General features: G+C 52.2%; 120 protein-coding genes (1 of these 120 running past the window's edge). 50 read left to right on the forward strand and 70 right to left on the reverse strand.

Going from position 1 to position 113,279, the window contains the following annotated elements; all coding sequences use genetic code 11:
- Positions 1-274: 274 nt before the first annotated feature.
- Positions 275-823, forward strand: a complete 549-nt coding sequence (locus CWI71_RS09075; protein WP_126754951.1) for a gamma carbonic anhydrase family protein — start codon at positions 275-277, stop codon at positions 821-823.
- 15 nt (positions 824-838) lie between these two features.
- On the opposite strand, the gene CWI71_RS09080 is transcribed toward CWI71_RS09075, so the two are convergent.
- Genes CWI71_RS09080 through CWI71_RS09090 form a run of 3 tightly spaced genes read right to left on the reverse strand, consistent with a single transcriptional unit; the run spans position 839 to position 6,085 of the window.
- The gene (locus CWI71_RS09080) at positions 839-3,961 is read right to left on the reverse strand and encodes an error-prone DNA polymerase (protein ID WP_126754952.1); all 3,123 of its coding nucleotides are present in this window, start codon (positions 3,959-3,961) and stop codon (positions 839-841) included.
- Positions 3,945-5,447, reverse strand: coding sequence for a Y-family DNA polymerase (locus CWI71_RS09085; protein ID WP_126754953.1), 1,503 nt, complete (start codon positions 5,445-5,447; stop codon positions 3,945-3,947). The genes CWI71_RS09080 and CWI71_RS09085 overlap by 17 nt, the downstream gene beginning before the upstream one ends.
- The gene (locus tag CWI71_RS09090) at positions 5,444-6,085 is read right to left on the reverse strand and encodes an ImuA family protein (protein ID WP_126754954.1); all 642 of its coding nucleotides are present in this window, start codon (positions 6,083-6,085) and stop codon (positions 5,444-5,446) included. Before CWI71_RS09090 ends, CWI71_RS09085 begins: the two co-directional genes overlap by 4 nt.
- Before the next feature lie 159 nt (positions 6,086-6,244).
- On the opposite strand from CWI71_RS09090, the gene CWI71_RS09095 reads away from it, so the two are divergent.
- Entirely contained in the window at positions 6,245-7,159 is a 915-nt protein-coding gene (locus CWI71_RS09095) for an acyltransferase (RefSeq protein WP_126754955.1), read from the forward strand.
- Here CWI71_RS09095 and CWI71_RS09100 read toward each other — a convergent pair.
- The 6 genes from CWI71_RS09100 to CWI71_RS09125 all read right to left on the reverse strand — a co-directional run bounded on the left by CWI71_RS09100 (position 7,125) and on the right by CWI71_RS09125 (position 12,877).
- A complete protein-coding gene (locus tag CWI71_RS09100; protein ID WP_126754956.1) occupies positions 7,125-7,730 on the reverse strand; it encodes a thiol:disulfide interchange protein DsbA/DsbL in 606 nt (201 codons plus the stop codon). The two genes, CWI71_RS09095 and CWI71_RS09100, sit on opposite strands and share 35 nt — an antisense overlap.
- Positions 7,731-7,765: 35 nt before the next feature.
- Positions 7,766-8,779: a serine/threonine protein kinase gene (locus CWI71_RS09105; protein WP_126754957.1), complete on the reverse strand. Its 1,014-nt coding sequence runs from the start codon at positions 8,777-8,779 to the stop codon at positions 7,766-7,768.
- Complete coding sequence (gene ccoG, locus CWI71_RS09110) at positions 8,772-10,187, reverse strand: cytochrome c oxidase accessory protein CcoG (protein ID WP_126754958.1); 1,416 nt, start codon at positions 10,185-10,187, stop codon at positions 8,772-8,774. The genes CWI71_RS09105 and ccoG overlap by 8 nt, the downstream gene beginning before the upstream one ends.
- 99 nt (positions 10,188-10,286) lie before the next feature.
- Positions 10,287-11,525 carry a Zn-dependent hydrolase gene (locus tag CWI71_RS09115; protein WP_126754959.1) on the reverse strand — a complete coding sequence of 413 codons (1,239 nt, stop codon included), beginning with the start codon at positions 11,523-11,525 and terminating at the stop codon, positions 10,287-10,289.
- 198 nt (positions 11,526-11,723) lie between these two features.
- On the reverse strand, positions 11,724-12,251 hold the full coding sequence (locus CWI71_RS09120) for a carboxymuconolactone decarboxylase family protein (RefSeq protein ID WP_126754960.1): 528 nt from the start codon (positions 12,249-12,251) through the stop codon (positions 11,724-11,726).
- Positions 12,252-12,331: 80 nt separating this feature from the next.
- Complete coding sequence (locus CWI71_RS09125) at positions 12,332-12,877, reverse strand: peroxiredoxin (RefSeq protein WP_126754961.1); 546 nt, start codon at positions 12,875-12,877, stop codon at positions 12,332-12,334.
- A gap of 179 nt (positions 12,878-13,056) precedes the next feature.
- Here CWI71_RS09125 and CWI71_RS09130 point away from each other — a divergent pair, with 179 nt between their 5' ends.
- The 3 genes from CWI71_RS09130 (at position 13,057) to CWI71_RS09140 (ending at position 17,259) form a co-directional block, all read left to right on the forward strand.
- A complete protein-coding gene (locus tag CWI71_RS09130) occupies positions 13,057-13,971 on the forward strand; it encodes a hydrogen peroxide-inducible genes activator (RefSeq protein ID WP_126754962.1) in 915 nt (304 codons plus the stop codon).
- A 78-nt stretch (positions 13,972-14,049) separates the two neighbouring features.
- Entirely contained in the window at positions 14,050-15,216 is a 1,167-nt protein-coding gene (locus tag CWI71_RS09135; RefSeq protein ID WP_126754963.1) for a PQQ-dependent sugar dehydrogenase, read from the forward strand.
- Between the two features lie 3 nt (positions 15,217-15,219).
- Positions 15,220-17,259, forward strand: coding sequence for a TonB-dependent receptor family protein (locus CWI71_RS09140; protein ID WP_126754964.1), 2,040 nt, complete (start codon positions 15,220-15,222; stop codon positions 17,257-17,259).
- Here the strand turns inward: CWI71_RS09140 and CWI71_RS09145 are convergent.
- Together CWI71_RS09145 and CWI71_RS09150 are read right to left on the reverse strand one after the other, a co-directional pair.
- Positions 17,243-18,619, reverse strand: coding sequence for a sigma-54-dependent transcriptional regulator (locus CWI71_RS09145; RefSeq protein ID WP_126754965.1), 1,377 nt, complete (start codon positions 18,617-18,619; stop codon positions 17,243-17,245). The two genes, CWI71_RS09140 and CWI71_RS09145, sit on opposite strands and share 17 nt — an antisense overlap.
- On the reverse strand, positions 18,619-19,938 hold the full coding sequence (locus CWI71_RS09150) for an ATP-binding protein (protein WP_241967681.1): 1,320 nt from the start codon (positions 19,936-19,938) through the stop codon (positions 18,619-18,621). The genes CWI71_RS09145 and CWI71_RS09150 overlap by 1 nt, the downstream gene beginning before the upstream one ends.
- Positions 19,939-20,121: 183 nt before the next feature.
- Between CWI71_RS09150 and CWI71_RS09155 the strand changes: the two genes are divergently transcribed.
- Positions 20,122-20,499, forward strand: coding sequence for a DUF4168 domain-containing protein (locus tag CWI71_RS09155; protein ID WP_126754967.1), 378 nt, complete (start codon positions 20,122-20,124; stop codon positions 20,497-20,499).
- Positions 20,500-20,572: 73 nt separating this feature from the next.
- Here CWI71_RS09155 and CWI71_RS09160 read toward each other — a convergent pair whose 3' ends face one another.
- Positions 20,573-21,250 carry a type 1 glutamine amidotransferase domain-containing protein gene (locus CWI71_RS09160; RefSeq protein ID WP_126754968.1) on the reverse strand — a complete coding sequence of 226 codons (678 nt, stop codon included), beginning with the start codon at positions 21,248-21,250 and terminating at the stop codon, positions 20,573-20,575.
- Between the two features lie 79 nt (positions 21,251-21,329).
- On the opposite strand from CWI71_RS09160, the gene CWI71_RS09165 reads away from it, so the two are divergent.
- From CWI71_RS09165 to CWI71_RS09175, 3 genes are all read left to right on the forward strand, one after another.
- Positions 21,330-21,827 carry a PH domain-containing protein gene (locus tag CWI71_RS09165; protein WP_126754969.1) on the forward strand — a complete coding sequence of 166 codons (498 nt, stop codon included), beginning with the start codon at positions 21,330-21,332 and terminating at the stop codon, positions 21,825-21,827.
- Positions 21,820-23,325: a PH domain-containing protein gene (locus CWI71_RS09170; RefSeq protein ID WP_198678771.1), complete on the forward strand. Its 1,506-nt coding sequence runs from the start codon at positions 21,820-21,822 to the stop codon at positions 23,323-23,325. Before CWI71_RS09165 ends, CWI71_RS09170 begins: the two co-directional genes overlap by 8 nt.
- Positions 23,326-23,426: 101 nt before the next feature.
- Positions 23,427-24,431, forward strand: a complete 1,005-nt coding sequence (locus CWI71_RS09175) for a DUF2339 domain-containing protein (RefSeq protein ID WP_126754971.1) — start codon at positions 23,427-23,429, stop codon at positions 24,429-24,431.
- On the opposite strand, the gene CWI71_RS09180 is transcribed toward CWI71_RS09175, so the two are convergent.
- Positions 24,428-27,019 (reverse strand): EAL domain-containing protein, encoded by a 2,592-nt coding sequence (locus tag CWI71_RS09180; protein WP_126754972.1) that lies wholly within the window; start codon positions 27,017-27,019, stop codon positions 24,428-24,430. The two genes, CWI71_RS09175 and CWI71_RS09180, sit on opposite strands and share 4 nt — an antisense overlap.
- A gap of 91 nt (positions 27,020-27,110) precedes the next feature.
- Between CWI71_RS09180 and CWI71_RS09185 the strand changes: the two genes are divergently transcribed.
- Positions 27,111-27,683 carry a gamma-glutamylcyclotransferase gene (locus CWI71_RS09185; RefSeq protein ID WP_126754973.1) on the forward strand — a complete coding sequence of 191 codons (573 nt, stop codon included), beginning with the start codon at positions 27,111-27,113 and terminating at the stop codon, positions 27,681-27,683.
- Here the strand turns inward: CWI71_RS09185 and CWI71_RS09190 are convergent.
- Genes CWI71_RS09190 through CWI71_RS09210 form a run of 5 tightly spaced genes read right to left on the reverse strand, consistent with a single transcriptional unit; the run spans position 27,680 to position 30,939 of the window.
- Positions 27,680-28,015 carry a zinc ribbon domain-containing protein YjdM gene (locus CWI71_RS09190; protein ID WP_126754974.1) on the reverse strand — a complete coding sequence of 112 codons (336 nt, stop codon included), beginning with the start codon at positions 28,013-28,015 and terminating at the stop codon, positions 27,680-27,682. The genes CWI71_RS09185 and CWI71_RS09190 overlap by 4 nt on opposite strands.
- The gene (locus CWI71_RS09195) at positions 28,015-28,488 is read right to left on the reverse strand and encodes a hotdog fold domain-containing protein (RefSeq protein ID WP_126754975.1); all 474 of its coding nucleotides are present in this window, start codon (positions 28,486-28,488) and stop codon (positions 28,015-28,017) included. The genes CWI71_RS09190 and CWI71_RS09195 overlap by 1 nt, the downstream gene beginning before the upstream one ends.
- Before the next feature lie 9 nt (positions 28,489-28,497).
- Positions 28,498-29,427, reverse strand: coding sequence for a phospholipase A (locus CWI71_RS09200; RefSeq protein ID WP_126754976.1), 930 nt, complete (start codon positions 29,425-29,427; stop codon positions 28,498-28,500).
- Between the two features lies 1 nt (position 29,428).
- On the reverse strand, positions 29,429-30,460 hold the full coding sequence (locus CWI71_RS09205) for a saccharopine dehydrogenase family protein (protein WP_126754977.1): 1,032 nt from the start codon (positions 30,458-30,460) through the stop codon (positions 29,429-29,431).
- A gap of 20 nt (positions 30,461-30,480) precedes the next feature.
- Entirely contained in the window at positions 30,481-30,939 is a 459-nt protein-coding gene (locus tag CWI71_RS09210) for a YccF domain-containing protein (protein ID WP_126754978.1), read from the reverse strand.
- 147 nt (positions 30,940-31,086) lie between these two features.
- On the opposite strand from CWI71_RS09210, the gene CWI71_RS09215 reads away from it, so the two are divergent.
- The 4 genes from CWI71_RS09215 (at position 31,087) to CWI71_RS09230 (ending at position 34,979) form a co-directional block, all read left to right on the forward strand.
- A complete protein-coding gene (locus CWI71_RS09215) occupies positions 31,087-31,572 on the forward strand; it encodes a BON domain-containing protein (protein ID WP_126754979.1) in 486 nt (161 codons plus the stop codon).
- Positions 31,573-31,661: 89 nt separating this feature from the next.
- A complete protein-coding gene (gene yghU / locus CWI71_RS09220; RefSeq protein ID WP_126754980.1) occupies positions 31,662-32,513 on the forward strand; it encodes a glutathione-dependent disulfide-bond oxidoreductase in 852 nt (283 codons plus the stop codon).
- Positions 32,514-32,581: 68 nt separating this feature from the next.
- Complete coding sequence (locus CWI71_RS09225) at positions 32,582-34,258, forward strand: putative bifunctional diguanylate cyclase/phosphodiesterase (protein ID WP_126754981.1); 1,677 nt, start codon at positions 32,582-32,584, stop codon at positions 34,256-34,258.
- Positions 34,239-34,979 carry an SAM-dependent methyltransferase gene (locus CWI71_RS09230; protein WP_126754982.1) on the forward strand — a complete coding sequence of 247 codons (741 nt, stop codon included), beginning with the start codon at positions 34,239-34,241 and terminating at the stop codon, positions 34,977-34,979. The genes CWI71_RS09225 and CWI71_RS09230 overlap by 20 nt, the downstream gene beginning before the upstream one ends.
- Here CWI71_RS09230 and CWI71_RS09235 read toward each other — a convergent pair.
- Both CWI71_RS09235 and CWI71_RS09240 read right to left on the reverse strand, forming a co-directional pair.
- Positions 34,962-35,378, reverse strand: a complete 417-nt coding sequence (locus tag CWI71_RS09235; protein WP_126754983.1) for a hypothetical protein — start codon at positions 35,376-35,378, stop codon at positions 34,962-34,964. The two genes, CWI71_RS09230 and CWI71_RS09235, sit on opposite strands and share 18 nt — an antisense overlap.
- A 6-nt stretch (positions 35,379-35,384) precedes the next feature.
- Positions 35,385-35,924, reverse strand: coding sequence for a carboxymuconolactone decarboxylase family protein (locus tag CWI71_RS09240; RefSeq protein WP_126754984.1), 540 nt, complete (start codon positions 35,922-35,924; stop codon positions 35,385-35,387).
- Between the two features lie 244 nt (positions 35,925-36,168).
- Between CWI71_RS09240 and CWI71_RS09245 the strand changes: the two genes are divergently transcribed.
- Genes CWI71_RS09245 through CWI71_RS09255 form a run of 3 tightly spaced genes read left to right on the forward strand, consistent with a single transcriptional unit; the run spans position 36,169 to position 41,249 of the window.
- Positions 36,169-38,478, forward strand: a complete 2,310-nt coding sequence (locus CWI71_RS09245; protein WP_241967683.1) for a TonB-dependent receptor — start codon at positions 36,169-36,171, stop codon at positions 38,476-38,478.
- Positions 38,479-38,495: 17 nt separating this feature from the next.
- Entirely contained in the window at positions 38,496-40,637 is a 2,142-nt protein-coding gene (locus CWI71_RS09250) for an FAD-dependent oxidoreductase (RefSeq protein ID WP_126754985.1), read from the forward strand.
- Between the two features lie 18 nt (positions 40,638-40,655).
- Positions 40,656-41,249, forward strand: a complete 594-nt coding sequence (locus CWI71_RS09255) for a uracil-DNA glycosylase family protein (protein ID WP_126754986.1) — start codon at positions 40,656-40,658, stop codon at positions 41,247-41,249.
- Here CWI71_RS09255 and CWI71_RS09260 read toward each other — a convergent pair.
- On the reverse strand, positions 41,246-41,932 hold the full coding sequence (locus CWI71_RS09260; RefSeq protein ID WP_126754987.1) for a DUF6920 family protein: 687 nt from the start codon (positions 41,930-41,932) through the stop codon (positions 41,246-41,248). The two genes, CWI71_RS09255 and CWI71_RS09260, sit on opposite strands and share 4 nt — an antisense overlap.
- A 63-nt stretch (positions 41,933-41,995) precedes the next feature.
- Here CWI71_RS09260 and CWI71_RS09265 point away from each other — a divergent pair, with 63 nt between their 5' ends.
- Complete coding sequence (locus tag CWI71_RS09265) at positions 41,996-42,631, forward strand: cation efflux transmembrane domain-containing protein (RefSeq protein WP_126754988.1); 636 nt, start codon at positions 41,996-41,998, stop codon at positions 42,629-42,631.
- 1 nt (position 42,632) lies between these two features.
- Here CWI71_RS09265 and CWI71_RS09270 read toward each other — a convergent pair whose 3' ends face one another.
- From CWI71_RS09270 to CWI71_RS09415, 30 genes are all read right to left on the reverse strand, one after another.
- On the reverse strand, positions 42,633-44,462 hold the full coding sequence (locus CWI71_RS09270) for an Lnb N-terminal periplasmic domain-containing protein (protein WP_157981089.1): 1,830 nt from the start codon (positions 44,460-44,462) through the stop codon (positions 42,633-42,635).
- A gap of 63 nt (positions 44,463-44,525) precedes the next feature.
- A complete protein-coding gene (locus tag CWI71_RS09275) occupies positions 44,526-45,026 on the reverse strand; it encodes a DUF3015 family protein (RefSeq protein ID WP_126754990.1) in 501 nt (166 codons plus the stop codon).
- A gap of 34 nt (positions 45,027-45,060) precedes the next feature.
- Positions 45,061-45,633 carry a hypothetical protein gene (locus CWI71_RS09280; protein ID WP_126754991.1) on the reverse strand — a complete coding sequence of 191 codons (573 nt, stop codon included), beginning with the start codon at positions 45,631-45,633 and terminating at the stop codon, positions 45,061-45,063.
- A gap of 48 nt (positions 45,634-45,681) precedes the next feature.
- The gene (locus CWI71_RS09285) at positions 45,682-45,933 is read right to left on the reverse strand and encodes a hypothetical protein (RefSeq protein WP_126754992.1); all 252 of its coding nucleotides are present in this window, start codon (positions 45,931-45,933) and stop codon (positions 45,682-45,684) included.
- A 60-nt stretch (positions 45,934-45,993) separates the two neighbouring features.
- Entirely contained in the window at positions 45,994-46,239 is a 246-nt protein-coding gene (locus CWI71_RS09290; RefSeq protein WP_126754993.1) for a GlsB/YeaQ/YmgE family stress response membrane protein, read from the reverse strand.
- A gap of 85 nt (positions 46,240-46,324) precedes the next feature.
- The gene (locus tag CWI71_RS09295) at positions 46,325-46,678 is read right to left on the reverse strand and encodes a DUF488 domain-containing protein (protein ID WP_126754994.1); all 354 of its coding nucleotides are present in this window, start codon (positions 46,676-46,678) and stop codon (positions 46,325-46,327) included.
- 43 nt (positions 46,679-46,721) lie between these two features.
- Positions 46,722-46,973 (reverse strand): hypothetical protein, encoded by a 252-nt coding sequence (locus tag CWI71_RS09300; RefSeq protein ID WP_126754995.1) that lies wholly within the window; start codon positions 46,971-46,973, stop codon positions 46,722-46,724.
- 6 nt (positions 46,974-46,979) lie between these two features.
- The gene (locus CWI71_RS09305; protein WP_126754996.1) at positions 46,980-47,921 is read right to left on the reverse strand and encodes a hypothetical protein; all 942 of its coding nucleotides are present in this window, start codon (positions 47,919-47,921) and stop codon (positions 46,980-46,982) included.
- 66 nt (positions 47,922-47,987) lie between these two features.
- Positions 47,988-48,785, reverse strand: coding sequence for a PhzF family phenazine biosynthesis protein (locus CWI71_RS09310; protein WP_126754997.1), 798 nt, complete (start codon positions 48,783-48,785; stop codon positions 47,988-47,990).
- Between the two features lie 35 nt (positions 48,786-48,820).
- The gene (locus CWI71_RS09315; RefSeq protein WP_126754998.1) at positions 48,821-49,102 is read right to left on the reverse strand and encodes a type II toxin-antitoxin system RelE family toxin; all 282 of its coding nucleotides are present in this window, start codon (positions 49,100-49,102) and stop codon (positions 48,821-48,823) included.
- Positions 49,092-49,343: a type II toxin-antitoxin system Phd/YefM family antitoxin gene (locus tag CWI71_RS09320; RefSeq protein WP_126754999.1), complete on the reverse strand. Its 252-nt coding sequence runs from the start codon at positions 49,341-49,343 to the stop codon at positions 49,092-49,094. Before CWI71_RS09320 ends, CWI71_RS09315 begins: the two co-directional genes overlap by 11 nt.
- 87 nt (positions 49,344-49,430) lie before the next feature.
- Entirely contained in the window at positions 49,431-49,838 is a 408-nt protein-coding gene (locus tag CWI71_RS09325) for a hypothetical protein (protein WP_126755000.1), read from the reverse strand.
- Complete coding sequence (locus CWI71_RS09330; RefSeq protein ID WP_126755001.1) at positions 49,831-50,166, reverse strand: hypothetical protein; 336 nt, start codon at positions 50,164-50,166, stop codon at positions 49,831-49,833. The genes CWI71_RS09325 and CWI71_RS09330 overlap by 8 nt, the downstream gene beginning before the upstream one ends.
- A gap of 56 nt (positions 50,167-50,222) precedes the next feature.
- Positions 50,223-52,055, reverse strand: a complete 1,833-nt coding sequence (glmS, locus tag CWI71_RS09335) for a glutamine--fructose-6-phosphate transaminase (isomerizing) (RefSeq protein WP_126755002.1) — start codon at positions 52,053-52,055, stop codon at positions 50,223-50,225.
- Between the two features lie 5 nt (positions 52,056-52,060).
- Entirely contained in the window at positions 52,061-53,425 is a 1,365-nt protein-coding gene (gene glmU, locus CWI71_RS09340; RefSeq protein ID WP_126755003.1) for a bifunctional UDP-N-acetylglucosamine diphosphorylase/glucosamine-1-phosphate N-acetyltransferase GlmU, read from the reverse strand.
- A gap of 177 nt (positions 53,426-53,602) precedes the next feature.
- A complete protein-coding gene (locus CWI71_RS09345) occupies positions 53,603-54,019 on the reverse strand; it encodes a F0F1 ATP synthase subunit epsilon (protein WP_126755004.1) in 417 nt (138 codons plus the stop codon).
- 16 nt (positions 54,020-54,035) lie between these two features.
- Positions 54,036-55,421: a F0F1 ATP synthase subunit beta gene (gene atpD / locus CWI71_RS09350; protein WP_126755005.1), complete on the reverse strand. Its 1,386-nt coding sequence runs from the start codon at positions 55,419-55,421 to the stop codon at positions 54,036-54,038.
- 39 nt (positions 55,422-55,460) lie between these two features.
- Positions 55,461-56,333, reverse strand: coding sequence for a F0F1 ATP synthase subunit gamma (atpG, locus tag CWI71_RS09355; protein WP_126755006.1), 873 nt, complete (start codon positions 56,331-56,333; stop codon positions 55,461-55,463).
- Between the two features lie 58 nt (positions 56,334-56,391).
- Positions 56,392-57,933: a F0F1 ATP synthase subunit alpha gene (gene atpA / locus CWI71_RS09360; protein WP_126755007.1), complete on the reverse strand. Its 1,542-nt coding sequence runs from the start codon at positions 57,931-57,933 to the stop codon at positions 56,392-56,394.
- A 14-nt stretch (positions 57,934-57,947) separates the two neighbouring features.
- Entirely contained in the window at positions 57,948-58,481 is a 534-nt protein-coding gene (atpH, locus tag CWI71_RS09365) for a F0F1 ATP synthase subunit delta (RefSeq protein WP_126755008.1), read from the reverse strand.
- Positions 58,482-58,499: 18 nt separating this feature from the next.
- A complete protein-coding gene (gene atpF / locus CWI71_RS09370) occupies positions 58,500-58,970 on the reverse strand; it encodes a F0F1 ATP synthase subunit B (RefSeq protein WP_126755009.1) in 471 nt (156 codons plus the stop codon).
- Positions 58,971-59,018: 48 nt separating this feature from the next.
- Positions 59,019-59,252 (reverse strand): F0F1 ATP synthase subunit C, encoded by a 234-nt coding sequence (atpE, locus tag CWI71_RS09375; protein ID WP_034733567.1) that lies wholly within the window; start codon positions 59,250-59,252, stop codon positions 59,019-59,021.
- A gap of 54 nt (positions 59,253-59,306) precedes the next feature.
- Positions 59,307-60,164, reverse strand: coding sequence for a F0F1 ATP synthase subunit A (gene atpB / locus CWI71_RS09380; protein ID WP_126755010.1), 858 nt, complete (start codon positions 60,162-60,164; stop codon positions 59,307-59,309).
- A gap of 16 nt (positions 60,165-60,180) precedes the next feature.
- Complete coding sequence (locus CWI71_RS09385) at positions 60,181-60,567, reverse strand: ATP synthase subunit I (RefSeq protein ID WP_126755011.1); 387 nt, start codon at positions 60,565-60,567, stop codon at positions 60,181-60,183.
- 74 nt (positions 60,568-60,641) lie between these two features.
- Positions 60,642-61,541: a ParB/RepB/Spo0J family partition protein gene (locus CWI71_RS09390; RefSeq protein ID WP_126755012.1), complete on the reverse strand. Its 900-nt coding sequence runs from the start codon at positions 61,539-61,541 to the stop codon at positions 60,642-60,644.
- Between the two features lie 14 nt (positions 61,542-61,555).
- Positions 61,556-62,353 carry a ParA family protein gene (locus tag CWI71_RS09395; protein WP_126755013.1) on the reverse strand — a complete coding sequence of 266 codons (798 nt, stop codon included), beginning with the start codon at positions 62,351-62,353 and terminating at the stop codon, positions 61,556-61,558.
- Between the two features lie 6 nt (positions 62,354-62,359).
- Positions 62,360-62,980, reverse strand: a complete 621-nt coding sequence (gene rsmG, locus CWI71_RS09400) for a 16S rRNA (guanine(527)-N(7))-methyltransferase RsmG (RefSeq protein WP_126755014.1) — start codon at positions 62,978-62,980, stop codon at positions 62,360-62,362.
- A gap of 30 nt (positions 62,981-63,010) precedes the next feature.
- Positions 63,011-64,912 (reverse strand): tRNA uridine-5-carboxymethylaminomethyl(34) synthesis enzyme MnmG, encoded by a 1,902-nt coding sequence (gene mnmG / locus CWI71_RS09405; protein ID WP_126755015.1) that lies wholly within the window; start codon positions 64,910-64,912, stop codon positions 63,011-63,013.
- Between the two features lie 353 nt (positions 64,913-65,265).
- Complete coding sequence (locus tag CWI71_RS09410; RefSeq protein ID WP_126755016.1) at positions 65,266-65,721, reverse strand: flavodoxin domain-containing protein; 456 nt, start codon at positions 65,719-65,721, stop codon at positions 65,266-65,268.
- 35 nt (positions 65,722-65,756) lie between these two features.
- Positions 65,757-67,193, reverse strand: coding sequence for a GGDEF domain-containing protein (locus tag CWI71_RS09415; RefSeq protein WP_126755017.1), 1,437 nt, complete (start codon positions 67,191-67,193; stop codon positions 65,757-65,759).
- Between the two features lie 162 nt (positions 67,194-67,355).
- Here CWI71_RS09415 and CWI71_RS09420 point away from each other — a divergent pair, with 162 nt between their 5' ends.
- The 5 genes from CWI71_RS09420 (at position 67,356) to CWI71_RS09440 (ending at position 72,646) form a co-directional block, all read left to right on the forward strand.
- On the forward strand, positions 67,356-69,809 hold the full coding sequence (locus CWI71_RS09420) for a M1 family metallopeptidase (RefSeq protein ID WP_126755072.1): 2,454 nt from the start codon (positions 67,356-67,358) through the stop codon (positions 69,807-69,809).
- A complete protein-coding gene (locus tag CWI71_RS09425) occupies positions 69,799-70,305 on the forward strand; it encodes a DUF6702 family protein (protein WP_198678772.1) in 507 nt (168 codons plus the stop codon). The genes CWI71_RS09420 and CWI71_RS09425 overlap by 11 nt, the downstream gene beginning before the upstream one ends.
- Positions 70,306-70,336: 31 nt before the next feature.
- Positions 70,337-70,795 carry a hypothetical protein gene (locus tag CWI71_RS09430; protein WP_126755018.1) on the forward strand — a complete coding sequence of 153 codons (459 nt, stop codon included), beginning with the start codon at positions 70,337-70,339 and terminating at the stop codon, positions 70,793-70,795.
- Complete coding sequence (locus CWI71_RS09435; protein WP_126755019.1) at positions 70,792-71,916, forward strand: PQQ-dependent sugar dehydrogenase; 1,125 nt, start codon at positions 70,792-70,794, stop codon at positions 71,914-71,916. Before CWI71_RS09430 ends, CWI71_RS09435 begins: the two co-directional genes overlap by 4 nt.
- Positions 71,917-72,013: 97 nt before the next feature.
- Positions 72,014-72,646 carry a YiaD family glycine zipper/OmpA-like lipoprotein gene (locus CWI71_RS09440; protein WP_126755020.1) on the forward strand — a complete coding sequence of 211 codons (633 nt, stop codon included), beginning with the start codon at positions 72,014-72,016 and terminating at the stop codon, positions 72,644-72,646.
- A 10-nt stretch (positions 72,647-72,656) separates the two neighbouring features.
- On the opposite strand, the gene CWI71_RS09445 is transcribed toward CWI71_RS09440, so the two are convergent.
- The 3 genes from CWI71_RS09445 to flgA all read right to left on the reverse strand — a co-directional run bounded on the left by CWI71_RS09445 (position 72,657) and on the right by flgA (position 74,162).
- Complete coding sequence (locus CWI71_RS09445) at positions 72,657-73,112, reverse strand: flagella synthesis protein FlgN (RefSeq protein ID WP_126755021.1); 456 nt, start codon at positions 73,110-73,112, stop codon at positions 72,657-72,659.
- Complete coding sequence (gene flgM / locus CWI71_RS09450) at positions 73,109-73,384, reverse strand: flagellar biosynthesis anti-sigma factor FlgM (RefSeq protein ID WP_126755022.1); 276 nt, start codon at positions 73,382-73,384, stop codon at positions 73,109-73,111. Before flgM ends, CWI71_RS09445 begins: the two co-directional genes overlap by 4 nt.
- 85 nt (positions 73,385-73,469) lie before the next feature.
- Positions 73,470-74,162 (reverse strand): flagellar basal body P-ring formation chaperone FlgA, encoded by a 693-nt coding sequence (gene flgA, locus CWI71_RS09455; protein WP_126755023.1) that lies wholly within the window; start codon positions 74,160-74,162, stop codon positions 73,470-73,472.
- A gap of 157 nt (positions 74,163-74,319) precedes the next feature.
- Between flgA and flgB the strand changes: the two genes are divergently transcribed.
- The 11 genes from flgB (at position 74,320) to flgL (ending at position 83,561) form a co-directional block, all read left to right on the forward strand.
- On the forward strand, positions 74,320-74,727 hold the full coding sequence (flgB, locus tag CWI71_RS09460; RefSeq protein ID WP_126755024.1) for a flagellar basal body rod protein FlgB: 408 nt from the start codon (positions 74,320-74,322) through the stop codon (positions 74,725-74,727).
- Between the two features lie 11 nt (positions 74,728-74,738).
- Positions 74,739-75,134 carry a flagellar basal body rod protein FlgC gene (flgC, locus tag CWI71_RS09465; RefSeq protein WP_126755025.1) on the forward strand — a complete coding sequence of 132 codons (396 nt, stop codon included), beginning with the start codon at positions 74,739-74,741 and terminating at the stop codon, positions 75,132-75,134.
- A gap of 12 nt (positions 75,135-75,146) precedes the next feature.
- Entirely contained in the window at positions 75,147-75,833 is a 687-nt protein-coding gene (locus tag CWI71_RS09470) for a flagellar hook assembly protein FlgD (RefSeq protein ID WP_126755026.1), read from the forward strand.
- A gap of 11 nt (positions 75,834-75,844) precedes the next feature.
- Positions 75,845-77,023: a flagellar hook protein FlgE gene (gene flgE, locus CWI71_RS09475; RefSeq protein WP_126755027.1), complete on the forward strand. Its 1,179-nt coding sequence runs from the start codon at positions 75,845-75,847 to the stop codon at positions 77,021-77,023.
- Between the two features lie 28 nt (positions 77,024-77,051).
- Entirely contained in the window at positions 77,052-77,795 is a 744-nt protein-coding gene (locus CWI71_RS09480) for a flagellar basal body rod protein FlgF (protein ID WP_126755028.1), read from the forward strand.
- Between the two features lie 12 nt (positions 77,796-77,807).
- Positions 77,808-78,590 (forward strand): flagellar basal-body rod protein FlgG, encoded by a 783-nt coding sequence (flgG, locus tag CWI71_RS09485; RefSeq protein WP_126755029.1) that lies wholly within the window; start codon positions 77,808-77,810, stop codon positions 78,588-78,590.
- A 4-nt stretch (positions 78,591-78,594) separates the two neighbouring features.
- On the forward strand, positions 78,595-79,251 hold the full coding sequence (locus CWI71_RS09490; protein WP_126755030.1) for a flagellar basal body L-ring protein FlgH: 657 nt from the start codon (positions 78,595-78,597) through the stop codon (positions 79,249-79,251).
- 18 nt (positions 79,252-79,269) lie between these two features.
- Positions 79,270-80,364, forward strand: a complete 1,095-nt coding sequence (locus CWI71_RS09495) for a flagellar basal body P-ring protein FlgI (protein WP_126755031.1) — start codon at positions 79,270-79,272, stop codon at positions 80,362-80,364.
- Complete coding sequence (locus CWI71_RS09500; RefSeq protein WP_126755032.1) at positions 80,364-80,681, forward strand: rod-binding protein; 318 nt, start codon at positions 80,364-80,366, stop codon at positions 80,679-80,681. Before CWI71_RS09495 ends, CWI71_RS09500 begins: the two co-directional genes overlap by 1 nt.
- 66 nt (positions 80,682-80,747) lie before the next feature.
- Positions 80,748-82,352: a flagellar hook-associated protein FlgK gene (gene flgK, locus CWI71_RS09505; protein ID WP_126755033.1), complete on the forward strand. Its 1,605-nt coding sequence runs from the start codon at positions 80,748-80,750 to the stop codon at positions 82,350-82,352.
- A gap of 12 nt (positions 82,353-82,364) precedes the next feature.
- Entirely contained in the window at positions 82,365-83,561 is a 1,197-nt protein-coding gene (gene flgL / locus CWI71_RS09510; RefSeq protein WP_126755034.1) for a flagellar hook-associated protein FlgL, read from the forward strand.
- On the opposite strand, the gene fliR is transcribed toward flgL, so the two are convergent.
- From fliR to fliF, 13 genes are read right to left on the reverse strand one after another with little or no spacing between them, the layout of a single operon-like run.
- Positions 83,558-84,340 carry a flagellar biosynthetic protein FliR gene (gene fliR / locus CWI71_RS09515; RefSeq protein WP_126755035.1) on the reverse strand — a complete coding sequence of 261 codons (783 nt, stop codon included), beginning with the start codon at positions 84,338-84,340 and terminating at the stop codon, positions 83,558-83,560. The two genes, flgL and fliR, sit on opposite strands and share 4 nt — an antisense overlap.
- Before the next feature lie 8 nt (positions 84,341-84,348).
- Positions 84,349-84,618, reverse strand: a complete 270-nt coding sequence (gene fliQ / locus CWI71_RS09520) for a flagellar biosynthesis protein FliQ (protein ID WP_126755036.1) — start codon at positions 84,616-84,618, stop codon at positions 84,349-84,351.
- Between the two features lie 9 nt (positions 84,619-84,627).
- A complete protein-coding gene (gene fliP / locus CWI71_RS09525) occupies positions 84,628-85,374 on the reverse strand; it encodes a flagellar type III secretion system pore protein FliP (RefSeq protein WP_126755037.1) in 747 nt (248 codons plus the stop codon).
- On the reverse strand, positions 85,371-85,679 hold the full coding sequence (fliO, locus tag CWI71_RS09530; protein WP_126755038.1) for a flagellar biosynthetic protein FliO: 309 nt from the start codon (positions 85,677-85,679) through the stop codon (positions 85,371-85,373). The genes fliP and fliO overlap by 4 nt, the downstream gene beginning before the upstream one ends.
- Positions 85,676-86,032, reverse strand: coding sequence for a flagellar motor switch protein FliN (gene fliN / locus CWI71_RS09535; protein ID WP_241967688.1), 357 nt, complete (start codon positions 86,030-86,032; stop codon positions 85,676-85,678). Before fliN ends, fliO begins: the two co-directional genes overlap by 4 nt.
- Positions 86,022-87,122 (reverse strand): flagellar motor switch protein FliM, encoded by a 1,101-nt coding sequence (fliM, locus tag CWI71_RS09540; RefSeq protein WP_126755040.1) that lies wholly within the window; start codon positions 87,120-87,122, stop codon positions 86,022-86,024. The genes fliN and fliM overlap by 11 nt, the downstream gene beginning before the upstream one ends.
- A 9-nt stretch (positions 87,123-87,131) precedes the next feature.
- Positions 87,132-87,632 carry a flagellar basal body-associated FliL family protein gene (locus CWI71_RS09545; protein ID WP_126755041.1) on the reverse strand — a complete coding sequence of 167 codons (501 nt, stop codon included), beginning with the start codon at positions 87,630-87,632 and terminating at the stop codon, positions 87,132-87,134.
- A gap of 35 nt (positions 87,633-87,667) precedes the next feature.
- Positions 87,668-88,852 carry a flagellar hook-length control protein FliK gene (locus tag CWI71_RS09550; protein WP_126755042.1) on the reverse strand — a complete coding sequence of 395 codons (1,185 nt, stop codon included), beginning with the start codon at positions 88,850-88,852 and terminating at the stop codon, positions 87,668-87,670.
- Positions 88,853-88,874: 22 nt separating this feature from the next.
- Positions 88,875-89,324: a flagellar export protein FliJ gene (fliJ, locus tag CWI71_RS09555; protein WP_126755043.1), complete on the reverse strand. Its 450-nt coding sequence runs from the start codon at positions 89,322-89,324 to the stop codon at positions 88,875-88,877.
- Positions 89,317-90,675 carry a flagellar protein export ATPase FliI gene (fliI, locus tag CWI71_RS09560; RefSeq protein ID WP_126755044.1) on the reverse strand — a complete coding sequence of 453 codons (1,359 nt, stop codon included), beginning with the start codon at positions 90,673-90,675 and terminating at the stop codon, positions 89,317-89,319. Before fliI ends, fliJ begins: the two co-directional genes overlap by 8 nt.
- Complete coding sequence (gene fliH / locus CWI71_RS09565) at positions 90,662-91,402, reverse strand: flagellar assembly protein FliH (protein ID WP_126755045.1); 741 nt, start codon at positions 91,400-91,402, stop codon at positions 90,662-90,664. The genes fliI and fliH overlap by 14 nt, the downstream gene beginning before the upstream one ends.
- The gene (gene fliG / locus CWI71_RS09570) at positions 91,389-92,402 is read right to left on the reverse strand and encodes a flagellar motor switch protein FliG (protein WP_126755046.1); all 1,014 of its coding nucleotides are present in this window, start codon (positions 92,400-92,402) and stop codon (positions 91,389-91,391) included. Before fliG ends, fliH begins: the two co-directional genes overlap by 14 nt.
- The gene (gene fliF / locus CWI71_RS09575) at positions 92,395-94,167 is read right to left on the reverse strand and encodes a flagellar basal-body MS-ring/collar protein FliF (protein ID WP_126755047.1); all 1,773 of its coding nucleotides are present in this window, start codon (positions 94,165-94,167) and stop codon (positions 92,395-92,397) included. The genes fliG and fliF overlap by 8 nt, the downstream gene beginning before the upstream one ends.
- A gap of 206 nt (positions 94,168-94,373) precedes the next feature.
- On the opposite strand from fliF, the gene fliE reads away from it, so the two are divergent.
- Complete coding sequence (gene fliE / locus CWI71_RS09580) at positions 94,374-94,691, forward strand: flagellar hook-basal body complex protein FliE (protein WP_126755048.1); 318 nt, start codon at positions 94,374-94,376, stop codon at positions 94,689-94,691.
- A 52-nt stretch (positions 94,692-94,743) separates the two neighbouring features.
- On the opposite strand, the gene CWI71_RS09585 is transcribed toward fliE, so the two are convergent.
- Positions 94,744-95,856, reverse strand: coding sequence for a FliC/FljB family flagellin (locus tag CWI71_RS09585; RefSeq protein WP_126755049.1), 1,113 nt, complete (start codon positions 95,854-95,856; stop codon positions 94,744-94,746).
- 194 nt (positions 95,857-96,050) lie between these two features.
- Here CWI71_RS09585 and CWI71_RS09590 point away from each other — a divergent pair, with 194 nt between their 5' ends.
- The 15 genes from CWI71_RS09590 (at position 96,051) to CWI71_RS09660 (ending at position 110,299) form a co-directional block, all read left to right on the forward strand.
- Positions 96,051-97,751, forward strand: coding sequence for an HD domain-containing phosphohydrolase (locus tag CWI71_RS09590; protein WP_126755050.1), 1,701 nt, complete (start codon positions 96,051-96,053; stop codon positions 97,749-97,751).
- 133 nt (positions 97,752-97,884) lie between these two features.
- The gene (gene fliD, locus CWI71_RS09595) at positions 97,885-99,246 is read left to right on the forward strand and encodes a flagellar filament capping protein FliD (RefSeq protein WP_126755051.1); all 1,362 of its coding nucleotides are present in this window, start codon (positions 97,885-97,887) and stop codon (positions 99,244-99,246) included.
- An 18-nt stretch (positions 99,247-99,264) separates the two neighbouring features.
- A complete protein-coding gene (gene fliS / locus CWI71_RS09600; RefSeq protein WP_126755074.1) occupies positions 99,265-99,657 on the forward strand; it encodes a flagellar export chaperone FliS in 393 nt (130 codons plus the stop codon).
- On the forward strand, positions 99,644-100,018 hold the full coding sequence (locus tag CWI71_RS09605) for a flagellar protein FliT (RefSeq protein ID WP_126755052.1): 375 nt from the start codon (positions 99,644-99,646) through the stop codon (positions 100,016-100,018). The genes fliS and CWI71_RS09605 overlap by 14 nt, the downstream gene beginning before the upstream one ends.
- Complete coding sequence (locus CWI71_RS09610; protein WP_126755053.1) at positions 100,015-100,803, forward strand: flagellar hook-length control protein FliK; 789 nt, start codon at positions 100,015-100,017, stop codon at positions 100,801-100,803. Before CWI71_RS09605 ends, CWI71_RS09610 begins: the two co-directional genes overlap by 4 nt.
- The gene (locus CWI71_RS09615; protein ID WP_126755054.1) at positions 100,793-101,053 is read left to right on the forward strand and encodes an EscU/YscU/HrcU family type III secretion system export apparatus switch protein; all 261 of its coding nucleotides are present in this window, start codon (positions 100,793-100,795) and stop codon (positions 101,051-101,053) included. Before CWI71_RS09610 ends, CWI71_RS09615 begins: the two co-directional genes overlap by 11 nt.
- Before the next feature lie 181 nt (positions 101,054-101,234).
- On the forward strand, positions 101,235-101,540 hold the full coding sequence (locus CWI71_RS09620; protein ID WP_126755055.1) for a flagellar transcriptional regulator FlhD: 306 nt from the start codon (positions 101,235-101,237) through the stop codon (positions 101,538-101,540).
- A gap of 8 nt (positions 101,541-101,548) precedes the next feature.
- On the forward strand, positions 101,549-102,094 hold the full coding sequence (gene flhC, locus CWI71_RS09625) for a flagellar transcriptional regulator FlhC (protein WP_126755056.1): 546 nt from the start codon (positions 101,549-101,551) through the stop codon (positions 102,092-102,094).
- 57 nt (positions 102,095-102,151) lie between these two features.
- Positions 102,152-103,018: a flagellar motor stator protein MotA gene (gene motA, locus CWI71_RS09630; RefSeq protein WP_126755057.1), complete on the forward strand. Its 867-nt coding sequence runs from the start codon at positions 102,152-102,154 to the stop codon at positions 103,016-103,018.
- Positions 103,018-103,875: a flagellar motor protein MotB gene (motB, locus tag CWI71_RS09635; RefSeq protein WP_126755058.1), complete on the forward strand. Its 858-nt coding sequence runs from the start codon at positions 103,018-103,020 to the stop codon at positions 103,873-103,875. The genes motA and motB overlap by 1 nt, the downstream gene beginning before the upstream one ends.
- 90 nt (positions 103,876-103,965) lie before the next feature.
- A complete protein-coding gene (flhB, locus tag CWI71_RS09640) occupies positions 103,966-105,093 on the forward strand; it encodes a flagellar biosynthesis protein FlhB (RefSeq protein ID WP_126755059.1) in 1,128 nt (375 codons plus the stop codon).
- Positions 105,090-107,183 carry a flagellar biosynthesis protein FlhA gene (flhA, locus tag CWI71_RS09645; protein ID WP_241967690.1) on the forward strand — a complete coding sequence of 698 codons (2,094 nt, stop codon included), beginning with the start codon at positions 105,090-105,092 and terminating at the stop codon, positions 107,181-107,183. The genes flhB and flhA overlap by 4 nt, the downstream gene beginning before the upstream one ends.
- Complete coding sequence (locus CWI71_RS09650; RefSeq protein ID WP_126755060.1) at positions 107,180-109,189, forward strand: flagellar biosynthesis protein FlhF; 2,010 nt, start codon at positions 107,180-107,182, stop codon at positions 109,187-109,189. The genes flhA and CWI71_RS09650 overlap by 4 nt, the downstream gene beginning before the upstream one ends.
- On the forward strand, positions 109,182-109,604 hold the full coding sequence (locus tag CWI71_RS09655; RefSeq protein WP_126755061.1) for a hypothetical protein: 423 nt from the start codon (positions 109,182-109,184) through the stop codon (positions 109,602-109,604). The genes CWI71_RS09650 and CWI71_RS09655 overlap by 8 nt, the downstream gene beginning before the upstream one ends.
- Positions 109,604-110,299, forward strand: coding sequence for an RNA polymerase sigma factor FliA (locus tag CWI71_RS09660; RefSeq protein WP_126755062.1), 696 nt, complete (start codon positions 109,604-109,606; stop codon positions 110,297-110,299). The genes CWI71_RS09655 and CWI71_RS09660 overlap by 1 nt, the downstream gene beginning before the upstream one ends.
- Positions 110,300-110,304: 5 nt before the next feature.
- On the opposite strand, the gene CWI71_RS09665 is transcribed toward CWI71_RS09660, so the two are convergent.
- Positions 110,305-111,990 (reverse strand): FUSC family protein, encoded by a 1,686-nt coding sequence (locus CWI71_RS09665; RefSeq protein ID WP_241967691.1) that lies wholly within the window; start codon positions 111,988-111,990, stop codon positions 110,305-110,307.
- Between the two features lie 77 nt (positions 111,991-112,067).
- Positions 112,068-113,279 carry the 3' portion of a tRNA uridine-5-carboxymethylaminomethyl(34) synthesis GTPase MnmE gene (mnmE, locus tag CWI71_RS09670; RefSeq protein WP_126755063.1) on the reverse strand. The gene runs 162 nt beyond the window's last position, so only the last 1,212 of its 1,374 coding nucleotides appear in the window; its start codon lies beyond the right edge, outside the window; it ends in the stop codon at positions 112,068-112,070.

The raw sequence follows: 113,279 nt of genomic DNA on the forward strand, positions 1-113,279 counted from the left end.
AGTTTTCTGTCAAGCCTTTCGGCATAATTTTTTCTGACTGAAAACTTCTGCTTTTGGCGGCTTCGTTGCCTGCCTCAAGCGTGGAGCGCATTTTAGAGATTTAACTTGCCACGTCAAGCGCCTTTTTGAAGTTTTTGCGTGTTTTTTTGCTGACTGCTGGTTTGTTGTGCAGATCGGTCGGTTTTTGTATCAGCTCGCCAGATATAAGGCTTTCTGCTACCCTTTAGAGTTACATTCAGGATCAAAAAGATAACAATTTAAGAGGTAAACGCCCATGAAAGGAGATATTCGTAGTTATCGGGGTATCGCGCCGACGTTTGGTGAGCAGGTCTATGTCGATCCGAGTGCGGTGTTGGTCGGTGATATTACCTTAGGCGACCATAGCAGTATCTGGCCATTGGTGTCTGCCCGTGGCGACGTAAACTTTATAAAGATTGGTGCCCGGACCAATATCCAGGACAACTGTGTATTACATGTCAGTCGTAAAAGTAGCGGCCACCCCGAAGGCCACCCGCTGATCATTGGTGACGATGTCACCGTAGGCCATCATGTCATGTTGCATGGTTGCACTGTTGGTTCCCGTATTCTGATCGGTATGTCGGCTATTATTATGGACGGCGTTACCGTGGAAGATGATGTGATCATTGGCGCGGGAACGCTAGTCCCACCAGGTAAGACATTGCGTAGTGGTTACCTGTATGTGGGTAGTCCAGCGAAAGAGGCGCGACCGCTGACAGAAGAAGAACGGGCGTTTTTGCCAGCTTCTGCAGAAAATTATGTGCGTCTTAAAGATGACTATGCGGAGAATGTCGAGTCGGTTTAAGGACGCTGACAACAGTTAATGAAAGTCACGCGAGCGTTTACCTTTTAATTCAAGTTGCGCCAGCAATGGCGCTCCATCTTCTAAACGTCCGGCGATAACATGAATGACATCGCCATGAATCTCTACGGTGCCTACCACTTTGAGCAGCTTCACAGTCAGGTATTCCTGGCGCTGAGCGCGGGCCGTCGCTTGCCAGACCACCACGTTCACCATGCCGGTCTCATCTTCTAAAGTAATAAAAGTGACCCCGCCTGCGGTGCCCGGACGCTGGCGGCACGTCACCAGCCCCGCCACCTGCACAATTTGCTGGTGACGACAGTTTGCCAGCTCCGCAGCCGTGCGTACCCCTCGGAGCAACTTACGTTCGCGGAGTAAAGCCAGCGGATGACGGCGAATGGATGCGCCCAGCACGCGGTAGTCGGCGGCCAGGTCTTTTACTTCAGAGGGGGGAGGCAGTTGAATGGCATCATTGCTGACCGCATCGGCATTCCCATCAACAAATAAAGGTAACTGTTCCGCTTGCTCAGCCAATGTTTGCCATTGGCTTTGGTAGCGATGCCCGGCAATTTTCTTTAATGCATCGGCGGCGGCCAGCCGCTGTAATAAAGCCGGGCTGGCACCGGCCTGACGCAGCGCACTTAACGAGGTAAAGCCCGCTGCGGGGCGCCGGGCGAGTAACGCCTGCACTTGTGATTCAACCAAGCCACGCACCAAACACAAGCCAAGACGTAACGCCATGCCGTTTTGCATCGGCACCAGTTGATGTTGCCAGGCGCTGGTTTGGATATCGACCGGCAAAATTGCCACGTCATGGCGGCGCGCGTCCTGAATCAGTTGATCGGCTGAATAAAAACCCATCGGTAAACTGTTCAATAACCCACAATAAAATGCGGCCGGGTAATGATACTTAAACCATGCTGAGGCATAAGCTAAGTTGGCAAAACTAGCCGAATGTGACTCAGGGAAGCCGTACTCGCCAAAACCACAAATCTGCTGGTAAATACGCTGGGCAAAGTCAAGCCGATAGCCACGCTCTTGCATACCGGCAATCAGGCGTTGCTCAAACTGCTGCAACTCACCAGTGCTGCGCCAGTTGGCCATGGCGCGGCGTAATTGATCAGCCTCACCGCCACTAAAGCCCGCTGCCACCATCGCCAGTTTAATCACTTGTTCCTGAAAAATCGGTACGCCCAAGGTGCGCTCGGTGACTTGCCGTACTTCTTCACTGGGGTAGGTGACTGCTTCTTCACCCGCACGGCGGCGCAAATAGGGATGCACCATGTCGCCCTGAATGGGACCCGGCCGCACAATGGCAATCTGCACCACCAGATCATAAAAGGTGGCAGGGCGCAGCCGTGGCAACATATTCATTTGCGCGCGCGATTCGATCTGAAATACACCAATGGAGTCGGCGCGTTGCAGCATCTGATAGACCTTCGGGTCCTCGGTGGGGATACTGGCTAAATCAAGCGGCCGCTGGTAATGCTCTGCCACTAATTGCAACATGCGCCGTAGCGCCGACAACATGCCCAGCGCTAACACATCGACCTTGATCAGCTTTAAGGTTTCTAAATCGTCTTTATCCCATTGAATGACCGTGCGATCGGCCATGCTGGCATGTTCAATCGGCACCAGATCGGCCAGCGGACCCGCAGCAATAACAAAACCGCCGACATGTTGTGACAAATGCCGCGGAAAGCCACGCAGCTGTTCCGTCAGTTGCAACAGCCATCGTCCTCGTTCGGTTTGCGGTAAACCTTTTTGGAGCAAGGCCAGCTGTTCATGCCAGGGGGTGTCCTGATCACGACGGTCAATTTGCCGCAGGTAGTGACCAAGCTCTTGTTCATTAAACCCCAATGCCTTGCCGACATCACGAAAGGCACTGCGTAAGCGGTAACGGATCACGGTCGCCGCCAGTGCAGCACGATCACGACCGTACTTCTTATAAATGTACTGAATGACTTCTTCGCGCCGCTGGTGCTCAAAGTCCACGTCAATATCGGGCGGCTCGTCACGCTCTTTTGAAATAAAACGCTCAAACAGTACGTCAATTTGATCAGGATTCACCGCCGTAATTTGCAGGCAATAACACACCACTGAGTTCGCCGCCGAACCCCGACCCTGATATAGAATGCCGCGCTGCTGGGCAAACTGCACAATGTCGTGAATGGTTAAGAAGAAATACTCGTACTTTAACTCGGCAATAAGGCTCAGCTCTTTTTCCAGTTTTGCCTGCACGTCACTGCGCAGGCCCTCGGGAAAGCGCTGTTTGGCGCCTGCATAGGCAAGCTGACGCAGGTACTCTGTGGCGCTTAAGTCCGCAGGAACAAGCTCAGCAGGGTACTCATAGCTAAGCTCACTCAATTGAAAGTTACACTGTGCAACAATGGTATCGGCCGCGCGCAACCACTGTTGCGGGTAGCAGCGCTGTAATTGCGCCGCCGAGCGTAAATAGTGCTCGGCATTGGGCCTTAGCTCAGCTCGTACCTCCGTTACTGTTTGCCGGTGCCGGATGGCGGTCATCACATCATGTAGCTGTTGCCGTTCAGGCGCAGGATAAAGTACCTCGTCAACGGCTACCACCGGCAGTTGGCTGACATGTTGGTAATGCTGATAAGTACGCACTTCGCGCACATCATTCGCTTGATAATGCCGCGCATAGGCCAGCCATAAACGCTCGGGGAAAGCGCTACGTAGTTTTGTCATCTGCGTACTAAAATAGTGCTCCTCAGGCCGCCATAACAGTAAACAATCATCCAGCCCCTGCAAGAAGTCGTCAAGCGCAACCTGGTAGCTGCCTTTCGCGCAGCGGCTGCGGCCCAGACTGATCAAGCGGCAAAGCTGGCCGTAGCCTTGCCGGTTTTGCGCTATCACAATTAAGGTGCCCAATTCAGGCACCACAAAGAAGCTGCCGATCAGTAACTGTAAGTCGTTAGTGACACCTTTCATGGCCACAAAAGCACGTACCACTCCAGCCACCGAGCATTCATCGGTAATCGCCAGCGCCCGGTACTCTAATTGCACAGCGCGCTCAATATATTCGTGCGGGTGCGCAGCGCCATACAAAAAGCTGTAATTGGTGACGCAGTTCAGGGCACTTGGCCGCCACTGAGGAGTGCTATTAACTGTACCAGCCATGCAAATACCACTGCTCGTTGCTTTCATTGCTTTGTTGATTTGCACACGTACGATAGATCCAGCCTTGTCGCTGCCAGCGATCAAGCGCTATGAAATAGTCACGCACCATACTCTGGCCGTCCCACCAACCACTTTGAATACGTTCGGGGCCCCATTGCAACTGCCAGTCGCTGATATTAATCGGCTCGGCATCGGACAATAACCATAAGGGCCTTGGCAGGTTTGCTGATGTCGTTTTCGCTGCATTCTTCTCCGCCGCAAGACCGACAGAGGCTCCTTCAGCCTGCCACTGCTGGGCTAATTCAGGCCGCCAGTCCTGTACCAGTTGCGCTTGCTGCACGGCTTGCGTGCCAAGTCGTGCCTGTAATTTACCGATCAAGCCCTGTAAGCGCCGCTGTTCATTGCGCTGGGCGTGGGCGTCTTGCTGCGCTGGCAACCAACTTCCGTGTTGCGCTTCGCGCGCAGTAAAGCCTTCGGACCGTAAACTGATTTCCAGCGCTGGTGTAGTTAATTGCTGGCGTTCGAGCTGCAGTTGTACCAGTTGCAACATGTCACGCTGTCGCCATAAGGGCAGGGCAAACGCCACACGAACAAAGGTTTGTTCCTTATTGCGGTGGTGGGCCACAAGCGCAAACTCACTGACGCTCAGTTGCCGTACCTGTAAAAAGGCCTCTAGTTGCTGCAACAAGCGTCGCAACGGAAACAGCAGTTGCTGCCAACTGGCGACTTCGGTCAGTAAATCCAGGCGCTCATGGAAGCGCAGGGGCGGGCGATACCATTCTTGCGGCGGTAACAGCTCACCTTTGAGTTGCGCCATATAACTGAGCATACTGCGGCCAAAGCGCGCACCGAGTTCAGCCACCGGCAATTGCAACAGTGGTGCCAGCTGTTCAATACCAACTTCTTGTAACTGCTGCTGTTGCTGCGGCGGTAATAAGCTCTGCGTTATCGCAACCTGGCCAAGTGCCTGCTGCAATACCGCTTTATCGGCACTAAGCAAGCTGGTGCCGGACTGCGCCAAAATGCGGGCTACCAAAGGGCTATAGCCCGCAGCCACAACATACTGCACGGCAATGCCGCGCAAGCGCCGTTGCAATTGCCGCTGCACCCCGGCATAGCCGCCATACATACGCTGCAGATCATGCACGGCCAGCAATAAGCCTTGCGGCGGATACAGTGCAATCTGCGCAATGTCCTGATGCAGCCACTGCGCCAGCCGTCTGAGTACCAAGGTTTCACGGGCTTCGTCGTAATCACGCTGCTGCAAATCAGGTAGCAAGGTACTTGCCATTACTTCGGCCATACCCAGACGCACGCCAGCATCCATTGCCGCGCGATTCGCTTGCACCACCTGTCGCCGCCGCTGCCCGTCGCTGCTACACAGCACCTGTGGCTGTTGCCGCTGCACTTTGCTCTGCAAGCTCAGTTGCTCATCGAGCAGCAACTGCGGCACATGCAAGAACCACCAAAGCTTGGTCTGACTCATGCTGATAACCGTCGGCGCTCTGGCAGGTGGCGCGCTACGTTGCAAGGGAAGGCGGGCAACGGCCAACCGGCGCGACGCTTGAGTACAGCGACCTGAAGTTGCTCGGAAGCCCAGCTGAGTTGCAAGCGGTTCACATAAGCACGCGCTTCGGTGGTTTGCTGCCAGGGCGTGATAACAAAAGCCATCTGCTGGTGCCTGGCAGCACTTTGTTGCAACCGCCGTACGGCGCTGGCGTCAATACTGTCAAACCACGCGACTACCGCGCCCAGCGCTTCGCTTTGCAGCGCTTGCTCAAAGGCCCATAAGGCTTGCTTAGGGTCGCTTTCTTGTAGCCACAACGGCGCTTGCTTTAATTGTTGGTAACGCAAACCCGGCCAATAGGGCTGGCAAGGCGGGTTCAACCACAGACAAGGTTTTTCCTGCGCCAGCAACACGGGGAGCAACAAGGCCAACTCGCCCTGAAAATGGTGCTGAACCTGTACTTCATGCACTGCGCCGCGTAGCCAACCGCCGCCCAAGCGCCGATCAAGCTCTGCCCAACCACTACTGACTAATTGCTCTGGTGCTAACTGCTCAGCGGCCTCGCGCCCCTGCCAGACCCATCCTTTGTGCACCAGTTCTTGTAAGGGATGTGCCATAACAACCTCGCAAATACTGTATAAATATACAGTATAACTGTAGCTGTTTTTTTCGACACTGGCAAGTTCGTCTGTCGTAAGCTCAATACGAATTTTAAGTTGAGCATTTCACTGCAATTTCCGTATGATGAGACGATACTTTTTTGGTCGGAACCGCTTATGCTTACGCTTTTATTAGCGCCTTTTCGCGTCATCATTAACTTCATTTTCGGGGCACTCGCCACCGCCATAATAGGTATTTTGGTGATCCTGGTAGGGTTACCGAAATTACTGCTACCGATTCCGGCGGTACAACGCGGCTTATCAACGTTTGCTAATGCGCTGTTCCGGTTGTGGGGCTATGCCATGTCGATGATGTTCCGCCTGACCCAGCCCATGCACTGGCATATTCATGGTGACGCGCAGCTACATCGCGACCGCTGGTATATGATCTTATGTAACCACCGCAGTTGGGTGGATATTTTAGTGCTGATGCACCTGGCTTCCCGCAACATGCCCATGCCGCGTTTTTTCTTAAAGCAGCAGTTGTTCTGGATACCCATTATTGGCCTGGGTTGCTGGACACTGGATATGCCGTTTATGAAGCGCTACAGTCGCGAGCAGATTGCCCGCAAGCCGCAGTTAAAAGGTCGGGATATTGCTACCACGCAGAAGAAATGCGCCAAATTCCGGCATATTCCTACCACGGTGATTAATTTCTGCGAGGGCACGCGTTTTACACCGGAAAAGCACCAACGTAAGAACAGTTCGTTTAAACACCTTCTGCCGCCGAAGGCCGGTGGCACGGCATTCACCTTGCAAACCATGGGTGAACAATTTGACGCCATTCTGGACATTACTATTGTCTATCCGTCGGATAAGCGTCCCGCGGTGTGGCTGCTGCTAAGTGGGCAGCTGCGCGATATTTACGTAAACGTCGAGACCATTCCAATGCAGTCGGAGCTGATTGGCGATTACTTTAATGATGCGGAGTTTAAAGACAGCTTCCAACGCTGGCTGAACCAGCGTTGGCAGCATAAAGATGAAGTGTACGAAAAACTTATTTCTCGAGCAGATAACCCGCCGCAGCAATAAAGTCATCGGCAAAGTTCTGGCTTTCGCTGAAACCCTGTGGAATCAGCTTGTATTTGCCATTCACGATGAAGGTTGGCGTTGAGTTGACACCGTAGTTCGAGGCCTCACGGTCCATTTTATTGGCCATACCGCGTACTGCGAAGCTGTTGATCATCTTTTTGAAGTCATCTTTGGCAACGCCATTGGTGGCAAAAATAGCGGCAAAGTCCTCCTCGCTGCCAATCATATTGCCTTGGGCGAAGTTACGCTGAAAAATAGCCGCCGAAATCTCTTTTTCTTTGTCCAGTTGCTGCGCCAGCGCCCAAGCCTGATTCATCATCATGCCCTGGCCTTTGTAATTGATAAACGACACATGTGACTTTTCAAAGGCATTCGGATACTTCTCAGCCATCGCCTGTGCAATCGGCTCAAAGCGATAGCAAGCGCCACAGAAAAACGAGAAGAACTCTTTGATTTCTGGCTCGTCGGTGCCTTGCTCGGCAATCACCTCATAGTGCACACCTTCTTCAAACTGCTGTGCAGCTACGGGAAAGACCATCAGTGCCAGAACGGCAAACAACAACTTCTTCATAGTTGATTCCTGTTTTTACAATTAAAGTTTCTAAGTTAACGATTAAAATTCGGCCGCAGCTCAAGCGGCGCTTCCTGTAATGCCGCAAACTGCTCTTTTAGTACCAGCACCTGTTGTTCCCAGTAACGTTGCTCGGCAAACCAGGGAAATGCCCGTTGAAATGCTGCGTCTTCCCAGCGCCGTGCCAGCCACGCCATGTAGTGTATGATGCGAAAACCGCGTAAGGGTTCAATCAGACGCGTTTCACGTTCGTCAAAATCACAGAATTCTTCATACCCGCTGACCAACGCATCAAGCTGTTGCCAGCGCTGTTGCCGATCATCCCCCGCCAACATCATCCACAAGTCCTGTACTGCCGGCCCGGTCATGGCATCATCGAAATCGACAAAGGTGAGCAGGTCATCGCGCAACAGCATATTGCCAAGATGGCAGTCACCATGCAATCGCTGTTGATCAAAACCACTGAAGTCAACCGTAAGCAGCGTCTCACTTAACGGCTCGGCAATAGCCCAGAAGGCGGCTTGTAAATTGTCCGGAATAAGCTCGGTCTGGCGCAGGGTAACTAAGGAATCACTAACGAAATCGGTGGCATTAAGCTGTTTACGATGGTGAAATTCGCCTTGGCGGGCCACCGCATGCAAACGACCTATTTGCCGCCCAATACGCTCTAGCTGGTCCAGGTCGCCTGGCTCCACCGCACGTCCACCCACACTGGGAAACACGCTAAAGCGATACCCTTCGTAGATATGCAAAGTGGTGCCGTTTAAGACCAAAGGCGCCACCGCCGGCACATCGTCGTCGCGCAACTCGGTAGTAAAGGTATGCTCTTCTAAAATCTGGGCATTGCTCCAGCGGGCCGGGCGATAAAACTTCGCCACGTAGCGGCGCTGATCATCGGCAACGAACTGATAGACCCGGTTTTCGTAGCTGTTCAGCGCCAGCAGGCCAGACATGGGATCAACCCCGGCACTGGCCAGCGCGTTGGCAATGAGATCAGGCGTCAGCCCGGTAAAGCTAAAGTCCGTCGCCGCGTCCGTCGCATTATTCATAGAGGAAACTCGTTACCCGGTGCTCAGTCACTTCACCGTCAGCCCGGGTGACAATAAAGCGAATATTATGTACACGTTCGGTGACCTCATCCGGGTGCACCGCTAACGTCAACGGAACCGTTGCAATGCTGCCGCCTTCAATCGTAACCGACGTATTGCCGGTCAGGCGGGTGCGGTCAAAACCAGCCACACTAATCTCAAAGGTCTGTGTCAGTTGCGACTTATTGAGTACTTTCAGGGTGTAAACGTTTTGTACCCAGCCTTCCATGCTAATGCTGTAAAGCTGATTGCGATCACGCAGTACATCCACTTCCAAAGGCTTGCGCGTCGAAATGTCCCAGACCAGCAGGGCGGTCATAGCGATCATCACCACAAAATAACCGACCGCCTTAAAGCGGGTTTTACGAGTGCGTCCGCCTTGCAGGTTGCGCTCGGTGGTAAAACGGATGAGTCCGCGCGGATAATTCATTTTGTCCATGACATCGTTACAGGCATCGACACAGGCACCACAGTTAATGCACTCATATTGCAGGCCGTTACGAATATCGATGCCGGTCGGACATACCTGCACGCACATATAACAGTCAATGCAGTCACCCAGACCTTGCTCTTTATGATCAGCTTTACGAGCCCGTGGTCCACGCGGCTCGCCGCGGTTGGGATCATAGGAAACCGTAATCGTGTCCTGGTCAAACATGGCTGACTGGAAGCGCGCGTACGGGCACATATGCGTACACATGATTTCGCGCATCCAACCGGCATTGCCATAGGTACAAAAGGTAAAGAAAAGCACCGAAAAAATCGCCCAGAAGCCAGCGTCAAAGGTCCAGAACTCCACAAACAGCTCACGGATATCGGTAAAGTAGCCGACAAAGGTCATTGCGGTAAGCAGCGCGACCAGCAGCCAGGCGGCATGTTTGCCCGTTTTACGCCACAATTTGTCGAAGTCCCATGGACGACGATCCAGGGCAATTTGTTTATTGCGCGGCCCTTCGAACTTCTTCTCTATATACATAAAGATGAAGGTCCAGGTGGTTTGCGGACACATGAAACCACACCACACACGACCATACAGCGTGGTCACGAAGAACAGTGCGAAGGCCGCCACAATGGATATCCAGGCAAGAATGGTCAGGTCCTGAGGCCAGAGTGTCATGCCAAAAATGCGAAAGCGCTGGTTGGCAATATCGAGCAGCACGGCCTGATCACCGTTCCATTGCAGCCAAGGAATGGCCGCAAACACGAATAACAGCAGGAAGCCGAAGATGCGCCGGAAATACTCCAGCTTACCTTTGACATCGCGCACATAGATGCGGCTGCGAGGTGCGTAGTCGTTATTCTTCTTGTTGGGATCGGGGCGTTGGATCTTGACCTGATCCGCCGCCATCACTTTCACTTTCTGCTCCATAACCGTACGTCACCCTCAGCTATTTCCACAAGATATGCGGGGATTATACGCTCATTTTTTGACAAATATCAGTGATAGAGATCAATCCAGCTGTGCATTCTACTTGCCACTTTTGCCGGTCAAGGCTAGTACCGACTGCAGAAGGACATTGGTTCCCGCTTCGACATCATGCCAGTGCGACCATTCATCCGGAGCGTGACTGACGCCATTCACCGACGGAATAAAAATAAGTCCGGCCTCGGTGATTTCACCCAGAAATTGCGTGTCATGCCCGGCGCCACTGGGCATACGCTGATAGCTGTAACCCATCTCCTGAACTTGTTTCTCAATCAGATCCGTCAACGATGGCGAGCACGGCTTGGGCGCCAGCCAGCTAATTTGTTCATACTCGAACATTAACCGATGCTTCCGTGCAATCGCAGAGAGTGCTTTACGGCAGGCATTGGCAATTTCCTCCATGACTTTTTCATCGGTATCGCGTCCGACAACGGTGAATACGGCCTCGCCGGGAACGGTATGCGGTGCACCTGGCTTCAGTTCTACCTTACCTACCGTAATGCGAGTCTTATCGGTGCCGTTTTCAGCGATAATGCGCTCAATTTCGTGCGCAAAATCAGCGAGTCCCATAAACGCGTCGCTACGCATGTGCATAGGTGCTGTGCCGGCGTGATCTGGCTTGCCGCGTAAGTGAACGATCCAGTTGAAGACGCCTGAAATACCCTCAACCACACCAATTTGGACGTTGTCCTGAAATAGTACCGGTCCTTGCTCAATGTGCAGCTCAAGAAACGCTTTTAACTGCTCGGGGCGCCACGCAGCATTAAGCGCATCCATTGCGTTGAGGCCCTGCGCTGCCATTGCATCTTTTAAATACAGGCCATCGGCGTCATGCGCCGACATTAACCAGTCCGGATTCAGTTGACCCGCTATCGCCTGCGACCCAAGCATGCCGCCAAAGCGGCCTTCCTCTTCGGCCGTCGCCACACCCCACACTGGGGTTTCGCTGACCACCTGATGATCATCCAGCGTTTGCATCACCTCCAAAGCAGCAATAACGCCTAATGAACCATCGAATATGCCGGCCGCAGGCACTGAGTCAATATGCGAGCCCATCAGCACCGCAGGGCGGTCCAGCGTGCCGCGTCCGAAAAAGACATTGCCGGCGCCGTCCATATAAGTGTCATAGCCGGCCGCTTTAGCCTTTTCCTGCAGCCACTGGCGACTTTGCATGTCGGAATCACTGAAACCGAGCCGATACACGCCGTGGTCATTTTCGTTGTAGCCGATTTTGCCAAGTTCAAGCAGGTTGGCTTTCAATCGCTCACAATTGATCTGCATGGGAACCTCGCTGGTTACTGGATATTAGATATTGGTTATAAAAGCTTAGTAAACGAGCAGCGATTAGCGAATAGCGAGCAAAAAAAAAAGCCCGGCGCGAAGGCCGGGCGAAAGGGTTATAACAACCAGATCTCAGGGAAGTCGATGGGTAATCTACCCCATGACGATGACAAACATGTGACAGTTGCCGAATAATTTTTAAGCGATTCGGCGCGCAGTGGCTGCTGCGTTCAGTACCGCAGCCATTTTGATCGAGTTTTGAATCACTTGCGCTGAGATGTCATGCTTGAGCAGCACGCCAACGTGTGAATCAATGCACATACCACAGCCGTTTAGTGCAGAAACAGCCAGTGAGTACAACTCGAAATCAGCTTTATCAACGCCAGGGTTCGCCATGCCGTTCATGCGCAGGCCAGCTGGCATTTTGCTGAACTGCTTATCAGTGCTTAAGTGCAAAAAGCGATAGTAGACGTTGTTCATTGCCATCAAAGTGGCGGCCAGTTTCGCGGCGCCAATGACGTTTTCTTCAATTTTGCCGTCCGCCTCTGCTTCAACGGCAGCAATCAAATCAGCATCGCCAATGGAATAAACCAATGACAGGGCGGTGCCGAAGAACTGGGTCGGGGTCATGCCCGAGGTGTCAACATTGCCGAAAAGGTTCGACAGGTTCAGCTTGGTGTCTTTGCCGTGGTCGCCCAAGCCTTGTTTGTAATCTGCAATGCTCATTCAAATTCCTCCGTAAAAAAAGTGCCGCCGTAGCGGCACTCAAAGTGACATCACAAAAAATGTGGGGGTTATGATGTCGCTTACAGGGTTTCGCCACCCAGCGCGCGGTTACATGGGCACAGCTCGTCGGTCTGCAAGCCATCAAGAATACGCACGATTTCAGCTGGGTTACGGCCTACGTTCAGGTTGTTCACTGACACGTGTTGGATAACGTTGTGCGGGTCAACAATGAAGGTTGCACGCAAGGCAACATTTTCAACCTGATCACGTACGCCCAGGCCGTCGACCAGTGAACCGTTGTCAGCAAATGAATACTGATTCAGGCTTTTCAGGTCAGGGTGCTCACGGCGCCATGCCAATTTCACAAACTCATTGTCGGTGCTACCGCCCAGAACGACTGCGTCACGGTCCGCAAACTCTTCGCTTAACTTGGCAAACTCGACGATTTCAGTCGGGCACACGAAAGTGAAGTCTTTCGGATAGAAGAAAATAATTTTCCATTTGCCCTCGAAGCTTTTGTTGTTAATCGTTTCAAATGCGCTTTCGCCATTTTCTTCTGGCATGTTGAAGCCTGGTTTTGCTGCTACAACTGAAAATTCTGGTAATTTATCGCCTACAGTTAACATCTAAGTTGTCTCCTTGGTTTAGATTAAATAATCAGTAAGTTGCGCGGTGCCTCTTGGGACATCGCTACGTTACGGGGAGCATAGTAGGGGGTTAAATGAATTTGTTAAAACGAATAAATCGAATTATAGTAATCGGAAAATATGATTAAACCATTTGAGCAACGCATTCGAGGCTGTTGATGAGCAAATTACCCAGTTTAAAAAACCTTAGTTACCTAATGGCGCTGCATCAGCATCAGAATTTTAATCGCGCTGCGCAGGCTTGCCATGTCAGCCAGTCGACACTTAGCAGCGGTATTCAGAACCTTGAAGAGCAGCTTGGCTGTCAGTTAATTGAGCGCGATCACAAGTCATTTCTATTTACCGGTATGGGCGAAGAAATCGTGCGTCAGGCACGAAGCATTCTTACCGAAACGGAAGAACTGCTGCACTTTGCTCAAAGCCAGGGCAAAACGATGGAGGGCCCGTTGCGCCTTGGGTGTATTCCTACCATCGCGCCATTTTTACTGGGTGATTTGAGTAAGTTCGTGCATCAGCATCATCCCAAACTGCAACTGAATATTCGCGAAGACACCACGCAAAATCTTTTGCAACTTTTGCGCAATGGCGAGCTGGACGTCTTGATTTTAGCCTTACCGATGGACCTGCAGGGCAATCAGAGTTACCTGCTCGGGCGCGATCCGTTCAAACTGGTGATGCATAAGTCGCTCGCGGAGAATCTGCCGGAGCCGGTGATTTATGATCAGTTGCCTGATGGATCGATCTTTTTGCTGGAAAAAGAACACTGCCTGACCGGCCATGCTGTGGCAGCCTGTGAACTGGCCGATTCAAATAAGATCAATCCTTTCACCGCGACCAGCTTACACAGCCTGGTGCAAATGGCGGATGCTGGCTTTGGCGCCACTTTTATTCCGCAAATGGCCATCGACCACGGCATTTTACAAGGCACCGATCTGGTAGCGCTGCAGCCCAAAGGACAGCAGGCAGCACGTGATATTGGCCTGGTGTATCGCGCAACGACAAATCGGCGTCAGACGTTTCGTAAGTTCGGGGAAATTGTCGCCGACTTGTTACCTGAACGCACTTTGCAGTGAATCAGTCCGATTTTATGAATCCAAATCAGAAGTTTGACTATAGTAATAGCTACATCCAGAGCATTTAAGGAGCACACTATGTTGCACAACCTGTTCAAACCCGCTGCACTGACACTGGCTGCAGCCAGCTTGTTTGCCGCCAGCAGCGTTGCCGCCGAAACGAAAGAGAATGACGCGACCGCAACGACTGAACGCCACAAAGTGAAAGCCACGACAATTACTGAAAATCTCGAATTTCCATGGGGCATCGACTTTCTGCCCAATGGTGACGCGCTGGTGACAGAAAAGCCAGGCACCTTGCGCCGGGTCGGAATGAACGGCGTGATTAGCAACGCCATTACCGGGGTACCTGACGTGGTTTATAAAAGTCAGGGCGGGCTGCTTGACGTCGTGATCGACCCGAATTATGAAGACAATAACTGGGTCTACTTGAGTTATGCTGAGCCGGCGCCAGAAGGCGAGGAGGGCAATAGTACGGCCGTCGCGCGTGGCAAGCTGATAGGCAATCACCTGCAGGAAGTCGAAGTTATTTTTCGCGGTCAACCTAAGTATAAAAGCAACGCACACTTCGGTTCGCGCTTAGTGTTCTCGCCGGAAGGGCATTTGTTCATCACTCTGGGCGATCGCTATTCCGCAATGGACGACGCGCAGACACTGGATAATCACCACGGCAAAATTGTCCGTATCTGGCCAGACGGCGCTATCCCTGAAAACAATCCGTTTGTTGGTAAAGAAGATGCGCTCCCCAGCATCTGGTCATACGGTCACCGCAATGTACAGGGCGCGGCCATTCACCCAATGACCGGCGAGTTATGGGTAACTGAACATGGTCCTAAAGGCGGTGATGAGATTAATATCCCTCGCGCCGGCGAGAACTATGGCTGGCCTGAAGCTACCTACGGCGTCGATTATGACGGCAGTATTATCAGTAAGAAAACCCACGTGCCGGGTACTGTTCAGCCGCATTATTACTGGGTACCGTCGATTGCGGTCTCAAACGCTATTTTTTACACCGGTAGCCAGTTCCCTGATTGGCAGGGTGACTTATTGATTGCTGCGTTAAAAGCGTCAAAAGTAGCGCGCCTTGACTTAGAAGGTGAGCGCGTTATGCATGAAGAGTCGCTATTCGAGGACCTGGTGGAACAGCGTATCCGCGATATTGCACAGGGACCGGATGGCGCTATTTATCTTATTACCGATAACCGCAACGGTAAACTCATTAAAATCTCCAACGCTGACGAGTAATCTATGTTGTTTCCATCGAAGTTAGCACTGGCTGTCATGGCCAGTGCTGGCATGGCTATGTCGTCTGTTAGCCATGCGCAGGACACCAACAGCGACACGAGCGCCATTGAGCGCATTGAAATTACTGCCGATCGGCACAGTACCACACAAACCCTGCCAGCGGCGGTAACCAATCTGGCAACGGACGAACAGTTACCGGGTCTGCGCATAGACGCTGCAGAATTACTCGGTGGTATTGCCGGGGTGCAAAGTGATTCGCGTGCCAATTATGCTCAGGACACGCGCATTACCTTGCGTGGGTTTGGTGCGCGCTCCGCCTTTGGTGTGCGTGGCGTGCTACTGCAACTCGACGGTGTACCGCTGAGTATGCCTGATGGTCAGGCGCAGACCTCGAGTATTTTGCTCGACGAAGCCGATAACGTGCAGGTCATTCGTGGGCCCTTGGCCGCGCTTTACGGCAATGCCGCCGGTGGCGTCATTCACTGGCGCAGTGCCGCGCCGCTTGCGACCTGGACTCAGATCGATGCATTCGCAGGGGGAAATGATACCCAAAGGCTATTCGCACAGCACGACTGGGCCGGCGACGACAAAGCGCTGCGCCTGGCCGCAGCCACGTTTCAGACGGATGGCCCGCGCCCGCATAATAGCGCCGAGCGCCATCAGGTGGCGTTACGCTGGTATCAACAGCTGGCTGCCAATACCCGCCTGGTGCTACGTGCGGATAATAATCACGCACCGTTATTACAAGACCCCAGCTCATTAACGCCGTCGGCTTGGCGCGAGGACCCCACGCAGACGGTGGAGCGCGCTTTCACGTTTAATACCCGCAAGCGCATTCACCATCGTCAGGCGTCGCTGGGTTTAGAACATGACACAGCGACACAGTCGGCACTGCTGACAGTGTGGCGCGGCTGGCGCGACGTCGAACAGTACCTACCATTTCCGGGCAGTGACTTAAATGGTGATGGCGCCGTCATCGATTTGCGCCGTGACTTCACCGGGGTCAATGCCGCTTTCCAATGGCGCCCGGAGCAACTGCAGAATTGGCAGTTCAGCAGCGGCTTGCAAGTCGCTGAACAAAATGACCGGCGCTTAGGGTACGTCAACGACTTTGGCGAACGCGGTGACGTACGCCGCAACGACGATGGCACCGTTAGCACAGAGTCGGCCTATCTGCTGGCGCAGTGGCAACCGCTGCGTCGCTGGCAGCTGATGAGCGGCTTGCGCTATAACCAGACCGAATTCAGCGTAACCGACTTTTTCGTTATTCCCGAGAACCCCGATGACAGCGGCGCTGCTGACATGCAGGAACTGAGCTGGATGCTTGGCCTGAATTATCAGCTCAACGCGAATTTGTCGCTGTATGCGAGCCGCGGCGCTGGTTTTGAAACGCCCACACTGACCGAGTTGGCCTATCGTAATGAAGGCACCGGTTTGAATACTGAGCTTGGACCTGCCAATAATTTGCAATGGGAATTAGGTGCGAAATGGCAAAGCCGCGTACTGCAAGCGCGTCTGACCTGGTTTGATATTGCTACCCGTAACGAGATTGTGGTCGATCAGAATAACAACGGCCGCACTACCTATGTGAATGCTGAGCGCACCGCACGCGAAGGCTTCGAGCTGGAACTGGACGCGCAGCTTGCCAGCGCCTGGTCAACGCGGCTGAGTGCCAGCTATACCGATGCGACCTACAGCAACGGCGCGCGACTGCCGGGCGTCGCCCGCAAACAGGCATACTGGCAGCTACAATGGCAACCTGATGAACGCCGTCGTGTGCAGTTGGTGGCGGATTATCGCGGTGATCTGGCAGCCAACGACGCGAACAGTGTTTTTGCGCCCAGCCATACCCTTTGGCACCTAGCCTATCTGCATAGCTTTCGCTACGATAACCTGGAGCTGCAACCCTGGGTAAAAGTCCATAACCTGACCGACCAGGACTACGTTGGCGCGGTGGTAGTGAATCAGGGTAGCGGCCGGGCTTTTGAGCCGGGTATTGGCCGTGAACTGCAACTGGGAATTGGCTTTAATTATCTTTGGTAGAGACTGACGCCAACCAGCGATAAAGTGTGCGACGCGTCACCCCTAAAATTTTCGCGGCGCGCACTTTGTTGCCTTCTGTGGCCTGCAAAACCTGTTTTACGTAACGCTCCTGAACTTCTTGTAACGTCGCCCAATCGCTGTCTTTATCATATTCATTGGCTATCGTAGACGGTGTGACCTCAGTAGCTCTACGCATGCGTTCAGGAAAGTACTCTGGGGTTATCCAGTCACCCTGGCAAAAGGTATAGGCGCGCTCAACAGCATTCTGCAGTTCCCGCACATTACCCGGAAACTGATAATTACGAATGAGGGACTGCGCCGCGGGCGAAAAACCAAGCAGTGTTTTATCCTGTTGTAAGCGTAGCTGATTAAAAAAATGATGGGCTAGCAGAAGCTTATCGTCCCCTCTTTCGCGCAAGGGAGGTACCCTTAAGCGGAAAGTTTCTAAACGATAAAATAAATCTGCACGAAATGCATTTTCTCTTACCCGCGCCTCCAGATCCTGATGGGTGGCTGCAATAATGCGCACATTAACCTGTTGCTCCTGATCGCTTCCTACTGCGCGCAACGTTCCTTCTTGTAAAACGCGTAAAAGTTTTGCCTGCAGCGCCAGTGGCATCTCGCCAATCTCATCGAGCAACAGTGTGCCTCCGTCCGCCTCGCGCAGCAATCCTGCACGCTCACGCTGCGCGCCGGTAAAAGCTCCGGAGGCATGACCAAAGAACTCACTTTCCATCAATTCCGCTGGAATTCCGGCACAATTGACTGCTAAAAACGGCTGTTCGGCGCGAGCGCTTTGTTGATGCAAGGCCCGCGCGACCAGCTCTTTTCCGGTACCACTTTCACCCTGAATAAGGACGGCGCCATCGGCCAAAGCAACTTGCTCGATTTCGTCATATAGCTTACGCATTATCTTGCTTTCGCCGACCAAGCCACCGGGGCCACTATTCCCGCGCTGACTTGCGCGATAATGAGCAACTTCACGCTGCAGTTTGTGATAGTCAATGACGCGCTCAACGCTTACTAACAGATGTTCAAGATCCAGTGGTTTGGTGAGAAAATCATCGGCGCCTTCTTTGAGAGCGTCCACCGCCTGAGAAACTGTGCCAAAGGCTGTGATCAAAATAAAAGCCGGAGGCTCAGCCTGTTGTTTAAGATGTTGCAACAGCTCCATGCCAGACATGCCGGGCAAACGAATATCACTAATAACGAGTGCCGCATTGATGTTTCGGTAGTGCTTAAGAAACGTCTCCGCTGCACCAAAGGCGCGAACATCATAACCAGCGCTTTCCAATTCTTCTTGTAGCAGCTCTCGTAATCCGGGGTCGTCCTCGACGACCGCAACTGTCAAGTGTGCCATTAGACCTCCTTCGGCGCCTGCCGCGGTAAGCTTATACGCGCTTCACAGCCCTTTTCATGGCGGTTTTTTAGGGTAAACCGCCCTTGGTGTGCGGCAATGATATGAGCAACGATAGCCAATCCCAGCCCCGTGCCCTGACCTATAGGTTTGGTCGTTGAGAAAGGCTCTATTAGCTGTTCGGCATTCGAATGGTGCGGCAGACCAGGGCCATCATCCTCGGTAATGATCGTTAATTCATCTGCGCTAGTTTCCAGATAGATATCAACGCGACTGCGGGCCGCCTGCATGGCATTTCGCAGAATATTTACCAAAGCCAATTCAAGCCGCGTAGCATCACACTGTAGCTGAATATCTTCGCCATCTGCATGAAACTGGATCAGTACTGGGTCCGCTTCGCTTTGCTCATGCATGACTGCGCTTTTTGCTTGTTCAATCAGTTTTCTGATGGCTATTGGCTGTCGATCGCTTATCGGTGTGCGACTAAAATCGAGAAGCTGCTGGACTAACCCGGTGAGCCGTTCCACCTGACCACGAATCGCGGTTAACTGGCGTTGGCTTTCAGGATCCGGATGGCTTGTCTGCAAACGCTTTGCACGTCCGGCAATGACCGTGAGTGGTGCACCCAGCTCGTGCGCGACACCGCGTGCCAACTGGCCAACTGCCGCCATTTTCTGGTGTTCGCGCAATCGCTCATTGAGCTCTTGCTGCTGTTGTTGCCTGGTACGATAGAAGCCCACCGCCAGTATTGTTAACAGGGCCACCGCAACAATACTCCATGAGATCCAGGCGATGCGCTCTAGCTGAGCAAAACTACGGTCAAAATCTTCCGCGCGCCGGTTTAGCTGCATAAAGCCAATTAATCGGCCGGCACGGTCATGTACCGGAATGAACTGCGAATAGACATCCCGACCAGCAACCTGCCGGTAGCTGTCCTGTTGTTCTCCAGTCAGCACCAGTTGCTCCGCTAACAGGCTTTCAGATAAATCACGCTCCGTCACGCCAGCAGCAGCCACCAGATCGCCGCCGGTATCGTATACCGAGGCGCCATACACGCGCCCAATGTCAAATACCGCATCAAGGTGTGCCTGAACGCGGGCAATGTCATTGTTCATTAACGCGTCACTCAGGGGCAGACGGATAGCGCGACCAATCAACTCCAGGTCATCGCGCAGTCGCTGATCCTGAAATGTGCGAGCTTGTTCCAGCGCAACATTAATCGCGATTCCAGACAAGGCCAGCAAAGGCAAGACCAAATAAAACAGAAATGCCCGTTGTGACCGCGTGATAATAAATGAAAACAAACTGTATCTTTTTGTCACATCAACCTCAGTTTTGTCACTGACAAAAGTATACATTTAGCCGTTAGCTTTTTCCACGTAAAACATAAGTCTTTGTTTTTATGGTAAATAACAAAGTTGGCACGGAGCTTGCTTTTTATTTAGTGAACACGAATACGTGACCATCACGTATCGATAAATGATGTTTTTAACTTAGGAGCTATGATGAAAAAGCTATTACCAACTTTAATCGCCACCGCTATCTTCGCAACCACTGCGGCAACTGCCGCGCCGATGGCGCAACAAGCTGCACAAGGTCAAGCGATGCAACAACAGAAGCAAATCGAAATCACTGACACCTTGCTGGAAAAATTTGTTGTTGCAATGAGCAACGTGCAGCAGATAAGCCAGAAATACTCTGAGCAGTTCCAGAATGCGCAAGACGCCGAAGCGGCACAGGAAATTCAGCAAAAAGCGCAAAAGGAGATGATTTCTGCGGTCAACGATGCTGGCCTTTCACCGGATGAATACAATGCAGTCATTCAGCAGGTACAACAGGACCCGGAACTGCAGCAGCGTCTGCAGGAAATGACGTCCGAATAACGCGCACGTGGAAGTAGTACTTGCACAAAAAAGCCGGCGTCTGCCGGCTTTCTTGTTTTTGGGTTTTAATCTATCAACGGAGTTTTTTCAGTAGCGCTTCTGCCACTTTCTTCGAAGATGCCGGGTTCTGTCCTGTAATCAGCTGACCATCGACGACGACAAAGGCTTCGCCGTCATCAGCTTTTTGGAAATCAGCACCGCGCTCAATTAATTTATCTTCAACCAGGAAGGGTACGACATCGGTTAAGCCCACGCCTGCTTCTTCGCTGTTCGTGAAAGCGGTCACTTTTTTGCCTTTGACGAGGTTATCACCGTGCTGATCGCGGGCATTAATGAATACTGCCGGAGCATGGCAGACCGCCGAAACCGGCTTACCCTGACGCCAGAACTTTTCAATCAGTTGCAATGACGCTTCATTGCTGGCCAAATCCCAAAGTGGACCATGACCGCCGGGAAAGAATACTGCGTCATAGTCATCAGCATCGACCTCGGTCAATTTTAATGTGGTTGCTAGCTGATCTTTGGCGTCGCGATCCTGAAATAAGCGGACGGTCGCAGGCGTCTGCGCGTCTTCCTGTTGGCTATTAGGATCGATAGGCGGATGACCACCGCGCGGCGATGCCAGCGCGATTTCCGCACCGGCGTCTTTGAGCAGATAGTAAGGTGTTGCAAACTCTTCGGCCCAGAAGCCGGTTTTCTGCCCGCTGTCGCCAAGCTCGTCGTGCGAAGTCAAAACCATTAAAATTTTCATGGGCTTACTCCTGTATTTTTGCGAGTGTATCTAGTTTAATGGGGCTATTCATTACGCTTTCAAGTAAGGATTTGATCCTATGAGCATTGCCTGGGTTGCCCCCGAACCGAGCTATCGCTCGTATTTACAAGTGCGCTCGTTACTCTCCATGTTAGTACTCGCGGCCATTGTCGGCGTTGCCTGGTATACCGGCGTGTACCCAACACATGTGCTACCGCTATGGGCTGCCGGTGCTATCTGGGCAGCACTGACCATTTTTTTCAGTCTGTTTTTCGCCGCGCGCCGCTTTCAGTTTACCGCCTATGCTCGTACTGACGAGGGCATTCACTTAAAACAAGGCGCGCTGTTTCGTAAAATTCGTGCCGTTCCGCTGAACCGTATTCAGCATGTGGAATACAAACACTCGTTTTTGGAACGGCTGTTTGGCATTGCTCGCCTGGCCATGTACACCGCGGGTAGCGGCGGCGCCGATCTGACCATCCCGGGTCTTGATCCGGAATTCGCTATGCAACTGAAAAATGAGCTTTTAACGACCATTGCAAATGAGCCGACTGAGGATACCCAAGCCAATGAGTGAATTAAGCTGGCAGCGCACACCGCTTATCACCATTGCTTTTTTCCTCTTACGTCAAGTTAAGCAACTGGTGAGCAATATTTCCAATCTGATCCCGGTGTTTGCTGCAATTTTCGTCGCTGGCAAGAATGCAACCTGGCTACCATTCGCTCTGGTTGGGGGTTATTTGGCCTATGTTGTCATCAGTGCAATTCTGCAACAGCGATTCTTTCTCTATGCCATCGCCGATGACGCCGTACACATTCGCACCGGTTTATTTAATCGCCAGCATCTGACACTGAAATATGAGCGCATTCAACAGGCCGAAATTCATCAGGTGTGGTACTTTCGCCCATTCGCATTAACGATATTGAGCGTAGATAGCGCAGGCTCCGCCGGCAAAGAAGTGATGATACCGGGGCTAACTATGACACTGGCTCAGGAGCTCCGGCAACGTATGCTCGAGACGAGCACAGTAAGCGAGACATCCGCAGAAACCGCTACAGAGAGCGCTGCCACACCTGACGTCGAACAACATTTTCCCGCTAGCGAAATTGTGCGCGCCGGTATTATTGATAATAAGCTGTTTGTTCTGCTTGCCGTGCTTATTTACCCAGTGAGTCAGCTTGACCTGCTGGAAAATTATGTAGTGCCCTGGGTACAGGCACATGTTTCCTGGCTTAGCAGCGACAATGCCTGGCTGCTGGTCGGCGGCGCAACCGTCGCTGGTCTCGCCTTGCTATTTCTATTGGCCATCGTGGTGAGCTTAATCACCTATCATGACCTTCATCTCAGTATCAGTGGCGAGCGCTTTCAGGCGCGTTCAGGCGCATTTTCTATTCGAACCCTTAGCTTTCGTTACCCGAAATTACAGGCCGTCTACATTCGCCGTAATCTGCGCGCGCGCCTGTTACGCCGCAGCGTCGTCCGGGTCAGTCAGTTGCAACCACGTCAGGCACAGGCGGGCCAGACTTCAGCGCAGCAGTTTGTACTGCCGGTCGTTGATCAGCGTTTCCTACAGCGCTTTCGCGCACGTTTACGCATGCCTGAGCAGCATGAGGTACACTGGCAACGCTTATCCAATTTAGCCCTGTTAGGGCCCAGTCTATGGTTGGCGTTGCTAGCGCCGTTGGCCGCCGTAGCACTCGTGTTGGGTGCTGAAAGTGGCATGCTGGGGCTGCTTCTGACAGCATTGGGCTGGCTGATCATCCAGACACTGATTGTGCTGAGCTGGCGCAATTACGCCTACAGTTTTGTCACCAGCGGCACCACACCACAAGAACAATGGTTTGTGGTACGGCGTGGCGTTTTTAGCCGTAATGAAAACTGGTATCCACGTCACAAGGTGCAGCAGCTCGATGTGGTGCGCGGACCATGGTTACGACTTTTAGGCTTCGCCCATCTCATTCTGCACACGGCGGCGGGCAGCGAGAGCATTCGCTACCTGCCGGCCAAGCAGGCATTGACCTTACAGCAGGAGTGGACGCAGGAAATTGCGCAGAACCGCCGCCGCTGGATGTAACAGACACAGTTTGTAACGCTTATCATTCGTCAGGCTGGCTATTTTTTGCCAGACTCACTAATGCCGATGTTTAGCAGCAGAGCGCACAGAGGATGACCATCATGTATAGTGATGATGATTTACGTTCAGCCGTCACCGCCGGGGTAATCACTGAAAAGGACGCCGATGCCTTACGTGATTATGTTGAGCAACAACGGTCTACGCAGTTCCAGGACGAAGAGCACTTTCGTCTGGTAAGTGGTTTTAATGATATTTTTGTGGTCATTGCCGCAGTGCTGGCATTGGCCGCTTTATGGACTTTGGGCAACACTGTTGCTCCGTGGCTCGGCGGACTTGCTGTAGCGGTAAGCAGCTGGCTGTTGGCGGAGTATTTTACCCGTATTCGCCGTATGGCTCTGCCGTCCATCGTACTGCTCGGTAGTTGTCTGGCAGGTCTGTTTGCCGGCAGCTTCCTGACGCTGACTGAAATTTGGGGCGACTCCGCGCTCGTGCCTTTGACGTCCTTTATTGTCACGACGCTGGTCGCAGTGGCCCACTGGTTTCGTTTTCGCGTGCCGATTACGCTCGCCGCCGGGGCAGCCACTACAGTAGGCTTGGTAATTTCGGCCGCAGCATTAACCTTTAGCTTTTCCGACAGCTTACTGAAAATATTACTGTTCGCCTCGGGAGTTCTGGTTTTTGCGCTGGCCTTGTATTGGGACCGTAGCGATCTTGAGCGCCAAACCCGCCGCTCAGACGTCGCCTTTTGGCTCCATTTGCTAGCGGCGCCATTACTGGTGCATCCCATTTTTGTCACACTGGCTGACCAGCATTTTGCCATTGGCCTGCCCCAGGCACTGGCAACCATAGTAATGTACGCAGTGCTGGCGTCGGTGTCGCTGATTATTGATCGCCGGGCGCTGATGGTTTCCGCGCTTTCCTACGTTATTTACGTCTTCAGCGCTTTACTTGATAGCTATGGGCTTGTTTCAGTAAGTACCGCACTGATTGGACTTATTGTCGGTAGTGGCTTATTACTACTGGCGGTATTTTGGCATCCGCTGCGCCGGGCGCTGATTAATGCCTTGCCACAGCGACTAAGTACGGCAGTACCCGCAGCACGTTAATCAGTCGGTGTTGAGCTAACGATAAGAGACTTTTGAAAGCGCTCCAGCCAGGTAGCCACGGGCTGGGGCCGGCCATACAAAAAGCCCTGAAACTTCACACACCCCAGCTGGCGTAATGCGTCAGCCTGGGGTTGTGTTTCTACACCTTCGGCAATCACTTCCAGGACCATACTCTCACCAAGTCCTAAAATGGTCTCGACAATCACGGCATCATTGGTGTCGGTGAGCACGTCACGGACAAAGGACTGGTCGATTTTTAACTGATAAATTGGCAGTCGTTTGAGATACGCCAACGAGGCATACCCGGTGCCAAAGTCATCAAGCGAAAAACGCACACCTAAATTGCCTAAATGCGACATCCGCTTAATGGTGGTTTCAACGTTTTCAATCAGCATATTCTCAGTGATTTCAAGTTCCAGCCTGCCTCTGGGCACCTCGCAACGCTGCAGGCATGACGCCACATGGTCAACAAAGTCAGGCTGGCGAAACTGACGCGGGCTGATATTTACCGCCAAATGCAGATCTTTTAACTGCGGCTCCCGCGACCACTGTTGCAACAGAATACAGGCCTGCTCCACCACCCAGTTGCCAAGTGGCACGATGAGACCGCTACTTTCAGCTACCGGAATAAACTCCGCTGGAGAAACCTCACCGAAGTCGTCGTCATGCCAGCGCAGTAACAGCTCTACACCGGCAACTTTACCCGCCACGTCGACTTGTGGCTGCAGAAAAATCTGCAACTTACGTTCGTCGATCGCGTGGCGTAGGGCCGCCTCCAGATGCACGCGCCGGTCAATGGTCTGTTGCATAGCAGGATTAAATAAACAAATAGCGCCACTACCCAGACGTTTCGCTTCACTTAGCGCGATATCAGCATTCTTAAGACGCTCTTCAACACCATCCTGGCTATCCGAAAACATACTAACGCCAATGCAAACATTCGCTGTATGCATGCGTACACCCAGGTCAATGGGTTGCTGTACCGCATCGACAATTCTTTCGGCAAAGCGTCGGGCGGCCATAACTGCATTGTCACGCTTATCGCCTAGGTCTTCCAAAATAACCACAAAATCGTCTGAACCCAGTCGCGCAACACAGTCCGTTGGATCAACAACACGCTGAATGCGCGCAGCGACGCCCTGCAACAATCGATCGCCAGCCGAATGGCCCAGACTATCGTTTATGAGGTTGAAGTCGATGAGATCAAGCGCCACTACCGCGCCCTCAAAACCCGTTCGATGATAACTTACCAAAGCGTGCTCAAGCTGGTGGCTCAGTAATTTACGGTTCGCCAGGCCGGTAAGGCTGTCGTAATACGCAAGCTGGCTCAACTCTTCCTGTATCTCAATATATTCGGTGATGTCTGTGGAGATACCGCAAAGGCCGTAAATCTGATCGTTGGCATCCCACAGAGGTATTTTCACTGTTAAGAATTGGCGTTTCTGTCCGCCCTGAACCGTGTTGTGTTCTTCATCGACCAGCCGCTCACCTTTCTCAATTACCTGCTTGTCGTTGTCGCGCAAATAATCTGCGGTCGTTTCGTCAAATAGATCGTAATCTGATTTGCCGATGATTGACGTTTCTGTTTCTCCAAACAGCTCACAGACCAGTCGGTTCGCATAGCGGTAACGAAAATCGGTATCTTTGATAAAAATGCAGGCATCGACGGAATCAAGAATGGTATTTGAGCGTTGTTCACTCTCCAACAGAGCGCGCGACTTTTTCATCACCTGATAGCGCAACAGCGCCACGCTCAAAATAGCAACTGCCAGTACCGCCAACAAAGAAGGGAGTAACCAGCCCGGCACCGGGTTGCGTGGTTCGCCTGCGTAAACGCCCCATTTTTGCATGATGTCCTGATAGGGCGAGTTCGCCTCGGCACGCCAATCAGCCAACCAGCGATCGATACGCGTCAATACCGGACGCATCGAAGGATCCGGCTTACTGGCAAAAAATAGCCGACTCGGTTGGAACATAACTGCGGTTGCAATCAGCCCGAGTTCACCCGCATGTTGATTGCCGTACAAGTGATTAACGGCAACAAAGTCAGCGCGCTCAGCAAGCACTGCGGCAAAACCTTCGTCAAAAGAGCCCACCTCAACAAAGGTAACCTCAATACCAAAATTAGCGACCCTATTTTTCAAAAATTCGCTTTGAACTGAGTCACGCAGTACTGCAATTCGGGCGCCATCGACCTCAAGCATGCTGGTCACACCTGGTCGCGATTTTGAATACAGCTGTGACCAGACATGTAGAACCGGTACTTCATGAAAGTAAAAACGCGCATCACGCGCGTTGCTGATGGCAACATCGGGCATCAAATCGAGATTACCGTTTTCCAGCATTTGTAAACAGTTCGCCCATGCGCAGGGCACAACCTTGATCTGCCAGCCTTCACGGCGAGCAATCTCATAAAGCATGTCGCCGAATACACCAGAGAGTTGCCCGTTCTCGTCGAGCTTAACCTTAGGTGGATTCTCATAGGCACCCACGCGTAAAGGTTCCTCAGCCGCGGCAGGAGCGAAAGCGGACACAAGAACGGCTACGCAGATGAACCCTAAAACAACGTAGCGAACAACTGATGGCATGAAGCATCCAAGTTTTGTTAAATTAGGAATCTACACCCATATAGCATAGTAGAGATTTACCTGTGCATCACAGTAACGGGGACGGCGTTTTATGTCGCACAATACCATTGCCCTGAACCAGCGCCAGCAACCTCTGGATCACCTTGAGTCGGTCTGGCTATTTGGTTACGGCTCATTAATTTATAAAGCCGACTTTCCTTATTTGCAGCGACGTCCTGCCTGCATTTGGGGCTGGCAGCGACGCTTCTGGCAGGGTTCCCATGATCACCGGGGTACGCCGGAGGCACCAGGGCGGGTCGCAACGTTAATTGAAGCGCCTGGCAAGCGTTGTGTAGGGATGGCGTATGAAGTGACCCCTGACGTTTTTTCCCACCTCGATCATCGCGAAAAAAATGGTTACCTGCGATTTTTCACCGAACTTCAATGGCTGGACGAGGCCGACTCAGTGCAAGGGCTTGTTTACGTCGCCGGCCCCGATAACGAAGCCTACCTGGGGCCTGCCAGTGAAGAGGAAATTGCCCGCCATATCGCCCGCTCGGAAGGGCCAAGCGGCCCCAATAGCGAATATTTGCTTAACTTAGCGAACTCGCTGCGGGAACTTGAAACTGACGACGCGCATGTCTTTGCAATTGAACGCGCATTGCTGACAGAAAAGAGCGGTTAAGCTTTTTTCACAAATTCGGTTTTGAGTTTCATCGGACCAATCCCGTCGACTTTACAGTCAATGTCATGGTCGCCCTGATCGGTCAGGCGGATATTTTTTACTTTCGTTCCCACTTTCACTACCAGTGATGAGCCTTTGACTTTCAGGTCTTTAATGACCGTTACCGTATCGCCATCCTGCAGCGAATTACCGTTTGCATCACGATAGACAGGCTGCGCCGCAACGGGCTCATTCGGCGACCATTCGTGTGCACATTCGGGACAAATTAACATTGCTCCATCTTCATAGGTGTATTCTGATGCGCAATTCGGGCAAGGAGGCAGTTGACTCATTATTTTTTCCTGCTTGGTTTTTCGGAAATATAAATGACAATTTCGCCGCTGATCACTAAGGTACCGTCATTACGGTAGCCCTTCACCTGTACCGGCAGATCACCTGGTTGCCAGGCGTGGTTCGGAGTTTCAGCGGTAATGCGAATGTCACTGTCGGCTTTGGCGGTGTAGTTTACCGACATTCCTTTTGGGATCCAGCGCAAATGCTTGGGAACGGTCGCTTCTGCCAGAGCTCCCATGGCCATTTCCAAACCATTACATAACGCAATGGCATGCACCGTGCCGATATGGTTCTCGACAGCTTTGCGTTTACGAAAGCGCAACTCGCAAAAATGAGGCCGGAGCTCAGTAATTCGTGGCTTAATCGTGCGAAAATACGGCGCCTTACGGGCAAAAACAGCGCTGAATAAGCGTTGACCCAGCGGGTACCGGGTCATGTTCTGATAAAGCTTAAGTAAATAATTGTCTGCCATCGGTTATCCCTAAATATTCAGCAGCAGAAAACCAATACCGATGCGATTTTGGCGGTGGTTGTAATCGAGCAGGGTTTCGCCATAACCAGAGAAAATCTGAATATAAAAACGCAGTCCGTCAGGCTTGTTATGATTGACCGGGTGGGTGAAATCAAACTGCCACGAGCCACGATCCCATGACAGCTCACGGGTAATGCGAGTGAGACTATAGGTACTCACGTCATGGCGCCACGAGAACCGATTTTCGAAATTGCCGCGATAACGCACCAGATTAGGGTTGTCGTCATCATCGCCGGTCTCATTTACGCGCTGCTTATACGTTGTTTCCCACAATACGTTGCCCCATTGCACCGCGCCGCCGAAATGAAAGTAATTCCAGCTGCGCGAGGAAGGCTTACGTTGGCCATTGGACTCATGCGCAAAACCAAACTTCGCAAAGCGTACTTGTGCGGGCCCGGGAATAAAGTCGAGTTCTTCTGTCCATGGCAACACATAGAACACGTCGGGGTTATAGTTTGTACTGCGAAACGGCGATGAGTCATCGCTGTTCCATGCCTGCCATAATGAGGTCTGCGTGTAAGACACCCATAAGTCACCGTTAGGTAACAGCAGGTTCTCGAATAGCTTGGTGCGCAATGAGATCTGTAGCTTCACCTCGTTCGGCTTGTAGCTCTCTAGCCGCTCTGAGGGCCCCCGCGTGGGCGACTCGGGTTGCACATTAATATCGGAGCTGTGATGAACCGGTAAAATAAAGTTTGGCTTATAAGTGCGTAGCTCAAACACACCACGTTTGTGCTCCTCGTCAAGCTCCCAGAACCGAGCAACCAGGTCTTCGGTGCCAAACTCTTCCCAGGTCAGATCTCGCTCCTGTGCGCCAGCGCTCAGTGGCAATGCCGCCACTACAAAAAAACCGCAAAGCAGCGACACTACGCGGCTCATGTCAGCTTTCCTTATACCGATCAACGAGATCTGCTCCGCACAGTTTTGCCGGGGTGTAATAGCCGCCTTCCACTTCATGTTCCTGCACCCAAAGAGCTACGTCGACCGCGCCGCGACTGGTAAGCTTATAGCCATTCATCACTTTTATCTGCTTGCTTACCACCTTACCGGCCACGTTTTTTGCTTCACCCCAAACATAGGTGACCGCTTCTTCTAGCTGCTTTTCGCTCGGCCCGGGCGGTTGCTGCTCGACTTTCTTTTCCAGCCAGTTTTTGACCCAACCCAAACGCAACAACCAGCGTACGTAATTTAACCGACGTAAGCGCTTGACGAGTTTTGGTGAAGCCGGAATATAGACCTCAATGGAACCGATACCCGTGGTGTAATATGCAGTTGCGACATCACCCCAGGGAATGGTCATGGCCAGCTTCTCACCATTACCGAAGTCAATTTTCCGGGTTTTGTAAGCCAGTGGCACGGTCACGATCTCGCCTTTACGGCGAACAGCACCGCCTTCGCCAAGGCGTCGCACGCTCGTCTTAGCCGTACCGCGGCTCATCCGCGAAGCAGAGTCAAAGCCAAGTGTCAGCTGAATCGCATCGGGTAGTTCTTCTTTCAACTGGGCCGCAATGCAGTCGGTGGGAATAACATCGAAGCCAACGCCCGGACACAAAATAATGCCGGCAAGCTTAGCTTCTTCATGCTTGCTATGCGCCAGTTCAAACACTGCCAGCTCACCGGTAATGTCCAGATAATGCGTACGCGTTGCAATGCAGGCGTCCATCATTGGCTCAGCAGTTACTTCAAAAGGACCCGCACAGTGCACTACCACTTGTTGCTCCGCCAATGCCTGACGTAAGGCCACAGTATCTTCCAGATCAACCACCTGAAAGGGCAAATCGAGCCGCTCAGCGACTTTTTTGAGCTTGCTCTCATTACGCCCTGCCAGTAGCGGCTTTTCACCTCGCTCCTTGGCGTACTCTGCTACCAGCTCACCGGTGTAACCATAGGCACCATATATCATCCACGACATATCAGTTTGCTCCTTCCAAATTAGTTTCTGCGCACTCTATCGACATATTCTTCAGCGTTTTTTTGCCGTGCTGCCTGCGCAACTTCTTTCGGTACCACCGTTTGGCCAATCGGTAATAAGGCGATTCCCGCCAATTTAACATGCTGTATGCCAAACGGGATGCCAATGATAATAATGAACATACCGATAGCAGTAATGAGATGACCTAAGGCCAGCCACCAGCCAAAGAAAATCAGCCACAAGATATTGCCGATGGAGCCGAAGATGCCCGTGCCTATATCACCATTTTGCGTCAGTTCACGGCGATTAATGGCTTCATAACCAAACGGCCAGAACGCAAAGCGACCAATAACAAAGCACGCCCTTGCCCAGGGAATACCAACAATTGAAATAAATGCAATGAGTCCGGCTAACCACCAGCCGAGACCCATCACCAGACCACCAAAAATAAACCAGAGAATATTACCAAGCAGCGCCATCTTTAATTGCCTCGCATGATTGATTTTATACTTAACTACTTTCGCACAGTTCCAGCCTAACGCAAATCTACCGTAAATAATCTCGCAAATTTGTTAAATTTGACTACATTTAAGAGCGAAGTTAACGCAAAAACAGGGGGTTATTAAATGAAAAGCATGAATCGTCTCGCTTTGCTCGCCTTATTTTCCAGCCTGACGCTGGTCGCTTGTGGCCAAGGTGGTCAACAGTCAGCAGAAGATCAGTCCGAGCAAACGATGGAGCAAACTGAAGAAACTACCAATGACATGGCTAATGAAGGGGAAGATGCTGCTGAAACGGGCGCTGAAGCCACTGAAGGTGCCTGGGAAGAAACCAAAGATGCTGCAGGTGAGGCCTGGGACGAAACCCAGCAGGCGGCAGCAGAGGCAGGTGACTTTCTAAGTAATGCAGCCATTACCGCCCGGGTAAAAGCAGCTTTAGCAGACGCCGCCCAAGTCGACGCGATGAATATTAATGTAGAAACCGTTGATGGTGTGGTCGTCTTAAGTGGCGTGGTCGCCAGCGAAGATATTGCTGAACTCGCCGCCCAAATCGCAGCGGGCGTCGAAGGCGTGAAATCTGTTGAGAATGATATTGAAGTACAGAGCTACTAAACTCCGCACTTTAACGCTAGTTTTAAACTTTTAAGCCAACCGATCCGTATTCAGTTTTGCTGAATACGGATTTTTTATGGAGACATATCATGAGCGATAGCACTTATGAGCCACCAAAGGTATGGAAGTGGGACAAAGAAAGTGGCGGCAAATTTGCCAACATTAATCGCCCCGAAGCTGGTCCTACGCATGAAAAGGAATTGCCGCTTGGCGAGCATCCACTGCAGCTTTATTCATTGGCCACTCCAAACGGAGTGAAAGTTACCATTATGCTCGAGGAGCTGCTCGAAGCGGGTTACAAAAACGCGGAATACGATGCGTTTCCCATTGATATCAGTGAAGGAGATCAGTTCAGCAGTGGTTTTGTGGAGATTAATCCGAATTCGAAAATTCCGGCACTTTTAGATCGCAGTACACAGCCTGCCATACGTGTATTTGAGTCAGGATCAATCCTGCTCTACCTGGCTGAGAAGTTTAATGCCTTTTTACCAACCGAACCGGCGCGACGTACCGAGACGCTGAACTGGCTGTTCTGGCAAATGGGCGCAGCACCTTTCTTGGGCGGCGGCTTTGGCCATTTCTATGCTTATGCACCGGAAAAATACGAATACCCGATCAATCGCTACACCATGGAAGTGAAACGGCAATTTGACGTACTTGATCGTCAGCTGGCCGCGCACAGGTTTATCGCCGGTGACACCTATACCATTGCCGATATGGCGATCTGGCCCTGGTACGGAGCGGTAGTTAATAACGAAGCCTATGACGCAGCAGAGTTTTTACAGGTACACGACTACAAGCATGTCGTGCGCTGGGTAAATGACATCGGCCAGCGCCCGGCGGTGAAGCGCGGTCGCCTGGTGAACCGTGTCTGGGGAGATGAGGACGAGCAAGTACCTGAGCGGCATAGCGCCAGCGACTTTGTTGGGAAAAAATGTTAAAAAATATAATTGACAAATAATTTCTTAACAACTAGTTGTTAAATTTTATCTCTAAAGAGGCACGGCCAATGAGCCTGGCGCAACTGCTTTTTCGAAAGTACACCCCGGTGCAGCGATTCATTGTTGTTGCGCTACTTATGCTGGCGGTCGCGGCAGTTACCTTGCTGGTTTGGGCTACCGGTGGTATCAAGTACGTGTACTCGCACTCCATGTACATTCCAATTGCTATCGCCGGAACGGTCTTCGGCTATAAGGGTGCGATTGTCTTCGCTTTAGTGGGCGGCTTGGCTTTAGGTCCTTTTATGCCTATCAGTACCGAAACCATGGAAATGCAAAAGACAATCAACTGGATGTATCGTTGCTTTTATTTTCTTGCCGTTGGCCTGCTTTCAGGGCTTGCCATTGACACCAGTCGCCGTTACATCAGGCGCTTGGAACGTATGACCAATCATGACCCGGTGACCGATTTACCCAATTGCAAAGCACTGATCGAGCGTCTGAATTTTTTACGAACAAAATCCAGAACCCACCAACCATATAAGCGCGGGTTTTTAGTCATTTGCAGTATTGATAACAGTATGGAGTTGCGCTCAGCATTCGGTTTTACCGTTATCGATTCGATTATCGAAGACTACGCACATTCACTGGCTGCCATGCCTAAGTATCGCCCCGAACTATATCGTATTCATGCCAATCAGATCGCTGGTTTATTCCACCAGATTGAAGATGAGCAAATAGATGATCTGATGTCGACATGTTTGGCTACGGTGAAAGAAAACGCTAACTTCGGCGATCTATGGGTTTACGTTGAACGTCATCTGGGAGGTGTACGGCTTAACGGTAATGAGCCCGACCCGATTAAAACCATACAACACGGTGAAATCGCGATTGCCCGCGCCAGCGAACGTATGCTTGATTCTTTTATCTATACTCCCGAAGTCGGTGAAGATATCAGCAAACATTTGGCGCTGATGGCCGATGTCAGTGACAGCATCGATCGCGGCGATTTTGTCATGCATTATCAACCCAAAATTAATTTATCCAATAACACAATCATCGGCGCCGAAGCACTGATCCGTTGGCACCACCCCACCATAGGCTGGATTCCTCCCAATCAGTTTATTCCCTTTGCCGAGCGCAGTACTTTAATTTTGAAAATTTCGGAATTTGTACTTCATGAAGTCATTCGGCAAACCGCAGCATGGCAACAGCAAGGCATTTACATAAAAGTTGCGATTAATATTACCGGACATGATTTGCTACGTCCCGGCTTCTCTCAGATGCTGTTTGATCTGCTGCAGCATTACCACGTGGATGGTAGCTTTATTGAGCTTGAAATTACCGAAGGGACGCTTATTGAGGATATGGATGACCTTATCGTCAAACTGCTGAAATTAAGCAAAGCTAAAATCACCGTCTCTATTGATGACTTCGGTACCGGGTACTCCTCATTGCAATATCTCTACAAGCTGCCAGTTTCACTACTAAAAATCGACCAGATTTTTGTCAAAAACCTGCCTGACGATCAGGGTGCTGCAAATATTTGTGCAGCGGCGATTGTGCTGGCTCATAAGATGGGTATTAAAGTTCTAGCTGAGGGCATTGAATCAAAACAACATCTCCGGAGCTTACGCGAGCTGGGTTGCGATTACGGGCAAGGTTACCTAATCTGTAAGCCAAAAAGCGCCGACGACTTTATCAACTGGTATCAGGACTATATGAGCGATGAACAATCAGTGGGATGAGCGTTACAACACTGACGACTATATCTATGGCACCGCGCCGAACGACTTTCTGCTGGAGCATGCGGCTGATTTACTCAACGAGCATGAGCAGACCCACGCACTATGTGTAGCGGACGGGGAAGGGCGTAATTCCGTTTATTTAGCTGAACTTGGCGCCAACGTCTGTGCCATGGACATCTCTCAGGTGGGTCTCGATAAAGCACAGCAACTTGCCAAAGCACGGGGCGTTATCATTCAGACCGAGCAAGCCGACCTGACCGAGGCACAGCTAGCCGCTGAGCATTACGACGGTATTGTCGCTATTTTTTGTCACCTGCCACCCGCGGGACGCGCCCATTTGTATGAACAAATTGCCGCAAGTTTAAAGCCCGGAGGTTTTTTTCTGCTTGAAGCCTACACCGCTGCGCAGCTTAAGTACGCCACCGGTGGGCCGCCCAGCGCAGAGCTGATGTTATCGCAAGCCGAACTGGAGCGCGCTTTCAAAGGTTTTGAGATTCAGCTTAGTCAAGAACTGGAACGCCCTATCCATGAGGGCGAACGCCACAATGGCGTAGGCGCCGTGGTGCAGTTCATCGCACGTAAACCTCAGGCGCGCAGCCAGCGCTACCAGTTTACCGCTAATCGCGGTAAAGCCTCGCATAAACTGCGCTACGTGGAAGGTTCGGCACCCACCGAACATGAGTGCACGCTTTGTCGGGGCCCATTAACGAGCGATGACTGAACCTAAGGTCTTGGTATCGTAGTCGCGCAAGTAAAATAGCGCAAAACACGCTGCCCACATCGGCCAGGCCGCAAAAAACAGCAGGTTGTTAAAAGCGTCCAGATATTGAGGAAACGAGGATAGTGTTGAGACCCCATGTAAAATGAATATCAGCCCGTAGGTATAGAATTTCCAAAGACCGAGCAAGAATGCCACGCTCAACAGTACCTGCAACCCTCCTAAGATGGCGGCCAGCTGACTCGATAAATTACCGATACCATAAAAGTTTTCGAACACAGCAGCCGTGTGAGCAGGGTTGACGAACTTGTCCAGGGCCCAGATAAACATCACAATAAACACGCCGATCCGCAAGATCAGTAAACTTAACGCGAGTTTGTCATTTAACGACTTATTTTTCATAGCGTTTTACTCAAATTTTTTGAACGCATCATCCACTGGTGTCTTGGCCAGATGATTGGTGTAGTTACTCATGGTTTTCTGGGCAATGCCCAATACAACCGCCAGAATATGCTTGTTCTCATAACCCGCGTCACGAAACGCAGCCAGTGAGTCGTCACTTGGCTTGCCACGTTGTTCAAGCATTTCAAGAATAAATTTTCGCAAGGCTTCAAGCTTGTCATCGTCTAGCGATTTTTCTTCGCGAATGGCTTTACTAATCGCGTCATCGACATCCATCTGTTGCGCTATGGCTGCGTGCGCAGGTTTGCAGTAATGGCAGTCGTTGTAGGTGCTGATGGTCTGCCAAAGCACCGTCAGCTCATCATTATCAAAGCCACTATCCCGAACTAACTCATCAAGCTTCTGATAGCCCTCTAATAACTCGGGCAGTTCAGCCATCACGGCATAAAGATTGGGAATCATTCCCATTGATTCTTTGGCTTCTTGCAAGCGTTCTTTACTATCTGCCGGAGCTGAGTCTGGTGTATGTAACGTAAATTTGCTCATGTCTTCCTCCTACGCTAGTCAATTGCTTTCAGTACACATTAACTATAGCAACGGTTAGAAAAGATACGAGACGACGAGTGCGATTAATTGCTCGGTGGATTCCGTTGTTTCTGTTGCTAAATTCGGCGAATGAGTCATTTACCGACTACCCTTAAACCATTGATACTTAAAAAGTGATGGTAAACTAATTTCTGAGTCTGCACGTAACGACTAGTTCTGACACAAGAATCTGGAGGCATCCTTGGTGAAAATCATATCAATTCTCGCTTTGTTCCCGCTCGCAACGACCGCGCAACAAGTTCAGCCTGACGAAATTATTGACGTTGAGGGCGAACGTGAAGAACTGGTCTTACCCAGTGAACAGCCGGTGGAGGGTATTTTCGGTGCCAGCGATACCCTGCAAAGCATTGCCCGTTCAGCGACGGTGATCAGCGAGTCATTGATTGAGCAGGGCAATATTGATGATCTTCACGATATCTCGCGCTTTGCGCCGAACAGCTACGCTGCCGCTGGTTTTGGTAATCCGTCGTTGCCCAGTTTACGGGGTCAGCTTGGCGAGTTATTTGAAGCAGGCATGCGCCGTCAGGCAGGTAATAATGGTCTGGGTATTCCCATCTCGCTAAACCCCGTGGGCAGTATTGCGGTAGTGAAAGGTGCGCCTCCGGTCATGCTGGGCACCACGCAGCGGGTGGGTGGCTTTGTCAACTTACAGCCAAAACGCGCCCAGCTGGATCAGCATCGTACTCAACTACGCGCCCGCATCGGCGAATGGAATCAGTACCGTGGCCAGATCGATCACAATGCGGTGCTGCAGGAAAATAAACAGGCCGTGCGGATCAGCGCGGAAGTGATTGACGAGGACAGCTTTTACGATTACACCCATTTACGCAGTGATGACCTGTTTTTGGCCTATGAATGGCAGCCCGACACCGATACGCGATGGTCGCTGGCGCTGGAATACTACGATGTCAGCTGGACCGATAACGCCGGCATCAACCGCCCCACACAAGCCCTGATTGACGATAACTTATACATTACCGGACAAGGGCAACAACCGAACGGCTCTTTTGTGCCCGGCGCGATGGCGGTTATTAGCCCGACCGGTGAGGTGGTCATCGATCGCAGCACAGTGCTGACCGATCCGCTCGATACCAACACCGCCGCTACCTGGCTGTTGCACTCGGTGCACGAGCAGCAGCTTAGCGCAGACTGGTTAATGTTCAATCGCAGCTACTATCAGCATATAAATCGCGAAGGTATTAATCAAAACAGCTTTGTCGAGATTATCGACGGCGCGGAAACATTCGAGCATCGCCTTGAGTTCCATTACCAGGGCAACACTATTATCGGTGCGAACTTGCGGTATAACGACGTGCTCGGTTACAGCCAGTTCACCACCGAAGCCGACGCGCCAATTGACTTAACAGGCACACTTGAGCAGCGTCGCATTCCCTTAACTCCTGCACAAAAAGCGCGGTTGGTTGAACTGCGTCCCGGCGTATGGGTATCACCCGGCACGCAGTATGATATCGACGGCGATGGTGCCGGCGACTTCAATTTGTCAGACACGACGGACTCAACCAGCTACCAGTGGGGTCTGTTTGCTCAGCAACAATGGCAACTGACTGAAAAGCTACTGTTCACGGCCGGTCTGCGCGCCGATTATTATGATGTTGAGGCTCGCGACCCCATCGCACCAGCAGGCGTTACTCCCGGTCGCGATACCCACAACGAGTGGCTGACAGCCGCCAGCCTGGCGCTGCAATATCAGCTGAATCCCGACGTCATTTTTTATGGTACGGCGTATGAAAGCGATTCAACCTCAAACTCGATGGCCGGCGGTACTGTACTCAATGCCAGTCAGGAAATTGACGCACAGAATTTTGCCACTGAGAACGAGCTCTATGAGTTGGGCGTGAAATATGCTCCCGCCGGTAGCCGCTGGTATGCCGACGCGGTGCTATTTGATCAGGTACGTAGTCTGCGTAATCGCGACGGCTCCAATAGCGGTATTGCTACCTCGGGTATTGAGGGACAATGGCACTACGCGCACGAGGACGGCCACTGGCTGACGCTGGCAGCGAGCTATATTGACGCGCATTATGATAACAGTGCGGCGTTTCAGGGCACCCGTAAGGTCGTTGACGCCTTTGACGACTCACGTCCCGACATTATTGAGGGTACAGGTGTCGGCGCACCCAACTTCACTGCTTTTCCCGCATCGAATCAGCAATTGCAGGGCGTACCTGAGGTGCAGGCATCGCTGGCCGGTAGTTGGTACATCAGCGATATCTGGCGCATTGGCGGCGATGTCAGTTATACCAAGTCGTACCCGCTGGATTACTTACAGACGGTATTTATTCGTGACCAGCACCAACTAAACCTGAATACTGAGTTCCATTTTACGTCGCAGTTCAGCGCGCGACTGGACGTCATTAACGTGACTGATCAGGATAATTGGTCGCCGGTATTTGAGGGCGGCTACTTTGGCGCCGATCTTGCGTTTCCGTCATTGCCACGGCATGCTCAACTCACTTTTAGTTATCACTTTTAAGCGAGGCGCGTAACCCGATGTCGATTAAAAAAGTGCTCTTTATTGCGGTTATAGCGGCATCGTTTGCCAGTATCTTCATTTACGATCTGACCGATTATTTAACCCTTGAGCAACTTAAGCAGCAGCAACAGGCGCTCAATCAGCTTTTTGCCGAGCGCCCGTTATTTATGTTTTCGCTGTACTTCCTGATTTATGTCGTCAGTGCCGCTTTATCATTGCCAGGGGCAACCGTTCTCACTGTCGGCGCGGGTGCGATATTCGGTTTTGGCTGGGGTCTGTTACTGGCTTCTTTCGCAAGTTCTGTGGGCGCTTTATTGGCCTTTTTAAGCGCCCGGTGGTTGTTACATGACTGGGTACAAAAGAAGTTCAGCAACCGGCTGAAGGCAATCAATGCCGGCATTGAGCGTGAAGGTGCGTTTTACCTGCTCAGCTTGCGTCTGGTACCGCTGTTTCCGTTCTTTGTCATTAACCTGGTGATGGGTCTGACGAAAATCAAAGCCCGGACCTATTACTGGGTCAGCCAGGTGGGTATGTTGCTGGCCACCGCCGTCTTCGTGAACGCGGGTACCCAACTGGCACAGGTCGAAAAATTGGGCGACATTCTCTCGCTGGACATGTTAATTGCCCTGATTTTACTCGCGCTGGTACCCATCATGGCCAAATTCGTGTTGTCGTTTCTTAAATATCAACGCGCCTACCGGGGCTATAGCAAACCCAAAACTTTTGATAATAATCTGATTGTTATTGGTGCAGGCTCTGCTGGGTTGGTAAGTGCTTACATAGCGGCTGCAGTCAAAGCCAAAGTCACGTTAATTGAAAAAGACAAAATGGGCGGCGACTGTCTCAATACCGGTTGTGTGCCGTCTAAGTCGTTGCTGCATGTGGCAAAAAGTATCCGACAGACGCGTGACGCGCAGGCGCTAGGGGTCAATAGCCAAGTTAAAGATATCGATTTTGGCAAGGTCATGGATAAGGTCGCCGAAGTCATCGCGAAAATAGCGCCCCATGACTCTGTTGAACGCTACACCGATTTAGGTGTGAATGTAGTAAACGGCGAAGCGAAGGTGGTTACCCCCTGGGAGGTTGAAGTGAGAACTGCAGAAGGCACGCAGACGCTGACCTCACGCAGTATTATTATTGCCACCGGGGCGCGGCCACTGGTTCCCGATTTTCCCGGCATTGATAAGCTCGACTACCTCACTTCCGAAAATTTATGGCAGCTACGCGACCTTCCTAAGCGCTTGTTAGTGCTTGGTGGCGGACCCATTGGCTGTGAACTGGCGCAAGCCTTCCGCTTACTGGGCAGTGAGGTCACCATTGTGGAAATGGGTCCACGCGTACTTGCCAACGATGACACCGATAGTGCCGCGTTCGTACAGCACCAGTTGCGTGAAGACGGTATTGATTTGCGCTTGAATCATAAAGCTAAACGTTTTGTCGAAGAAGACGGTGAGTGGCAGCTCATAGCTGAACATGAACAAGAAGAGGTGAAGCTTGGTTTTGAGCGGGTACTGATCGCGCTCGGCCGTAGTGCAAATACCAGCGGATTTGGTTTAGAAGAGCTGGGCGTCAAGATGGATAAGACCTTGCAGCTGGACGAGCTACTCCAAACCAATTACCCGAATATCTATGCCTGTGGCGATGTGGCCGGCCCTTACCAGTTTACCCATGTCGCGTCACATCAGGCCTGGTATGCCGCCGTCAATGCGCTGTTTACGCCGTTTAAGAGCTTCCGGGTCGATTACTCGGTGATCCCATGGGTAACTTATACGACACCTGAGGTGGCGACGGTGGGGCTTACGGAAGCCGAGGCAGAGCGTGTCGGTAAAGAGTATGAAGTGACCGAATACGATATCAGTGATCTGGACCGGGCCATTGCCGAACATCAGGCGTACGGAAGGATTAAAGTGCTGACCGAACCAGGCAAAGACAAAATTCTGGGAGTGAACATTGTTGGTGCGCAGGCGGGGGAGTTACTTGCTGAGTATGTGCTGGCAATGAAGCACAATATCGGCTTGAATAAGATCTTAGGTACCATTCATAGTTATCCGACCATGGCTGAGGCCAACAAATATGTGGCGGGTAACTGGAAACGCGCGCATGCACCAGAGAAGTTACTGGCGTGGGTGGAAAAATTCCATCGCTGGCGCCGTGCATAGTAAACCATAGGTGAGGAGATGTCTTTAGACAACCTACTTGAGCATGTTCGCGCCTGCCGGGTCTGTGAGGAGAACTTACCTTTTGGCGCGCGGCCGGTGCTGCAAGCTTCTTCACAAGCACGCATTCTTATCGCCGGCCAGGCACCGGGGCGGCGCGTGCACGCAACGGGCCTGCCGTTTAATGACCCCAGCGGAGACCGCCTCCGGCAGTGGTTAGGCGTGGATCGCCAGCAATTCTACGACGCCCGCCTGTTCGCCATCATGCCCATGGGCTTTTGCTATCCGGGCACCGGCAAAAGTGGCGACTTACCGCCACGCCCGGAATGCGCGCCGCTATGGCGTAAGCGTCTGATGGCCGAACTACCCGCATTGGAACTGGTGTTACCCATTGGCCAGTACGCGATTAACTGGCACTTAGCTGAGCAGGGCATGATTGCAAAAAAACAAACCCTGACCGAAACGGTGAAACAGTGGCAGCAGTTCTGGCCCCATGTTTTACCCATGCCGCACCCAAGCCCGCGCAATAATCTCTGGCTGCGACGCAATCCCTGGTTTGAAGAAGAAATTATTCCGCATCTGCAGCAGCGCGTGCAAAGCCTGATCAATCGCTAAGCAAATTTATAGTGGGCACCGGCAAGGTTACCACGCCATACCCACTGCCACTGACCGTCCATTTGCCAGCCGATTTCAGCGAAGTGGGGGATTTGCATGCCCGCTACCTCGCGGTAGTCGGCAATACGTCCACGCCAGGGCATACGCCTGTAAGTTTTACCGACACGGGCGAAACGTCCGGGACAAAAAACCTCTTTGATCGCGCCGTTACTGGCAAAGGTAAACTCCAGCTCGACCTCAAGCTCGCCATGTTCAAGGTGCGCAATGGCGCGCTCGTCATCAACTGCCCGCCACTTTACCCCATTCTCGGGTAACAAGTTGGTCGGAAACCAGACGCCCTCGGCAAGAAAGCGATGCATGGCAGCTTCATTCAGTTCATAGCGGTCCTGGTCGCGCGCAATCGTTAACCATGAGAACAGCTTCACTTTGGCACTGCCAACACCAGTCTCGTATTGGTCAATGACCTGCAGACGCAAGAAGCGACCCATCTGAATCATGGCGCGCCATTCAAAGCCGGTGGTCGAAAAGGTCTGCTCAGCAGTAAAACGAAACCACTTTTGTTGGGTCATGTCGGTACGCAGCTCGCCGTACTGGCGAAGCTCAGCATTTTTTACTTGCCGGTAGTCCGCAGGAAGCGTAAAAGCAAAATAACGTTGAACTGGTAAAGGTAAGTGTTCTGTCATCGCGATAGTTTCCTGTTAAAATAGCCGCTGATTTTAGTGTAGCGGTTATTTAACGGGAAACAGATGAGTAGTTGTTGCGGTATAGATACCCAAGCCAAACTTGATAGCGCCCAACGTAAATTGTTGTGGACAGTACTGATTCTGAATGCAGCGATGTTTTTCGTTGAATTTATTGCAGGTTGGATCGCGGAATCAAGCGGTCTGATTGCCGATTCGCTTGATATGTTGGCGGATGCTTTGGTTTACTCAGTAAGCCTCTACACAGTGGGTAAAACCTTGCGTCACAAGGCCAATGCCGCGCTGTTAAATGGCAGCCTGCAACTGCTTCTTGGCTCGCTGGTGGTGTTTGATGTCATCAAACGCATTCTGTTTGGCAGTGACCCGAACGCAGACATAATGCTTTCAGTGGCGTTTCTTGCCTTGGTGGTCAATGTCATCTGTTTTGCCATGCTCTATCGCTTCCGTAACGGCGACATTAACATTCGCGCTAGTTGGATTTGCTCACGCAATGACATGTTATTAAATGCCGGGGTCATTTTCTCGGCGCTGCTGGTCAGCTCGCAAAATGCTGCCTGGCCCGATTTACTCATCGCGCTTTTGATTGCCGGAATTGTATTGGTTTCAGCGTTGGGCATTGTCCGCAACGCGCTCCAGGTGCGTCGTGGAGAAGCTCAGCAACTTGAAGATTGCTGTGGCTGAGTTACCAATACCAGGACCAACCGAGCTGAATCCGCGATCCTTTCTGCCGGGCAACGCTTAGCCGAATATCTTGTTGGGGTGCAATGTGCCAGGCCATCTCGCATCCCGCATACCAAGGCTCTTCCAGGCGGCTGCCAGGATCGAATTCATAACGCAGAGTACACTGAGACCGCCAGCGATTTCCTTCAGATAGCCATTGTAATTGTGGTGCAGCAAGTATACCCCCGACATACGCCGAGGGGTCTCGCAACTCTGTCCTCAGGCTCAGGTTAACGCGTTCGTTCTTAATTCGGAAAGCGTGTCCGTAGCTGGCGGTTACTATGGGACTCAGATCATCAGCTGGTTGGCGCAGGCGATCGCGCTGCCACCCCAGCTCAAGCCCCCAGGAAGCACCACCATCGCCCGGTAGCCCCGAAACGCTCTCGTTAAGCGTATGCAATCGTAACAGCCAAAAGTGTTCCAGCTCCAACGAGTTCCTATCAGCGCTGAGTCCCAACTCTGCCATGGTCAATGTCGCGTTCGGTAACCTTCCTTGCTGCCGCTGTAGCACATCATAATAGGCGGGACGAAAATTCATGCTCAGCCGCGTGGCGCTATCGCTGCCGGTGTCAGTGTAATCAAGGCCGAAGCGAAGCAAACCAGGTGCTTGTGCGCTCTCTGGGGCGCTGGGCTCAGCGAGCTGCCAGTCATGGCCTGTGGTCATGGGTAACAGCATGCGCTGGCGCAGCAACTGCTGTTTTTCGCGCTGTAAGCGCTGATGTTCCGGTGTGCCCTGATCGAGCTGGTGTAAGCGGTAGGCATAAAAGTCAGTCAGCACGTCGGCCACTTTTTGCTGACTTTGCGCCGGAAAATCCGTTAACTCAAAATACCCGGGATTGCGCAGCCAGGCGTTTAGTAGTGCTTTTTCATCTGGGATCAGCTGCGACCAACGTTGTTGAAACTGGTAAAGGCGCGAAGGCTGCAGGTGTCGCTTGGCTATAGCAGCATGACCATCAATTGTGGCTTCATTGAGACGTTGAATAATATCTGCTGGCAACACAAAGGGATCGTGGCTTTGCACTAGTTGACTGTCAGTGACGAGTTCGAGCGCACGCGCCATATGATAGGCACAGTTACGTGAAGAGAAAAAATAAGCGTAGTCGGTCTGCAACAGCTCCCATAAATGCCAGATCAGTAAGCGGCTTTGCGCAGGCGAAGTACTAAGTCGGTAATTCCAGAGGTTCCGTAATTCAGCCTCGGCATAATTAATATCATAACGGTAAAAGTGCGTGGTTGAGTAAGCGGCACGGTAGCCACCTACCAACCCTTTGATGATATAGCTGACCGGGTCTTCGTCGTGCGGTACGCGCGCACCAAAGTTAAAACTGTTTGCCATGAGCTGACGTGCGCTGGTATCACTTGTACTACCCACACGAATCAGTAAATGGCCGTAAAAGCTGGCGGGGTTCTCTAAAAAACCATCGGCAAAAACAACACTCACGCTGTCAGGCGTTTGTCCGCCGAGCCACTGCATCAATTTGTCACATTGCCGGTAGTCAAAGCTGAGTAGCTGCTGCTGTGCCAGCCATGCCGCACGCGCGGGAAAGCGACACATTTGTTGCGCGTTCTCATGAAATAAACGCAGCGTCGCTCTTAGCTCGGCCTCAGCATCAACAGCGCCATTTTTAGCAAGAAAAAATGATGGCGTCTCTATCTCACTGGCGCTAGCCATTGCAGGCATATGCAATAATTTTTGCCAGGTACGGGCAGCCGCCAGTTGCGACAGGTCTGCAGCCATACTGGTAAGCGACGTCAACAGAAGTGCCAGCGCCAGCGTAAGCTTAAGTTTCATGCGTTGATCCATAAAAAAGCCCCGTACACCAGCGTGTGCGGGGCTTCGATGGTAGTATTCAGATTAGCTGGCCTGGCAATGTGCAACAGCATCAGCTGCGGTATAGTAAAGCGCTTCGGCTTTCTCAACCTGACTTTGCCCGGAGTAACTTGCCGTGCCCATATGGGCGGCATAGTCGGTACGCAATTTCTTGATTGCCTGAGGTTGTTGCGCTTGTGTACAGCCCATCAACTGTAACATTGCATTCAGATGCTCACCGTCACCAACCGCTAGCTGCTCCTCAATTTGCACATAGGATTCAGTAACGAAAATCGCGGTAAAGGTTCCTGCTCCTTCGCAGGTTTCTTGCGACACGGTAGCTGACGTCACTGCTGTAGTACCTAAGTCCCAGATAATATTCGAAATGGCTGCTGCCAGCCCATGATTAGGGAAAATCATGGCACCGATACCGCACTGCTGCCATGGGTTCACGCCACCAAATGCGTTTGCCTGCGCTTTGGGTGCTGCAAGCATATTACCGGCAATTAAAACCGCTGCCGCAGTTACTGCTAACTTACGTACCATGTTGTTATCCTTCTTTCCGTTGAGTAAGGTTAATTTAGCACTTTGGCACAGTATTTAAAGCATGCTGCCATGCGCCTTCAGCATCGAAGTCTTTCACGAGCCCGCCTTTTTCTTTTGGCTCGGTAAATGCGTCCATACCGTGCTCGATCATATAGCTGGGATGGTATTCCGGCGCGCCTAACTGTTTAATGGCCTCGCATAAACCAGGTTCCGTCAGGCGTAGTTCGATGGCTTCCTGCATAGCCACCAGGTCTTCCTGTGTGGCTGCCTGAAAGGAGTTCATACGCATCACCATTAGCCCCTGATGTGCGGTTTGATCGCTCACCCGTAAAGTATCGAAAAAACCATAGGTCATGGCTGCGGTATACATGTCAGCCGCGTCAACATAATTTTCAGCCGCTAAACACTCTGCAATACCGTTAAAAATGACAACTGGGGTCATTTTTGCATTCAGCTCGCTAAGCTGCAGACATCCAATTTGCTCGGTGGGCTTTAAATTCCCTTCCGTTTCATAATTCTGCACCTGCTGCGCTTCTGGCTGAATACTCATGCCAAGGGCAACGGCGGCAATGACCAGTACAATCAAAACGAGATATTTAGTCTTCATAAAATGCCTTGGTAACTAAAAATTAAGTTCAGAATACGTGAACCCGGACTACTTCACCATCACCTTACCGCCAATTATTTTGTAAGCGGGTGTACCCCGAATCATGGTCTCGCGGGCGAACTCCTGACCACAGGCGGGGCAGACACCTACCGCTTGCGTGTGGTCTTCGACAATACGTTCAATGAAACATTTCACCAACGCGCCTTTGCCGCCTTTACGATATTTGTAAAGCGGTGCGCGGCACTTGTTGCAACTTATCTGCACCGTGCGAAGTGGTGGTTTCTTGCGAGGTTTAGCCATGCCGGAACATGTTAATGACTGGCATGGCTAATGCAAGGCAAGTGTCAGCTGTTGCTTGAACTAAGCGCGCTTTAACGCCCGTACGATTACCAGTAATACAACGGCACCTATGGTGGCAACAATAATACTGGCAAGCAGACCGCCGTCGGTGGAAAAGCCCAGTGCCCCGAACAAAAAACCACCCAGTAGCGCACCAATAATGCCTATGGCAATATTGCCCAGCAGGCCAAAGCCGCCACCTTTCACCAGCGTACCGGCCAACCATCCGGCGATAAGCCCCACCAATAAAAACCATAAAAAACTCATGGGAAACTCCTTCTGCTATTTTTAAGTGAGAAAAATGCGATAAATCACTCTTAAACATAGCAAAGAAGCATTATTTTGGTAGCGATTAAGAAGCTAGCATTTTTAAATATTGCGCAAGTACGACCGCATTATTGTGTTCACGATCTTTTGACGCATAAAGTAGCGTCACTTGCTGGCTTTTTGCTTTTTCTGCTAACTCGCGGCAACTGTCCTGATGCTCCTTTAATTCCGCTAAATAGCTATTGCGAAACTCGGCCCAGCACGACGGGTTATCATGAAACCACTGCCGTAGATCATCGGAGGGTGCAACTGACTTCAACCAGTCATCAAGTTGCGCCTCGTCTTTTGCGAGGCCTCGTGGCCATAGCCTGTCGATAAGAACACGGTAACCATCATCCTCAGCGACCGCGTCATAAATGCGTTTCGTCTGTAACTTCATTGGCATAACACCTCCGATAGTTTCAGGGATAAATATAGAGGGGTTAGTGTTTCCCGGTAATTATTTTGCTGAGTATTTTGTCGGCCTGGTCGGTGTTCATGGCGTAAATAGTCCAAACCACGGCCAGGGCAATGATCACGACATGGGTGAGCCAGTCGCTGAAATCAATCGACCAGATAAAGGAAAGAATCCAGGCGGCGAGATATAACAGCAGTGCGGACGGCACAGAAACAAGTGCAAAGCCAGCAAAGAACAGCACAATCGCAGCCAGTTTTGTGGTGAGTAGGCGTATCATAGTGTTTTAAATCTCCTGCTCATAGTTTAGCAGTGCTTGCGCCAGTTTTTGCTCAAACGCTTCGATTTCTGCCAACTCTTTTTCTTTATCAGTGAGCGTTGCCAACATTTGCGCTTGCCGCAGTCGCATACGTAAAATATGAGCTAGTTCAGCTTCTACAACTTCGCGATTTCCTTCGTGACCGGCCGCTAATTCTTCTTCAATTTTATCAAGGCTCATAACGGTTCCACGGACCATGCCGGAACTCATCATCATGTTAAATTCGTCAATTTGCAGGCCATCCATACTGCCTTGCTTTTCATCAAGAAGATAATCGCGCAGTGCGGTATTACCAAACGCCAATGCCGTATTGTACATTTCATTATGAACTTCCGGACCCAGGCTCACATAGCTATACCAACGGTCAATGACATCGCGGTTATTTTTCATTGCCATGACACCGCGCCAGGCTTCTCCATTATTAATATCAGCGCCGAGGGCGACGAGCCTATCAAAGTGTTCAACAGTAAAACTGTCACGCCGCGAACTTACGACCACGTACATTGCCGCCGTTACCGGCCCTATCTTGGGCACTGATAACATCACCTGGTTTGCAGCTATATCGCCGCGCTCCATTAATGCCAGCATAAAGTCGGGGCGTATGCCAATCAGCTCAGGGTCATCGGCAAACAGTTTTTGAATATCCTCCAGCGAGACATCTGGGTAGCGCTTTAAAGCAAGTTCCAGGGCACTTTCTGTTGTTGCGTCGTTAGTAACTGTTTCGTCCGCACTGACAGTTGGCTGCCGGATAACAGCCGTTTCGTCGTCCTTTTTCTCGACCGCAATCGTTTCTGTCGCGGTGACTTCGACATTCTGGCGCATTAGCTCCGGTGACGACTCATCCCTCGTTAGCAGCCAACCGCCAATCACCGCAGCAATCCCTAGCGCCAACACAATAATAAATCGCATACGCAAACTCCTTTTCCAATGAATCCAAATGCTATCTCGTAGCAGTTTCGCTTCAGCATTTCTGAGCTACACTGTAATGCGCCCCTTCAGGTAGTGAGCGGCATGACCGGAAATCAGCACTCTGTCACCCTTTACCGAGCAATGAAGCACGCCGCCGCGACGCGATGCCTGATAAGCCATCAAATCATTTTTACCTAAGCGCTCAGCCCAAAAAGGCGCCAGCCCGGTGTGAATCGAACCGGTCACCGGGTCTTCATCACCGCCGTTTGCTGGCCAGAAGTAACGGGAAACAAAGTCGTAGTCAGCCGATTCGGACGAGCATGTGACCACCACGTCGTAAGGCGCCAGCTGTTTTAACGACGCATTGTCACACAATACAGAGCGAACGTCAGACTCAGATTTGTACACCACAAAGTAGGCTTGGTCGTTCCGATAAACTTCGTCAGGCGTAATCGACAAACCCGACAATAAGTTATCAGGAGTAGTGTCGACTTTTTCCGGCTTGGTGTTTGGAAAATTCATCTGTATCTGACCCGAGTCGGTTTTGCTAACAGAGAAATCACCAACCGCTTCAGCGAACAAATCAAGACGATTCAGTTGTGGGTTTTTGTCGAATAAAACAAATGCCGAAGCCAGGGTTGCGTGACCACAAAAAGGAATTTCGGTAATCGGCGAAAACCAGCGGATGTGGTAGCCGGATATTTCTTGGGGCACCAGAAATGCGGTTTCTGATAGGTTGTTTTCGGCGGCTATCGATTGCATTAACTCGTCTGACAGCCAGCTATCAGTGATCATAACCGCAGCAGGATTGCCGCTGAAAACTGCATCGGTAAAGGCGTCAACTACATTAATTTCGAGTTCCATTTTTATTCTCTAAATTTGGTTTGTTTACTAGAAAATTACTGATCTTTCAGGCTCTTATAAACCTTATCTTTATCTCGCTTGCCAACGGCTAGAACATAAACCACAAGCACATCACCAACGACTTCATAAATAAGTCGATAGCCCGCAGCGCGCAATTTTATTTTATACACTGAGCTGTAACCACTAAGCTTAGCCTTAGGTACTTTAGGATGGTGGAGCCGTTGCTCGAGTTTCTTTTTAAACTGTGCTTTTACTGGTGGTGCCAGCCGTTGCCATTCCTTCCATGCTGAAGGAACAAACTTGAGCTTATAAGTCATCTAAATCGACCTCGACGGCATCACCCATCTCCGCACGACGTTCCTCTACCAATTTGCCAAGCTCGTAATCCTCAACCACTTCCATAATCGCTTCGTAAGTTTCAGCAGGGATCAGGTAAGCTGCTGGCTTGTTATGATTCAGTACAGCAATCGGCGAACCGCTTGCCTCCGCAAGAATCGCCGAGGGATTTTTCTTCAATTCTGAAATGCTTACAGAGTAGTCGGCATGAACTTCACGCATAAAAGACCTCAAATAGGCTTGTATTTATGGACTTATTTTAGCTCTTTTTTATAGTTTTTTCATTCTTATCTTTGTAAGTGCTTGGTCCTAGCGTGGCCGTATCAGCGGTTCGACCATGTCCCCGGTTAAGTGTCTGCTTTTAAAGCGGAGCAAGTCTTCGAAGTCAAAGTCAGTAACGGCGACGCGCTCGTTGCCTTGCCAGGCGATCCGATAAGAAAGTTCCCGGGGATGACCATCGAGGCTCGCCAGTAACTCGCTCTCGTCACTACGATTCAGATCGATGACCACAATATCCGTTTGCCAGTTCGTCGTCGCGCCGCAGTTCACGATTTCTACCACCACGGCTTTCGTTTCATCCGGCGACGTCACACGCTCAAACTCTTCGGTTCCACAACTACCGCTAAAAAATAATACGATCGGCAGCCAGATAAGTAGACCGCCAATCACCACTGACCAAAACACCGCCGCGCCAGCGCTCCATAGAAATTTAAACATCGGCGTTCCCAATTGTTTCTTGGGGATGTTGCTGTTCCCGGCTGACCTTAAAAGCGATCCCGCCCGTCTTTTTCGCCACGAGGTTATAAACCCAGGTAATGATCAACACAAAGATATAGGTAAAGATGGCGTAGAACACGGGCGCAAGTATCACACTGAATAACGAGTAACTAAAGATCATCGTAGCGCCAGCGTCAAAATTCCCGATCAACCCGACTAATCCCATAAGCAGAGACAAGGGCAAAAAACCTAAAATTGTCGCCCAAAATGCCACCAAAGCGCAGACGACTGCCGCCTTGTGCGGCTCAATGTAGGTAATTCTGTTCATTGAAAATCCTTCTCCTTAACACATAGAAAGTAAGAAGGGCGCCGAAGCGCCCTTGATCATTCTACGGTGACCGATTTCGCCAAGTTCCTTGGCTGATCGACGTCGGTGCCCTTAATAATGGCCACGAAGTACGAAAGCAGCTGTAAAGGAATGGTGTAAACGATCGGCGCGATCAGCTCTTCGCAATGGCTGACGTTAATCACCCGCATGCTCTCATCGCCTTTGAAGCGGGCGTCTTTATCGGCGAAGACATACATAATACCGCCACGCGCACGGACTTCTTCGACATTCGACTTCAGCTTCTCGAGCAATTCGTCATTCGGTGCGACCACGATAACCGGCATTTCGGCATCGATCAGCGCCAGCGGACCGTGCTTCAATTCACCAGCGGCGTAGGCTTCGGCGTGAATGTACGAGATTTCTTTTAGCTTCAGCGCACCTTCCATGGCTATCGGATACTGCGAGCCACGGCCTAAGAATAAACTGTGGTATTTGTCGGCAAATTCCGGTGCCAGCGCTTCAATTTCATCGCTCAGCAGCAAGGCTTCTTCAAGTTTTGCCGGTAAGGTTTTGAGCGCCTTCACGATCAGTTCTTGCTTGTCAGCAGACAAGCCGCGTGATTGACCCAGTGCCAGCACTAACATCATCAGACCCACTAACTGAGTAGTAAAGGCCTTAGTCGACGCAACACCAATTTCCGTGCCCGCGCGGGTCATGTAAGCCAGATCAGACTCGCGAACCATGGATGAGGTCGAGACGTTACAAATGGTCAATGAGCCCTTGTAGCCAAGCTCTTTCGATAAACGCAGTGCGGCCAGGGTGTCAGCGGTTTCACCCGACTGTGAAATGGTTACCAGCAGGCTATTCGGATGCACGTGCGACTGACGGTAACGGAATTCTGAGGCGATTTCGACGTTACATGACACACCGGCCAGAGCTTCCAACCAGTAGCGCGCCACCATGCCGGCGTGATAAGAAGTACCACAGGCAACAATTTGCACGTGCTCGATGTCTTTTAACAGCTCCATAGAGCCTTCACCAAACGCGTTGGCCGCCACTTTGCCTTCTACCAGCCGACCTTCAAGTGCATTTCGTACGGCTGCCGGTTGCTCGTGAATTTCTTTGAGCATAAAGTGGCGATAGTTGCCTTTGCCACCGGCGTCATACTGCCCGTCAGATTCGTGAATTTTGCGCTCAACACGCGCGCCCTTCGCGTCATAAACCTTCACTTCTGTGCGGGTAATGTCCGCCATGTCACCTTCTTCAAGGTACATAAACTTGCGCGTGACAGGTAATAACGCCAGCTGATCTGAAGCGATAAAGTTCTCACCAATACCCAAACCAATAACCAACGGACTGCCTGAGCGTGCCACGACCAGACGACCGGGGTCTTCACAATCCATCACCACAGTGCCGTACGCGCCTTCGAGCTGCTTGACCGCAGACTGTACCGCGTCAAACAGATCGCTATGGGTTTGCTTTTCATGATGTACCAGGTGACAGATCACTTCGGTGTCGGTGTCAGAATTAAAGGTATAACCCAGACCACGTAACTGCTCACGCAGCTTCTCGTGATTCTCAATGATGCCGTTATGGACCACGGCAATACAGTTATTCGAAATATGCGGGTGAGCGTTAGCTTCAGTAACGCCTCCATGTGTCGCCCAGCGGGTATGTGCAATACCCGTGGTGCCACTTAGCGGATGTTTGCCAACCGCGTCTTTTAATTCCTGTACCTTACCGGTACGGCGAATGCTCTCAATGGCACCGTTCTCGTTTAATACCGCCAGACCCGCAGAATCGTAACCGCGGTATTCCAGACGCTTGAGTCCTTCCAGTAGAATTTCACTAATCCGGCGCTCTGAAGTGGCGCCAACAATTCCGCACATACTACTTATCCCTTTTTCTGAGGGCGTTGCCAGCCCGTAATATTTCGTTGTTTACCGCGGGCGATACCCAGCTCGGTATCTTCCACATCCTTGGTAATGGTCGAGCCCGCACCCACGGTGGCCTGCTTGCCGATGCGTACCGGCGCAACCAGTGAGCTGTTCGAGCCAATAAAGGCGCCATCGTCGATTTGAGTGGTAGACTTATTCACGCCATCATAGTTACAAGTGATGGTGCCCGCGCCGATATTGACGCCATCGCCAACAATGGCGTCGCCCAGATAGGTCAGATGATTGGCCTTAGAGCCTTCTCCCAGGCGCGACTTTTTCATTTCCACGAAGTTGCCGACTTTAGCCTTCGCAGCAAGCACTGAACCCGGGCGTAAGCGGGCATAAGGGCCGACTTCACAGTTTTCGGCAACCTCAGCTTCTTCAACAATACTGTGTGACTTAATGCGGGTACCGGCGGCAATGCGACAGTTGCGTAAAATGCAGTTGCTTTCAATGACAACGCCTTCGCCAAGCTCGACGTCACCTTCAAAAATGACATTCACGTCAACGACAACGTCATTCGCAATGCTTACCTTACCGCGCACATCGACACGCGCCGGATCGAGCAGGGTAGCGCCGTCGATCATCAGTTGTTCAGCCTGACGCTGCTGGTACGCGCGCTCAAGCGCAGCCAGCTGCACGCGATTATTCGCGCCTTCAACTTCGTGAATATCCTGTGGCTGGGTGGAGGCAATGCGTACACCTTCCTGCGCCGCCATCGCAACGATGTCGGTGAGATAGAATTCGCCCTGGGCATTATTATTGGAAAGGGCTGAAAGCCAGCGTTTTAGTGCTTTCCCCTGAGCCAGCATCATGCCGGTATTGGCTTCAGTGACCCGTAGTTGCTCTGCTGTCGCGTCTTTTTGTTCGACAATGCCGGTAATATTGCCATTTTCATCACGCAGAATACGTCCATAGCCGGTCGGATCGGGCAGGGTGACGGTCAGCAGTGCAAGTTCGCTGCCTTTCCCGGCTTCAACCAGAGCTTGTAATGTTGCTACCCGCGTCAGCGGCACATCGCCGTATAAAATCAGCACATGCTCATCGTCGCTCAGATGGGGCACGACTTGTTGCACCGCATGCCCGGTACCGAGTTGCTGTGCCTGCTCAACGAAATTTAACGCTTGCCCACCAAGGCGCTCTAATAACGCCTCGGCCCCGTGGCCGTAAATTACATGAATGGCGTTCGAATCGAGTTGCCGGGCGCTATCGATCACATGTTGCACCATAGGTTTATGGGCAACCGGATGCAGCACTTTTGGCAATGCTGAACGCATGCGGGTGCCCTTGCCAGCGGCAAGAACCACTACACTCAATGCCATGAATCCTTCCATTTTTCGGTTAGTGAATCTGAAAGCCCTATTCTAGCGACATTACAGGAAATTAACAGGTTGAAAATTAGTTTGTAGCTCGCATAGTTAGCGCTTTTGCAGAAAATTTGCACAAATAAAAAAGCCCAGCACTTAGCTGGGCTTTTAGATTTAGTAGGCTGGTACAGATTACTTGCGAATTTTCCGGATAATCTGCAATTGTGCCAACGCCCGAGACAGTTCTGCCGCCGCTTCTGCGTAGCTAAGGTCAGAACTAGATCCTGCGATTGCTTCTTCAGCACGTTTTTTCGCTTCAAGAGCTTCCTGTTCATCAAGCTCTTCACCGCGAACGGCTGTATCAGCCAAAACCGTGACGTTGTGAGGCTGCACTTCCAGCACACCACCAGCAACGTAGATGATTTCTTCTTCACCACCTTCTTTTACCACTCGCACCATACCTGGTTTGATTTTGGTAATTAAAGGCGCGTGACCAGGGTAAATACCCAACTCACCTTCGCTACCGGTCACTTGCACGGTCTCAACGGCGCCAGTAAACAACCTGTCTTCGGCGCTGACCACGTCAAGGTGTACAGTTTTTGCTGCCATTTAAACCTCCCGGTTCTTACATTTTCTTGGCTTTTTCGACCGCTTCTTCGATGCTGCCAACCATGTAGAACGCTTGTTCCGGAAGGTCGTCGTAGTCACCGCCTAAGATGCCTTTAAAGCCAGCAATGGTGTCTTTCAACGCAACGTATTTACCAGGCGCACCGGTGAATACTTCTGCGACGAAGAATGGCTGCGACAAGAAACGCTGAATCTTACGTGCACGGGCAACGGTCATTTTGTCTTCTTCTGACAGTTCGTCCATACCCAGAATCGCGATGATGTCTTTCAGCTCTTTATAGCGCTGCAGTACTGACTGTACGCCACGGGCCACTTCATAGTGCTCTTTACCGATAACTTGCGGGTCAAGCTGACGTGAAGTTGAATCCAGTGGGTCAACCGCCGGGTAGATACCCAAAGATGCGATGTCACGTGACAATACTACGGTCGCATCCAAGTGCGCGAACGTGGTTGCCGGTGACGGGTCAGTCAAGTCATCCGCAGGTACGTATACGGCCTGGATTGACGTGATTGAACCAGTCTTGGTTGAAGTAATACGTTCCTGCAATACACCCATCTCTTCAGCAAGTGTAGGCTGATAACCTACCGCTGATGGCATACGACCCAACAATGCAGATACCTCAGTACCGGCCAGGGTGTAACGATAGATGTTATCGACGAAGAACAGTACGTCACGACCTTCATCACGGAATTTCTCCGCCATGGTCAGACCGGTCAAAGCGACACGCAGACGGTTACCAGGAGGCTCGTTCATCTGACCGTAGACCAGTGCTACTTTGTCGAGTACGTTGGAATCTTTCATCTCGTGATAGAAGTCATTACCCTCACGCGTACGCTCACCAACACCGGCGAATACTGAGTAGCCGCTGTGCTCGATAGCGATGTTACGGATAAGCTCCATCATGTTTACGGTTTTACCAACACCGGCACCACCGAACAGACCAACTTTACCACCTTTGGCGAACGGGCAAATCAAGTCGATAACTTTGATACCTGTTTCCAATAGTTCAGTTGCGCTTGACTGTTCTTCGTACGAAGGTGCTTCGCGGTGAATCGACATACGCTCTTCTTCACCGACTTCGCCCGCTTCATCAATTGGCTCACCCAATACGTTCATGATACGACCCAGGGTCTGTTTACCCACTGGTACCATGATAGGTTCGCCGGTGTTTTCTACGCTAATACCACGACGCAAGCCGTCGGTAGTACCCATTGCGATTGCCCGCACGATACCACCACCTAGCTGCTGCTGAACTTCCAAGGTCAAACCCTTGAGGTCACCGTCGGTCACCTTCAGCGCGTCGTAGACCTTTGGCACTGCTGACTGTGGAAATTCGATATCCACAACCGCGCCAATAATTTGCACGACCTTACCTTGACTCATGACATTTCCTCTAACTCTAAAATTCTTGCAAGCTTCGCCTTAAACCGCTTCGGCGCCCGATACAATTTCCGAAATTTCCTGCGTAATCGCTGCCTGACGTGCTTTGTTGTACACAAGCTGCAGCTGATCAATGAGGTCTTCGGCGTTGTCGGTAGCGGCTTTCATAGCCACCATCCGCGCTGCCTGTTCACTAGCGATGTTGTCCACCACGCCCTGATAGACCGTTGATTCGACAAAGCGTCGGATCAGCGTATCTAAAATGGCTTCTGGTGCCGGCTCGTACAGGTAGTCCCAGCTACCTGACTGCACGCGCTCACGCTCTTCGCCTTTGGCTTTTGGCAACGGTAGCAACTGCGCTATCGTTGGCTCTTGCTTCATGGTGTTCACGAACTTGTTGTACACCACGTAAAGACGATCGACGTTGCCTTTGTCAAAGGCATCGAGCATGACCTGTACAGTGCCAAGCACATCGTTCACGCCTGGCTTGTCGCCAAGACCCGAAGTTTGCGCCAGTAAACGGCCTCCAAAGCGTTTAAAGAAACCCGTTGCCTTGCTGCCAATCGCGGCAAAATCAACCTCAATACCCTGGTCTTGCTGTTGTTGAGCATGCTTGACCACCGCTTTAAATTCATTGGTGTTCAAGCCGCCACACAGACCACGGTCGGTTGAAATGACGATATAGCCAACTCGCTTCACTTCACGTTCCTCAAGGAACGGATGCTTATATTCGAGGTTGGCATGGGCAACATGGCCGATCACCTTGCGAATGCTGTCGGCATACGGACGACTTGAAGCCATCCGTTCCTGCGCCTTTTTCATTTTTGACGCAGCAACCATTTCCATTGCGCTGGTGATCTTCTGAGTATTGTTAATACTCCCGATCTTGGTTTTTATCTCTTTACCGCTGGCCATGATAATCTCCTGTTAACTCAACGACGTGTGGCCACTCTTACGATGTGGCCACTGCTCTTTACCAAGTCTGCGTTTCTTTGAAGGATTTCAGGCCTTCATGCAGCTTAGCTTCGATGTCGTCGTTATAGTTGCCAGTTTTATCAATATCAGCCATCAGATCGGCGTACTCGCTCTTCATGTACGAAATTAACGCACTTTCAAAGTCGAGGATTTTGTCCTGCGCCACATCTTTGAGGTAGCCTTTTTCAGCTGAGAAGATAGACACTGCCATCTCTGCAACGCTCATTGGCTCATATTGGTTCTGTTTCATCAGTTCGGTGACACGCTGACCGTGCTCAAGCTGAGAACGCGTTGCTTCATCAAGGTCAGAAGCAAACTGTGCGAACGCCGCAAGTTCACGATACTGTGCCAATGCCAGACGAATACCACCACCCAGTTTCTTGATGATTTTCGTCTGCGCAGCACCACCGACACGCGATACCGAGATACCTGCGTTCACAGCAGGGCGGATACCGGCGTTGAACAAGTCAGTTTCTAAGAAGATCTGACCGTCAGTGATCGAGATCACGTTGGTTGGTACGAATGCCGAGACGTCACCGGCCTGGGTTTCGATGATTGGTAATGCGGTCAGTGAACCGGTTTTACCTTTCACTTCACCGTCGGTGTATTTTTCTACGTAGTCAGCGTTAACACGCGCTGCACGCTCAAGCAAACGTGAGTGTAGGTAGAAAACGTCACCAGGATAAGCTTCACGACCTGGCGGACGACGTAGCAACAATGAAATTTGACGATAAGCAACAGCTTGCTTCGACAAATCATCGTATACGATCAGTGCGTCTTCACCGCGGTCACGGAAGAATTCACCCATGGTACAACCAGAGTAGGCTGCCAGGTATTGCAGTGCTGCTGATTCAGAAGCAGATGCTGCAACCACAATGGTGTTTTCCAGCGCGCCATGCTCTTCAAGTTTGCGTACTACAGAAGCGATGGTCGATGCTTTCTGACCGATAGCTACGTACACACACTTAATGCCAGAGTCTTTCTGGTTAATGATGGCGTCAACTGCCAACGCGGTTTTACCAGTCTGACGGTCACCGATCAGCAACTCACGCTGGCCACGACCGATTGGTACCATGGCGTCAATCGATTTATAACCGGTTTGTACCGGCTGATCGACCGATTGACGTTCGATAACGCCCGGTGCAATTTTCTCTACCGGCTCAAAACCGTCGGCGTCAATTGGACCTTTACCGTCAATTGGCTCACCCAGGGTGTTTACCACGCGGCCCAACAAGTTACGACCTACTGGTACCTCAAGGATACGGCCAGTTGAATTTACTTTAACGCCTTCTTGCAGGTCCGCATATGGACCCATTACTACGGCGCCGACGGAATCACGTTCCAGGTTCAACGCGATAGCGTAACGATTGCCAGGAAGCTCAATCATTTCACCTTGCATACAGTCAGCAAGGCCATGAATGCGGATGATACCGTCGGTTACAGAAACGATGGTACCTTCGTTACGAGCTTCACTGACCACTTCGAACTTCTCAATACGTTTTTTGATCAGTTCTGCGATTTCATTTGAATTCAGTTGCATGCTCAAGTCCCCAATTAGGATTGCAGTGCATGGGCAAGCCGATCCAGCTTGCCGCGCACCGTACCGTCAATCACGGTGTCACCAGCTTTAATGTATAAGCCACTGACAATCGCTGCATCGACACTGCAATTCAGCTTAACTTTGCGTGAAAAACGTTTTTCTAACGTTTGTGCTAGTTGGTCCTGCTGTTGCTGTGTCAGTTCGACGGCAGACGTAACTTCTACAGTGATCTCTTTTTCGTGCTCGGCACGGAGTTCAGCGTACAAGTCTTCGACAGCAGGTAAGGCTTTCAATCGACCATTTTCAGCCATCAAGCGCACGAAGTTTTGACCTTTTTCGTCCAGTTGATCACCACAAACGTTAATGAAAACCTCTACCTTTTTCTCTAGCGTTTCGGCGCTGCTCAAAAAAGTGGCCATGCTCTCGTCGCTCGCTACTGCGGCTGCGAAAGTAATCATTTCGTGCCATTTTTCGATCGCGCCTTGCTCTAGTGCAAAATCAAAAGCTGCTTTTGCATAGGGGCGAGCAACCGTAGTCAATTCTGACATTTGCACAAACCCCTTTGGTTAGAGTTCAGCGACCAGTTTTTCAACGATGTCACTGTGAGCGTCTTTATCAATTTCACGCTCAATGATTTTGCTAGCACCAGCAACGGCCAATACTGCCACTTGCTTGCGCAGCTCTTCGCGTAAGCGGTTGCGCTCAGCTTCGACTTCAGAGTGGCCGGCAGCAACGATTTTCTCGCGCTCCTGCTCGCCACGCTTTTTGCCTTCTTCGACTGTCTCGTCCGCACGTTTTTTCGCTTGGGCGATAATCTCAGCAGCTTGCGCTTTCGCGTCTTTCAGTTCGTCAGCAACTTTAGCTTGCGCTTCTTCCAGGCTCTTTTCAGCTTTTTCACCAGCTGCAAGGCCGTCGGCAATCTTTTTCTGACGAGCTTCGATCGCATTGTTCAGCGGTGGCCAAACAAACTTCATGCAGAACAGCACGAAGACGATAAACGCGATTAATTCACCGATCAGGGTCATATTTAAACTCATAGACCCACCCTCCTATTCGTTCAGTTGTTCGAAATGATGTAACGAGCCTTACAGAACGAACAACAGAACCATGGCGATACCAACACCGATCATTGCTACCGCATCGATCAGACCCGCCAGGATGAACATTTTAACTTGCAGTGAAGGGGCTAATTCTGGCTGACGTGCACACGCTTCCAGGAATTTACCACCCATGTTACCGAAACCGACTGCAGTACCGATTGCACCAAAACCGATCAACAGTGCTACAGCGATATACTTAAGACCTAACATTAGTTCCATTGTTTTCTCCGATATTTCAAAGGTTGAAGTTAAAAATAAAAGTTAATACAAAAACTAGTGACTTTCTGAGCTGGCCATACTTAAGTAAACAATGGTCAGCATCATAAATACAAAGGCTTGCAGCACGATAACCAGAATGTGGAATACCGCCCAGACAAAGTGCAACGGCAACTGCAACAGGCCAATTGCACCGATCAGAATGAAGATCAGCTCACCTGCGTATAAGTTACCGAACAGACGTAGCGCGAGAGAGAACGGCTTCGCCACTAACGCGATGGTCTCAAGCAATAGGTTAAACGGGATCAGCAGAATCTGAACAAACGTATTGTTTGAGCTAAATGGATGCAACGTCAGCTCTTTGATGAAGCCACCGATGCCTTTCATGCGAATGCCATAACCAATCATCAACAGGAAGACACCCAGCGCCAGCGCCGCGGTCATATTGATGTCAGTCGTCGGTACAATTTTCATGTACACGTCATGGGAAGGCACACCAAAGAAGGTTTCCCCGGTCCAACCGGCTAACGCAGGCAGGAAGTCAACCGGAATCAAGTCCATCAGGTTCATCAGGAATATCCAGACGAAGATGGTCAAAGCCAGCGGAGCAATCAGTTTACTCTTACCGTGGAAGGTATCGCGCACGTTGTCAGAAACGAAATCGACGATCATTTCAATGAAACACTGAAATTTACCCGGAACACCGGTATTCGCTCGCTTCGCTGCGCGACGGAAAATAAATAAGAACAGGATGCCCAATCCGATGGACCAAGCCAGTGTGTCGATGTGCCACGTCCAGAACCCTGCTTCACTACACGCTTTGTTGAAAGCAATACCATTTTCGGTAGAGCACATCTTGGCGTTAGTTAAGTGGTGCTGAATGTGGCTCTGGAGCGTTAACTCTTCTGCAGCCATCTTGATTCCCACAATTTTAAGTTGATTTTAAAAACAAAATCGGTGCCAGCCATTGCACAATTAACACTGCGATGTAGCCGCTACAAACCGCTACCAGCGGGAGCGAGGTCAACAACAGCAGTGCTATCAGCAAGACCACAGTGAGACTTATTTTCAGTGCCTCACCGGCAAAAAAATTACTGACGACTTGTTGCGCCGCACGCGCGCCGCCTGTGGCAAAAGCGCGCCATGCAAAGAGTGCTGTTGGAATCATGACAGTCAAACCGCCGCCAACAACACCCCAAAAATATTCGTACGATTTCACCAGTGAAAACGTGCAGGCCAATAAAAATAGGGTTCCTGCCTGGGCGCGTAATAGCTTTACGGCCAATTGTTTTCCGGTGTTTGTTAACGTTCCACTCACGGGCTCGAAACCTCAGTTAAAAGCCCGCGATAGTATAAAGATTTGCGTCTCAATTGCAACAAAATGCAACAAGCTTAAGCGTCATCGCTCAGTTGAAAATGCGTGAGAATGCCGTCGAGCTCGTCTAAATTACTGTAATTTATTACCACTTTGCCTTTACCTTTGCGGCCGTGATTGATCGCAACGGCGGCACCTAAACGCTCGCTTAAACGTTGTTCCAAACGTTGTATGTCGGCGTCAGGCTGTTTTTTCTCCGCCGGTTTTTTCGGTTCCAGGGTAGTACGTACCAATTTCTCGGCTTCGCGCACGGTCATGGCTTTTGCGGCAATAATACGCGCAACATCGGTTTGTTGTTCACCCTGCAGGGCGAGTAGTAGTTTGGCGTGGCCCAACTCAATGTCGCCACGTTCAAGGAGGGTTTTTGTTTCTTGTTCGAGATTGTTTAACCGTAATAAATTGGTCACCGTTGCCCGCGACTTACCGACGGCCTCAGCAACTTCCTGGTGAGTCAGCTGAAATTCATCCAGTAAACGTTGTAATGCGGAAGCCTCTTCCATGGCGTTTAAGTCTTCGCGCTGAATATTTTCAATCAGCGCAATAGCAACGGCAGCTTCGTCAGGTACATGCTTGATGAGACAGGGAACTTCCTGCAAACGTGCCATTTGGGCCGCACGCCAGCGCCGCTCACCGGCAATAATTTCATACTTGTCGTTGGCAACCTCGCGCACCACGATCGGCTGAATAATGCCCTGCGCTTTAATTGACGCGGCCAGATCTTCCAGTGCTTCAGGTGACATGTCCTTACGCGGCTGATACTTACCTGGTTGTAAAAACTCTATGGGTAGTTTTTGCAGTTCGCCTTTGCTGATATCCAGTACTTCTTCGGCAACCGGTTGTTCGTGCTCGCGGGCACTTTTACTGGTAGTCAATAACGCGTCCAGGCCGCGTCCGAGTCCTCGTTTCTTGGCAGACATAAAGCGTTGTATCCTCAGGCTTCAGCCGCTGCTTCGGCTTTCTTTTGTTGTTCTGCGCGACGAATCAATTCGCCAGCCAGCGAAAGATAGGCTTTCGCCCCGGTCGATGTTTTATCGTAATACATAGCCGGAGCACCAAAACTAGGCGCTTCGGCCAGACGCACATTGCGTGGAATCACGGTGCGATAAACTTTATTGCCAAAATGGGCTTTCAGCTGTTCTGAAACATCGTTGGCAAGGCGATTGCGCGGATCATACATGGTGCGCAGAATACCTTCGATCTGTAATTTCGGATTCACCGCCTCAGCTAACCGCTCAATCGTATCCATCAGCGCAGTTAAGCCCTCAAGCGCGTAGTACTCGCACTGCATCGGCACCAGAATTGAGTCAGCTGCTGCCATAGCATTCACGGTGAGCATGCTTAACGATGGCGGACAATCGATAAAAATAAAATCATAATTGTCCTGCACTGGCTTAAGCGCGTTGGCCAGGCGTTGCTCGCGGGCAAAGGCTTCCATCAGTTTTACATCAGCTGCGGTCACATCGCCGTTGGCTGCAACCAGATGGTATTTACCATTGGTTTCAGTGACCAGCACGTCCTGAATGGGTTTTTGATCGACCAATAACTCATAGGCGGTATTTTCAACGTCGTATTTATCAACGCCGCTGCCCATGGTGGCATTGCCCTGCGGGTCAAGATCGATGAGCAGCACCTTGCGCCGTGTCGCTGCCATAGAAGCAGCCAAATTCACAGCTGTGGTGGTCTTACCAACACCGCCTTTTTGATTTGCTATGGCAATTATTCTACCCACGGACACTTAACCTCTTGTTGAGATAATGACTAAATGACGCTCGGCTTCAACTTCGGGCACGTGCAATTTCTTCACGTCATCAACCTGAAAACCTGGCGGTAACGCTGCGATTTCAGCTTCGGGATACACGCCTTTCAGAGCGAAAAATTTACCGTCAGCCGCTGGCAGGTGATGACACCACTCCAGCATATCACTAAGCGAGGCAAAGGCTCTACTGATGACACCGTCAAATTTAGCCGCATCGTCATAGTCTTCTACACGACTTTGCACGGCTTTTACGTTTTTAACACCCAGTTCGTGACACACCTGGCGAATAAAACGAATGCGTTTACCCAAACTATCGAGCAGTACAAATTCTTTGTCGGGCTGCGCAATGGCCAGCGGTAAACCGGGTAAGCCCGGCCCGGTGCCGACGTCAATAAAGCGTTGCCCGGAAAGGTAAGGTAACACTACCAGACTATCGACAATATGGCGACTGAGCATCTGCTGCGGATCGCGCACCGAGGTTAAATTGTAGGCTTTATTCCATTTATCCAGCAACTCCACCAGACGCACCAGTTGTTGCTGTTGCGCCGGCGCAATCTCAAGTCCGGCGCCGGCAAGTAACTCAGCTAATTTTTTCTGCATGTAAATTCTTTCTGTTTATTAAGCAGTTCATTAAGCGCTTTTGCGCAACAGTCCTTGTTTCTTCAAGTGCACAAGTAACATTGAAATAGCTGCCGGTGTCACGCCGGAAATTCGTGCCGCTTTACCAACAGTTTCTGGCTGATGTTCATTCAGCTTGGCAATCACTTCGTTGGACAAGCCCTTAATCGCTGCGTAATCGAAGCTCATTGGCAAGCGCGTGTTCTCGTGGCGCTGCTGCTTACTGATCTCGTCTTGCTGACGACTGATGTAGCCGGCATACTTGGTCTGAATTTCCACCTGCTCGGCGGCTTCACGATCCTGCAATCCGGGGCCCAATTCTGAAATTGCCATCATGGCCTGATAGCTGACTTCCGGGCGACGCAGTAAATCTTCGCCGTTCACCTCTTTGGTGATCGGTGTTTTCACCAGTTCATTTACCGCGCTGACTGCCGGGTGATCTTTATGGATCCAGGTACTGCGCAACCGTTGTTGTTCCTGAGCGATAGCTTCCATTTTTTCATTAAAACGTGCCCAGCGCGCATCATCCACCAGGCCCAGTTCACGGCCTTTCTCGGTCAGCCGCATATCGGCATTGTCCTCGCGTAGCAACAAACGATATTCCGCGCGCGAAGTGAACATCCGATAGGGTTCTTTAGTGCCCAGGGTGGAAAGATCATCGATCAACACGCCCATGTAGCCGTTATCACGCCGTGGTGCCCAGCCCTCTTTGTCCTGTGCTTGCAATGCAGCGTTCAGACCAGCTACCAGACCTTGTGCGCCGGCTTCTTCATATCCAGTTGTGCCGTTGATCTGGCCGGCAAAAAACAATCCCTGAATGTACTTGGTTTCAAGTGTTTGTTGCAGATCGCGTGGATCAAAATAATCATACTCAATGGCATAACCTGGACGGGTAATATGCGCATTTTCAAAGCCTTTGATAGAGCGAACTAACTCGACTTGCACGTCAAAAGGCAGACTGGTTGAAATACCGTTGGGATAGACCTCATGGGTATTTAAGCCTTCCGGTTCGACAAAGATCTGATGCGAGTTCTTATCGGCAAAACGCATTACTTTATCTTCAATCGACGGGCAATAACGTGGGCCAACGCCTTCAATGACACCCGAATACATGGGTGAACGATCCAGTCCGCCACGAATTACTTCATGGGTGCGATCGTTCGTGTGGGTGATATAACAGCTGATCTGGCGTGGATGATCTTCTGCTTTACCCATAAATGAAAATAATGGCGTTGGGGTATCACCTGGCTGCTCCTGCATTACTGAGAAGTCGATGGACTTAGCATCAATACGTGGAGGTGTACCGGTTTTTAAGCGATCAACACGCAATGGTAATTCGCGTAAGCGTTTTGCTAAAGCGTTTGCGGGAGGATCGCCTGCCCGGCCGCCCTGATAATTTTGCAAGCCAATATGAATTTGTCCGCCCAGGAAAGTACCAACGGTTAACACCACAGTTTTAGCGCTGAACTTTAATCCCATTTGGGTAACGACGCCCACGACACGATCATTTTCAACGATCAGATCATCACAGGCTTGCTGAAACAGACTTAAATTTGGCTGGTTTTCCAATGCTTCGCGAATAGCCGCTTTGTATAACACGCGATCGGCCTGTGCACGGGTGGCACGAACCGCCGGGCCTTTGGATGAATTTAAGGTGCGAAACTGAATACCTGCACGATCAGCTGCGTGCGCCATAGCTCCGCCAAGCGCATCAATCTCTTTGACTAAATGACCTTTACCTATACCGCCAATAGCAGGATTACAAGACATTTGACCTAATGTCTCGATATTGTGCGTCAACAGTAAGGTTTGACAGCCCATACGCGCTGCAGCTAAGGCTGCTTCAGTACCAGCATGTCCACCACCAATGACTATCACGTCATAATGCTGATGGTAAGTCGGGGTATTCAACATAGCGTTCATCCTACAAAAAAACGTAGCCGTATAGTTTAACGTGAAATGGCTTAGATCGAAACGGTTAAATTTCGTTCAAAGCTGTTTTCTGATCGTGAGAGGATCTAAAAATAACTTAAGATCTTTTTTTTAGATCTTTTATTGCTATTACTACTAGTCTGGAAGTTTCTGTGGATAACCGCAGGCAAGCCATACTGAACAAGGATCAAAACGATCCGTTAAGTTGTGATCAACTACTGATCCTTGTTCTGATCAAACCGTGGATAACTTGGGTGTTTATCCACAGTGTTAGTTATTCACAGGTTTGTACAGTGCGTATCTACAGATCTCAGAGGATCTTATGCAGCGATTACTCACAGACGATCCATGAAGGTGGTTAACCATGTTGATGCTTTTTTCTCCGGATCATCTCGTGACATGTCTATTTCAAGCCGATCCATCAAGCGTTTGGCACCCGCGTGCGCCAGGTTTTCATCAAAGTCACGTCCTGCCAGACAGAAGGTGTCGTAGCAGCTATCACCAACTGCAATGACGGCGTAGCTAAGTGGTTCTAACCGTGGTTTCCTGGCATGTAAGTCATCGGCAAAGGCTAGCATGCTGTCAGCGTAGTCTCCGGCGCCATGACTGGCAATGCAGCCTAACCAGATGCTGTCCTGATCAATTGCTTCGACCAGATCGCTGTAATCGGGCTCGTAATGGACGCGGGTAATAAAACCTTCGTTTTGCAGTTGTTCACTTACCTGATCGGCCAGATATTCAGTGTTACCTGACGTTGTCGCGACCAGAATATCAATTGTTTGGTTTGCCATAGTAGAACACCCAATTTAAAAACATTGTACTGTAACTAGGATGATACCACTTGATCGCGACCTTTGCGTTTCGCCTTGAGCAAAGCCTGATCCGCGCGCTGTAAAGCTTCGTTGATGCTTTCGCCTGGCGCAATCTCAACAATGCCAAAACTGGCTTTGATTTGCACCATACCTTCGTTGGTGGGAATCGCAGGTAAGGACTCACGCAAGCGTTCCGCTGTGGCACGTGCCTGCGCAAGGTTTTGTTCGGGGAGCAAAATTAAGAATTCGTCGCCTCCAAAACGGGCGATAAGGTCACATTGACGAATGTGGGTACGTACACTTTGCGCAGCCATAATTAACGCCTGATCGCCAATCAAGTGGCCAAACGTATCGTTAATGGTTTTAAATTCGTCAATGTCAAAAACAATTAAAGAAAGTGGGAAATCAGTGCTGCGTTGGCCCCGTAATTTTTCTTCTGCGGTCTGAATAAAGTGGGAACGCGTAGCCACATGGGTCAGGGCATCGATACGGGTCTGATGGTGAAGCTTGCGGTTGTGGCTTAACAGCGACGGCACGGATAAGCCGAAATAGGCATTGGCAGCAATCACGCACATGGCGAACTGGTAAGTTAACGCGTGATTGTCGACCCCGTAAAAGCCAAACCAACTGGCAATAAAGACGCTGACGATGGCAAGACTCAGTAACGTGGTTTCCAGGCGTTCGGTGAAAACAATCCACATCTGCGGCAGACTGATGAAAAATATGAAGTAGGCTATGGCAGCGTGAGAGTAAAGATAATCAATAGTGATGATGGTCGCCACTAACACCAGCATGAGTGTAATTTTATGGCTCCAGAGCCGCGTATGCGCGCGCTCCTGAAGGAAGCTCTGAACGTTGGGTCGCAGCCAGGAGACGTCGTAGTCCCAAAGTTGGCTAAGCAAGAGAATAAAAAATGGTGTTAGCACCATAGCACCAGCAAGGTCGCCGACCCACCAGTTTAGCCAGGCGGCGTTGGCATCAGTCCAGCTCATGGCACCAATCGCAACAAAGGCAGTAGAGCCAAATAACGCGGCAAGTAAGGTCGTTAATAGAGTAATAACGAGAAAATAAAGAATCCGCTGCGGAAGTTGCTGGATATCCCATTTGCTGATGGTGTGGCGAAAATACAGGCCTCCCAGACCGTAAGCCAGCGTATGGCCAGCCGCAAGAATAAGAGTGTTGATGAGCTGGGTGGTAAACGGCAATGTTGAACCTAGTTGCAGGTACATCCAGAAGCCGGCAATGAGCGTCGCGGTTAGCACCGGCAGTAAGGCGCGATAGCCCATCAGAGTAAAGGCTGCCAGAGACAAACCAGCCGGCGGATACCAAAGACTGATATAAGGCTGATACTCCATCAGCATTGCCGCCCACCAGACCAGCAACCACATTGCGATAAATGCGGCGTAGCGCGCAACCGAGGCTGAGAACTGTTGTACCGGTGGTGTCGTCACTTTGTCGTTCCGTCAGAGTGATTTTAACTGTTTAATGTAATGTAAAGCATAGTACGCGATAAAACGAAACTTTTTACGACCAACGCAATGGTGATACTCCGGCCAATTTGGTAGTTTAGCTAACTTCCTATAAATCCGAATAAAGAGCGGACGAGAATGACTATGCATCGATCGAGTTTTTGGTTGGCCTGTGTTGCTGTGACCGCGGTGACCTTCGCGCATACCAATGTCGCCACAGCATCGGCGATTCAACAAACCAAGGGGCAGTTTGAAGATAAATTCCGGCAGTTGGATGAAGTTCTGCCAACACCAAATGTCTATCGCAATGCCGCAGGTGAGCCCGGTGAAAACTACTGGCAACAACGTGCCGACTACACGATTGATGTGCGTCTGGATGAAGAAAAGCGTCGCCTTGATGCCAAAGAGACCATTACCTATTACAACAATTCACCCTACACCCTGAAGTACGTGTGGATTCAGCTTGATCAAAATATCTTTCGTAACGATTCTCGTGCCGAGCGTAGCGCCAGCTTTAACAGCCATCCGCAGACAGATCTGGCCGGTATGGATACCCCGGCAAAACTCTCTATCGGGCAGTTACGCCGACAGCAGTTTATGGCAGATAACGAACTGGGTTTTGCTATCGACAAAGTGGCGGGCGATAACGGTGAGCGCTTAAGTTTTACGATTGTCGGCACCAACATGCGGGTTGATCTGGCCGAACCATTGGCGCCGGGAGCGCGGACTGAGCTGGCCATTGATTTTGGTTTTAACATTGTCGAAGAAGATGCTGTGGGCGCGCGCTCCGGCTATGAGCATTTTCCTGATGATGCCCGCGAAGGTGGTAACGATATCTTCCTTCTTGCGCAGTGGTATCCGCGCGTAGCTGCCTTTACTGATTATGAAGCCTGGACTAACAAGGAATTCCTGGGTCGTGGCGAGTTCACCATGGAGTTTGGTGACTTTAACGTGAATATCGATGTTCCGGCCGATCATATTGTCTCTGCCACCGGTGTATTGCAAAACCCTGATCAGGTATTAACCGCAGCGCAGCAACAGCGTCTGGAGCAGGCGAAGACAGCGAAGCGTCCGGTTTTTGTTGTGACCGCTGAAGAAGCCTTAGAAAACGAGAAAGCGGGTACAAGTGAGCGCAAAGTATGGCGCTTTGTCGCGCAAAACGTACGTGATTTTGCCTGGGCGTCGTCACGCAAGTTTATGTGGGACGCAAAAGGCTATCAGCAAGGTGGCGACGTGCAGCCGCACGTCATGGCAATGTCGTTCTATCCGAAAGAGGGTGGCGATCTATGGAAAAAGTACTCAACTGAGTCGGTTATCCACACCATGGAAGTCTATAGCCGCTTCTCATTTGATTATCCGTATCCAACCGCGCAGTCGGTGAATGGCCCGGTCGGTGGTATGGAATACCCGATGATTACCTTTAATGGTCCGCGTACTGAGTTGCAGGAAGATGGTTCACGTACGTACTCACTGGCAGAGAAGCGTTTCTTAATTGGTGTGGTGATTCATGAAATCGGTCATATTTATTTCCCGATGATTGTTAACTCCGACGAGCGTCAGTGGACCTGGATGGACGAAGGTCTGAACAGTTTCCTCGATGGCGTCGCCGGTCGTGAATGGGACCCGCAAATTCCATGGGGCGTGGAGCCACGCAGTATTATTGATTACATGAAGTCGAGCGTTCAGGTACCCATTATGACCCAGTCAGACAGCGTGCTGCGTCTGGGTCCTAATGCCTATACCAAACCTGCAGCGGCGTTAAATATTTTGCGTGAAGTCATTCTTGGTCGTGAGTTGTTCGACTTTGCTTTCCGCGAGTACGCACAGCGCTGGATGTTTAAGCGGCCGACGCCGGCAGATTTCTTCCGTACCATGGAAGAAGCATCGGGTGTTGATCTTGACTGGTTCTGGCGAGGTTGGTTCTACAGTACCGATCATGTCGATATCAGCCTTGATCGTGTCTACAAATTGCAGCTTGATACGAAAGATCCGGATATTGACTGGGAGCGCCGTCGTCAGGAAGAAGCCAATAAGCCGACCCCACTGTTTGTTGAGCGTAACCGTGCTGAAGGCCGTAAGACCTGGGTTGAGCTGAACCCGGAGGTTACTGACTTTTATGATGAAAACGATCGGTTTACGGTTACCAATAAGCAGCGCAACGCCTATCAGGACTTTCTTGAGAAGCTTGAGCCATGGGAGCGTCGGGTCTTTGAGCGCGCCGTAGCAGAAGATAAGAACTACTATGTGCTCGACTTTTCCAACGTAGGTGGTCTGGTCATGCCGATTTTGTTAGAGATGACCTACGCCGATGGCAGTACTGAAAACTATCGCATTCCGGCTGAGATTTGGCGTCGTAACGCTAAGAATGTCAGCAAACTGATTGTGACGGATAAAGAGGTTGTGAGCTTTGCGGTGGATCCAAACTGGGAAACCGCCGATGTAAACATCGAAAACAACTTTTATCCGCGCAAGATCATTCCGTCACGTATCGAAGCTTACAAAGCCACGCGTGGCACGGATCACATCAGTCGCGATCTGATGCAGGAAGCGAAGACCAAGTTGAAGTCAGCGGACACTGCAGAAGACAATGAAAATTAAGGCGTTTTTGCCGAGCCTGTTGGCGTTACTGATGATGGGCAGCGCTGCTGCCCATCAACTGAAGTCTGCGGTCACTACGGTATTATTTAATGAACGCAGCGGCCATATTGAAGTCATGCACCGCTTTGTCCTGCACGATGCCGAGCATGCGGTGACCGAACTGTTTAATAAAAAGCAGGCCGACATTCATACTGATGAGAAAACCCGTGCGCTGTTTGCTGCTTATGTACTGGAAGCCTTTGCCATGCAAAGTCTTGCCGGCGAGCCACTGGCCTTAGAAAGTGTGGGCTACCAGGTGGATGGACGTGATTTCTGGGTCTATCAGGAAACCGCCATACCGACCGGCTTGCAGGGTCTGCGTATTCGTCATAAAGCTTTGCAAGAGCTTTGGCCAAGTCAGCAGAATCTGGTGAATATTGAAGGCAGAGGTGAAATAAAGAGTCTACAATTCAACCAACAAGACGACTGGTTAACGGTTACCTTTTCCTCTGACTGATATGAGTCCACGCATTCTTTAAGGAGACGCCATGCTAAGAATTTGTATTGCCTTTGTACTTGCAGTTCTGGCTGGCGCTATTGTCGGGAGTATTATTCAGACACAGTTTAACCTCGCTGCCTTGGTCGAGCTTTCTGTTCCTATTCCTTTTGATGTAAGAATTTCGACGATAATTCACGATCTTATTCATTTTTCGCCGATTTTCGGCGTAATTCTCGTATGTGTTCTCATTGTCGCATTACCGCTGGCTTATTTGTTTAGCCGTGTTACGCCGGTAGCGGAGCGTTGGTGGTTTATTGGCGCCGGCTTTATGGGTGTGCTGGTAGGGCTTGAAGTGGTCAATCTACTTGCCCCTATGCCTACCCTGATTGCTGCGACACGAGGTTGGGCGGGCTTGCTCGCCATGGCCGCGACGGGTGCCCTGGCAGGCTGGATTTTTGATCGCCTGTGGCATCCCACGCCGCAGGAACTTGCGGAGCGGGTACTATGAAAGGAAGTTTACGCCTCATTTTATGCTCTCTCACATTTAGCTTGGCGGCGGTGGCTAACGCCAGCGACTCAATTCGTGCTGAGGTAATAGCTTCGGGCTTGAATAAGCCCTGGGCGTTACAGCAGCTACCTGAAGCTGATGCCGGCTGGTTGGTTACCGAGATGGGAGGGCGTCTGCTGCATCTTGCTGCCGACGGTAGCCAAACTGAGATCCACTTAGATTTACCCAGTTTATTAGTGTCGGGGCAAGGCGGTCTGTTTGATATCAGTCTGGCACCTGATTTTGCACAATCCCGTACGATTTACCTCAGTTATGCCTGCGGGGGCCTGAGCGCAAATACCACCTGTTTAGCACGCACCCGCTTGTCGTCGACGCCTCCCTATAGCACTTCCGAAATCACCACTGTCTTTACTGCATTGCCCCTGCGTAAGGGTGCCGCCCACTATGGCGGGCGCCTGGTCTGGCTTCCCGATGACACGTTATTGCTGACCCTGGGCGATGGTTTTGACTATCGCGAACAAGCGCAGAATTTATCCAATCACATAGGCAAAGTAGTGCGCCTGCAAAGCGATGGCACAGCGCCTGCTGACAATCCGTTCCCGAACAAAGCCGGTGGCGTTATTTACAGTTACGGCCACCGCAACAGCCAGGGGCTGGTGTACGACGCTCAGCGTGACGCGTTGTGGCAGCATGAACATGGGCCCCGCGGTGGTGATGAGATCAACCGCCTGGAGGCCGGGGAAAATTATGGTTGGCCGATCACCAGTTACGGTATTGATTACACTTACGCTAAGGTGACGCCTTACCAACAGTTGCCTGGCGTTGAAGCGCCCCTGCACCAGTGGACGCCCTCGCTGGCGCCGTCTGACATGGCTTTATACGACGGCAGTTTGTTTTCTGACTGGCAAGGCGATCTGCTGGTAACGCATCTGGCTGGCAAACGCTTACAGGTACTCAGCCCTGCCGACAGCGGCTGGCAAGTAAAGCACAACTACTACCCTGACGGCGAGCCAGGGGTGCGGTTACGGGCAGTAACTGTTGCCCGGGACGGCTCAATCTGGCTTGTCACCGACGGTCCGGACGCCCGTATACTAAGGCTGACACCCGCCGTACAACCCTAAAAGTTAAGTAAAGCGACCACGCAGAATTCTGGCAGTGTGCTACTTTGTTAAGACACGTAATGATTCATACTTATGCCAACATGTGAGAGGTCATATTATGAAATTTTTGATTCCGCTGGTCGTTGCATCGGCTGTTATTCTCGCCGGCTGCCAGAGCCAGATGAGTAGGACCCAAAAAGGTGCGGCAATTGGTGCTGTGGCCGGTGCGCTCATTGGTAAGGGGACGGGTGATCACGATAAAAGTCGCTATATCTGGGGCGCAGCGGTAGGTGCGCTGGCCGGTGGCGCAATCGGTTCTTATATGGACCGTCAGGAGCAGGAATTCCGTGAAGAGCTATCTGGTAGCGGCGTCGAAGTGGTTCGCGATGGTAACAACATCCGACTGCAAATGCCCAGCAATATTACCTTTGCTACCGACAGCTCACAGATAGCCAGCAACTTTGATCCGATTCTCAATGATGTTGCCCGGGTTTTAAAAAACTATGAGAAGACGACCATGGTCGTTGAAGGACATACCGACAGTACCGGCAGCGAAGAATATAATCAGCGCTTATCAGAAAGCCGCGCCTGGGCAGTGAGTAATCATCTGGCCCGCAATGGCGTTGATACGCGCCGTATTACTGTGATTGGTTATGGCGAGAGCCAGCCGATAGCCACTAATGAAACCGCCAGCGGCCGGCAAAAGAATCGCCGGGTTGAGCTGCGCATTGTACCTAACACGCAAAGCTAACCGACAACGGTCAGGCTTTTGACTGAAAGCGCTGAATGTGAGTTGACTGACTTCCCGACGCCGAGTACGTCGGAGCCTGGCTGACCGCATCAGCGCGCAGGTCATTGAGCATTTGTTGATTATGGCGTAAGCGGTGATGGATTAACTCGCCGTTGAGCTGATTCAGGTGGGCAACGCGCTGGGCAAGGGTCAGCATTTGTTGCCATTGTGCCGTTAAGCCTTGCGCGCGCATGTAACCCCGATGGCCCGCACTATCGGTTGGAAAGCCCGCATCGGCAACCTGTTGAGCGCGCGCTTCATCAAGCTTACCCAATTCGTTAAATAAACCTTGTTTCAGGTTTGCCAGCTCGGCCAGCTCGGCACCGTCAATGCGTCCGCGACTGAGCGCCTGTTGTTCACGCTCCAGCGCGCTAAGCAACTGCGTTAAGTGTTGTTGATGTTGTTCCACCAGCGTCGTCTGGGTCATTCACCCGTGCCTTCGTCAAAACCTGCCAGTAGCGCGTCGGCAATTTTGTCTGTTCGCATGGTCAGCTCACCCCGTTGCAAAGCCGCACGTACCTCTTCCACGCGCGCCATATTGATATCCTGCTGATCATTTTGCGCCACAGAACTTAAGTGTGTGACCGCAGCAGAGCTTACCTCGCCCTGTTCTGTGCGGTTGGTATTGGTCGCGCTGTTGGTTCGCGTTTTATCGCCCACCTGCAGGTTTGCAGGCGGTTGCAGTCCGTTAATTTTCACAGGTTACCCTCAGTTACCAGGTTCAGATTCCGAAACAGGTTAGATGACATAGCTAATTCGTTTATCGGCCGCCCTACGCAAAACTTTAATGGCTCATAATCACTTGCCCGCGACCCGTAACCTCGGCCAGTATGATCTGTCGCTGCTGTAAGCGCACCCGAATCGTATCGCCAATTGCGCCCGCCTGCAATGCAACACCTACCTGTTCAATGGCAAACCCTGGCCCCCGGTAAACAACTTTCACCTGGTCCTGATAAGTGATGACTTCAACGGGTTCAAGCAAGCTACTGCGCACGGCCGAACCAGCGGCCAGGTTGCGCTTGAGTTGTTGCCCCTGGAGTGCCGCGGCGTCGGTAATGATGTCGGTCGGTAAGCGGGCTAAATTGCCACGTTGAAGGCGCAGGTCTTGGGTCGTTATGGGTTGGCGCGCGGTTAGACGGCGATCGGCCACGTAGTAATCAACCCAGGCGTCAACCTGCAAGTGCAGTGTCAGCGGGCTGACTGACTCGGCACAATGAACCTGAACACTGATCCGCCCCGCTACTTTATGTAATTGCTGGGGAGCCGCAAACAGCGGCTGCTGACACTGTTCCAGTGCCTTCGCCACCGGTTCCGCAGAATACAGTTGCCAGCTGAACTCAGCCACTGCGGGCTGGAGCTGTTGCGCTAAAAACTTATCTAACTGAGGCTGCCAGTTCGCGGCGAAGGCAGCCGGTAGCGAAAATGCCAGGGCGAGCGTCAGACTCAGGCGCGAAAGCACTGCGAAAACGTATTTCATAAGCGGGCTGGCGCCTTATGCAGATCAAATGATAGTCACGATTATAGTGCCATCTATACGTTTAACCTGTTGGAATTAGCGGAAAAAAAACGCCCTTTTCATAGCTTTGACTTGCCTCCTTCCTTAGTACTCTGCATAGCTCAAAGAGGATTGATCTATGTTAGATAAACTCGCAAACGCATTAGAATTTCAGCAGCAGGCGCTGGCTTTACGCGAGCAGCGGCAGCGGGTATTGGCCAATAATATTGCCAATGCCGATACGCCGCAGTTTAAAGCGCAGGACTTTAATTTTCAGCAAGCACTGCAGCGCGCAACCCAACAGCAGATTGCTCCGGTGGCAGTCACGCGTACTCATGCCGGGCATCAGCAGTTAACCTCAGCGCCGGCGACCGCAGCGTCGCTGAGCTATCGGGTACCCACTCAGGAACGCCTTGACGGTAATACCGTCGACATGGACCGCGAACGCGCGGCGTTTCTCGACAATACTTTACGTTATCAGGCCGACATTCAATTTATGGATGACAAAGTAAGTGGTCTGCGTAAAGCAATGCAACCGGAACAATAACAGGTGAGCTGATGGCTGATTTTTCTATTCTTGATATCTCCGGCTCTGCGCTATCCGCCCAGTCCAAGCGCATGAACGTTGCGGCCAGTAATCTGGCCAATGCCAATAGCGTCGCAGGCCCTGATGGGCTGCCGTACAAGGCCAGGCAAGTAGTGTTTGAGCAGCAAATGGCCACCGGCGGCGTAACGGTTCGCGAGGTACAGACCTCGACTGCACCGGCCCGCATGAGCTATGACCCGGGTCATCCGCTGGCCAATGATGAGGGGTATGTGGCGATGCCAAATGTGGATCCTGTGGCGGAAATGGTCGACATGATCGCGGCCAGCCGCTCCTATCAGGCCAACGTTGAAGTTATGAATACCAGTAAAGACCTACTGATGCGTACATTAACCATAGGTAAAGGTTAAGCGGGGAACCAAATGAGCACTATTGATAACGCGGTTTTACAAAGTGTCAATCAGACGGCCCGTAACACTCAGGGCGCCTCAAACAGCGCAGATCTGCACACCAACTTTATGACCTTGCTGGTGACTCAGTTACGTAATCAGGACCCGCTCAATCCCATGGAAAACAATGAGATGACAGCGCAATTAGCACAGATTAATACGGTCAGCGGCATCGAGTCATTAAATGACACCATGCAAAACATTAACGGCCAGCTGGAGTCGAGCAAAGCCATGCAGGCTTCTGCACTGATTGGCCGCGCGGTATTGGTACCCGGCCAGCGCATTATGGTTGGTGAGTTGGCCGAGGGTGGACTGGATGTCACGCCCTTTGGTCTTGAATTAGGTAACGCCGCCGAACAGGTCACGGTCAACATTTTTAATGAGAGCGGCATGCTGGTGCGCCGTATGGAGCTTGGGGCCCTGAACCAGGGCGCGCAGTCCTTTGCCTGGGACGGCACCATGGATGACGGTCAGCCGGCACCCGCAGGCGCCTACCGTTTTAGTATTGAAGCCATGAACGGCGAGCAGCCAGTGACCAGCGAGCCGCTCAATTACGCCCAGGTGATTGCCGTGAGCACCCACCATCAGGACGGCCCACGGCTTGATCTCGGTGGCATTTTCGAACCCGTACGTTTAGACGCCGTGCGGCAAATTATCTAAGGAGTCCAGTTATGGGATTTTCACAAGCACTATCAGGTTTACGCGCGGCGGCCACAAACTTAGACGTCGTGAGCAATAATATTGCCAACTCACAGGTGGTGGGGTTCAAATCGTCACGCGCGCAGTTCGCTGACGTATATGCCAACGCGCAAGTCGGTTTGGGTACCCGGGTGGCTGGTATTTTCCAGGACTTCAGCGAGGGTAATATTGAAGCGACCAACCGCAATATGGACTTGGCCATTGCCGGTAAAGGCTTTTTTCGCTTTGATAATCAGGGCCAGATCCTTTATTCGCGTAATGGCCAGCTGACTGTCGATAAAAGCGGTTATATTGTCAACGCTGACGGTGCTCAGCTGACGGGCTATCCGCGCGGCACTGAGCTAGGCGGTCAGCCTCAGGTACTGCAAATTCCGGCTGGTGGACTTGCCGCTCAGGCAACGACGCAACTGGAAGGAACCTTTAACCTTGATGCCAGCACGCCAACCCTGCCGGCCGGTACTTTTGATGCCAACGACCCGTCCACCTACTCGTATACCAACTCAGTCACCATGTTCGACTCGTTAGGTAACGGTTACCCGAGCATGATGTACTTCAGCAAAGTCGGTGACAACCAGTGGGAAGTTCGCCTTTCGCGCGACGGCGAGGTAGCGCCTGAGATCGGCAACTTAACCTTTGACAGTAACGGTGTGCTACAGAATGCCACCAATATGGATGCCTTCAGCTTTACTCCGGGCGGCGGCGCCGATGTCATGAATGTCGCGTTCAGCCTGAATGGCACGACGCAATTCGCGAATGACTTCGAGCAAACAGCCATGGAGCAGGACGGTTATGTATCCGGCACCCTGATGCAGGTTTCGATTGCTGAAGATGGTGGCGTTATCGGCACCTACTCTAACGAACAACAAGTCAATCTGGGCACCATTGCCCTGGCAAACTTCCAGAGCCTGGAAGGATTAAAGCCAGCGGGCGGTAATGGTTGGATTGAAACGCAGGAGTCGGGCATTCCGATTATTTCGCAACCCGGTGAAGGTCAGTTTGGCAAATTAATGGCCGGTGCGGTTGAAGCTTCGAACGTGGACTTAACGCAGGAACTGGTCGCGATGATTATTGCGCAGCGTAATTACCAGGCGAACGCACAGAGTATTAAGTCACAGGATGAAGCGTTACAGACCACCATGCAGCTGAAGTAACGCGCAGCCACAGACATAGGTAGCTACCATGGATGCAATGATTTACACCGCCTTCACTGGCGCGCGACAGACCCTTGATGAGCAGGCGACCGTCACGCACAACCTGAGCAATGTCACGACTACCGGCTTTAAGGCTGAGCTGAGCGCCGCGCGTGCGGTGCCATTGCTGGGTCCGGCTACGCATGGTACGCGGGTGGCGACGGTGAGTACCACGGTGGGGCATGACCAGCAGCAGGGCGCTGTGCAAACGACAGGCCGCGCGCTGGATATTGCGCTTAATCAGGATACCTGGCTGGCGGTACAAACCCCCGCTGGTGAAGCCTATACCAAACGTGGCGATTTGCAGGTCAGTGCTGATGGGCAATTGCAGGTGGCAGGTATGCCGGTACTGGGTGAAGGTGGTCCAGTGGTGCTGCCAATGGGCGCGGATATCAGTATTGGTGACGATGGCACTATCAGTGGCATCGCCATGGGCTCAGATGCGGGTGAGTTGGTGACGCTGGAGCGCCTGAAACTGGTCAGTGTCGGTGACGCACAGATGCTGCAGCGTCGTCCCGATGGCTGGTTTACCAGCACTACAGGCAATGCCTTGCCGGGTTCAGAAACTGGCGGACTGGTGTCTGGTGCGCTCGAAGTCAGCAATGTGAATGCGGTGGACGCTATGGTAGCGATGATTGCCAATCAGCGCGGTTACGAAATGAATATGAAAGTCATACAAAGCGCTGATGAGAACTCCCAGCGGGCGAATAGTTTACTCCGGGTACAGGGTTAAAGGGGACGGACAATGATTAAATCGTTATGGACAGGAAAAACAGGGTTAACTGCACAACAGCAGCAACTGGATGTCATCACCAATAACCTCGCGAACGTCAATACCGCAGGTTTTAAGCGCTCGCGTGCGGTATTTGAAGATCTGCTGTATCAGAATATCCGCCAGGCCGGTGCCATGAATAATGCGCAGGATGCGCTGCCCTCAGGGTTGCAGGTGGGTGCCGGGGTGCGGGCGGTGGCGACGGAACGTTTGCACACGCAAGGAGCTTTGAACAGTACGGAAAATTCCCGTGATCTTGCCATTAACGGCAAGGGCTTTTTCCAGGTATTGATGCCGGATGGCACCCGTGCCTACACGCGTGACGGCAGCTTTCAAGTCAATCAGGAGGGGCAGTTAGTGACAGCCAGTGGTTTACCGTTGGAGCCAGCCATTTTCCTGCCGGCTAACGCGCTGACTGTGACTGTCGGTCAGGACGGAATTGTGACCGCCACCCAACCAGGCTCTTCACAAAACACGCAGGTGGGACAGATTAGCCTTGCGACCTTTACCAATGAAGCAGGGCTTGAGTCACGCGGTGGTAATTTATATGTCGAAACCCAGGCTTCCGGCGTGCCGGTAGAAGGGCTGCCAGGCCTCAATGGCGCCGGCACCTTGTACCAGGGCTATGTGGAAGCGTCGAACGTCAATGTGGTCGAAGAAATGGTCAATATGATTCAGACCCAACGCGCCTATGAAATCAATAGCCGCGCTATTTCAACCAGTGATGAGATGCTCGGCCGCTTGAGCCAGCTGTAATGCTATGCGTCATTATTTTTTAGCTGTTGCGTTAGTGCTAAGCGGGTGCAGTAGCGCGCCCGCGCCACAAGTCGTTGAGCCCTACCAGCCCGTCCAGCCGCCACAACCGGCGCCGACCAAGGTAAACGGCGCGATTTATCAGGCGCAAGTGGGTTACATGCCGCTATTCGAAGATCAGCGCCCGCGCCGGGTCGGTGACATTATTACCGTGGTACTGGAAGAGCAGGCGAATGCAACTAAGTCGTCGTCAAGTAATGCGGCCCGCGCGAGCAATTGGAATGTTGATCTTGAAGGGCTACCAGATGCGCTGGCTGAACTTGCTGAGTATGGCTTTGAAATTGGCAGTAGCAATGACTTCAGCGGCAGCGGCGGCGCCAGTGCCTCCAACCGTTTTTCGGGTATTGTAACGGTTCAGGTAACCGAGGTTTATGCCAATGGCAATTTACAGGTGCGTGGCGAAAAGCAATTGGCAATCAACCAGGGCCGCGAATTTATCCGTTTTTCGGGGGTAGTGAATCCGCGGTCGATCAGTGCGCGCAATACGGTGTTATCTACCGCAGTCAGCGAGGCTCGTCTGGAATATATCGGTGACGGTTATATTTCCGGTGCGCAGCGGATGGGTTGGCTGCAACGGTTTTTTAATTATGTCACGCCATTTTAACAGCTGAGGGGAGTGCAGATGCGGCGCATTTTAATGGCTTGCGTTTTGGGCCTGCTGAGTCTGACAACTGCTGCCGAGCCGTTAAAGGAGCTGGCGCAGTTTGCTGGGGTTCGCAGTAACGATTTAATCGGTTATGGGCTGGTCGTGGGATTGGATGGCAGCGGTGACCAAACCATGCAGGCGCCTTTTACCGGACAGAGTATGGTGAACATGTTGTCGCAGCTGGGGGTGACCATTCCGCCTGGTACGAATATGCAGTTGCGCAATGTGGCGGCGGTAATGGTGACCGCAGAACTGCCTGCCTTTGCCCGGCCCGGGCAAAAGCTCGACGTAGTGGTTGCATCGATAGGTAACGCGCGCAGTCTGCGTGGCGGTACGCTACTGCTCACACCGCTGAAGGGCGCCGACGGCCAGGTCTACGCGTTGGCGCAGGGCAATCTGTTGATTAATGGCATCAGTGCCGAAGCACAGGGCTCAAGTGCCTCCATTAATCAGCAAGCGGCGGGCCGCATTACCGGCGGGGCAACCGTTGAGCGGCAGGTGGCGCTGGAGCTCGGTGCCGTTGGCGGAACGCTTGAGCTGCACTTACATGAGGCTGACTTCAGCATGGCGCAGCGGGTGACCGATCGCATTAACAGCGAACTGGGCTGGGGTACGGCGCAAGCGCTCGATGCCGGTACCATTCAGTTGCAGGGCCCACTTGAAGCCGCTGATCGTGTGCGCTTTATGGCCCAGGTAGAACAGATTGATGTCGCTGCCGTGGCAAGTCGCCCGCGCGTGGTGCTGAATTCACGCACGGGGTCGGTGGTCATTACCGGCACGGTGAAGCTGCGCCCGGCTGCCGTTGCGCACGGTGATCTGGCGGTGACCATTACCGCGCGTCCGGTAGTCAGTCAGCCGCCGGCATTCAGTGGCGGCGAAACCGTGACCGATACTGTGGCTGATATTGATATTACTGAGGAGTCCGGCAGCTTGCAGATGGTGTCGGGCGCGAATTTACTCGACGTGGTCGAGGCACTTAATAAGCTTGGTGCGACGCCCAATGATCTGATGGCCATTCTTCAGGCCCTTGATGCGGCGGGCGCATTGCACGCGCAACTGGAGATTATTTAATGGCGATCGATGGCCCGGGCGCAACCGCGCAACTTCGTGGTATTGCCTTTGACAGTCAGGCGTTACAGCAGGTGCATGAGTTGCGTCAGCGCGACCCGGAGCAGGCCGCCGTCGCGGCAGCTCAGCAATTTGAGGCATTGTTCCTGCAACAAATGATGCAGACCATGCGCGCGTCACAACTCGCACCAGGGTTGCTGGAGAGCTCCGCGACTAAAACCTATACCGAGATGCTTGATCAGCAGTTTGCCAGCGAGTGGTCGCAGCGGGGGATTGGTCTGGCCGACCAGCTGCTGCGTGACTTTCAACTAAAAAAATAACCGCCAGAGGGCTCAAGTTGGCGTCTGCGAAGCCGATAACCTTAAGCAGATTATGAGGACACAAGCATGAGTATCTTTGCCATCGGCTTAAGTGGTTTGCGCGCGGCGCAGGCAGGCCTGTATACCACCAGTAACAACATTAGTAACGTGAATACCGAGGGGTATCATCGCGAACTTCTGACTTTACAGCCGGCGCGTACTAGCGGCGTCTCGGTCAATGCGCCGGAGCGGCAATTCAATCAGTTTATCACCACGCGGCTGAACGCCGCGCAGTCGTCATTGGCATCACTGGATACCTACGCATCTCAGGTACAGCAGCTGGATAATTTACTGGCCGATGAACGATCCGGCCTGAATACCGTCATGGACAAGTTTTTCGGCGCGCTCAGTCAGCTCGCCGGCGCGCCGGCTGATCCAGCTGCGCGTGAAGGGGTGCTGGGCGCGGCGCGTAGCCTGACCGCTCAGTTTCGCTCGTTTGACACCTATTTGAGTGATATTGAAGACGGCATCGATGAACAACTTAGGTTCACGGTCGACGATATTAATAACCAGTCGGCGCAGATTGCCGAGTTGAACCGCGAAATTCTGGTAGCGCGCGCAACCACCGGACAAGCACCGAATAGTTTATTAAACCAGCGCGACGCGATAGTACAGCAGCTCAATCAGAATCTCGATGTCAAAGTGCTGGCGCAGGAGTCAGGCTCTTATACAGTGGCCCTGGCCAACGGTCTGCCACTGGTTGCCGGTGAGCAAAGCTATCAGTTGGCGGCGCGTCCAGATGTGGCTGACCCGACCCAATTAGCACTGGGCTATGTGGGCAATGATGGCAATGTACAACAATTGCCGGAAAAGCAGGTACAGCGTGGTGTCTTGGGCGGGCTTATGGAGTTTCGCAGTGAAAGTCTGGGCAAATTACAGAATCAGCTGGGACAACTGACGGTAGTATTTGCGCAGGCGATGAATACCCAACACATGCAGGGCACTGACTTGAATCAACAGCCTGGCGCTGCGCTGTTCAGCACCGGCGCGACCCGTAGTTACGCCCATGACACGAATACCGGAACAGCGATACCTGAAACCACAATTGTCGATGCGCAGAGCTTGTTGGCTACCGACTTTGCGATAGCGTTTGATGGCAGCGACTATCAGGTAACGCGTCGTGACACCGGGGCGACGGTCACTGCAAGTTTTGATACTGCAACGCAAAGCTTAAGTTTTGCCGGATTGGAGGTTAACTTTTCTGGCGCGAGCGCGGCGGGCGATCGCTTTCTGATCAAACCGCTGAGCGGTCAGGCCGCCAATTTCGAGATGTTAGTGGATGAGGGTGCACAATTAGCGGCGGGGCTCTCAAGTGCCAGTGGTGACAATGAAAACGCACTCGCTCTGGCCGAGTTGCAAAATACAGCAGTGATTGGCGGCAAGGCTACCTTTCAGCAAGGCTACGGCGCCATGGTGAGTACGCTGGGTAATCAGATTAATCTGGTGCAGGCCAATCAGGCAGCACAACAGGGCTTGAGCGAGCAGTTGGGACTGATGCAGCAGGCAGAGTCGGGGGTAAACCTGGATGAAGAAGCTGCCAACCTGATCCGTTATCAGCAGTACTATCAGGCCAATGCCAAAGTAATTGAAACCGGCAGTACCCTGCTCGACACCATTCTCGCCCTACGGTAAACGGAAATGACCATGCGTATCAGTACCTTAACGATGTACAACCTGAGCGTAAGCTCAATGAACCAGCAGCAGGCAGCATTTAATAAAGTGAGTCAGCAAATTGCCAGTGGTAAACGCGTCGTCAGCCTCGCCGATGATCCGCAGGCACTCACTCAGGCTTTAGGAGTGCGCCAGGCACAAGCGCTTGGTGAGCAGTACGCAAGTGCGCGAGTAGGGGTCGAAAATGCCTTAGCGCAGGAAGAAAATGCACTGAATAGCGTGACCGACATTTATAGCCGGGCGAAGACGCTGCTGGTGCAAGCTTCCTCAGAGTCTTTAGCAGATGCCGACCGCTCGGCCATCGCCAGTGAGCTGACGGGTTTGTATGACGCCCTCCTCGGTGTTGCCAATACGCGTAATGCTGACGGTCGCTATTTGTTTGGCGGTTATCAGGATGACACCGCTCCTTTTATCAAAGATGCAGGCGGCGCGGTGCAGTTCGTCGGCAGTAAGCAGGTGCGCGAGCAACAAGTTGACGGCAACCGTCGCATGGCGATGGGGCATAACGGCGCCGAGGTGTTCAGCCGCGTGCACGGGAGTGCCGGTTATGGTGTTGAGGCCGCCATGGAGAATCAGGGCGCCGCGCGATTCGGAACCATCACCATTAATAATCCCGACCACGCGAACTTCGGTCAGGCCTATAGTATTGAGTTTGTTGAGCAAGCCGGCGAGCTCGGCTACAGTGTGAATGGTGGCGCTGTGCAGGCCTATCAGCAGCCAATGCAGATTGCCCTGGATGGCATTGAGCTGGAACTTAGCGGTACCCCGGTTGCTGGCGATCGCTTCAACGTGGCCCCGGGTGATGCGCTGAATACTAATATGTTTACCACCTTTGAGCGCGCGATTGCTGTACTGAATCAACCCAGCAATACAGAGTCGGCGCGGGCAACGCGTGCCAATCAACTGCGCTCGGGACTGCAACAACTGGATCATGGTCTGGACAATGTCCTGACCACCCGCGCTGAAGTGGGCGCGCGTCTGAATGAGCTGGAGACGCTGGAAGTCATGGGCGGCACTCGTAAGTTGTCGCAGGCGCAGACGCTTTCGGATTTGGTTGATCTTAACTATGCCGAGGCCAGCGCTGAGTACAGCCTGCGCATTGTTGGATTACAGGCGGCACAGAAGTCGTTCATGTCGATTCAGGACATGAGCTTGTTTAAACTGCTTTAAGGCACTGCAAACCAACGATCAAGACTATTGAAACCGAGCTGGAATAATTGCTGCAGATAAGCGCCCAGCTCGGTCATCAGCACCACTAAAAGCACCATCCCCAGGGTTAGACTTAGCGGAAAACCCACTGAAAACACCGTTAGTTGCGGCGCAGAACGGTTAAGAATCCCCAGGGTTAAATTCACAATTAAAAGCGCTGAAAATACCGGTAATGCCAGCAGTATACCGGCGCTGAATACCACCGCGCCAAAGCGCGCCAGCGTTTCAAAAAGGCCTGCTGACAGACCGCCAAGTTCACCCACCGGTAGCCAGGTAAATGAGCGCACCAGGGTTTCGATTAACAACAGATGACCGTCAATAGCTAGAAATAGCAGTAGTGCAAAAGTGTAGAGTACACGCGACAGGATCATGGTGTTAGTACCGCTGTCCGGGGCAAAAAAAGTGGCAAAGGCCAGGCCCATTTGCAAGCCGATGAACTCACCCGCTGCCTGCACTGCGGCAAACAATACTTGCAGCACAAAACCAATAGTTACGCCAATCAGCAGCTGCTCAAGCACAATACCGGCGCTGGCCCAGGAGAATAACGGCACCTGCGGTGGCGGGGGGAGCAGGGGTGCTAAAGCGAGCGCGAGCAGTGCACAAAGGCCAATTTTGACGACCCGTGGTACGCTTGAATGGCTGAGTACCGGGGCTATTAAGAACAGGCCCATAAAGCGGCAAAAAGGCCAGAAAAACAATGTGATCCAGGTTTCAAGCTGGCCGGAGGTAATGCTCAGCACGGTGCCACCTATTGCGCGATTTGCGGGATCGAGGTGAACAGCCGGGTGGTAAAGTCGACAATCAGCTGAATCAGGTAAGGCCCGAGAATGACCAGCACAGCAAGTACGCCAAGAATCTTTGGAATAAAGGACAAGGTCATTTCGTTAATTTGCGTTGCGGCCTGAAACAGACTGATAAGTAAGCCCAGCAGCAAGGCAGTGATAAGCAAGGGTCCAGCCAGATACAGGCAAACCATCATGGCCTGGTATGCAAGTGTCATTACCTGTTCGGGAGTCATGGCAAGGCCTTAAATATAAAAGCTGGAGGCCAGCGAGCCGATAAGCAACTGCCAGCCATCGACGAGCACGAACAACATCAGCTTAAACGGCAGTGAGATAGTGGCCGGTGGTACCATCATCATCCCCAATGCCATAAGTACACTGGCAACCACAAGGTCGATAATCAAAAACGGGATGAAAATGGTAAAACCGATTTGAAACGCCGTTTTTAGCTCGCTGGTAACAAAAGATGGCACTAACACATGAAAAGGTACTTCTTCCGGGCCTGCCAGGGGTCCAATGTTAGCGATATCGGCAAACAGCGCCAGATCAGGCTCACGGGTTTGTGCCAGCATAAATGCCCGCATGGGCTCAGACGCTGCCGCCAGGAACTGATCAAAATCGATCGAATTAGCACTAAAGGGTAGCCACGCGACTTCGTAGATTTCGTTAAATACCGGCGCCATGACAAAAAACGTCAGAAACAGCGCAAGCCCGAGTAAAATTTGATTGGGCGGGGCAGACTGCGTGCCCATGGCCGTGCGTAACAGGCTAAAGACGATGATAAAACGGATAAAGCAGGTCATCATCAACAGCACAGCTGGCAAAAAAGCCAGACTGCTGAGAAATAATAAGGTCTGCAGCGGCAGTGACCAGCGTTGCCCGCCCTCGGCGGTGGGTTCGCTGATGACCCCGGGGATACTTTGCGCGAAGCTAGCGTCCGACCAAAATACCACTATCAGCAGCGTTAGGGTTATGAGCCAGCGAGGTGTCATGGTGTATTTCCCGGCGGTACCGGGCTTAATTCGGCCAGCTTCTGAATACCCTGAGCACTGACACCTAACAACAGGCGCTGCTGCTCTACTTCGATGATCACCACACGCTCTTTGCTGCCCACAGCCAGGGAGGCAACGCATTTTATTTGCTGTTGCCGCTGCCAGGCTCCCTGTGAGACACGTTTAAATAACCAGCCACAAAGAAAAATCAGCGCGACAATGAAGATAAGCACGGTCGCAACCTGGGCAAATAACGCCAGGTTATCGCTCAGTGGCGGTGCAGTGACTGCGTTAGTGTCGGTCATCGGTTTAATTTTTGCACCCGCTCAGAAGGGGTGACAATTTCAGTGATACGAATGCCGTATTTGTCGTCCAACACGACAACTTCACCTTGTGCGATAAGGTAGCCGTTGATCAGAATATCCATCGGCTCACCAGCGAGACCGTCAAGTTCAACGACGGAGCCTTGTGCCAACTCCAGCAATTGCTTAATGGTAATCCGGGTGCGGCCCAACTCGACACTGAGCTTAACCGGAATGTCCATAATCAGATCAAGATCATGGGAATTGCCTTTTGACTGGGTTTCCGGTGGTACCAGCTCGTCCCAGGGGTTGTCCTGGTCCGCTGACGATTGTGGGTTGGTGTCTTCAGTTGTCATGCTTAGAGTCCTTCGGTTGCAGCGGCGTGAATTCATGCTTGCGCTGGGTCCGTAATAACGATGCAGGAATACGATGTTTGTTCAGAATAGCGCGCACGCGCAGCGCATGGCGTTGATCGACAGTGCCAAAGTCGCAATCAAGCACCGGCAAGCCATCGACCTTGGCGGTGACACTGTCAGGCATATCGATAGGCAAAACGTCGCCCGGTTTCAGTGACATTACCTGCGGTAAACGCAACGGAATTTCGGTAAAGTTTGCCACCAGTTCAACTGACGATTGCTGTAACTCGCTGGCAATCAGTTGACGCCAGACGTCGTCGTCGCGACCCCCGCCAATGTCGGCACGTAAGTTGGTGAGTTTGTCACGCAGCGGCTCGATCATGGCGTAGGGCATACAAATGCTGAAGTCGCTTTCCAGATTACCGACTTCAAGATGGAAATTCGTGGTCACCACAATTTCGCTCGGTGAGCTGGTAATGGCTGCGAACTTGGGTTGCATTTCCGCCCGCAAAAACTGCATTTCGATGGGGTGCACGGCGCGCCAGCTTTCCTGATAAGCGTCAAGGGCCAGATTCAGCACACGGGTAATAATTCGTTGTTCGGTGCCAGTAAACTCCCTTGGTTCATTGCGGGTCATAAAGCGTCCATCGCCGCCAAATAAGTTTTCGACGATTAAGGACACCAACGGCTGCGGAAATACTACCAGCGCAGTACCGCGTAAGGGTTTCATTGACACAATATTGATATTGCATGGCGAGGGCGTGTTTTCGGCGAAGTCACTGAAGCGTTGATAGCGCACAGAGTCGACGGTAATGTCCGCGTTACGCCGCATGAGGTTGAACAGATTCATGCGAAATTGCCGCGCAAACCTTTCATTAATGACTTCTAGCGTGTGTAAGCGCTCACGAACGACGCGCGCCTGTGAGGCAGGGTCAAAGGGTTGTTGCTGTACCGTCTTTACTTTTTGCTGCTGTGTGCGCGGCTGAGTCTGCGGCTGCGGGCTTTCGTCGTCAGGCAAATCCTCGTCCACGCCGGGGTTAGCCAGCATGGCATCAAGTTCATCCTGGGAAAGCTGTTGTCCGTTACTCATAGCGACCTGTTACTGCACAATAAATTCAGTGAAAAGAACATCATTAATAGTCACACTCACATCGCCCTGATAGGGCTGGCTTAATTCCTGCGCAATTACCTGTGCCAGTTCTTCCTTGCCACTTTGGTGGCTGACGCGCTCTGCCGGTTGGCCAGAAAGCAATACCAGCAGACGATTACGTACTTGTGGCATGTTCTTGGTCAGCAAATCGCGGGCGTCTTCGTCGGGTAGCTCCAGCGTCAGTCCTGCATATAACAACCGTGGACCAAACTGATCGCTGTCGAGATTCACAGTAAAGGGCGACAGTGACAGGAAAATCGGATCGCTTTCGTCTTTTTCAATTGTTTCACCGAGCTCCTGAAAAGCGACGCGCTCGGCAATTTTACGCATGTCCCAGATCAACCAGGTATTCATTGCCATCATGGCAATCACCGCAATCAGCAGCACCACCAGAAAAGGTGACTGTGAGTTGCTCGTTGTCGGTTCGTTTTTTACTGCTTTATTCGCCATTCGTTATCTCCCGTCAGATCCATGAGGTTACGCTTTCACGCAAACAAGTCCACGTGCCCGGGGGGCACATGGAGGTGTTGCTCGGAAGCAGAGTTATCATGATCATTCTCGGCCGATTCACGCCAAGCTGTAGGGTGAGATGACGAATGTTGTTGCTGTTGTTGTTGAAATCCTTGTTGTTCGCGCTGAAATGACTGACCTGAGGCAGTAGAACGTTGCTCTGACACCTGGGTTTCGCCAAGCTGCAGACCCAGGCCCTGCAATTGCTCGCGTAATTGTGGCAAGGCCGTTTCGATAGCCTGGCGTACCTGTCCGTTGCTGGTAGTAATTTGTAGCTGGGTTTCCTGTCCTTGCTGCTGCAACTGAATCTGAATCGGGCCGAGTTCAGCCGGGCGGGTATGAATGGTTACCTGCTGCTGATTTTTGACCACTAGCTGCACCATCTGCTGGCTTAGTTCATTGGTACCTGCGGGAGTGTATAGCGGTTGTTGCATCGTTAGCTGGGACGCAGGCGTAACCGATGTTGCGGTAGTGCTGCTAACAGCTGCCGTTGTGGCTAATGCCAGGGTGCTTGTTGTTTCAGCTGTGACTGAAACGGCGGTATGGGGGACAGTAGCGGGCAATGGCTCTGCCGGTTGCAGTATTTTTGGCACGCCTGGTTGCATCTGCTTGACCTGGACTGACGGTTGCGGTTGCTCTGGCCATGTCTGTTGCTCTGTCAGATTTAACGTCTGCGCTACGGTTTTTGTAACTGCTTGTTGGTGCTGAGGCAATAGCGGTGCCGATTCTCTTTGTAATACTGAGATGTCGTGCGGCAACTGGACGTTCAGTGGCGCGTCATACTGTGCGGTGGCGACGTTTCGGGTCGGCTCCGGCGCAGGTTGCCACTGGGTTAATTCCAGTGGCACTGACGTCTTTTGAGTCGCCGGCGGCGGTGCAATGGCTGTTTGCTGAGTCATTGCCGTATACGGAGTAATTGCAGGTAGCACCGCCTGCGTTAGCGGGGCAGAAAGTTCCGGATCGCTGCTGCTTTCAGTGCCGCCCTGCGGTTCTTGCTGGGTTGAGATGGGCTGCTGCGCGATCGGTTGTTGTGAAATTTGCTGTTGCAATAACTGGATAAAAGCTGTGCTGCCTGCAGCTGTGCTTGCGCGCAATTGCCCGGTGCCGCTGGCATTCAGCGGGCGGTCAGCGGAAAGCAAGTTAAGTAACGCAAGTTGCATAGCTATCCTTTTACCCGCAAGCTTAATCAATCAGCTTGCTGCGATGCGCGTGAAATTGTTGCGCAAGTTCATCGGTTTGCCGCTGCTCGCGGCGCTGTTGCAGCTGTTGCTGCGTATCTCGCTGGCGTTGCTGCAAGGTTGAAAATGCCTGCCAGCGCTGCTGCTGCTGTTGCCAGTGTTGCTGGCTTACATCGGTCTTTTGTTGCTGTTGCGTCAGTAATCCCTGCGCCTGCCCGATAGCGTTATCAAGACCGTGCAGAAACTGGCGGTAGGTGCTCACCAGAGTGGTGGACATACCGCGACCTAATTGCAGTTGTAACTGCGTAGCGTACTCGCTACGGTACTGTTGCAGTCGCTGTAGTTGCTGCTCAATATGAGAGGTATTGCGCTGGTTTTCCGCAACCATTTGCAACGCCTCACGTTTTGCTTGTTCAGCGTTATTTAACAAACGCTCCAGCACGTGATTATTCATTATGCCCTCCGGTGAGCGAAACTAAGCTTTTAATTGCGGCCTCAAAAGTGGCTTGTTCATCCATTTGCTGTTGCAGGAATGCCGCGATGCGGGGGTAGCTCTGCACCGCCTGATCAAGTAAGGCATCGTGTCCGGACTGATAAGCGCCGACACTGATAAGATCGTGATTACGCTGATAGGTTGCGAACAGACGTTTCAGCCGCTGACTGGCCGACAATTGCTGCTGACTGACGATGGCTGGCATGACGCGGCTGATCGAAGCTTCAATATCGATGGCCGGATAATGCGCGCTTTCCGCCAGCCGCCGCGACAATACAATGTGGCCGTCAAGAATGGCCCGGGCAGCATCTGCGATTGGGTCTTGCTGGTCGTCGCCCTCAGTCAATACGGTGTAAAATGCGGTAATAGTGCCGCCGCCCGGCTTACCAGTTCCGGCGCGCTCAACAATAGCTGGCAATTTGGCAAAGACGCTGGGCGGGTAGCCTTTGGTCACCGGGGGCTCACCAACGGCAAGAGCAATTTCCCGTTGCGCCATGGCGTAGCGCGTAAGTGAGTCCATAATTAATAAAACATGCTCGCCCTTATCGCGGAAGTCCTCCGCCAGGCGCGTGGCGTAAGCCGCACCCTGCAAGCGTTCTAACGGCGAGGTATCTGCCGGTGCGGCAACAATCACGGAACGCTTTCGGCCTGCCTCACCAAGACTTGTCTCGATGAACTCCTGTACTTCACGACCGCGCTCGCCGATTAAAGCAACCACAATTCGGTCGGCGTCGGTAAAACGAGCCATCATACCCAGCAGTACTGACTTGCCCACCCCCGAACCGGCAAATAAACCGATGCGCTGGCCCCGCCCGACCGTTAGCAAGCTGTTGATGGCGCGCACGCCAACGTCGATGGGGGTAGCAATGGGCGCGCGCTGCATGGGGTTAATAGTTTTGTGGCTGAGTTCACCAAAATGTTGATGCTGACGCAGGTCTTTGCCATCAAGGGGGCGTCCGAGGCCGTCAAGAACCCGGCCGGACAGTTGCGCGCCCAACGGGTAGCGGCGCTGACTCTGTTTACCATGCAGTGGGCGGATACGCGCTCCGGGGGTTAAATGCGGGGCATGTTCCAGTGGCATAAGAAAGGTGACGTCGCGGGCAAAGCCCACAACTTCTGCGGCGACAGATTGTTGGTCAGCCTCGATCATACAGGCACTACCGACCGGCAGGTTCAGACCGGCCGCCTCCAGCACCACGCCGGTAGCACGGGTAAGCCTTCCCACCCGCTGCCATTGCGGCAGTTGTGCTAAGCGCTGCTGCACTTGTCGCACGCTGGTGCGCCACCGCTCGGTATACTCAGTGTGCGCCATGTTCAGCTCCGCGTACCTGGCTGAGCAGGCGCTGCCAACGGCTTTCCAGGCTGGCGTCAATTTCGCCGCTATCGCTCACCAGACGACAACCGTATCGTGCCAGCGACGGGTCAGCCTGTAAGCTCCAGCCATGTTGGGCGAGCTCGTCGGCAAGCTGCTGTTGCAACAACGGGTAGTCTTCGGGGTGTACCAGCAAGATGGGCTTTTGCTGCAGCATTGGATCGGCCTGAATAATGTCGCGCACCAGCGTAACTATGTGTTCAGGATGAGCGGAAAGCGCCTCACCAGCCAGTTGCTGTCCGACGGTCAGCGCCAGTTGCACCAGGCTTTCACCCATTTGTTCATCAAGCTGGTGCAGTGCCTGCTGAAAGTTCGCAATCAGCTGACCAAGACCGGCCAACTGCTGCTGCCGCTCTTCATTCAGCTGCGTTTCCAGCGCCGCGATTACTTCAGCCTTGCCGGCCGCATAGCCTTCCTCATGGCCTGCCTGGTATCCCGCGTTTTTACCTTCTGTGTAACCTTCTTTCTGACCTTGTTTGTACCCTTGTTCGTAACCTTTCTGGTCCGCTTCAGGAGAACGCTGCGACGGTCGGGTTTCAGGCGTAGCGGGTTCCTGCGCAGCTTCGGCGCTGGCGTCGAGCTGCTGCCACTGCCAACGCTGCCATTGCCTGTCGGTAGCGGCGGGGCGCGCGTCGGCCGCAGGCATAAGTCGCTTAAACGTAGGCATCGTCACCGCTACTCAAGACAATATCGCCGGCATCTGCCAAGCGACGTACCACCTGCAAAATAGCCTTTTGTTCGGCTTCGACCTGAGAAAGTCGCATCGGACCGCGTGATTCCATTTCTTCCCGTACCAGGCTTGCTGCGCGTTGCGACATATTGCGTAAGAATTTCTCGGCAAGATCTTTGGGTGCGCCTTTAAGTGCAGTTACCAACGCCGGCGTTTCGATCTGACGCAGCAAGGTCTGAATACTACGGTCATCGAGATCAATCAGGTTCTCGAATAAGAACATTTCATCAATGATCTTCTGCGCTAGTTCGTCATTGTAAGCACGGATGTTTTCCAGTGCCGTGTCTTCCTGCCCCGTGCTGAGTAAGTTAAGAATTTCGGCGGCGGTGCGCACACCACCCATCTTGCTGCGTTTCAGCGACTGCCCGTCAAGCATGCCACCCAGCACCTCGGTTAATTCTTGCAATGCCGCCGGTTGTACGCCGCTGAAGGTAGCGATTCGCAACACCACATCATTACGTAAGCGCTCGTCAAAGTGCTCCAGTACACCTGCGGCCTGGGCGCGCTCAAGGTGAATGAGGATGGTGGCGATAATCTGCGGGTGCTCGTCTCTGATCATCTCGGCAACTTCAGGCACATCCATCATATTCAAAGCTTCAATACCAATATGGTCGGCTTTTTGTTCAAGCACATCCTCGATCATGGTATTGGCCCGCTCGGCCCCCAACGCCTTGGTTAGTACGGAACGAATGTAATCGTCGTACTTTTCAATGGGCGGCATGGTCGCCAGTTGCTCATGGAAGCCTTCCAGCACGGATTTGATTTCAGCGTGCGATAAGTCATCGAGCTTGGTCATTTCTTTGCTGATGCGCTGGATCTGTTGCGGCGCAAGGTGGCGAAAAACCTCGGCCGCTGACTCTTCTTCGAGAATGAGAAGCATGATGGCCGCGCGTCGTAAGCCAGGACCTTTCGCGGCAGTGGTTGCTGAATTAGCCATTGTCATCCTCGTTCATCCAGGCTTGTAAAATACGGGCGACCTGACGCGGATTGTCGCGCGCCGCTTGTTTCGCCTGACTGAGTGCCTCAGTGTAATGTTGCTCGGCGCCTGATTTCGGCCAGCGGAAGTCATTGCCTGACGTAGCGGCTCCCGGCTTTGCACTCGTGCCTTGAGGCGCTTCGGGGTCGGCCTTGACCTTGTAATCCGAAGCAGATGTGCTGTCGCCGTCATCATCGCCGGCAACCGCATGGAAGCCCTGTTGCCCGTTGCTAGTTACGCTGTTATTTAGATTGGAATTCAGCTGCCAGCGACGGATAAGCGGTCGCATAATGAGCAAATAAAAGCCGAGAATCAGTAGTGCGGCGGCAACATAACGCATCACCTGTGCAATCAGTCCGGTAACCTCGGGTGTCTGATACCAGTTACTGGTTGCAGGGGTGGCCGGGTCAGCTTCAATGAAAGCGCTGTTGATGACCTCCAGTTGATCACCACGCTCGGCAGAGAATCCCATGGCCTGACGCACCAGGCGCTGTATGGCATCAAGCTCTTCTTCACTGCGTGGCACTGTTTCGGTCGCGCCGTCGGCACTGAGACTGCGATGATGGTCCACTACCACCGCGACAGAAAGCCGTTGAATGACACCCTGCTCGTGCTGGATATGTTCGACGCTACGGTCCACCTCGTAATTAACCACCTGATCCTGCTGTAGCTGCTGTGGCGTGGTACTGGCGGCGAGCTCATCGGTGTTTGTTTCTTCGCCGGAATTGATCACCGCGGTGGTGATACCCGGCGGAGTATTACTCAGGGTGCCGGGAACCCCGCCGGCCGCTTGCAGATCACCGCTCATGTTGGTATTGCGCTGAATGCTGCGAATCGCGGCACGTTCCGGGTCCTGATTCGGCGCATAACGCTCGGCGGTGGCTTCACGTTGTGAAAAATCGATATCGGCGACCACCTGTGCCCGAACGTTATCACTGCCAAGAATAGGCTTTAAAATAGCCTCAATACGCTGCTGATAACCGCGCTCAACTTCCCGAATGTAGTCGAGCTTGCTGCCATTTAGCGAACCTGAGGCGGCCTCTTGTGATAACAAGTCACCGCGCTGGTCGACGACTGTGACTTGGTCGGGCGCCAGTTCGGCGACGCTGCTGGCCACCATGTGGACAATAGCAGCCACCTGGCTTTGTCCCAATTTGCGCCCCGGGTGGAGCGTTAAGATGACAGAGGCTTTCGCCGGTTGCTGGTCACGCACAAAAACCGAATCTTTCGCCATTGCCAGGTGCACCCGGGCTTTGGCAACCGGCCCCAGGGCTTCCATGGAACTTGCCAGCTCACCTTCCAGCGCGCGCTGATAGTTTACTTTTTCCGCAAACTGACTAATGCCGAAGGCCTGATTATCCAGCAGGTTAAAGCCGACGTTACCGGTATTAGGTAATCCTTGTTCGGCCAGTTGCAGGCGCAATTTATGCACCTGGTCGGCCGGAACCGAAATGGTGCCATTGCCATTCAGTTCATAGGTGATTTGCCGGGCATCAAGCTCTGCGATGATCTGGCCACCGTCGGCTTCACTCAGGTTACTGTAAAGCACGCGGTAGGTAGGCGTGCTTAACCATAGTAGTAACGCAACAACTAATGCTATCAGTGCCGCACCGCCGATCAGCAATGGCACGAAGCCTTGCGTTTTAAGGGTCTGAAGCCAAGGTGCCGAAGCATTGGCGGGGCGTGGGGCTGAATTGTCAGCCGCCTGGCTGGTGGTAGCATTCATGCAATTACTCTGTGGTGCGTCGCTGCTCAGTAAACGGAATTTTGAAGCCATCATTATGGGAGCATGGAAACGAGTTAAAGGAGTGAATAAGCAACTTTTTTAGGGGCTATTACGGCTTTCGGTCAGCACGACGGTTGCTATTGTTACGCAGTTCCTAATGACCGCTAATTACCAGGCCTGTACTGGCTAAAAAGAGAAAGAATGTTATGAGTGTTCCGGCTATTCAGACCGCTTTGCAGAAATTAGAAGCATTACAGCAACAGGCGCAAAGCCAGTCAGTCAACGCGGGGGCTCCGCAGGGACCCAGCTTTGCCAATGAGTTGCAGCAGTCGGTGGAGCGCATTAACCAGTTGCAACAAGTTTCGGGAAGCACGACACAGGCGTTTCAACTGGGCGACCCTAAGGTGTCACTGCAGGAAGTGATGATCGCAAAACAAAAAGCCGGTCTGGCGTTTGATATGGGCGTACAGGTGCGTAATAAGCTGGTTAGTGCCTATAAAGAAATTATGAATATGCAGGTATAAAAAAACCAAGCCCCGAGTGAGGCTTGGTCTGCAGTGCGTTGTTGGGTCGGGATTAGCCCAACAGCGACAACACTGATTGTGGCAGCTGATTTGCCTGTGCCAGTACCGAGGTACCTGCTTGCTGCAAGATTTGTGAACGGGTCATGCTTGCAACTTCTACTGCGTAGTCCGCATCTTCAATACGTGAACGCGCAGCCGCCAGGTTGGTTTCGTTGGTTTGCAGGTTAGTGATTGCAGACTCGAAACGGTTTTGAATCGCACCTAAGTCAGAACGTAGTGTGTCAACGTCGCTAAGCGCTGAGTCGATAGCGGCCAATGGAGAGGTTGAACGTTCAGACAGGATAGTTGCAGTACCTGAATCAAAGTTTACAGCCAAGGAACCGTCGTTAGCACCTGTACCACCACCGTCTGTGATGGCGAAGGCAGTGGATTCGTCTACAGCGATGTATGCCGCATCACCGTTTGCATCGGTACCGCCAACATACCACTGACCAGATGAGTCTTGCTCAAGTGATGAAGCAGTGAAGTTGCCGCTTGAATCAGAGTTATTGAAACTGACCTTCGCAGCTAGGATATTTTCACCGTTACCGTCAGTTACATCACCGTCGGCGTAAGCAGTTAAGCCTGACGCATCAACACCGTTTACATTGAAGGTGTTCATGTTCAATGTCGTTGAGTTGATTTCTTTAAGATTAACGTCGATCTTCTCACCGTCGTTCGCACCGACCTGAATTGACAGGGCTTGGTCTGATGCCAGTACTTTCGTGCCGTTGAAGCTGGTTTCAGATGAAATACGGTCAATTTCACTTAAACGTTGACCGATTTCAGCCTGGATTGAGTCCAGGTCGTCTTGTGAATTGGTACCATTTTGCGCCTGAACGCTCAGCTCACGAATACGCTGCAGGTTATCGTTTACCTGGTTCAGTGCACCTTCTGCTGTTTGTGCGACAGAGATACCGTCGTTTGCGTTACGCTGTGCCTGTGACAAACCGGTGATTTGTGAAGACATACGGTTTGCGATGGCTTGGCCAGCAGCGTCATCTTTTGCGCTGTTAATACGCAGGCCAGACGAAAGACGCTCCATTGAAGTTTGCAATGCAGATTGCGACTTCATCAGGTTTTGCTGACCAATCATCGAGGTAATGTTGGTATTGATTACTGACATAGTCCTATTCCTTATTTGTTTTCAAATTGGGCTGCCGTAGTGGCCTGCCGTCAATCATAGTTATCGGAACCTCATCACAAAGCTTTAGAGTTTTTTTTAAGAAAATACCGTTACTTGGCCAATTAAAGCTTTAGGATGGCAGGCCGATAAAGGCAAACGAAAGATCTCTCGGGAGTAGTGGCAATAGTAGTGGCATGGGTGTAGCAGACAACGTGACAGACGACTACAGCAGTATTGATAACAACGTCCAAATGGGCACCTACCTTGAGGCACTTGGGCAGCCAGGCGTCGCGAATCTGGTCACGGTGACCGGCGCTACGAGTAGTTATCCGGTAATTATCAGTGACGTGCGCTTTGACCAAGCTTTGATACTTGAGTTGACCGCCATTCGTGATGTGGTGCCGCGCCTGCGACAAGGCGGCCAATTTCGTCTTGAGGGCGCCACCTCTGGCGGCCTGGTACGTACCGAGCCAATGCAGGTCCGCGAGTTTGAAAGCCGCGAAGGGCGTCTGTTTGGTGAGGTTGACTGGCCAGCACAAATTCATGTTAAACAACGCCGCAGTAGTTTTCGCGCGACCTTACGGGTCGGTATGGAAGTCGGCGTGCGCCTTGCATCTTCCGATCCGGAACAGGAATCTACGGTGCTGGCCGGCGATTTACGCGATCTTTCCGCCGATGGCTGCCTTGCTGAATTCAGTATTTACGATGGTGCCTCAAAAGTACTGCCAAATATTCATACCGTCGTGACCTTGAGTTTTCCCGACGGCACCGAGCGCGAATTTATGGCTGAAACCAGGCATATACGCACCGATACCGAACGGAAAGTCATTGCCGTCGGCCTGCAGTTTGAAAACCTTTCACAGGACGCACAAAAGGAGCTTTGGCAGTTCGTCAAAGAAATAGAGCGCGAAGCCAGTCGCTCGGCAACGACCGGTGACCAACGCGAACCGTCGAAGCTTTTCGCGCCGAAAAGCGCTGAGGTTTCTAATGTCAGCCGCAGGCGCCGGGGTGATTATCCGACGCCGATCGCACGGCGTCTGGCGACGATCGCCGGATACCTCGACAGTCAGATGATTCAGCTCAAGCAAGAGGGAAGTTTTGATGCGCAGCAACTCTCCAGTCAAACCGATCACCTGCTTGATCTGTTAAAAGAAGATCGCCAGGAGGCACTGTTTGCGCTGCACTGCCTGCACCGTGAATCGGTCTGGGTACAACACGGCATTGCTGTGGCGATGCGCCTGGCTGACTTATTGACCGCCCGGCGGTTGCCGCAGGCAGTGGTAAAAGGCGCCGCAGCGGCGGCTATGATCCACGATTTGGGTAAAGGCGTGGTATGCCCCGAGGTGGCTCGCACCACTACGTTGAGCCGCGCCATGTATCTGGATATGCACTCACATGTCGTTAAAGCACTAGATGCGGCGCATGGCGTGCGCTGGCTGTCACCGGTGATACGTGACAATGTCATTGCACTGGTCAACGAGCGGTTAGATGGCAGTGGCTATCCGGAAGGGTTTAAAGCGGAGCATATTGGTCAGTTAGCACGAGCGGTGATGGTGGTGGATGTGATGGACGCGCTGCAGCGTCCGCGTCCGGACCGTGCAGCGCACACTAGTTATGCGGCATTTCAGCTGGTTGCGGCGGACCGTAAGCGGTTTGACGGGCAATGGTTACAGGCGTACATGCAACGCTTTGGTAAGCTCGCAATTGGCAGTCTGGTGCGTTTTTCCGGCGGGCAATATGCCTGGGTTGTGGGCCTTGATCAGCATAACCGGGTGGATTGTGTACGGCTCACCCCCCACAAAGGTCACCCCGATTCCCGCTTAGGTGAACTGGTGCGGGGGAGTCGGTTAAGAGCATTGGGACGGATGACCGATGTGCTGGTGGTAGAAGAGTAAAAATTGCGCTAAAGACTTTCGAGTTTTGACCGATATAGCAAAAAAGCAGCATAAAAACAGTGTTACTAATAGCTTTAACAATGACGGGCAGCACGCACAATAGCCCCGGGGTTGTAACTGAGGAAGAAAACGAATGGCATCCATAGCGGCTTTGGGCGTTGGCTCAGGCCTGGACTTAAACGGTCTGTTAAATCAGCTGGAGTCAGCAGAGCGGCAGCGACTGCAGCCACTGATACAACAAAAAGCCAGCTACCAGGCGAAAATTTCGGCCTATGGCAAGCTGGAAGGTGCGCTGGCGCAGTTTCAGACGGCGCTCACGCGACTGGAAAAACCTGAAACCTTTGCTGCGGTTAGTAGCAAAGTTAGTAATGACACCATGAGTGTCGCTGCCGATGCTACCGCAGTACCAGGCAGCTATCAGGTGGTAGTGGACCAACTGGCGTCGCATGCAAGTTTCGCGACGCTCGGCATTGACGACAGCGCCAGGGCCTTGGCTGCAGGCAGCGTAAGCTTCAGTTTAGCAGACGGCACCTCGCACACTATCGATGTAAGTGCCGAAGATACCAGTCTTGCCAGTATCCGCGACGCTATCAATGCGCAGCAGCAGGACGTTACCGCGAGCATTATCAACGATGGCGACGCCAACGCGCCCTATCGTTTAGTTCTTAACAGTAACCAAACGGGCGCAGCATCAAGTATCGAGACGCTCAGTTTCAGTGGCTTTAGTGACGCCTTATCAGCAGACGCGACAACGCAGCGTAGTGGCAGTGACGCTGAATTCAGTGTGAATGGCCTGGCAATGCGGCGTAGTAGCAATCAGGTGCAAGACGCGATTCAGGGCGTGACGTTGAATTTGCAGGCGGCGAATGAGCAGGGGTTGGTGACAGTTGCGCGTGATGAAAGTGCCATTAACAAGGCGGTGAAAGACTTCGTAAAGGCGTTCAACAGCCTCAATACGACCATTCGTGATCTTGGTGCCTACGATGCCGAAACGCAACGCAGCGGGCGACTGTTAGGTGATACAGCACTACGTGACGTGCAAGACGATCTGCGGGCGCTGGTTTCCTTTCAGGGTGGGACGAACGAAGGATTAACCTTCCTGTCGGACCTCGGAATCGAGCGCGAACTCGACGGCTCGCTGGCACTTGATGAGGACGCCTTGCAAGAACTGGTATCGACACAACTAGCCGATGTGACGCAGTTTTTCACGGGAGCTGGGGAAGCCACGGGTTTTGCAGGTCGGTCGCAGGAACTGATTAACCAGTTACTGGATGAGAACGGAATTCTGGCGACCAGCACTGAGGGTATGAAAGAGGCGATGACACGCATTGACGAGCGCTATGCGCGCGAGGAGGTGGCGATTGCCTCTACGGTCGACCGGTATCGTAGCCAATTTGCCCAACTTGACAGCATGATTGCCAGTATGAATTCAACCAGCGCCTATTTAACGCAACAGTTTGATGCGCTGAGTATGCAACTAGGCCGCAAGAAATAGGAGGTAAACGTGTACGGAATGCGTGGAGCAGCGGCCTATGGCCGCGTGAATGTGGAAAGTGAAATACTTTCAGCGAGTCCTCACCGGTTGATCGCTTTATTATTTGAGCATGCCTTGCGTGCCATTCGCACGGCCGAGGTGCATATGAATAATGGTGACATTAAAGGCAAAGCCGAGGCCATTACCAAAGCACTAGATATTGTCAGTCAGGGCTTGCTTGCCGCTGTGGACCGGGAGCAGGGTCAGGCCATCGCCGAGCGTCTGGCAGAGCTTTACGAATATGTGTGCGAGCAATTGCTTGAGGCGAATCTTCGTAACGACACTGTACACTTACAAAATGCGGAAAAGGTTCTTGAAGCCTTGTCCGAGGGTTGGCATGGTATAGCAGGGCAAGCAAATGGAGCGGGTTAATTTGGTTTCTCAGACAAAGCAAGGGAAAGTGCTTATTCCTAACGGACTAGACGTACTGAGCGCCTATGAACAACTATTGGCGTGGTCAAATCAGATGTTAAGCCGGGTCCGCGCGGAGGACTGGGCGGGATTGATCGAACTTGAGCTTGAATATGTGAGTGATATTGAGCGCTTAAGTCAGTTCGAGTCGACGGTGCATCTTGACGAGCGAGAGCAATTGCAAAAACTTGAATTGGTGCAGCAGTTGTTAGATCAGGACCGCGAAATAAGGGAACGCTTGATGAAACGTAAGACAGAGCTTGAAGGCGCGCTGGCGACGATGAACCGGCAACAACAACTTGCGGATCGTTATCGTAATTGAGCAGCATTACACCGCTACTTGACACCTTGCTTCATCAGGTGGCTAAGCAAACAGAGGCAACGCACAGGGTTCCACGTGGAACTATACCCGTTGCGCCGTTGTCAGCCTCCGCCACGACGACCGAGTTTAGCAGAGACGGCACGCAGTTTGCGCGCATGTTGTCGCGGGTCAGTGAGTTACAACAACAGTTATTCCAGGACCGCCCGCAAGCCCCAACAACACCAGGTGAACCGCTGAAACTACAGCGCGGATCAGTTGCGGTGCTGGCGGCACAGTTAAAACATCAATTCCAGCGCTCTGGCATTTTTTATGAGCAACAACTCCGGCAGTGGTTAGGCGAAGCCATTCCGCTGAAGGCCATTTTGCAGCAACCGCAAAATAGCAACCCCAGCCAACGGCAGGAGCTACTATTCAAGCAGTTCGAACTCATCCAGACCGGCATTTATCGGTTTGAATTCGCCCTGGATGAACAGCGTCTGTTGTTTGGCGCTATCCAGCCCGACATCCATCCATTATTACAGCAGTTCCGTCAGGGGAAGCCTTCTTCCGATGCATCTCCAAAATCGCATGACTGGACGTGTGAGCTATTTTTGCAAGATGCCCGACATGGTGACTTTAAACTGCGCTTGCGAATGGAGTCGCGTCAGTTACATATCGAATTACAAGGTGAAGTTGAATGGATGCAGTTGTTGCAGAAGCATGCACAGGGACTGCAACAGCGACTTCGCCAACAGCGTTTCAGCGTAGCCAGTATTCAATTTCGGAGTGCAGCGGATGAAACCTAAGCAATTGCGTGCTGTGGCCTTACGTTATGAAGCGCTTGCGCCCAGCGCAAAACTGATTGCCAAAGGTGACGGTGAAGTGGCGCGGGCCATCATAGAGAAAGCACGCGAACACGGGGTGTTCGTTCACGAGTCTGAAGAACTCATGCGCTTACTTATACAGGTAGAGCTTGAAGCAACCGTGCCGGAAGAAGTTTGCATAATTGTTTCAGAATTGTTGGGGTGGCTAGAATCCTCCGAGGTAAATAGTTGATAATGGTCAAATAACAATCTGTTTAAAACAAAAAATATACATCAAGACCTTATAAAAATCTCAAATCGCCGTTGCCTTTTATCCGCCAATCAGGTACAAAGTTGCCCAAAAAATTAATAACAAAAAAGCGAGTCATTTTAAAAAACGGCCGCAACTTACTGAATTTGGGGAGTATGGATCAATGGCGCAGCAAACCGTTTTGGCTGAGCTTCAGGAGATCAATTTAAGTTACCTGCTACTTGTACAAAAATTACTGAACGAAGACCGGGAACTGGCACTCTTCAGGCTTAAAATAGATGAAGAGCTGGCTGATTTTATTGGCGATTTATCCATCCGTGAACTAACTATGCTGGCGAAGCAGCCTCAGGTTTTATTACGTCCGTGTTTATGCGACGTGACGGCACTGCGAGAAGTACTAAGCAATAATAAAGCTGAAGGCATGCGTGAGACGCATCTTGCCATGCTGATGGCTGCAGCAACTGCATAAGGACTCGCATGGCCGCAGGAAAACTTCTTACTGAGCTGGGTGAAGTTCAGCTTGCTATCGATCTAATTGAGTTAGGTGCGCGTCTGCAGGTGCTTGAGTCAGAGGTGAGCCTCAACCGCGGGCGTTTGGTCAGACTTTATAAAGAAGTTGCCGGGAAGTCCCCGCCCAAAGGCATGCTGCCGTTTTCAACAGATTGGTTTATGACCTGGCAGCCAAATATTCACTCGTCCTTTTTTTACACCTTGTACCGGCGCTTGCGTGAAGGCCAGCAACTGGAGCGTATGCAGGCAGTGATCAAAGCGTATCGCCTTTATCGCGAACATATTCAGTTGCATGGTGATGAAGAAGTGCTGGCGCTCACCCGCGCGTGGACGCTGATCCGCTTTTTTGAGAGTGGCATGTTCCAGCTTTCCGAATGCGGTAAATGTCGCTTACAGTTTGTTAATCACGCGGGCACACCTGACGCCGACTACGTCTGTGGTGTCTGTCAGCCGCCATCACGAGCTGGCAAGCCGCTGAAGAAAACCCGTTCGGTTCGCGCAAAAGCGACTTAAGTTTCTGCATTACTTGCCGATAGCCTAACTATGTGTAGTCGGGTTAGGGATTAGCTGGTGTTCATAGCAATCGGATTTGTCATTATTATCGCCTGTGTCTTCGGCGGTTTCGTGCTTGCCGGAGGCGCGCTAGGGCCGCTGCTGCAGCCACTTGAGTTGCTGATTATTGGCGGCGCCGCGCTTGGTGCCTTTATTGCCGCAAACAGCTCAAAGTCGATGCGGGCCACCTTGAAAGTTGCCGGTAAGTTGCGGGCCTCGACCCGTTACAGCAGTGCTACTTATCTTGCGCTGCTGGGGCTACTGTACCAACTCCTTACCAAAATGCGCCGCGACGGCATGCTAGCCGTTGAACAGGACATTGAAAATCCTGAAGAAAGCGCAATTTTCAGTGAGTTTCCTGAAATTCAAAGCGATACGCTGTTATGTAATTTCATTACCGACTATTTGCGCTTGATGATTAGCGGCAATATGAACCCTCACGAGCTTGATGAGCTGATGTTGCATGAGATCGAGACCTTTGAACAGGAAGGTGCGATACCTGCAGACGCATTGTCCCGTGTGGGAGATGCGATGCCTGCGTTTGGTATCGTCGCAGCCGTGCTGGGTGTTGTGCGGGCACTGAGCTCAGCAGACGTCGCCCCTGATGTGATGGGCACCATGATTGCGCACGCGCTGGTGGGTACCTTTTTGGGTATTTTGCTGGGCTATGGCTTCGTGAATCCGGTGGCCGGACGCATCGAGCTGCAGATGGCTGAGGTGAGTAAAACGCTGCAGGTTATTCGCGTCACGTTGCTCGCCAGCGCCCATGGTTATGCCCCCCAATTAGCGGTGGAATTTGGACGTAAAGGTTTGCACGTGCAGGAGCGGCCAAGTTTTACTGAGCTCGAGCAGTATATCCGCGGAGACGCGACGGAAGCCGCCTGATGAATGAGCAGCGTCAGCCGATCATCATCCGCCGTAAAAAGCATACCCGGCATAAACATCATGGGGGCAGTTGGAAAATTGCCCTGGCCGACTTTATGACAGCGTTAATGGCGCTGTTTCTGGTCATGTGGATACTATCCATGTCGAGCGAAGAGCAACGGCAAAGTATTTCTGATTATTTCCGTACGCCCTTAGTGGTGGCGCTCGCTGGCGGCGATAAACCCACGGCTAGTACCAGTGCCATTAAAGGTGGCGGTGACGACCCGGTACACCGCAGTGGTGAGCAAGCGCGGATTGATTTACGGCAGCAAACACGGCCGGCCGACGTCCGTCGTCATTTTGCGCAAGTGCAGCGACGGATTGAGCAGGCCATTGCCGGTGACCCAGTATTGGAAAAGTTGCGCGCGCAGCTACGTTTTGACTTTACCGCCGAAGGTCTACGGATTATGGTTCTCGATACTGAGACCCGGCCAATGTTCGAGCTTGGCAGCGACAAGCTCGCGCCCTACATGGAGCGCTTACTGAAAACCATGGCGCCGCTGCTTAATGATATTCCAAACCCGTTAACCATTAGCGGACACACCGATAGCCTGCCTTACGCCGGGGGTGAACGGGGCTACAGTAACTGGGAGCTCTCGGCCGATCGCGCTAATGCTACACGCAAAACCCTGCTCGCTGGCGGCCTTGAAGCAGCGAAGTTATTGCTGGTCATGGGTACGGCCGATCGGGTGCCGCTTGAAGATACCACTGCAGATGATCCGCGTAACCGTCGTATTACGCTGGTGGTACATACGCAAAGCTCGGCGGACTTTATTCGGCGTCAGGGGTTTTTTCCGACGGAGCAGAAGCAAGAATAACGACAAAATAAGCGCCCTTATTAGCGCTTCGTTCGCGCGCTGTGCAACTGATAATGAGACTGCGAAAATCCCTCATAGTGCACGGCGAAGATGGCCCAGGACGATACTGAACAACAGGAAAAAACAGAAGAGCCCACGGCAAGGAAGCGGCAAAAATCACGAGATGAAGGTCAGGTTGCGCGATCACGCGAGCTGACTACATTTGTGTTGCTGTTTGGCGGATTGTTGTTGCTTTGGAGTTTCAGCCAATCCTTGTTTCAGCGCCTGGGGCAGGTGATGGAGCAGTCGTTTAGCTTCGATCGGCAGCAAATTGTCGAATCCGGGCCCATGCTGCAAAACGTGCTGCGCCTCGGAGAGCACAGCTTATGGTCGGTACTCCCTCTGTTCATTGGCATGTTGCTGCTGGCACTGGTGGCACCCGCGCTACTCGGTGGATGGGTAGCCTCGGCGAAGTCGCTGCAGCCGAAATTTGAAAAGCTGAATCCTATCAAGGGCCTGAAAAGAACCTTTTCGGTACAGGCGTTAGCGGAGCTTGGCAAAGCCATCGCTAAGACTGTACTTGTGGGTGGTGTGCTGGGACTGTTCCTGTGGTCGCAACGGCAGGAACTGCTGGAACTGATGCGCCTGCCCGTGAAACAGGCACTGACCAGCGCCCTGGAGCTAGCAGCGCAGGCCTGTTTTTATATGATTCTGACCCTGATTGTGGTCGCGTTGGCTGATATTCCGTACCAGTTATTTAATCACACTAAAAAATTACGCATGAGCAAAGAAGAGCTCAAACGCGAGACCAAAGAGACCGACGGTGATCCGCACATTAAAGCTAAGATTCGCCAGCAGCAGCAGGCCATGGCGCGGCGGCGGATGATGGCTGAAATTCCCAATGCTGATGTGGTCATTACCAACCCCACTCACTTTGCGGTGGCACTGCGTTATGACGAGAGCAAGATGGGCGCGCCCCGGGTAGTGGCAAAGGGGACCGACCGGGTTGCAGCTAAGATTCGCGAGCTCGCCGAAGCGCATGGCGTGCCCCGGCTGGAGCTTCCACCTTTGGCACGTAGCCTGCACCAACATGTGGGTCTTGATCAGGAGGTGCCAGTTGCGCTTTATACCGCCGTCGCCGAAGTTCTGGCCTGGGCGATGCAGATCAAACGCGCCGGAACGGTGCCGCCACCCGAGCAGGTAAGCATTCCCGACGACTATAAGGAGGCAGTGCAATGAGCAGCACCATGAGAGCAAACCTGACGAACCGCCTGCAAGCACTGCAAATGTCGCAGGTACAGGTCTTGGTGGGACCGATACTTATCCTGCTAATACTGGCCATGATGGTGTTGCCGCTGCCGCCGTTAGTGCTTGATTTCCTGTTCACCTTTAACATTGCGCTGTCACTGATGGTACTGCTGGTCAGCATGTTCTCGGAAAAGCCGTTGGAGTTCGCGGCGTTTCCGGCAGTGCTATTGTTTGCCACCTTATTACGCTTGTCACTGAATGTCGCCAGTACCCGGGTCGTATTACTGGAAGGGCATCAGGGCGGAGATGCCGCCGGCAAAGTGATTGAAGCTTTTGGTCAATTCCTGGTGGGTGGCAACTTTGCTGTTGGCCTGGTGGTGTTTTTGATTCTGGTGATCATCAATTTTATGGTCATTACCAAGGGTGCCGGACGTATCGCCGAGGTCGGCGCGCGCTTTACCCTTGACGCAATGCCCGGCAAGCAAATGGCTATCGATGCCGATTTAAATGCTGGGCTCATTGGCGAAGAAGAGGCACGCCGCCGGCGCCAGGAAGTGGCACAAGAAGCAGAATTTTATGGCTCGATGGACGGTGCCAGTAAATTTGTCCGGGGTGACGCCGTGGCCGGCATGGTCATCATGGTGGTGAATATTATCGGCGGTCTGATGATCGGCGTTTTACAGCATTCGATGAGCATGGGTGACGCTGCGCATACTTATGTGTTGCTGACGATCGGTGACGGTCTGGTAGCACAAATACCTGCGCTGATTATTTCCACTGCTGCGGGCGTGACCGTGTCGCGTGTGAATACTGAGCAGGACGTTGGCGAGCAGCTGGTGAAACAGTTGTTTGTGAATCCTAAAGTACTGTATTTAGTTGCTGGAGTCATTGGTTTGCTGGGTCTAATTCCCGGCATGCCCAATTTCATCTTTTTACTGTTTACTGCTCTGTTGGGCGGTGGCGCCTGGTTGTTGCATCGCCATCAGCAGCAACACCGTGCAACTGCAGCTGCAGAACAAACCCCTGAACCAGCGGCTTATAGCGCACCTGAGGCGAGCTGGCAGGACGTGCAGTTGGTCGATACGCTGGGCATGGAAGTCGGCCACCGGCTGATTCCGCTGGTGGATGATCAGCAGCAAGGCGAGCTGTTAACGCGCATCAAAAGTGTCCGCAAAAAGTTTGCGCAGGAGGTCGGCTTCTTACCTCCGGTAGTACACATTCGCGATAACCTTGAGTTAAAACCTAACGCCTACCGGTTAAGTATGAAGGGTAGTGAAGTCGGTCAGGCGGAGATTCATCCGGACAAGTGGCTGGCAATTAACCCTGGTCAGGTAAGTCAGGAGATTCAGGGCATCGCGACTACGGATCCCGCTTTTGGCCTGCCAGCGCTCTGGATTGAGCCGGATCAGCGCGAGCATGCACAGATTTATGGTTATACGGTCGTCGATGCCAGCACTGTGGTTGCCACCCATCTGAACCATTTGTTGCAGCAGCATGCAGGCGATCTCCTGGGCCGGGACGAAGTGCAGAAACTTATCGCTAAGCTCGGCGAAGAAAATCAGGCGCTGGTGGATGATGTCATTCCGAAGTGCGTTAGTGTGACTCAGTTGCAGCGAATCTTACAGCAACTTTTAGACGAAGAAGTGTCGATACGTGATTTGCGCACTATTTTCGATAAATTAGCTGAATTCGAAGGGCAGCAGGTCGATGTTGCCAATCTGGTGGCAGAAGTGCGAATCGCATTGGGTCGCACTATTGTTCAACATTGGTTCGGTGGCACACGTGAACTTGAAGTGATAGGTCTGGAAGCCAGTCTTGAGCAAATGCTAATGCAGGCGGTACAGCAAAACAGTGCGGTTGAGCCCGGGCTGGCGGCCATGTTGCAACAACAGGCGCAACAGGCAGTGCAGCAGGCCCAGGCCCGCGGGCAGGCGCCTGTTGTTGTGGTGCCGGCCGCCTTGCGCCCACTGATCGCGCACTTCCTGCGTCGTCAGGTAGATGACATTGTGGTGCTGTCACAAGCAGAAATCCCCTACGACAAACTTCTTAAAGTCGTACAAGTGCTAGGAGAATCATCATGACCCTGCAGCGGTTTGTCGCCCCTACGCAGCGCGAGGCGATGCGCCACGCGCGTGCGCAACTGGGTGACGATGCAATCATAGTGACCACCCGCAGCCATGCTTCGGGTGCCGAAGTCTTTGCGCTACGCGAACAAGACCTCGATCAAATTGATAATCAACGGCCGGTAGCAAGCCAGGACGACATTACGACGCGCCTGATGCAGGATATGCAGGCCCTGCGCGCGCTGGTACAGGAACGTATGGCGGACAGCACTCCCACTTCGGCCAGCCGGCCAACCGCAGGCAGAAACACAGCCGCTTCCTGGTGCTATGCCAAACTTGCCGCCTGTGGCTTTTCAGCAAGCGTACAGCAGCAATTAGTTGCCAAGGCACCGCAAACAGACAGCGTGAAAGAAATGCAGCGCTGGCTGCAGGCACAACTTGAACAGCGCATTTGTGCTCAACAGGCGGGCACTGCCGAGAGTTTGCTTGAGCATCAGGGCGTAGTTGCGGTGGTTGGCCCCACCGGTGTAGGCAAAACCACCACCACGGCCAAGCTGGCGGCGCAATTTGTCATGCGCTACGGCCCTGAACAATTATTGTTGGTGACCACGGACAGTTATCGTATTGGCGCGCAGCAGCAACTAGGTACTTATGCCGACTTATTAGGTGTTGAACTGGCGGTGCTCGGAGGCGGGCAGGACAGCGCAGCGATTGCTGCTAAAGCGGCGGGTAAACGTTTGGTGCTGATCGACACGGTAGGCTTAAGCCAGCGCGATCAGCGCCTGACTGAGCGATTGGCCGAGCTCGGAGGACCGCAATGGCCAAACAGTCCACGACTGCTGTTATTGCTAAATGCTGCTGCGCAACAATCAATGCTGGCCGAAGTGGCGGGCAACTATCAAGCTATTGCGCGACAACTGGGCTGGCATTTGGGTGATGTATTGCTGACCAAGCTCGATGAGGCGACCTGCTTAGGCGCTGTCGTTGATACCGTGCTGCGCTACGATTTACGTATTCAGGGCTACGCCGCCGGACAACGTGTTCCTGAAGACCTGGAGTTTCAGCGCGATGCCGGTGACCTTGCAGCCGCGTCATTAAGTCTCGAGGCGCCGGCTGTACTTTCGCCAGGAACGGCCAAACGTGGCTTGCTAAGTGAATTTGCTCAGGTACAGCAACTCGCCGGCCAGTTAGCGCGGCAGTTACAGCGTCAACAGCGCGCCTCGTCGTGTGCCAGGTATTATCCATCGGGCGCGCAGCGTAGCGGCTGGCGCACTGAACCACCCGTGTTCGCGCTCGATGCGCAGTTGCGGCCGATTCAGGCGATGGCCCCGTCGGCGGAGCTTTTCAATGCTGCTGAACTGCAGTTATTCGCGACGTTGCCCTCTGCTGCCACACTTACGCAACTCACCCAAACAGACTGTAACTGGTTTGCCCGCTTGCGCCATCAACAGCACCTGACGCCCTTACGGCCGGCAGCAGCGGCTGATCGTAAAATAGCAGTACGTGCCTGGCTGCGACGCGAGGGTATGGCGCTGGATAACTGGGTGGTACGTTGGCAAGGGCAGCGCTGTCAGGCGCGCTTGCGCGTCGCCGCGCTTGCCAGTGAATTAACCGCGGCGCCGCTGCAACTCTTCCAGCTGTCGTTGCGTGGCCCGACGCGCGCCTTACAGCAGGAACGTTACTTTGTCGCCAGCTCACAATTATCGGCACAGACCGTGCAATGCGCATGCCAGGCATTATTGGAATTGGACGAGCTCGCCAGATTAACCCGCCTTGCCTGGCAGAAGCTCGATCAAGCTGATACACAACACGATTTACAACAGCCTGCAGGTATTGCGGCTTTGGCCGTCCAGCTGGCGTATGCGACCAGTGATGCGCTGGTGGTACTGCGTGAACAACTGATGCGCTTAGGCCAGCGCACTGGTGTTTGCCGCCCCGGGAAACTTATTCCGCAACTCACCGAGCTGATGGCATTTACTGGCCATAGTCCGGGCTCATACGAAGAGGCAAGTCGTCGTGAGTGATCAGGCTGAAGGCTTGCGCCAATGGGCGTCGCAACAGCAGCGGGTGCGCTACACGGTTCCCGTGGTGGGGTTACCCGAGGGACGCTCCATGGCGGTATGTCACCAAGTGCTTGAGCGCTGGCAGCAGCAAGGGCATAGCTGGATAGGCGACCCGGCTGATTGGCACTTTGTCGCAGGCGAGCGGCAAGAGCTGGCAGAACACCCACGTTGGGCCTTATGGCTTGAAGATGATATCAACGGCTTTCGCCGTGCTTATCAGGCTCTTAAAGTAGTGGCGGCGCGCGACAATGGGCCACGGCAATTATTAGTATTGCATGAATCGTTACCCTCACAGCGCGGGTTATTGGAAAACGTGCGCCAGGTGGCGGCGCAATTTTTTGCGATAAAGCTGGTTATTATTCCGGACAAGAACTGATGTATACAGCAGCAGGTACTTTAGACAAACAAGATATTCTCGAACACTACTATCCGCTGGTGCGCAAAATTGCGCTGGCGCTGAAGGTGAAGCTGCCGGCAAGCGTCGATATTGAAGACCTGGTGCAAGCCGGTGTCGAGGGCTTGTTGATGTGTGTCGAGCGGTTTAATGCGCAAGCTGGCGTAAACTTCTCGACCTATGCCCATCAGCGCATCCGCGGTGCCATGATTGATGAGTTACGCAGTCGTGACTGGTTGCCAAGAAGCGTACGCCGTAGTGGTCGCGAACTTGAGTCCTGTATGCGCCGATTAGAACAGCAATTAGGCCGTGCGCCCGAGGAGCGCGAGCTGGCGCAAGCCATGTCGTTGTCGTTAGAAGAATATCGTCAGTTACTGGCTGATACCAATAGCGGTCTACTGATGTCATTCGACGAGCTACATAGCGATGATAGCGAAAGCGTGCAGTTCAGCGACAACAGCCAGCAACCTGAAACCCAGGTACAGGGCCATGATCTGAAACAGCGGGTGCAGGCAGCCATTGCCAGCCTGCCCGAGCGCGAGCAGGTAGTGATGACGTTGTATTACCAGGAAGAGTTGAATTTAAAAGAAATTGGGGCAGTGCTGGACGTGACAGAGTCACGGATATCGCAACTTCACAGCCAGGCAATTAAGCGCATTCGCGCGCGTATCGGCTGAGTCTGTTACTTATAGCGATTCAGTTGTTGTTGCACACGAATTAAATAACGCGCGGCAGTCAGCTTGTCATTAAAGCCCAGCCGATCAGCCATTTGGTAAAGCCGTAGCAGGCGGTGATAAAATCGCGCACGGTAACGCTTGAGTTGATTTGCGGTCAGCCGCCGCGCTTCAAGTTCCTCCAGCTCGCGATCGAGCGCTTTTAGCAGATGGCGTTGTCGTGAACGAATATTGGTAGGGAAAACCAGTTTATAGCTGGCCATAGCCAGTAACGGCGCAGCAACGACCGCCGAAGCGATGCCTAACGAAACTTCCGTCTCGAAGTGGTATTCGGTGTACGGCTGCATCAATAGTAAAAAAACAATATTAAAGTCCATCGCGCCCGGTGAGGTCTTGTTATGAGACAGCGGCAGTCCCGCGACCAGAATGACTGGCATCAGGCAGAGTAACATCGCCAATACAGAATCGACCTGAGGCCAGATGAAGGCCTGAATTGTCACCGCGACAATAGCGGCGGCGGTCTGGCCCAAAAACACGTAATACATGGTTTTTGCGGGATTTTCGACGGTCGAGAACAGGGTCAGCATGACCGACGCGCCTAACAGCAAATAAGCGAGTTGGAACCAGCCGGTATAAGACCAGACAAAACTAATCAGCAGCATTACTGCAAAGGTACGAATACTTGCCTGTTTGGCTCCGCGCCAGTCACGGTGCAGGAGCACTGAAAAGTCAGTTTTAGACTTCGCCGTGGTACCGCTTTCACGAAACTGGATACGATCTTCAATGGCATCAATAAAATCACGGAACTCATGCTCAAGCGTGGTATCGGTCATTAGCTTGCGGGTTTTGGCAAGCGTCTCCCTGACAAGGGCGACATCGCTGCCGGTGAGCGCCTGGGCACTTTCTCTTAACGCTTCAGCCAACCCTTCCCGGTGCTTCACCGAGCAGGTTTCAAGTTGTGCCAATAATCCCAGCTGAGAATTAATTAAACGGCGCAAGAGTTTTGCCGACAGGTGCGCGGAGGGAGATCCCGAACCATGGTCCGCCAGCTGGGTCTCAAGGTGGGCGAGGTTGGTGATCTGATCGTGCAGCGGAATCTTATCAATCGAGCCCTGATCGTAAGCGCGGGCAATGGTGCGCAACGTTTCTGCCGTCTGCCGGCGAACTTTGTTTACCAGGGTCTGCTCGGCGCGGCGGTAGGTAAAGAGCCAGCCGACAACCAGCGCAATCATTACGCCCAGGAGTACGGTAATTAAACGGTCAATCCCTAATGGAAGCAGGGCGTCAGGTGTGCGCGACAGCAATACCACCATGGACGACGAATAACCGGCAAGGACCGCGCCGTACGAAATAAGGCCGTGCAGCAGATGCGCGCCATAAACGCATAACGTCACCCATACCGTTAAGCCGGTGGCGGCAATCAGCACGTTATCGCCGGCCAAGGTGACAATGACAATACCCATGGTGGTGCCAATCAGGGTACCCAGACTTCGATAACCGGCTTTTTCTAATAACAGACCGCGGGTGGGTTGTGACACCCCCCAAACCGTCATCGCTGACCATTGCGGGTGTTCCAGACCCAGCGCCCAAGCAATAATAAGTGCCAGACAGGCAGCGATTGCGGTACGGGTACCGAACCGAAAGCGTGAATAGTCAAAGCCGTATTTGGCTAACCAGGACTTGATTTGGGTCATAGACTGCTAATGTAAACCCCGAGTCGGGGTTTTAGCAAATATGCGCGTGTCGGTGAGCGCTAAAATCAGGAAAAGGATTATTTGCCGATGCAGAAGGAGCTGAAGATTTTACCTAACAGGTCGTCAGAGCTGAATTCACCGGTTATTTCATTCAAGTGTTGCTGTGCGAGGCGTAACTCCTCAGCTAGAATTTCACCGGCGATGTGCTGCTCCAATGCGTCTTGTCCGGTGAGTAAGTGCTCACGCGCTTTATCCAGGGCTACCAAGTGGCGACGACGCGCCATAAAGCTACCCTCGCTGGTGGCCTGATAGCCGACGCAGTGCTTAAGGTGGTCACGTAATAATTCAACGCCATGGCCGGTTTTTGCCGACAGATGTAGCACAGGGACGCCGCCAATATCTTCAAGCTGCACGGGCTCTGTGTTCAGGTCTACTTTATTGCGGATGACCGTATAGGGCAGGTCAGCCGGCAACTGTTCAAAAAATTCGGGCCAGATATCAGCAGGGTGCACGGCCTCGGTCTCGGTGGCATCCACCATGAATAGCACGCGATCAGCGCCGCGGATCTCGTCCCAGGCACGCTGTATACCAATCTGCTCAACTTCATCGGGGCTGTCGCGCAAACCTGCAGTATCAATAATATGCAGCGGCATACCGTCAATCTGAATATGCTCACGCAATACGTCACGGGTGGTGCCGGCAATGGCGGTAACAATGGCTGACTCGCGTCCGGCAAGCGCATTAAGCAAGCTCGACTTACCGGCATTCGGGCGACCGGCGATGACCACTTTCATACCCTCGCGCAACAGTGAGCCTTGCTTGGCTTGCACCATCACCTGCTGCATATGATCAAGAATCGCTTCTAAGTCGGTGGCTACCTTGCCATCACTGAGAAAGTCGATCTCTTCGTCAGGGAAATCAATGGCCGCTTCAACGAACATGCGTAGCTGAATAACAGCATCGACCAATTGGTCAATTTCATGAGAGAAACCGCCTTGTAAGCTCTGTAGAGCGGCTTTGGCGGCTTGTTCCGACGTGGTATCAATAAGGTCGGCAATAGCTTCAGCCTGCGTCAGATCAAGTTTGTCGTTAAGAAACGCCCGTTCGCTGAATTCGCCTGGACGGGCTGGCCGGATGTCAGGAAGATCTAAAATGGCTTTGATGATCATGTCGATCAGCACGGGGCCGCCATGTCCTTGTAATTCAAGTACATCTTCACCGGTGAATGAATTGGGTCCGGCGAAGAATAAAGCAATGCCTTCATCAAGCAATTGACCGTGCTGGTCACG

The sequence above is a fragment of the Pseudidiomarina insulisalsae genome (assembly GCF_003987065.1).
Lineage (GTDB): Bacteria > Pseudomonadota > Gammaproteobacteria > Enterobacterales > Alteromonadaceae > Pseudidiomarina > Pseudidiomarina insulisalsae.

Coding starts and splice junctions, on each gene's coding strand:
- CWI71_RS09075 (WP_126754951.1), top strand. CDS start 275: ATGAAAGGAGATATTCGTAGTTATCGGGGTATCGCGCCGACGTTTGGT.
- CWI71_RS09080 (WP_126754952.1), bottom strand. CDS start 3,961: ATGGCTGGTACAGTTAATAGCACTCCTCAGTGGCGGCCAAGTGCCCTG.
- CWI71_RS09085 (WP_126754953.1), bottom strand. CDS start 5,447: ATGAGTCAGACCAAGCTTTGGTGGTTCTTGCATGTGCCGCAGTTGCTG.
- CWI71_RS09090 (WP_126754954.1), bottom strand. CDS start 6,085: ATGGCACATCCCTTACAAGAACTGGTGCACAAAGGATGGGTCTGGCAG.
- CWI71_RS09095 (WP_126754955.1), top strand. CDS start 6,245: ATGCTTACGCTTTTATTAGCGCCTTTTCGCGTCATCATTAACTTCATT.
- CWI71_RS09100 (WP_126754956.1), bottom strand. CDS start 7,730: ATGAAGAAGTTGTTGTTTGCCGTTCTGGCACTGATGGTCTTTCCCGTA.
- CWI71_RS09105 (WP_126754957.1), bottom strand. CDS start 8,779: ATGAATAATGCGACGGACGCGGCGACGGACTTTAGCTTTACCGGGCTG.
- ccoG (WP_126754958.1), bottom strand. CDS start 10,187: ATGGAGCAGAAAGTGAAAGTGATGGCGGCGGATCAGGTCAAGATCCAA.
- CWI71_RS09115 (WP_126754959.1), bottom strand. CDS start 11,525: ATGCAGATCAATTGTGAGCGATTGAAAGCCAACCTGCTTGAACTTGGC.
- CWI71_RS09120 (WP_126754960.1), bottom strand. CDS start 12,251: ATGAGCATTGCAGATTACAAACAAGGCTTGGGCGACCACGGCAAAGAC.
- CWI71_RS09125 (WP_126754961.1), bottom strand. CDS start 12,877: ATGTTAACTGTAGGCGATAAATTACCAGAATTTTCAGTTGTAGCAGCA.
- CWI71_RS09130 (WP_126754962.1), top strand. CDS start 13,057: ATGAGCAAATTACCCAGTTTAAAAAACCTTAGTTACCTAATGGCGCTG.
- CWI71_RS09135 (WP_126754963.1), top strand. CDS start 14,050: ATGTTGCACAACCTGTTCAAACCCGCTGCACTGACACTGGCTGCAGCC.
- CWI71_RS09140 (WP_126754964.1), top strand. CDS start 15,220: ATGTTGTTTCCATCGAAGTTAGCACTGGCTGTCATGGCCAGTGCTGGC.
- CWI71_RS09145 (WP_126754965.1), bottom strand. CDS start 18,619: ATGGCACACTTGACAGTTGCGGTCGTCGAGGACGACCCCGGATTACGA.
- CWI71_RS09155 (WP_126754967.1), top strand. CDS start 20,122: ATGAAAAAGCTATTACCAACTTTAATCGCCACCGCTATCTTCGCAACC.
- CWI71_RS09160 (WP_126754968.1), bottom strand. CDS start 21,250: ATGAAAATTTTAATGGTTTTGACTTCGCACGACGAGCTTGGCGACAGC.
- CWI71_RS09165 (WP_126754969.1), top strand. CDS start 21,330: ATGAGCATTGCCTGGGTTGCCCCCGAACCGAGCTATCGCTCGTATTTA.
- CWI71_RS09170 (WP_198678771.1), top strand. CDS start 21,820: ATGAGTGAATTAAGCTGGCAGCGCACACCGCTTATCACCATTGCTTTT.
- CWI71_RS09175 (WP_126754971.1), top strand. CDS start 23,427: ATGTATAGTGATGATGATTTACGTTCAGCCGTCACCGCCGGGGTAATC.
- CWI71_RS09180 (WP_126754972.1), bottom strand. CDS start 27,019: ATGCCATCAGTTGTTCGCTACGTTGTTTTAGGGTTCATCTGCGTAGCC.
- CWI71_RS09185 (WP_126754973.1), top strand. CDS start 27,111: ATGTCGCACAATACCATTGCCCTGAACCAGCGCCAGCAACCTCTGGAT.
- CWI71_RS09190 (WP_126754974.1), bottom strand. CDS start 28,015: ATGAGTCAACTGCCTCCTTGCCCGAATTGCGCATCAGAATACACCTAT.
- CWI71_RS09195 (WP_126754975.1), bottom strand. CDS start 28,488: ATGGCAGACAATTATTTACTTAAGCTTTATCAGAACATGACCCGGTAC.
- CWI71_RS09200 (WP_126754976.1), bottom strand. CDS start 29,427: ATGAGCCGCGTAGTGTCGCTGCTTTGCGGTTTTTTTGTAGTGGCGGCA.
- CWI71_RS09205 (WP_126754977.1), bottom strand. CDS start 30,460: ATGTCGTGGATGATATATGGTGCCTATGGTTACACCGGTGAGCTGGTA.
- CWI71_RS09210 (WP_126754978.1), bottom strand. CDS start 30,939: ATGGCGCTGCTTGGTAATATTCTCTGGTTTATTTTTGGTGGTCTGGTG.
- CWI71_RS09215 (WP_126754979.1), top strand. CDS start 31,087: ATGAAAAGCATGAATCGTCTCGCTTTGCTCGCCTTATTTTCCAGCCTG.
- yghU (WP_126754980.1), top strand. CDS start 31,662: ATGAGCGATAGCACTTATGAGCCACCAAAGGTATGGAAGTGGGACAAA.
- CWI71_RS09225 (WP_126754981.1), top strand. CDS start 32,582: ATGAGCCTGGCGCAACTGCTTTTTCGAAAGTACACCCCGGTGCAGCGA.
- CWI71_RS09230 (WP_126754982.1), top strand. CDS start 34,239: ATGAACAATCAGTGGGATGAGCGTTACAACACTGACGACTATATCTAT.
- CWI71_RS09235 (WP_126754983.1), bottom strand. CDS start 35,378: ATGAAAAATAAGTCGTTAAATGACAAACTCGCGTTAAGTTTACTGATC.
- CWI71_RS09240 (WP_126754984.1), bottom strand. CDS start 35,924: ATGAGCAAATTTACGTTACATACACCAGACTCAGCTCCGGCAGATAGT.
- CWI71_RS09250 (WP_126754985.1), top strand. CDS start 38,496: ATGTCGATTAAAAAAGTGCTCTTTATTGCGGTTATAGCGGCATCGTTT.
- CWI71_RS09255 (WP_126754986.1), top strand. CDS start 40,656: ATGTCTTTAGACAACCTACTTGAGCATGTTCGCGCCTGCCGGGTCTGT.
- CWI71_RS09260 (WP_126754987.1), bottom strand. CDS start 41,932: ATGACAGAACACTTACCTTTACCAGTTCAACGTTATTTTGCTTTTACG.
- CWI71_RS09265 (WP_126754988.1), top strand. CDS start 41,996: ATGAGTAGTTGTTGCGGTATAGATACCCAAGCCAAACTTGATAGCGCC.
- CWI71_RS09270 (WP_157981089.1), bottom strand. CDS start 44,462: ATGAAACTTAAGCTTACGCTGGCGCTGGCACTTCTGTTGACGTCGCTT.
- CWI71_RS09275 (WP_126754990.1), bottom strand. CDS start 45,026: ATGGTACGTAAGTTAGCAGTAACTGCGGCAGCGGTTTTAATTGCCGGT.
- CWI71_RS09280 (WP_126754991.1), bottom strand. CDS start 45,633: ATGAAGACTAAATATCTCGTTTTGATTGTACTGGTCATTGCCGCCGTT.
- CWI71_RS09285 (WP_126754992.1), bottom strand. CDS start 45,933: ATGGCTAAACCTCGCAAGAAACCACCACTTCGCACGGTGCAGATAAGT.
- CWI71_RS09290 (WP_126754993.1), bottom strand. CDS start 46,239: ATGAGTTTTTTATGGTTTTTATTGGTGGGGCTTATCGCCGGATGGTTG.
- CWI71_RS09295 (WP_126754994.1), bottom strand. CDS start 46,678: ATGAAGTTACAGACGAAACGCATTTATGACGCGGTCGCTGAGGATGAT.
- CWI71_RS09300 (WP_126754995.1), bottom strand. CDS start 46,973: ATGATACGCCTACTCACCACAAAACTGGCTGCGATTGTGCTGTTCTTT.
- CWI71_RS09305 (WP_126754996.1), bottom strand. CDS start 47,921: ATGCGATTTATTATTGTGTTGGCGCTAGGGATTGCTGCGGTGATTGGC.
- CWI71_RS09310 (WP_126754997.1), bottom strand. CDS start 48,785: ATGGAACTCGAAATTAATGTAGTTGACGCCTTTACCGATGCAGTTTTC.
- CWI71_RS09315 (WP_126754998.1), bottom strand. CDS start 49,102: ATGACTTATAAGCTCAAGTTTGTTCCTTCAGCATGGAAGGAATGGCAA.
- CWI71_RS09320 (WP_126754999.1), bottom strand. CDS start 49,343: ATGCGTGAAGTTCATGCCGACTACTCTGTAAGCATTTCAGAATTGAAG.
- CWI71_RS09325 (WP_126755000.1), bottom strand. CDS start 49,838: ATGTTTAAATTTCTATGGAGCGCTGGCGCGGCGGTGTTTTGGTCAGTG.
- CWI71_RS09330 (WP_126755001.1), bottom strand. CDS start 50,166: ATGAACAGAATTACCTACATTGAGCCGCACAAGGCGGCAGTCGTCTGC.
- glmS (WP_126755002.1), bottom strand. CDS start 52,055: ATGTGCGGAATTGTTGGCGCCACTTCAGAGCGCCGGATTAGTGAAATT.
- glmU (WP_126755003.1), bottom strand. CDS start 53,425: ATGGCATTGAGTGTAGTGGTTCTTGCCGCTGGCAAGGGCACCCGCATG.
- CWI71_RS09345 (WP_126755004.1), bottom strand. CDS start 54,019: ATGGCAGCAAAAACTGTACACCTTGACGTGGTCAGCGCCGAAGACAGG.
- atpD (WP_126755005.1), bottom strand. CDS start 55,421: ATGAGTCAAGGTAAGGTCGTGCAAATTATTGGCGCGGTTGTGGATATC.
- atpG (WP_126755006.1), bottom strand. CDS start 56,333: ATGGCCAGCGGTAAAGAGATAAAAACCAAGATCGGGAGTATTAACAAT.
- atpA (WP_126755007.1), bottom strand. CDS start 57,933: ATGCAACTGAATTCAAATGAAATCGCAGAACTGATCAAAAAACGTATT.
- atpH (WP_126755008.1), bottom strand. CDS start 58,481: ATGTCAGAATTGACTACGGTTGCTCGCCCCTATGCAAAAGCAGCTTTT.
- atpF (WP_126755009.1), bottom strand. CDS start 58,970: ATGAGTTTAAATATGACCCTGATCGGTGAATTAATCGCGTTTATCGTC.
- atpE (WP_034733567.1), bottom strand. CDS start 59,252: ATGGAACTAATGTTAGGTCTTAAGTATATCGCTGTAGCACTGTTGATC.
- atpB (WP_126755010.1), bottom strand. CDS start 60,164: ATGGCTGCAGAAGAGTTAACGCTCCAGAGCCACATTCAGCACCACTTA.
- CWI71_RS09390 (WP_126755012.1), bottom strand. CDS start 61,541: ATGTCTGCCAAGAAACGAGGACTCGGACGCGGCCTGGACGCGTTATTG.
- rsmG (WP_126755014.1), bottom strand. CDS start 62,980: ATGCAGAAAAAATTAGCTGAGTTACTTGCCGGCGCCGGACTTGAGATT.
- mnmG (WP_126755015.1), bottom strand. CDS start 64,912: ATGTTGAATACCCCGACTTACCATCAGCATTATGACGTGATAGTCATT.
- CWI71_RS09410 (WP_126755016.1), bottom strand. CDS start 65,721: ATGGCAAACCAAACAATTGATATTCTGGTCGCGACAACGTCAGGTAAC.
- CWI71_RS09420 (WP_126755072.1), top strand. CDS start 67,356: ATGCATCGATCGAGTTTTTGGTTGGCCTGTGTTGCTGTGACCGCGGTG.
- CWI71_RS09425 (WP_198678772.1), top strand. CDS start 69,799: ATGAAAATTAAGGCGTTTTTGCCGAGCCTGTTGGCGTTACTGATGATG.
- CWI71_RS09430 (WP_126755018.1), top strand. CDS start 70,337: ATGCTAAGAATTTGTATTGCCTTTGTACTTGCAGTTCTGGCTGGCGCT.
- CWI71_RS09435 (WP_126755019.1), top strand. CDS start 70,792: ATGAAAGGAAGTTTACGCCTCATTTTATGCTCTCTCACATTTAGCTTG.
- CWI71_RS09440 (WP_126755020.1), top strand. CDS start 72,014: ATGAAATTTTTGATTCCGCTGGTCGTTGCATCGGCTGTTATTCTCGCC.
- CWI71_RS09445 (WP_126755021.1), bottom strand. CDS start 73,112: ATGACCCAGACGACGCTGGTGGAACAACATCAACAACACTTAACGCAG.
- flgA (WP_126755023.1), bottom strand. CDS start 74,162: ATGAAATACGTTTTCGCAGTGCTTTCGCGCCTGAGTCTGACGCTCGCC.
- flgB (WP_126755024.1), top strand. CDS start 74,320: ATGTTAGATAAACTCGCAAACGCATTAGAATTTCAGCAGCAGGCGCTG.
- flgC (WP_126755025.1), top strand. CDS start 74,739: ATGGCTGATTTTTCTATTCTTGATATCTCCGGCTCTGCGCTATCCGCC.
- CWI71_RS09470 (WP_126755026.1), top strand. CDS start 75,147: ATGAGCACTATTGATAACGCGGTTTTACAAAGTGTCAATCAGACGGCC.
- flgE (WP_126755027.1), top strand. CDS start 75,845: ATGGGATTTTCACAAGCACTATCAGGTTTACGCGCGGCGGCCACAAAC.
- CWI71_RS09480 (WP_126755028.1), top strand. CDS start 77,052: ATGGATGCAATGATTTACACCGCCTTCACTGGCGCGCGACAGACCCTT.
- flgG (WP_126755029.1), top strand. CDS start 77,808: ATGATTAAATCGTTATGGACAGGAAAAACAGGGTTAACTGCACAACAG.
- CWI71_RS09490 (WP_126755030.1), top strand. CDS start 78,595: ATGCGTCATTATTTTTTAGCTGTTGCGTTAGTGCTAAGCGGGTGCAGT.
- CWI71_RS09495 (WP_126755031.1), top strand. CDS start 79,270: ATGCGGCGCATTTTAATGGCTTGCGTTTTGGGCCTGCTGAGTCTGACA.
- CWI71_RS09500 (WP_126755032.1), top strand. CDS start 80,364: ATGGCGATCGATGGCCCGGGCGCAACCGCGCAACTTCGTGGTATTGCC.
- flgK (WP_126755033.1), top strand. CDS start 80,748: ATGAGTATCTTTGCCATCGGCTTAAGTGGTTTGCGCGCGGCGCAGGCA.
- flgL (WP_126755034.1), top strand. CDS start 82,365: ATGCGTATCAGTACCTTAACGATGTACAACCTGAGCGTAAGCTCAATG.
- fliQ (WP_126755036.1), bottom strand. CDS start 84,618: ATGACTCCCGAACAGGTAATGACACTTGCATACCAGGCCATGATGGTT.
- fliP (WP_126755037.1), bottom strand. CDS start 85,374: ATGACACCTCGCTGGCTCATAACCCTAACGCTGCTGATAGTGGTATTT.
- fliO (WP_126755038.1), bottom strand. CDS start 85,679: ATGACCGACACTAACGCAGTCACTGCACCGCCACTGAGCGATAACCTG.
- fliN (WP_241967688.1), bottom strand. CDS start 86,032: ATGACAACTGAAGACACCAACCCACAATCGTCAGCGGACCAGGACAAC.
- fliM (WP_126755040.1), bottom strand. CDS start 87,122: ATGAGTAACGGACAACAGCTTTCCCAGGATGAACTTGATGCCATGCTG.
- CWI71_RS09545 (WP_126755041.1), bottom strand. CDS start 87,632: ATGGCGAATAAAGCAGTAAAAAACGAACCGACAACGAGCAACTCACAG.
- CWI71_RS09550 (WP_126755042.1), bottom strand. CDS start 88,852: ATGCAACTTGCGTTACTTAACTTGCTTTCCGCTGACCGCCCGCTGAAT.
- fliJ (WP_126755043.1), bottom strand. CDS start 89,324: ATGAATAATCACGTGCTGGAGCGTTTGTTAAATAACGCTGAACAAGCA.
- fliI (WP_126755044.1), bottom strand. CDS start 90,675: ATGGCGCACACTGAGTATACCGAGCGGTGGCGCACCAGCGTGCGACAA.
- fliH (WP_126755045.1), bottom strand. CDS start 91,402: ATGCCTACGTTTAAGCGACTTATGCCTGCGGCCGACGCGCGCCCCGCC.
- fliG (WP_126755046.1), bottom strand. CDS start 92,402: ATGGCTAATTCAGCAACCACTGCCGCGAAAGGTCCTGGCTTACGACGC.
- fliF (WP_126755047.1), bottom strand. CDS start 94,167: ATGAATGCTACCACCAGCCAGGCGGCTGACAATTCAGCCCCACGCCCC.
- fliE (WP_126755048.1), top strand. CDS start 94,374: ATGAGTGTTCCGGCTATTCAGACCGCTTTGCAGAAATTAGAAGCATTA.
- CWI71_RS09585 (WP_126755049.1), bottom strand. CDS start 95,856: ATGTCAGTAATCAATACCAACATTACCTCGATGATTGGTCAGCAAAAC.
- CWI71_RS09590 (WP_126755050.1), top strand. CDS start 96,051: ATGGGTGTAGCAGACAACGTGACAGACGACTACAGCAGTATTGATAAC.
- fliD (WP_126755051.1), top strand. CDS start 97,885: ATGGCATCCATAGCGGCTTTGGGCGTTGGCTCAGGCCTGGACTTAAAC.
- fliS (WP_126755074.1), top strand. CDS start 99,265: ATGCGTGGAGCAGCGGCCTATGGCCGCGTGAATGTGGAAAGTGAAATA.
- CWI71_RS09605 (WP_126755052.1), top strand. CDS start 99,644: ATGGAGCGGGTTAATTTGGTTTCTCAGACAAAGCAAGGGAAAGTGCTT.
- CWI71_RS09615 (WP_126755054.1), top strand. CDS start 100,793: ATGAAACCTAAGCAATTGCGTGCTGTGGCCTTACGTTATGAAGCGCTT.
- CWI71_RS09620 (WP_126755055.1), top strand. CDS start 101,235: ATGGCGCAGCAAACCGTTTTGGCTGAGCTTCAGGAGATCAATTTAAGT.
- flhC (WP_126755056.1), top strand. CDS start 101,549: ATGGCCGCAGGAAAACTTCTTACTGAGCTGGGTGAAGTTCAGCTTGCT.
- motB (WP_126755058.1), top strand. CDS start 103,018: ATGAATGAGCAGCGTCAGCCGATCATCATCCGCCGTAAAAAGCATACC.
- flhB (WP_126755059.1), top strand. CDS start 103,966: ATGGCCCAGGACGATACTGAACAACAGGAAAAAACAGAAGAGCCCACG.
- flhA (WP_241967690.1), top strand. CDS start 105,090: ATGAGCAGCACCATGAGAGCAAACCTGACGAACCGCCTGCAAGCACTG.
- CWI71_RS09650 (WP_126755060.1), top strand. CDS start 107,180: ATGACCCTGCAGCGGTTTGTCGCCCCTACGCAGCGCGAGGCGATGCGC.
- CWI71_RS09660 (WP_126755062.1), top strand. CDS start 109,604: ATGTATACAGCAGCAGGTACTTTAGACAAACAAGATATTCTCGAACAC.
- CWI71_RS09665 (WP_241967691.1), bottom strand. CDS start 111,990: ATGACCCAAATCAAGTCCTGGTTAGCCAAATACGGCTTTGACTATTCA.